This window comes from Candidatus Amarolinea dominans (assembly GCA_016719785.1).
Lineage (GTDB): Bacteria > Chloroflexota > Anaerolineae > SSC4 > Amarolineaceae > Amarolinea > Amarolinea dominans.
On record JADJYJ010000004.1, the window covers coordinates 230,687 to 346,029 of the forward strand.

A 115,343-nucleotide genomic window follows, 5' to 3' on the forward strand; every position below is an offset into this window, starting at 1 on the left:
CGCCGTTCCTGGAGGACTTGGGCCTTTCGGCCCTGGTCGTCGGTTTCATCCTCACCTGGGACAACCTGATCAACATGTTCCTCCAGCCCTGGGTAGGCGCGCGCAGCGACCGCACGCGCAGTCGCTGGGGCCGGCGCAAGCCGTGGTTGATGGCCGGCGCGCCGCTGGCCGCCGGTTTCTTCATCCTGGTGCCTTTCGTGCGCACCAACTTCGTGCTCCTCGCCCTCGCCATCCTGGGCACCAACATCGGCATGGCGCTCTTCCGCTCGCCCACTGTCGCTTACCTGGGCGATTTGTATCCATCCGAGCAGCGCAGTAAGGCCAATGGCGTCATCAATCTCATGGGCGGGGTTGGCGGCGCGATCGCCCTCTTCGGCGGCGGCGCCCTGTTCAAGATGGGCGTGCCGCTGCCGTTCATCGTCGGCGCGCTGCTGCTCCTGATTGCGGTCGCTGTGGTGCTGGCCTTCGTGCGTGAGCCGGAAGCGCCCGCAATTGACGCATCCCATGAAGCTGCGCCCGGCGTCTGGGACAGCCTGCGTGAAGTGACGAGCGGGGAGAATCCGAACGGCCTGTTCATGCTGCTCGCCATTTTCTGCTGGTTCATGGCCTGGAACGCGGTCGAGGCCTTCTTCACGCTCTACGTGCGCGAAGTGCTCGGCATTGCGGTGGGCACCGGCACGCAGATGCTCACCGCGTTTGCGGCCATGCTCATCCTGTTTGCCATCCCCAGCGGTCTGATTGCCAACCGCATCGGCCGCAAAACGACCATCATGATCGGCCTCTTCGGCATGATGGTCGGGCTGATCCTGGTCCTGATGCTGACCAACCCCACGATCCTGCTCGTGCTCCTGGCGCTGATGGGCGGTTTCTGGGCGCTGGTCAACATCAACTCCCTGCCGCTGGTCTACGACGTGGGCGGCAACCATGCCATCGGCGCGTTGACCGGGCTGTACTACTTCGCCTCATCGCTGGCTGCCATCGCCGGGCCGATCATTGCCGGCGGGTTGATTGACCTCACCTCGTACAGCGTCATCTGGCTCTTTGCCGCGGTCTTCATGCTGCTGGCCCTGGTGATGATGAGCCGCATCCGGGTGGCGGCGCCTGTGCGCGATTAGCGTTTTTTCTACCCTCAGCCATCTTGCCGCGGTGGGTGAAAGCGTGTACAATAGCTGCCATTCCAAGCAGTGAGGTTTCACCCACCGTATGCCAGCACCTGTACCGGCCGGCTTTACTCGAGGCGCCCTCGTCGCGACCGGCGGCCATGAGTCGTTCAGCGACACCAGTACCATCCTGCAGTATTTCTGGCAATTGGCCGGCAGCTTCGGCGCCCGCATCGCCATCATTCCCACGGCCAGCCGGGATTTTGGCGCGGCCGAGCAGGTGCGCGCCCTCTTTGCGCGCTGGGGGGTCAACTGGGTTGAACTGCTGCCCATCCGCACCCGGCTGGATGCCCGCAGCGCGGATGCCCAGGCGGTGATTCAACACGCCACCGCCTACTTCTTCACCGATGGCAACCCGCTGCGCCTCTCCACGGTGTTGGGCGGCACCCCGGTGGCGCAGGCCATCCGTCGCGGCCATGCGCGCGGCAAGGTGGTGGCCGGCAGCGGCCATGCCGGCGCCTTCCTGGCCGAGCACATGATCGCCCATGCCGAGAAGCGGTCGCTGCCGGAACGTGGCATCGTGCGCTTTGCGCCTGGCCTGGGGCTGACCAATCGCGTCATCTTCGTGGCCGACTACACGCGCGAGGCCTGGTACGGCCCGCTGTGCGTGGCGGTTGCCGCCAACCCCTTCCTGCTGGGCGTCGGCATTCACGCCAACGCGGCGGTTGTACTGCACCCCGGCAATCTCCTCGAAGGCGTAGGCGCAGTCGCCGCCGCCCTCGCCAACGGCAGCGGCATCACGCACACCAACCTGTACGAAGTCCCCTTCGGCCAGTCCGTCGCCATCGAAGGCATCGAATTCCAGCAGCTGCCGCACGATCACTACTACAACATTGACCAGCGCGGCCTGCACGAGGAAGAGAACATCCTGGCCGAACCGGCGCGTAGTTCGTTCTAAGAGAGAGATTGGAGATCATGTCACCTGCACCTATTCCGGCCGGTAGCCAGCGCGGGCCGTTGATGGCTATCGGCGGCGCCGAAGATAGAGCCGGCGCGCGCCGCATCTTGCGCCATTTCTACACCCTGGCCGGGGGCGATGACGCCCGCCTGGTGGTCATTCCCACCGCGTCCGAAGACCGGCAGGGCGCGGGCCAAATGCACCTGGATATTTTCCAGTCGTTTGGCGCGGCGACCGTTGAGATCTTGCCGGTGTTCAATCGCCAGGACGCGATCGAACCGGCGCACCTGGCGCCGCTGCAGGCCGCAACCGGCATCTTCCTGGTCGGCGGCAACCAGTTGCGCTTCTCGGCCCTGTTGGGCGGCACCCCGCTGGCGCAAGCCATCCGCCGCGCCAACGCCGCCGGCGTCTTGATTGGCGGCACCAGCGCCGGCGCGGCCGTGCTGTGCGAACACATGATCGCCTTCGGCCAGCAGGGCAGCACGCCGATCCAGCGCATGGTCAACTTTGCGCCCGGCCTGGGGCTGACCAACCGCCTGATCATTGACCAGCACTTCAGTCAACGCCTGCGCACCGGCCGCCTGATGGCCGCGGCCGCGTACAACCCTTTCCTGCTCGGCGTCGGCATTGACGAGGATACCGCCATCATCATCGAGCCGGACAACCGCCTGCGCGTCATCGGCCAGCACAGCGTGGTGATCGTGGACTGCAATTCACTGGAATACACCGACATTCATAAGATGGACGAGATCAAACCGGTCGCCATGCTGGGCGTCACCATGCATGTGCTGGTGGACGGCTACGGTTTCGACATTGACAAGCGCCGCCCGCTGATGCCGTAGATCATTCATCACCGTTCGATAACCAGGAACGACCCATGGGAACACTGAATCCGACCATCCTCGCGCCAGAGATGAGCAAGGCGCTGAACGCGACGCGGCCGCTGCGGCAGCGCTTCAACAAAACGGTGCTGACGCCGGAAATCCTGCTCTACCTGTTCGTCACCAGCCCGGACCTCGATGCCAACCGTGTGCTGCAAAGACTGGCCGCGGAGCGCGGCTTCAAGTTGGATGAGATGGCGCGCACCGCGCAGACGATGGCCGAGATGCGCGACGGGCGCAACGCCAGCCTCGACTTTCTGGGCGATGACGGGCGTCCGGTCGCCCTTTCCGATGAAATGGTCGTTGTGCTGGACGAGGGACACGCCATTGCCCAGGCGGCCGGGGAAATCTACGTCGGCACCGCGCACGCGCTGGCGGCCATGAGCCAGAGGGGCGTCTCCACCGCGGCCATGCTGCAACGCTATGGCATCACCCCTGCGGCCATGACCAACCTGCTGGCCGATGCGGCCGTGGCCCGCCGCGTGACCAGCCCGGACTGGGTGGCGCAGGCCAAAGCGGGCGAGCTGGCGCCTGTCTTTCACCGCGGGGACCTGCTGCGCGACCTGTTGAGCCTGCTGGCGCTGGCAGAAAATCGCCATGTGATCCTGGTGGGGCCGGCCGGAGTCGGCAAGCGCTCACTGGTGCGCAGCCTGGCCCTGCTCATCGCCGAGGGCAAAGGGCCGCCCGATCTGAAGTCGGTCATCACCATTGCGGAGACGGCGCTGCTCGACGATGCCGGCAAAGCGGTGCAGGCCGCGGCCAAACAGGCCAACGGCGGCATCCTTTTCTTGCCAGGCGCCCAGCGCTTCCTGGGCAATTCCCTCGATGCCGAGTTTCCCAAGGCGACGACCGCGGTGCGCCGCGCTTTCCTGGATGGCAGCGCGGTGGTCATCGCCACAGCGACCGACGCGGGCTACAGCGCGGCCATCGCCAATGACAGCCTGATTACCGAGCGCAGCCATGTCCTGCGCGTGTCTGAGACCAACCTGGCCGATACCACCACGATTCTGGGCCTGCATCAGGCCGCGATCGAGCGGGAGTACGGCATCATCATCAACCCGAAGGCCCTGGCGCGCGCCGCCTCCGTGGCCAAGCGCTATCTTGGGCAAAACCCGCTGCCCACCGCGGCCGTGCAGTTGCTGCACCGGGCCGCGGCCGTGGTGCGCATGGGCAATCAGCCGCACGTCGCCTTTCACCCCACGCAGGCCGCGGGGCAGACGCCCGGCGCTGCGCAGGACAACACCCTGGATGAAGAAGATATCCTGGTCGCGGCCAGCCTGATGAGCGGCGTGCCGGTGGCAAAACTGGGCGCTGATGACCGGGCGCGCTTTGCCAACATGGTGGAATTCCTGCACCAGCGCATCATCGGCCAGGAAGAGGCGGTGCTGGCGCTGAGCCGCGCGGTCAAGACCGCGCGCGTGGGTCTCAAAGATCCCAGCCGCCCCATCGGCTCCTTCCTCTTTCTTGGCCCCACCGGCGTCGGCAAGACCGAGCTGGCCAAGGCCCTGGCCGAGTTCCTGTTCGACGATGAGAACGCGATGGTGGTGCTGGACATGAGCGAATATCAGCAGGAACACACCGTCAACCGCTTGATCGGCGCGCCGCCCGGCTATGTCGGCTACGAAAGCGGCGGCCAGTTGACCGACCGCGTGCGCCAGCGCCCCTACACCGTGGTGCTGTTCGACGAAGTGGAGAAGGCGCATCCGCGTGTGCTCGACGTGCTGCTGCAGGTGATGGAGGAGGGACGCCTGACCGACGGCCAGGGGCGGATGACCACCTTCTCCGAGGCGGTCATCATCATGACCAGTAACCTGGGCGCCGAATTCCTGGAGCAGACTATTCTCAGCGAAGAAACGCGCGAGCTGGTCATGCTCAAGGTCAAGCAATTCTTCCGGCCGGAGTTCCTCAACCGCCTGGATGAGATCATCATGTTCCTGCCGCTGACGCAGGAGGAGCTGCGCAAGATCCTGCTGCTGATGATCAAGAAAGAGAACAAGCTGCTGGCCGAGCGCAGCCTGAGCCTGGAAATAACCGCAGACGCCATCACCTGGCTGCTGGCGCAGAACGATCATCCCGAATGGGGCGCCCGCCCCCTGCGCCGCATCATCCGCAAGTTCGTGCGCGAGCCACTGGCCGATTACCTGCTGACACAGGAGCCGCCGCCAGGCGCCGTGCTGCGGCTTGATCCAGGAGCGACGGGATTGGTGCTCACGCCGGGCGCCTGAGCAGAGGAAAACGATCATGCGCTACTTCAACACCTACGGCCCGGTCAACGAGAAGGAGCACTACGTCGTGCCGCGGCGTGAGCTGCTGGACATGCTGACCGACCAGGTCAGCGCCGGCAGCTACTTCACGGTCTTCGCCCCACGCCAGATGGGCAAAACCACCCTCCTGCGGCAGTTGGCCGAGCGCTTGCAGGCGCAGCCCAACTATCTTCCCATGGTGCTCAATTTCCAGGATTATGCCGACTGGGAAACGCCCGACTTCTTGCTGGACATCGGCGCTGAGATCGGGGAGAAGATCATCGAATACCTGGCAGCAGGAGCGCACCCCCGGCACGACGCCGTCCAGGAGATGGTTGCGCAGAGCCGGTTCGACCGTTATGGGGGGCTGCGCGCTTTTCTGAAGCGTTTCCACAAACTGGCGCCCGAAATCAGGCTGGTTCTGATCATTGACGAGTTCGACGGTACACCACCGCGCGCCATTTCGTCCTTGCTGCAAACTCTGCGCAAGCTGTACCTGGAAGCCGAACCGCCGCGCAGCCTGCACAGCGCGGTTCTGGTCGGCCTACGCAACATCGCGGCATTGAACCTGGGCCAGAGTTCGCCCTTCAATATCGCCCGCCAACTCAACTTGCCGGGGTTCTCGGAAGATGAAGTAGATGCTTTGCTGGCTCAGTACGCGGCAGACAGCGGGCAGGTGTTTGCGCCAGGCGTCAGCGCCGAAATCTACCGTCAGACCGCCGGGCATCCGTTCCTGGTGAACCGCCTGGCAGACATCCTGACCGAGCAGGTGGCGCTGAATCGGGCGCAGCCGATCTCTGGCGCTGATCTGGAGCAGGCGTTCCGGCGGATGACCACTGAAAGCAACTACAACTTCGAGACGATCGTTCGCCACGCCAACCCACACAAGGCCACGGTTTTGCGCATCATGGCCGGCGTGGATTACGAATTCAACCTGAACAACCCGGTAGTGCGGGAACTGCACGAGCAGGGCGTGATCGAGGCGCGGCCAGACGGCGCTTGTCGCATTGCCAACCCCATCTACCAGGTGGTTCTATTTGCCGCCTTCCGTCCCATCGAGGCTGGCCTTCAAGGCGCGGCGGTTGCCAATGGTTATGATTTCCGGCCGCACGTGGTGGACGGACGCCTGCAGATGGATGTGATTCTGTCACGCTTCCGCGCGTTCGTCGAGCGGCGCGGGCGCGCCGCGTTCAAGATCAGCGAGACACCGCAGGAGGCCACAGGGCAGTATTTGCTCACAGCCTACCTGGACCTGCTGGTGCGGCAGGTGGGCGGCGAAGTCTTCGCTGAAGTGCCGTCGGGCGCCGGACGGCTCGATGTGATCGTCGTGTTCAACGGACAGCGCTATGTCATCGAGACCAAGCTCTGGCGCGGGCCGGCCGCGTTCGACGCCAGCGTGACGCAGGTACAGAGCTATCTGCGCAGCGAGGGGCAAACTACCGGCTACCTGGTGGTCTTCCACGCCCGGCCGGCGATTTACGGACGCTTACCGGAAGGGGAGTTGGAGTTTGTCCGCGAGGATGAGGGTGTGACGATCCATGTTTATCTGGTGCGGCTTGGGTAGAGACCGAAGGGCGACGCCAGGATGACCTGGCTCCGGCGAAGCTTGTTTATCCTGGCGTCATGGTTGGCCTACGGGCTGCTGACGCCGCTGTACGAAGCGGCGGCGTGGCTCTTTTCCAACGGCGAATGGCACACCTGGCGCCGGCAGGCCGTGGTGATGCTGGCCGGTCAAGCTACCGCGACGGGCGTCAGGCCGCGTATCCTCGAAGTGGGCTGCGGCACCGGCGCGCTGCTGGCCGAGCTGGCCGCCGCAGGAAGCCTGGTTGTCGGCCTCGATCGTTCGGCCCCCATGCTGGATGCGGCCGTCAGGCGTTTGCGTCAGGGTGGGTTGGCGGCAGAGCGGGCAACCATCAATCTCGGCGCCGATGACCATGTCCACCGGTATGGTCTGAGCAGCAACAGCGAGATGCGCTCGGCCCAGGGCGCACCCGTCATTCCGGTGCAGGGGCTGGCGCAGGCCATCCCACTGCCCGCGAGCAGCGTTGACGGCATCATCCTCACCTTTCCCACAGCGTTCGTGTTCGATCTGCGCACCTGGCAGGAGTTTCGCCGCGTGCTGGCGCCAGGCGGATGCGTTATCTGGGTGGACGGCGGGGAGGTCTTCCGGCCCAACCTGCTGGCGCGTCTGCTGCAGGCCCTGCTCTCGCCCGATCCGGCCGCCCAGCGCATGATGTTGGCGATGCCCGGCCGGCTGACCGACCTCGGTTTCACGGCCGCCTGGCACACGCACGAACTGACAGCCAGCCGCGTCTCGATGCTGATCGCGCAAGCAGGAGTGGATTGAGCGGGGCGGGAACGGATTTCAACGCAGGGACGCCAGGGTGCCAGGACGCAAGGGCTTTCCAGTTGGCTGTGGATTGAGCGGGGCTGGAACGGATTTCAACGCAAGGACGCCAGGGCGCAGGGGCGCAAAGGCTTTCTAAAAGAAAGACCTCTTCCCCCCCTCTCCTCTCCGCCGTGCGGAGAGGAGAGGGGGCCGGGGGGTGAGGTGAGGCCCCCACCCTCTCTTTCAAGCTCTTCCCCCCCTCTCCTCTCCGCCGTGCGGAGAGGAGAGGGGGCCGGGGGGTGAGGTGAGGTGAGGCCCCCATCCTCTTTCAGAAAGGTGTCTCTGCATCCGCCGGCGCGGCCGGTTCAGGCTCAAGCAGCGGCGGCGCGGCCGGCGGCGACGGCGGCGCGGATGGCGTCACACTGGTCGCGGTGTTGTCCTGCGGATGGATGACGGCTGTGCTGGGCGCGGCGGGCAATTCCCCGGGCGCCGGCAGCGACGGCAAGGTGAGATCGGCCGCGGGCAGGGTGCGCCCGCCCAACATGGCAACGCCGCGCACAAGCAGGAAGACGCCGAGCAACACCAGCAGCGCGGGCCACCAGCTGACCACCTTCAGTTGCAGGTCGCCAGTCGCTTTGCTGAAGACGAAGGTGAACAGGCCAAAGGCCACCAGGGCCGTGGCCGGCACCAGCGCCCACCACACCTCGCGCTTGTGCGGGCCAAGCAGGTAGACCAGGAGAAACACGAACCCCATGCCGATGAACAGCGTCGCGCTCAGCACGTCGGAGCTGACCTGGAAAGTGCTCAGCGCGGTGGTGGCGCTGACCAACAGCAGCACCCCCATGGGAATGATCGCCCACCAGCGGTTGCGGTCGAGCAGGAAAATCACGGCAAACGCGAGCGCGATGCCAAAAAACAGGATCGAACCGAGCACCTCACCCACCACCGCGGCCGTCTGTGTGGTCAGAAAGATGATGACACCGACCGTCAGCAGGGTGAAGGCAGGGATGATCGGCCACCAATGCACGACATCACGCACGAACAGGATCAAAAAGGCGATTCCGCCCAGTCCACAGAGAGCGGCCACGACGTACTGCCAGGTCGGCGCGTAGGGATCGAGTGCGTGCTGATTGACCAGGAGCAGGAAGACGCCAACCAGCAGCAGGGCGCCGCCCCACAGAATCGTATTGCGCTTGCGTGCGCTCACATTCGTGTTGGTCATGGCTCAACGCTCGGCGCGCGGCTGGAAACCACCGCGCAAGAGGACGCCAACGCCGATCAGGATGAGCACCACCGGCCACAGGCGCCCCACCCATGCCAGTTGTTCCACCTCGCCGGCCAGGAGGAACAGGCCGATGACCCCCAGCACACCGGCCGGAATCAGCGCCCACCAGAACTGCGGATGCAGGCTGCGCAGCGCGCCCTGCAGGTAGACCAGGCCGAAGGTGGCGGCCAGGCCCAGCATCATGACCGCGCCGCCGAGTTCGCCTGATATTACGACCATCGCCAGGCTGCCCATGACACCGGCCGGGATGATGGCCCACCAGTTCGAGGCCGGTTGGGTGGCGTACACCACCAGGAACGCAGCACCGATGGACAGGAAGAGGATGGACGGCAGCCAGTTCTCGTCCAGGCCTGTTGTGCTGAGCAAAATAAGCAGGCCGACGCCGACCAGGGTCAGCCCTGGGATGATCGGCCACCACTGCTGCCGGTTGCCCAGGTAGAGCGCAACGAACGCCAGGCCGCCGGCCACGAACACCAGTCCCCACACCGTTCCACTCAGGTCGCCCAGGATGTCGAAATTGACGAGCAGCAGGAAAAGACCCGCCAGCAGCAGGATCGCTCCCAGGGCAAAATTAGTACGTTGATTACTCACAGTCAAACTCCTTCCTCACAAGGGCACGAATTGGAAAAAAAACCACGGGTCAATCACACAGGCTTCAGGCGTCCGGGGAATCTGCGGGGCGCTCAGGGGGCATGGCTGGCGGCGCCGCGGCCGGCGCACGGCTGCGCCAGGAAGCGATGGTCTGCCAGGCAAAAAGGAGACACAGCACGATCCAGGCGCCAATCTCCCACCAGGTGCGGCTGGTGCTGGCCAGGCCGGCGGCAAACAGGGTCAGGCCCAGGTTGAACGGGGTTTGGAAGATCGGAGCGCCCAGGACGGTGCGCAGGCGGGCATGGTTGGTTGCGGCCCACCAATCGGCGTAACTGAACGCGGCCAGCATGACAGCCAGGCCCAGGATCCAGAGCGCGTTCTTGGCCACGCCCACCCAATCAATCAAATCCATCTTTTCTCACCCGCTACCAATACGCAAGATGTACGCCAGAGTTGCGCGATTCGCGAAAAACCGATGCATTACTTCAGGTTCTCAGCCAGCAGCGTAGGGTCGAAATTGCGCTCATATCCCCACAGAAGCAGGTCAAGCCCTTCCAGGCCCTGCGCCAAACCCTCGGCAATCAACGCGCGATCAGGCTCGGGCAGGGTCGAATCAGAGTCAGGTGATCGGGCATTTTCCATTTCTCGCAAACGCACCATCATACCACGCACCCGTTCTGTGGGTGTAAGCATTGTGTCAGGGGTCTCTGGATTCTCTTGCTTTGATAGGCCCGGCATACCTGGTTCCCTTGTAAAGAAAGTCGCGCATCAACCGGCGCCGTTGCCCCGGATTCTCTGGCTGGCGCAGGTCTGCTCATAGGTCAGATTCAGATCAACGGGCACACTGACCTGGTCTTGCAACCAGAGCGGCAGGGTCGGCAGGGAGCGTCCCAGAGTCAGGGCTTCCGGCCAGATGTCAAGTTGAGGTGTGTCTTGCTTCCGCCATGCTCGATACGCCGCTGCGTATCGGTCCGCTGCCAGCGGCGACACGGGCGGTGTCAATTTGCGTAGGAGGTCATTGTGTAGATTGACATTGCGCCCGCCGACAATGTCAACGACGATCAGGCTGATGCCCTGGCGCAAGTAGGTTTCGCATTTCGCCACGAACGCGGCGCGATGCGCCGGGCGGTCCTTGTTGGCCGGGCTGACCAGTTCGATGGCCGCAGTCAGGGTAGGCCCGCCCGAGTCGCTGAAGATTTCCACCTCCACAATGTCGGAAGTCAGCACGAAAGGCGCCGAGAGGGGCGGCGCCGGCGCCGTCCATGCTGCAACGGGGCCAGGTGGATGGGCGTCAAGGAGCGGCTCCTGGAAGGCGGCGACATCAATTTCGATGCCGAACTGCACGTTGGGTTCAGCAAAGTAACCGGGGGGAAGGCGCTGATTGAGATCGGTCGCGATGAATGTTGCCCACGCGTTATGAAACCCATGCCAGTGGCGCTGAACGCTCAGCGGTGGATGAAAATGATCGCGAAGCGGCATGTCGGTTCTCCTGGCGAAAATTCCACAGGACAGATGCCCGAAAACTCCTGGCCTGGCCGGCGTCCAGGTCCCTCCTGAACGAAGCGCCAGCGGCCTGATGGGAGTTCAACGGTGTGAACTCCCACAATCAGATTGTAACATGCCTTCAGAAATGAGTCAATGAGTCAATGAAGCCGAACTGCCGTTCACTACATGAGCAGGCCGCCCAGGATGAGGAGCGCAAAGAAGACGGGTACGGTAAAGATGATCGCATAGAGGCGCGTGTCGAATTTCAGGTGCATGTAGTACATGACCACCAGGACCAGCTTGGAAAATGCAAAGGCCAGCAGGATCATCACCTGGCCCCCTTTGGGGATGGGCAGGAACGTGACCCCAAGTTCCATGAAGGTCAGGACAGCCAGGGCAATGTAAACAGCCACATAGTTGGGCTGGGCATGGGCCTCATGGGCCACGGTCGGTAGAAACGATGTATTCTCACTCATAGTCTTGATTGCCCCCTTACCTCAGATCAGGTAGACGATGACGAACAGGATGATCCACACAATGTCCACAAAATGCCAGTAGAGGCCGAAGATTTCCAGGCTCATACTGTAATCCGCGTTGAAACGGCCGCGCAATGCCTGCACGATAATCCCCACCAGCCACAACAGCCCAATGAACACATGCAGGCCGTGAAAACCGGTCAGCGTGAAGAAAATAGTGCCAAACATGCTGCTGCTGATGGTCAGCCCTTCTTCGAAGAGCTTGAAATACTCGATGACCTGCACCCCCAGGAACGTGCCGCCGCAGAGCAGCGAGGCGAACAACCAGAGGCGCAATTTCGCCTGATCGTTGCGTTGGGCCGCGGCCAGGGCTAACACCACCGTCATGCTGCTGGTCAACAGCACAAAGGTGTTGAAGGCCGTCAACGGGATGTTCAGGATATGATTGGCATCGGCCGGGCCGCGTAGCCGGAACATCATGAACGCGGCGATGAGCGCGCTGAAGAACATCACTTCGGATGCCAAAAAGATCCACATCCCCAGCTTAGGGGTATTTACCGGCATTAGGCGTTCCGCAGACGCCTGGGCGGGCGCGGTCGAGGCTTGGGCCATGCGCTTCACTCCTTGATCTACTCAGGTTCGGTCACGTTTTGGGCACAGAAACAGGATCAACGATCATCTCAACCATAAGATGGGGCCAATCATATCTATACTGACTCCATTTGTCAAACAATCGAGTACAGATTGTTACTATTCGCACTTATGATTCTTTTTTGACAAGGTGCGTCACGTATGTTAGCATGTGCCGCCCGTACCAATGACGTCAAGTGACGTGAAACGACGACCATCGAAACGTACCGTTCGCGTGACCCGTGGAATCATCTTGCGTGAATAACCTCACATTTTTGGGAGCAGCAGTTCAATGAGCACGAACTACCGATTGCGCGCAGCCTATCTCTATTTTGCCCGCCCAACCCCAATCCTGCCGGATCAGTGGTCCCGCCAAGTCCTGAGCAGCCTCTATCCGCAGTGGAATTTGGACGCGGTGCGCATCGTGGGTCGCATGGTGGGCGCCTTGCCTACGCCGGCCCAGGTTGACAGCAACATGGCAGCAGAAGGATACGACGAGGCGGTCTTCCGCTGGAATCGGCGCGACGTCACCGATTCGACCGGCCAGCCCATCACCCTGGTGGAGGTCTACGAAGCGCCGTTGCCGGTGGCAGTGCCCCTGGATGCCTCCGACATGCGCACCCCGCCCTTCACACGGCGCGACCTGATGGCAGGCGCGCTGGCAGGTGTCGGCGGCGGCCTGGCCATGGGCCTGTTGGCGATGCTTGTCGGCCTGTTCGACCGCAGCGGCGCCATGAGCGTGTGGGCGCCCCTCAACCAGATCGCCAGCGCGATTCTTGGCCCTGATGTGGTCGGCCCTCAGTTCAACTTCACCACCGCCCTGGTCGGTTCCCTGTTTCATTTTGGTCTTTCGGCCCTCCTCGGCATGGCGTTTGCGCTGATCTACCACGGCGTGCTGCGCTTGCCTCGTCGCTTGGGCGCGCCGGTGGCGGCAGGCGCCATTTATGGCCTGATCATCTTCTTCCTGGCCGACCTGCTCCTGCCCATGTTGGCCCCTGGGATGGCCTTCGCGGCCAAGCCCGGTTTCATTGCCGGGCACATGGTCTTTGGCCTCGTCATCGGCATCGTCTACTCCCGCCTGCGCCCCAACTTTTCGGGCCTGCTCGTCGTCCTGGCATCCCTGCTCTTCCTGGGCGCTGGCGTCGTCGTCACCTCGCTCAATCTTTTCATGCCTGTGCAGGCGTCCGAACAGGCCGTTGGCGTTGATTCCCTCTTCAATTTAATGATGGGCATCGCCACGGTCATCTTTCTTCTCGTGCAAGCCGCCCTGGTGTACGCCGCGCTCCAATTCCGCCGCAAGCCGGGCGATGACGAGGATGGCCCGCCGATCCACGGCAACAACACGCTGGAAATTATCTGGACCACGGTGCCGGCCATTATTGTCATCATCATCAGCTTCCTCAGCTACCAGACCTTCGTCGCGGAGCGTGCCTTTGCCAAGACCGACATGGTGGTCGAGGTGACAGGCCAGCAGTTCTTCTGGACTTTCTACTATCCTGAGGAGGACATCACGGTACAGAACGAGCTGGTAGTTCCGATTGGCCGTCCGGTGCAGTACCGGCTGCGAGCCACGGATGTGCTGCACGCGTTCTGGGTGCCCGATTTCCGTATCAAGCGCGACGCCATGCCCGATCGGGTCACCGATACGCGGGCGACAGCGTCCAAAATCGGTGAATATGCCATTGTTTGCGCTGAACTGTGCGGCGCCGGCCACGCGCAGATGCGCGGCACGATCAAAGTGGTTTCGGCCGCGGACTTCGAGGCGTGGGTGCAGGAGCAGCAGAGCAAGACCGTTGACGCCAACGACCCCATCGCCTACGGTCGCAGCGTCTTCCAGAAGGCCGGTTGCACCACCTGCCATACACTGACCGACGCCGGCGGCGCTGGGCAGATCGGGCCTGATCTAAACCAAATCGGCGTCGTCGCGGCCACCCGCGTCGCCGGCCAGACGGCTGCGGAATACATCAGGACATCCATCGTCAAACCGGGTGAGTACCTGGCGCCGCAGTGTCCAATGGGCGCATGTCCGGCCAACGTCATGCTGCCAACCTTCGGCACGTCTCTATCTGAGGCCGAACTCACAGCGCTGGTCACCTACCTGTCAAGCCAGAAGTAAGCGAGGAGAACATCAAGATGGCACACGCACCTGCTGTCGAGCAGAGTGGGCATGGCGCCGGTCATGCCGAACACCATGAAGGCTTTGTCATGCACGGCGCCTGGAAATGGTGGCACTATTTTACCTTCAACACCGATCACAAAGTCATCGGCATTCAGTACCTCACCGTGACGTTTCTGTTTTTCTTGCTGGGCGGCATCCTGGCGCTCCTGGTGCGCACCGAACTGGCGCAGCCAGGCAGCCAGTATTACTCGGGCACCGAATACAATCGCCTGTTCACGATGCATGCCACCATCATGATCTTCCTCTGGGTGATCCCGGTGCTGGCCGGCCTGGCCAACTACATCGTCCCGCTGCAGATCGGCGCGAATGACATGGCGTTTCCCAAACTCAACGCGGTCAGCTTCTGGCTGATCGTCATCGGCGGCCTGCTGCTCTGCTCATCCTTCCTGGTGGGCGCGCCCGAAGCAGGTTGGACCGCCTATCCGCCCCTCTCCCTCTTGGGCGGTGACGGCCAGACGATCTGGGCCATTTCCATCATCATCTTAGGCTTTTCATCCATCTTTGGCGGGGTCAACTTCTTGACCACGATCGCTCGCATGCGCACGCCAGGCATGGGCTGGTTCGAACTGCCGCTCTTCACCTGGAGCATTGTCGCCACCTCGATCATCCAGGTTCTGGGTACCCCCGTCATCGCCAGCGCCCTGTTCCTGCTGGCCGTCGAGCGCATCTTCCACGCCAACTTCTTCAACGTCACGCAGGGCGGCGATCCCTTGATGTGGCAGCACCTCTTCTGGTTCTATTCGCATCCGGCCGTCTACGTGATGGTGCTGCCCGCCATGGGCGTCGTCTCTGACGTGCTGCCGGTCTTCAGCCGCAAACCGATCTTCGGCTACAAGGCCATCGCCTTCTCCAGTCTGGCCATCTGCTTCCTGGGCTTCACCGTCTGGGCACACCACATGTTTACCAGTGGCATGAACCCCTGGATGACGGTGCCCTTCATGATTACCTCCATGGTCATCGCCGTCCCCACCGGCGTCAAGATCTTCGGCTGGTTGGGCACCATCTGGCAAGGCAAGCTGCGCTTCGACAGCGCCATGCTCTTCGCCCTGGGCTTCATCTCCCTCTTCGTCCTCGGTGGCATCAGCGGGGTGGTCCTCGCTTCCGTGCCGGTTGACATCCACGTGCATGACACCTACTTCGTGGTCGCGCATCTGCACTACGTGCTCTTCGGCGGCAGTGTCACGGCCATCTACGCCGGCATCTACTACTGGTTCCCCAAGATCACCGGTCGTAAGCTGAACGAGACCTGGGGCAAACTCCATTTCTGGCTGCACTTCATCGGCTTCCATACGACCTTCCTGGTCATGCACGTCTCCGGCCTGCTTGGGATGCCGCGCCGCGTGGCCGACTACGACCCCCAGTTCTATGCTATGAACCTCATTGCAACCATCGGCGCCTACCTCCTGGGCACCTCCACCCTCCCCTTCATGTGGAACGTCGCGGTCAGCCTGTTCAAGGGCGAGGTGGCCGGTGACAACCCCTGGGATGCCAAGACCCTGGAATGGCAGACGTCATCGCCGCCATCCATCTTCAACTGGGATGAAACGCATCAACCGCACGTGGGCGGCGGCCCGTATGACTATGGTCGCCACCCGCTCAGCAGCAGCATCCCGGCCACGGGCGCCGCGCACGGCTCAGACTAGGACACGGTCGCAGCTTATCCTGGTGACCAGCAATATCAACAGGGCAAGCGTTTTTGACCACAAGGAACGCAAAGAACACAAAGAAATGGCAGTTCAACCGCACATTGGCGGTGTCTTTGCGCTCTTTGTGTTCTTTGTGGCAAAGAATCGTCCAAGTTTGGAATTGCTGCCGGCCGTTTTTTCCGCGGCAGAATGTCAGAGCCTTTGTGTTTCTTGTCACAACCTCCCCCGTGTAGTATAATAGACCTTATCGGGAATAAGCCGAGTTGTAGTCCGAGCCACAACCAGCAGTTTCTCTTGACGATTTGACTACTGCATGTCGTGGCGCGCCGTTATTCCCGATAAGGTCTAATAATGGCAGATGAACGATGAATGGCGAACGGGAACCTGAATTCACGTTCATCATTCATCGTTTCTGTATTGGGGTTTTCACGTGCCACTTCGCATGCTCGTGGCCGAAACCGGCAACATGCGCTGGTTTCGTCAACTGTCGCTGTGGACCTCGATCGGCGCCTGGATTGTTCTTGTGCTGGGCGGCCTGGCGCGCACCACAGGTCTTGCGCTCGGCTGCCGCACCTGGCCGTTGTGTGACGGCCGCCTCACGCTGAGCGTTGCAGCAGGCGGCTGGCTCGACCTCTGGCATCGCCTGGGCGCCGGCCTGCTTGTCCTGGCCGTTTTACTGCTCCTGCGCATCGCGCTGACCAACCGCGGGCATCTGCACCGGCTCGCGCCACGCTTGCTGATGATCACCGCCGGCATCGTAGCCGTGCAGGCGTTGATCGGCAGCTTGCTCGGCGCTGCCCCCGTCTCCCTGCTGACCTGGACACACGCCAGCCTGGCGACGCTCAGCCTGGGTCTGCTCACGGCCAACACGCTCCTCGCCTGGTCGCGCACCCGCAACCGCGGCGCCATCCTGGCCCGCATCGTGCAGACGCAGGAGGAGTACGGCGGCTTCAGCGCCTGGTTGACCCTGGCGACCGTGGCTGCCTTCATCCTGGTGCTGACCGGCGCGGCCGTCACCCATAGTCTGGCGGCCAGCGCGTGTCCGGCCTTTCCCAACTGCGGCCTCAGCAGCGCGCCGGCCAGCCTGCAGATCATCCAGATGCTGCATCGGAGCAGCGTGCTTGCCACACTGCTCGTGTTCCTGTGGCTCTCCTGGCGCTACACCGGCATCCTGGGCCGTGAAAGCCGCAGCGCACGCCGCTGGAACCGAGCCATGCTCACCCTCTTCGCCGGCCAGATTGGACTGGGCGCGGCCAACGCGCTGCTCCCTCTGCCCGCCTGGATCAACGCCGCGCACCTGGGCCTGGCCGCGGCCGTGTGGGCCGGCTTCGTGGTTCTCTTCACGCTCTACCAAGAGGGACTAGGCGCCGAGATCATCCCCGGCAGTGACGCCAGGACCGCCGGCAGCCGCCGCAACAACCTGGGGTCCGTCATCTTCGCCTATTTCTGGCTGGCCAAGCCCTACATCACCGTCCTTCTGCTCGTCATCACCCTGGCCGCGATCCTGGTTGCCACGGCCGGCCGGCCGCCCTGGGGCCTGACCCTGTGGGCGCTGCTGGGCGGCGCGCTCTCCGCCTCGTCCGCCAACACCATCAACGCGTACCTGGAGCGTGAGAAAGACAAGATCATGCCGCGCACCCAACGCCGGCCGCTGGCCTCGGCGCGCATCGCCCCCATCAATGGTCTGATCTACGGCCTGACGCTCGGTATCCTTTCGGTCGTCGTGTTCGTTGTTTATGTCAACATTCTGAGCGCCGTGATCTCGACCTTTGCCCTGCTCTACTATGTCGTTATCTACACCCTGTGGCTGAAGCCCCGCACCCCGTACAACATCGTCATCGGCGGTGCAGCCGGCGCGTTCCCGCCCATGATCGGCTGGACGGCCGTCACCGGTCAGATTGATCTGCTGGCTGTCATCCTCTTTGCCGTCGTCTTCTGCTGGACGCCGCCCCACACCTGGGCGCTGACTCTCCTGGCGCAGCGTGACTACACGATGGTCAATACCCCCATGTGGCCGGTGGTGCATGGCGAGGCCAACACCCGCCAGCAGATCGTCGCCTACACCTGGCCTATGCTGATTGTCACCCTGCTGCCCGCGGTCACCCGCCTGCTAGGGCCAGTCTACTTGATCGCCGCGCTGGCGCTGGGCGGCATCTTCATCTACCTGGCGCTGCGCCTGCGCCAAACGGGCACCAAAGCCTCGGCCCTCAGTCTTTACAAATACTCCACCCTCTACCTGGCCCTCTTGTTTGCGGCCATGGTGGTGGATCGGGTGGTGTGACATGCCGACAGGTAGCGGCAGGGTTCCCAATCACATCAGGCGTGACGCATGAAACAACTTCAGGAGTTACTTGTGGAACACCGAACAGAGAAATCACCGGTTCTGCCCTGGATCACCGTGCTGGTTATCAGCCTGGGGCTGCTGACCGCTTGTGGCGGGGTCAACGCGACCCCCTTACCGGTCTACTGGAACGCGCCCGCCTTCACCCTGACCGACCAGGATGGGCAGCGCGTCAGTACGAGCGATTTTGCCGGCCGCGTCTGGCTGGTCAACTTCATCTACACCGCCTGCCCGGACGAGTGCCCCCTTGAATTGATGCCCAAGATGCGCAAGGTGCAGGAATTAGTCAAGGCCGATGCCCGCCTGGCAGGCAAGGTGCAGCTCGTCTCGATCAGCGTGGATCCGGACACCGACACCCCATCCGTGCTCAAAGCCTATGGGAAAGCCTTCGATGCCGATCCCACGCTTTGGCGGTTCCTGGTGGGCACAGAGCAGGAAACGGCTGACCTGTTGGAGAACGGCTTCAAGGTCGGCCTGACACAGGGTCATAGTGACGAGGCGAGCAGCGAGGAGCATAGCGAAATCAACCACCCCCTGCGCTTTGTGCTGGTGGATGCCGCAGGCCGCATCCGGGGTATCCCCCCGTCCAGCGACATGACCGCCGAGCAGTTCGTGGAAGATATGCGGAGGTTGGTGGGGGAGAAGAATTGAGAGCGGAGATCGGAGACGGGGACCGGAGATCGGAGATCGGAGACCAGAGAGCGGAGAGCGGGGAGCGGAGAGCGGGGGTCGGAGAGCGGAGAGCGGAGAGCGGAGAGCGGAGATCGGAGACCGGAGACCGGGGATCGGAGATCGGAGATGTGGATGATGAGGGATGATCTGTACCGAGGGGGAAGGGGCGGCAGGTGGACGACAGCCAGACACGTGCGTCACATGCGGCGCGTGGGGTTGATCGGCGCACTGTTGGCGTTGACTCTGTTGATGTTGACTCTGTTGATATTGAGCGCCTGCGGCGGAAGGGCGACGCCGGCGAGCGATCTGCGCATCGAGCTGCGCACGGGCGCGGGCAGCGTCCACACGGGCGCGACCACGTTGACGGTGCAGGTGACCGACGCGGCGGGCAGGCCCGTGGAAGATGCCGCGGTGTCGGTCGAGGGCAACATGATTCACGCCGGCATGGTGCCCGTATTCGCCGCCGCCACCGGCGGTCAGGATGGGCTTTACACCGCGCCCTTCAACTGGACGATGGGCGGCGATTGGGTGGTGACGGTCAAAGTGACGCTGCCGGACGGCCGCCAGGCGCAGGCCGATTTCCCGGTGGGGGTGACGGAGCCGTAACGCGATGGTTGGCCTGCAAGGCAACGCCAGCCCACAGTTCGATCGTTGGTAGAACAGGAGCGCCATGACACACTCGCGCACACCCGCCCAATCGTCCTATCTGCGGCAATCAGCGGCCGACCTGCTGCGCTGGCCGCTGTTGGGCCGCTTTCTGCGCTGGCGTCACAGCCGCACGACCGTGCAGACCGTTTTTCTGATCCTGAGCGCTGTGCTGATCTTCGACGGGCTGACCGGCCCCAGCCTGGCGCCCAAGAACCTGGCAACCGTGACCAGTTGGATCCAGTACCGCGGCTTCCTGGTGCTCAGCCTGCTCGTCATCGGCAACCTCTTCTGCTTTGCCTGCCCCTTCATGCTGCCGCGGCGCCTGGGCAAATGGCTGCAAAATCGCTTCCTGGCCGGCGGCCGGCCGCTGCCGCGTGCGCTGCGCAGCAAATGGCTGGCGCTGGCGCTGCTCGTCTTCTTCTTCTTTGCCTATGAGCGCTGGGACCTGTGGGCCAGCCCCTGGCTGACCGCCTGGCTGATTCTGGCCTACTTCGCGGTGGCCTTCGTGGTTGACACCCTGTTCCAGGGTGCGGCCTTCTGCAAATATGTTTGCCCGGTCGGCCAATTCAACTTCTTCGGCTCGCTTGTCAGCCCCAGCGAAGTCAAGGTGCGCGACGCGGCGGTCTGCGTCACGTGTACGACGAAGGACTGCATCCGGGGGAGGCCGTTGGCAGATAGTACAAAGGTCAGAGTGCAGAGTGCAGAGCGCAGAGTGCAGAGTGCAGAGCACAGAGTGCAAAGTGCAGAGTACAGAGTGCAAAGTGCAGAGTACAAAGTGCAAAGTGCAGAGTACAAAGTGCAAAGTGCAGAGTACAAAGTGCAAAGTGCAGAGTACAGAGTGCAAAGTACAGAGGGTGACGCGGGGCCGATGGTTGCGGCTGCAAGCGCGGGGCGGCGGGCGACTGAAGTCGCCACGACAAGCCGCACGCCGATTGCGCTGTTCGATCATGTACAGCCTGGCTGTGAGTTGAATCTGTTTCAGCCGGTCAAGGTGGGCAATCAGGATTGCACCTTCTGCCTGGATTGCGTGCATGCCTGCCCGCACGACAATGTCGGCTGGCTGCTGCGCGTGCCCACGGCCGAGCTGTGGTCTGAACCGTGGCGGTCGGGGGTGGGGCGTTTCAGTCAACGTTTCGACCTGGCGGCGCTGCTGGTGGTTTTGACGTTTGGCGGTTTCATGAACGCGTTCGGCATGGTGCGGCCGGTCTACGGGCTGATTGCCTGGCTGGCGCGCCTGCCCCTGCTGCACAGTGTGACGGCCGTCCTCATTTTGCTCTACGGTATGGGCCTGCTGCTGCTGCCGGCGCTGTTGGTTTCCCTGGCAGGACTTGCCAGCCGGGCCTGGAGTCGCGAAACCGCCAATCTACGCACGGTCATCGCACACTTCGCGCCGACCCTGGTGCCGACCGGGTTCGGCATGTGGCTGGCGCACTACCTGTTCCACTTCCTGACTGGCGGCCTGACCCTGATTCCGGCGGTGCAGAACATGCTCTGGCGTTGGGGCTGGCCTGTGCTCGGCGAGCCGCTGTGGCAGTTGGGGCCGGTGGTGCCGCCCGATTTCCTCTTCCCCCTGGAGGTTGTGCTGCTCTACCTGGGGCTAACCGGCTCGCTGGTGGTGGGCTTTCAGCGGGCACAGGCGCGCTACGCCGATCGGCGGCAGGCGCTGGCCGCGTTCCTGCCCTGGGCGTTGCTCTGCCTGCTGCTGGTCGCGGCCGGCGTCTGGATCCTGGCGCAGCCGATGGAGATGAGAGGGACGTTGAGGAAGTAGGAAGTAGGAAGTAGGAAGTAGGAAGTAGGAAGTAGGAAGTAGGAAGTAGGAAGTAGATGGTGGAGGGCAAAAGTGCAGAGTGCAAAGTGCAAAGAACGAAACGCTGAACGAGGAACGCTGAATGATGAAGCCGGGACAGGAGGCGGAGCACGACATTCACGGCGTTTTCGGCGAAAACGCCAAGCATTCAGAATTCAGAATTCAGCATTGGCCCGCTGTCTGCTGGTGGCGCTGACGCTGTTGCTGTGGGCGGGACCGGCGCGGGCGGAAGGGCCGGGGACGGGGGGCAGTCGCATTTTCATTTCGGACAAAACGGTTGGCAACTATGTCTTGCTGGTGTGGGCCGGACCGTCGCCGCCGCAGGTGGGGCGCTACACGGTCTACGTGCGCGTCAGCGACCTGGGCGGACAGCAGTTGCGCGATGGTCTGCAGGTCAGCGTGCGTGCAACCGAAGATGCGAATGGCGCAGTCGCAGAGAGCGAGGCGACGCATCAGAACGCGGGCAATTCGCTCGACTACGCCGCCCATTTTCAGTTGCCGCGCAAGGGCAATTACCAGTTCGACGTGACCGTGCAGGGCGCAGCCGGCGACGCAGAGGCCGTGTTCCGCGACCGGGTGGTTGCCACCATCAGCTTCGGCCTGATCTCCGCCATTGCCGGCCCGTTCATCGTCATCATCGGCGCCGTCTTCTGGTACATGTGGGCGCGGCAGAGCCAAAGCAAACCCGCGGCCGAGGCCTGAGTGATTCCCTGCCACGAAGGTCGCGGGCGACAGACAGATCAATTCGTCAAATTCGTGTAATTCGTGGCAAAGACTGGCTGCCGGCTTGTCCGGGTAAGAGTAGGAGCACCGTGGCGCGAGACGAAATTGGCGCGGCGCCGCCGTTCGCAGTAGAATCTACGCAGCGTTTCAGAAGCAGAAAAGTCGGGGCGACGTCTCATGCAGATTTCGATCCAAATTCAGGTGATACGGCAATGACCATTCTATTGGAAACCGTCAAACCACCGAGCAGTGGCATCCTGGATGTCATGCTCCATGTTCAGGCCAATATCCAGGTTAGCTCCTCGAAGGCCCGGCGCCTCGTCAGCGTCTATGTCGGCAACGAGATCGCTGATCTCCTGCATGGCGACATACCGGACCTGGTCATCCGTGCTGATGGTGCGTACTGGCGGGTTCCAGTCGTTCTGTCTTCGCCCACTCGCGGTCGCCTCGGCGTCGTCGGTGCGGTGGACGTAAACGTGGAAACAGGCACGCTGCAGATCAGCAACACCGAGCGCTCGGAAATCGAACGACATGCCGAACGTCTTGTTGCCAGTACCCTTCTTTAGGCAGTCACGCGATGGTTTCTGTCTGCCTGCTTGCGCGGCCATGATACTGGCGTATTGGGGACAGATGACTTCCGAAGCCGAGATGAGCAAGCTGCTGCAGACCAAATCATCTGGACTGAGTTCGATCGCACCGCTGCCAGTATTTTCCGCTGACTCCCATTGGCACAATGCTCAACAGCGATTTCCTGCCACGAATTTCACGCACGACACGCAGCACAATTTGTCAAGTTCGTGCTATTCGTGGCAAGAATCGGATGCCTGCTTGTCCGGGTGAGAACGCGAATTGGCGCAGCGTCGCCGTTCGCAGTAGAATCTACGCCGCGGCAGGCCCCAAACGCCAGACTTTTCCACACTCGTGACGTGGAGGGCGCAATGATTCAGATTCAAGACTTTGTCAAGGCCGGTCTTTTCCAGAACGAAGGGGGCACTATTCAAACCGCGCTGCGTTACCTGCTGAGAGCACGGGCTGACCTGCGCATCCGCATGGCGATCTACCAAGGTATGCACGGATCATGCCCCGCTGGCCCTGGATGTGCCGAATGAGATGGCAATTTCGCCGGGTACGGACTATGCACTCCAACGATAAGTGGATCATAGATTATTGGGAGGTCACAAGGGAGACGTATGCGCACATCGGGGGTATCCGTTCAAGCCTACCTGGTAGTCGATAATAATTTCCTAGCGATGCTCACAGACTACTGCTGTGATACCTATAGAAGCCAGTTTCCTGGACGCAGCTTGATCAAAAAAACTGGTCAATGGATCAGCAATTTACTCAACATTCTGCGCGAGTTGACTCCAGATAAGCGCATTCACTGCACAGATTGCGTGGCTGCCGAATACAAGCCGGCTGCTAGTCATCTTTATTCAGTGCTTGGACGCAATGAAAACGATTATCGAAATCTTGCAGCGGATGTTCGTAGCTGCCTGAACCAATCCCAAATTGATTCCAGAGATCTTTCTTTTCTGCGTGAGTTGCCAACTGCCCCGAGAAAACTGATCGGGCCTGGGGGTGTCAGCGATCCGGATCTGTCACTTGTCGCCCTCGGCCTTCACCTTGCGGATCAAGGGGAATCCGTCTATATTCTGAGTAACGACAAGGATCTTGTCGACTTCTCGACATGGGCGTGTAAGTGTGCGAAAGCTGAACTGCGCCAGCGGTGGGCGAATCCGTCGCTGCTACAGGGACTGCAGAGTCTTGCCTACCTGGAATGGGTTCACCAAAGTTGCAGCATTGCGACAGATGACATGTGGCAACTGCTCAAGTATTACATGAGAGAGCATGTCGCCAGGGAAGATCTAGGAAAACTAAAAGGAGAAGCGATTTTTCAGAGTTTGATGGATATCACCACAAGCCTCGTTGAGTCTGCTCAAATTAAGGCGCAAGCAAGGATCACCAACGTATGACCGAAGGACTTTTCTCAGTCGATTCGTTCTTGAGCGAACTTAAAGCCTCATTGGCTGCCGCAGGCCATGATGCCATATTACGCCGCATCAACACTGAGCGGCTCATTGGGCTGCTCGCCGATGAATTCGTCGAAAGTCACCAGGCAGAGCGAGTACGTATCCTTCCCGATAACCGGCTGGCCGGTGAATCGGGCGCCGACTTCCTCTTGCAGATTGACGATTATGATGTGCGTCTTGAGTTGATTGACACCCCGGAAGGTAAGCCAGTCCTGGAGATTGAACAATTGCCCAGGCTGCTTGCCCTGCTGGAAGCAAATCCAAGTACACTGGCCGTGATTTTAGTCTGGACGACCGACGACCTGTTGGCTGTTCCGTTGACCACATCCCACATTCGACGCCTTCTTGAGCATCCACTGGAGCTGAATTTGCTTGTGAACGAGTGCGAACCTCTGTCTACCGTCTTGCGGACACTCGTAACGAACCAGGTGAGAGACTGGGACGTGAGTATAGACAAATCATCGGCGCCTGCCCCACAGCCGGGCGGTGTTCGTCGTTTGTTCGAGGTGGCCCTGGACGAGGCCATTGACCGGGAATGCGGCCGGTCATACAAGTTCACCGAACGACGCCAAGCTGCCAAGCAGTACAGATTATCTGTGGAGCGCCGGCTCGTCCTTCAAGTACTGGAAGACGCCTTGAGTGGTGCGGAGCCGACCGACCTCGTCGCTCGACTGGCTCATCCCATACGCCGAGGTGATATATGATCACAACGTTGGAAATGATCAATTGGCGTGCCTACACATCGCGCAAGATTGTGTTTGATTCCGGCATTACGTTCCTCATGGGTCCAAACGGCGCCGGGAAGACCTCGATTCTGGAAGCAATCATCTATGCGCTGACTGGGGAACCGACTACCGTGAAAGAGCCCAGTAAATTTATGCGCGAGCCCGAGCAGCCAGCCCTTATCCGCTTATCTTTCACAGTAGGCGGTAAGGAGTTTCAGATCGAGAGAACTCAGTTGGCCAATAAAGCTGGAAGCGCCAAGCTGATTGACATCCAATCTGGGCACGTCCTGGCCAGCACACACGCCCTAGTTACCAAGTACGTCGAGCGACTGATGGGACTTTCGGCCGATTTCTTGCAGCGAATTGTCTATATGTCCGAAGGTGATGTATTCCGCTTCATGAACCAGGCGCCTGGCCGGGCCTTGAGTCAGCAAATTCGCAACGTCCTTGGTCTGACCCAGATGGATCAGTTTGTGGCCGCCATAACGCAAGCGGAGAAGGCAGTAGACGATAGAATCGCACCCATTCAGGAGTTGATAGCGATCGTAGACAAGCCGGGAAATGATGGCGCGGATTTCGCTTCTCGCCTAGAAGCTCTGGATGCCCGACGCGACCAATTGTTGCAGCAATTGGCGGATCTGCGCTTGATACAGCAGCACGCCGCTCGTGAGCAGGAGGAGCAACAACACCTGCAACGGATGCGCTCGTGGCTGACGTATATCTCACAGACGGCCCAAAAACGCCCTCCCGGCTTAGATTTCTTTATGGAGCTCACAATACCTCAGATATCTTCCTATTATGAGGAGGTGGAGGGCGTTGCAGAAAATGACATCGGTGAGCTTCTAGCACATATTGACTGGGTGAGCGGCGCAATTGGCGCATGGGAGAATATAAGCTCTGGACTTGCGCACGATCTTGGCGAAGATCTTGGCAAAGAGGCAACGGTGCCTTGTCCGGTCTGTGCTAAACCGATCACAATGAACGAGCGATCACAGATTGATCATAATGTCGATGTAGAAGTCGAACGCTTGCGAGGCCGCAAGGAGGAACTGGAACGACAATCCGATGTGCTGTGGCAGAGAGTTACCGAGTTAAGAGAGGATCTCAAGAGTGTATCCGACATTTACGATGCACTTGTCCACGGTAGAATTCGGTCAATCTCCCCGGATACTACGCTGGAGCAGTTGATACCCTTGTTCCAGGAAGCCAAAGACGCAGCAGAATCCGTTGTATCGGTTGTGGACGCACGACTGAATGCAGCAAAAGAAGCACTGGCCCGCCTTGATAACGAACGAGCCGAGTATGCCGAAATAAACGGCAGATTAAAGGCACTTGGATTTAACACAGTCGCTGAAGCCAGACGAGCACTGATTGATCTGGAAATGCGGTCTCTCACGCTGCGCGCATCCAAGGCAGCCAGCTCGAAAGTGCAAGCAACTTTGCGCGATGCTGATTTGCAGCCCATCTATGCTCAAGTTTCCAAAGTATGGGCGGCATTTTCCGGCAAAGAGAACTGGCAGGTGAAATTGGACGAAAAAGGTATGCCAACACTCACCAGCCGTGAGGGTCGCACTTTTGATTTGAGCCAGTTCAGCGGTGGCGAAAAGACAGCCCTCCTCCTCATGTTGCACACGATCATTGCCCAACATTTCTCGAAGAGCGATTTCTTACTCGTTGACGAGCCGCTAGAACACCTGGACCCCATCAACCGACGATCCTTAGTTCGTTTCTTGATTGACGCATCCAAACGCGGCAGTTTCAAACAGGCGCTCGTTGCCACGTTTGAAGAGTCACTGCTGCGGAAATACATGTCCGAGGAAGGTGTGCATATCGTACACGTGTGAACCAGCTGGCTCAACTCGATCTCCGATCTCTGATCTACCAACCACAAGGACGGCGCCTATGAAGATTATCGAACGCAAGGTCTACCGCGGACCGAACTACTACTCCTACCGGCCGGTCATCCGTCTGACACTCGACCTGGAAGAGCTGGAGGCTTACCCCACGAGCGAACTTCCCGGCTTCACGGCTGCGCTGCTGGCCCTGATCCCAACCCTGCACGAGCACGGCTGTTCCTACGGCACGCCCGGCGGCTTCGTGCGGCGCCTGGAGGAGGGGACCTGGCTGGGGCATGTGCTCGAACATGTCGCCATCGAGCTGCAGTGCCTGGCCGGCACGCCCGTCACCTTTGGCAAGACGCGCGGCGCGGGCGAAACCGGCGTCTACCACGTGGTCTACTCCTTCCAGCAGGAGGAGGTGGGCCTGGACGCGGGACGCCTGGCCGAGCGCGTGCTGCGCAGCCTGCTGCCGGCCGATCTGCCCAGCACCCTGCCGGAGGCGGAGCGCGCCGCGTTCAACTTCACCCTGGAGCTGGAAGAACTGGCGGCGCTGACCGATCGCGTCGCGCTGGGACCATCCACCGGCAGCCTGGTCAAAGCAGCCGAGGAGCGCAACATTCCCTGGATTCGCCTGAACGAGGGCAGCCTGGTGCAGTTCGGGCACGGCCGGTATCAGAAGCGCATCCAGGCCACAGTGACGAGTGAAACGCGGCACATTGCCGTGGACATTGCGCAGGACAAGGAGCTGACCGCACGCCTGCTCGACGATATGGGCATTCCGGTGCCGCGGCAGCGCGTGGTGAACGAGGAGGGCGCCGCCGCCGAAGCCAGCCACGCCATCGGCTTCCCGGTGGTGGTCAAGCCGCTGGACGCCAGCCACGGCCGCGGCGTCTCGCTCAATTTGCAGAACGAGGCTGAGGTGCGCCTGGCCTTCCAGAAAGCGCAGGAGCATCGCAGTTATGTCATCATCGAGAAGTTCATCCCCGGTCGCGACTATCGCGTGCTCGTCGTCAACGGCCAGATGGTGGCGGTGGCCGAACGCGTGCCCGGCCATGTGATCGGCGATGGCGAGCATACCGTACAGGAGCTGATTGACATCGTCAACCGCGACCCGCGCCGCGGTGTGGGCCATGAAAAGGTGCTGACCCGCCTCTTGGTTGACCATCAGGCCCTGCGCTTGCTGGAGCAGGCCGGCCTGACGCTGGCAAGTGTGCTGGCGACCGGCCGCGTGCTCTATCTGCGCTCCACCGGCAACCTGAGCACCGGCGGCACCGCGATTGATCGCACCGATGAGATCTGCTACGAGAACAAGGAAATTGCCATCCGCGCCGCGCAGGTGGTGGGGCTGGACGTGGCCGGCATTGACTTCATCACGCCGGACATTGCGCATCCGATCAGCGAAGTGGGCGGCGGCATCGTCGAGGTCAACGCGGCGCCGGGCTTTCGCATGCATGTGGCGCCCAGCGAAGGGACGCCGCGTGACGTGGCCGGGCCGGTGATGGACATGCTCTTCCCGCTTGGCGCGGCCAGCCGCATCCCCATGGCCGCCATCACCGGCACCAACGGCAAGACCACCACCTCCCGCATGGTCGCGCACATCCTGAAGATGTCGGGCTATCACGTGGGCTTGACCACCACCGACGGCATTTACATTGACGGCGAGCGTTATCTGTCCGGCGACATGACCGGGCCCTGGTCCGCGCGCGTGGTGCTCAAACACCCGCTGGTGGACGCCGCGGTGCTGGAAACCGCGCGCGGCGGCATCCTGCGCGAGGGCCTGGGCTATGACAAGGTGGATGTGGGCGCGGTCCTCAACGTCGCCGGCGATCATCTGGGCCTCACAGGCGTCGAAACCCTGGAAGACCTGGCGGCCGTCAAGGCGCTGGTGGTCGAGGTGGTCAAAGACGGCGGTTACGCGGTGCTCAACGCGGACGATCCGCTGACCGTGGCAATGGCCGCGCGCTGTGACGGCGATCCGTTCTACTTCACCTTCGATCCACACAACCCGGTGGTGCAGGAGCATGTGCGCAAGGGCGGGCGCGCCATTGTTTTGGAAGATGGCCTCAACGGCAAGATGCTGACCCTCTATGAGCGCAATCAGCACATCCCCCTGCTGTGGGCGCACCTGATCCCGGCCACGCTGGAGGGGCTGGCCCGTTTCAACGTGGCCAACGCGCTGGCGGCCGCGGCTATCGCGCGTGCGCTCGGCGTCAAGGTGGAGAACATCCGCCAGGGCCTGCGCACCTTCGACAGCAGTCACTTCCAGGTGCCGGGACGCCTGAATGTCTACGATCAGCATCCCTTCCGCGTGATCGTGGACTACGGGCACAACCCGCCGGCCGTGCAGGCCATGGCCGACCTGGTGCAGGCGCTGCCGCGTAAAGGCCGCGCGATTGGTGTGGTGGCCGCGCCGGGCGACCGCCGCGATGCGGATATTCAGGCCATTGGCGGGATTGCGGGGCGCACGTTCGATCTACTCTTCTGCCGGGAGGACTACAGTCACCGCGGCCGCGCGCCAGGCGAGGTGGCGGGCTTGGTTCACCGCGCCGCGGCCGCGGCCGGCCTGGCGGAGGAGCGGATCGTCGAGATTTGGGACGAGACGGAGGCCATCGCCGCGGCCCTGGCGACGGCGCAGACCGGGGATCTGCTCGTCATCTTTGCCGACGATGTGCAGGCCGCGTGGAAACAGGTGATCTACTGGGGCCAGGGCCGGCCCGAGTCGCCGGCGCCCACGGAGACGCCCGTTTTTGCTGAAACTGCGCAGGGCGCCGCCTTCGCCAGCGCCACCATCCTGGGTGAAGCGCCTGCGCCGGCCAGCCGCGTGCGGTCACTGCATGCGGCCGACAGCAGCGACCGCTTCCGCCTGCCGCCGGTGGAGCGCAGCAGCGCAGACGCAGCAGCCGGCATCCGCGGGGTGGGGCATGATGATTAGAGCCGGGATTGCGTGGGGGTTCAGCGGGACGGCGACACAGAAAAAGCGCTTGCGTCATAGGTCACTGATTGCTCGAACAGCCGCATCTGCGACGGCAGACCAAATTCCGCAATGACGTGATCCGGGATTGACAATTTCTCCAGGGAACGAGGTTCCACCTTGATGGAGCCATCACCGTACGATTTACCAACGATGGCTAGATTGGCGATAGTGTCAGGATGGCTCAAGATCCCCCACAGCCGCTTCAGGTAATCAGGATCGTTGCTTTTGGGGTAGACGCACAAGAAACCGGTCAGCGGAATGACGCCGGCCGTGTTGCGAATGAAGCGAGAATGGCGACGCCCCAGGTAGGCAAAGAGGAAGGGGGGCGCGACGCGTGTTTCCATCCGATACCACGGCTTGCGTTGAGAGATCAAAGGCCGCTGTGGCAAACCGAGCGCTTCGCCAGTTTTCAAGTAATCTCTGACCGATTCAGGAAAGGTCTCTGGGGGTTGGCCGTTGAGCGTCAGAAGCAGCGTGGGGCGACCATGCGCACACAGAGACTCGATCGTCTCCTGAGTGATTTCGTTGGTAGGAACATCCCTGGTTCGTCCCACGGCCCTGACAAAATACTCACGCGGGATGCCCATCTTCTGTGCTTGTTCATCGGTCAAGAAGAAGAACTCATTGGCGCCGGTGGCGACGCCGCGCACGATGTGTACGAAGTCTCCGAGTACATAACGCCCGGTCTGGCTCGCTATGGGCGGACGCGAGAAACCTGTAGACAGTCCCTCCGCCAAACCGCGCTCAACTGCAAGCAGGGGTTCCTGGGAGTCGATTGGAAAACGAGAGCGCACCCACGCCCTGAGCAGGTCCGTCCGCGGCTCATAGCACTTCGCCCAGACAAACGTGGTTCCTGGCTCCGAGTTGCGAATGAAGAAGATGAGCGGATTGGTGTCCACCCGAGGAAACGGCGAGGCCTCGGAAGCAAACGTCACCACGGCATCCAGAGCATAGTGCGCACAGATCCAGCGCCATAAATTCTGGGCGAACTTACCCTCACAGGTGTCCGCTGGCATAATGAATGCCAGACGCCCCTCTTGTTCAAGCAATGTCAGGGCACGCATCAGAAAGTAGATGTGGAGACCCGCGCGTCCATCCAGGGTTTTGCCAATGGTTTGCAGGCTCAGGCGTTTGAGTCGTTCCTTGGTTTCGAGAGGAATGCGGTGATGGCGAATGTAGGGCGGATTTGCCACGATGGCGGAGAACTTCGCCTGGGGCGGCTGGAGGACAAAATCGCCAATGGTAACGGATGCCAAGTCGCTCTCAGTCAGGCCGTAATCAAGGGCCTGCGCTAACGCCGCTTGGTCAATGTCCATACCGCTCAGTGCGATACTGCGAAACCCTCGTTCATCGGCCACAGTCTTGGCTGCGCGAAAGAATGCACCTGCGCCAACCGCCGGATCGAACAGCATCGAACCTTGTTCAGCAAGTACATATTCGGCCATTGCCTCCGCTATCCAGTCAGGCGTCCAGAATTGGCCCTTTGTGCGAAGCATCTCCCTGGCCTCGCCTCCAGCAGGCAGCGCGTAATGGTCAATCTTCGGCATGTCGTAGTTTTCCCAAAACCTGTAACGCTTCTGCACGTAAGGTCATCTTGCCACCTTCAAAATGCACATACGGCAGAATGTGCCCATTCTTGTCTTCGATAAACTTGGCCTTCAGTTGAGGTTCCTCGTTCGCATCACCCAGAGGATAGCCATAATGGTAGTAGAACTTATACAACTGCTTCCTGGTAGTCGCTCCACCTGGGGCCTGGAAGACTTGTTCAGTCGGTAAAATAAAACCTTCTTCGATCAGCCTTTCTGCCTCATCGAAAGCAAGGCCAAAGGCAAGATCAAAGAATACGTGCCAGATGTGGATGGGGATGCTATTCGAGTTCTGCCAGTTTTGCAAGGGTCTGCGATCTTCTTCCTTCATGATAATCGTGGGCAACACAGCGTTTTTCCTCAGCCCTGGTTTGCCGCCAAGCCGCTTCTGGGCCTTCAACCCAGCACCATAGTCCGGCATGCGGGCAGCTTTCCACAGGCTGTTCTCACATTCGACGGCCAGAATGGCATTTCCCAGAAGCGCCTGCATCATGGGGTTGTTTTCAACAGTAAACGGCAGTTCGCCGATGCCGCCCAGGCTTTCGACCAGCTCCATCACCAATCCTTTGTCTGGCGCTGCGAAAATCAAGAGATCGGGGCGTTTGATAGCGCCCAAGCCCGCAGCTTCCAGACGCTCGAAATAAAGCTCAAAGCGCGCACATCGTCATTCGGCGCGGCTCCGCTTGGCCCATATGGAATCGCGAAGAATTCCTGGCTATCGTGAACAGCTTGAATGACGCGCTCCTCGCTCCACGCGCCTTGCGACCAGCGCATCAGGAAATCGCTTCCCCGCAGGCGCCTCGGGTTGAGTACAAAATCAGACCATTCAACCGCAGTGTGCCCCCGGAGTTCAAACTCGATATTCTCAACGCTCACGCTCAGAAGATGCTCAAAGAGATGCATGCAGATTTTCTCCGACCCAAGGATGTCGGGGCAATTCTACCACAGATGAAAAGGAAACCTAAAGTGGCGCATCGAAGTGAACCTGAGCAGATTGTTGCACTTTCTGACCTGCGTCATATTGCCTGTTATTCGAATGACGCTATAATCCTCCCATCCCGCTCATGGCTGCCAGAAGACTCCCCTGGCGTTGATGTCAGGGTCATTTTTTCTCTTGGAGGTCCGAAACGATGAAGTTTGTTGATCTCTCGATTCCGCTCGGTGTGGGCACGCCGGCCTGGCCGACCTACGAACCACTGCAAATCAAGTATTTCAAGCGCCTGGCGCCCAACGGCGCCAACGGCCAGATCATCACCCATTCTAATCACCTCGGCACGCACCTCGATGGCGAAATTCACTTCTACACCCCAGGCAAGGACATCGCCAGCCTCACTCTCGATTTTCTGACCGGCCCCGCGGCCATCGTTGATCTGTCCGATGTCTGCGGCGACTATGACATCTACACCTCGAAGATGGTGGAGGATCGGGTGGATGTGCATGAGGGCGATATTCTGATCATTCACACCGGCTATCACCGCTACGGATGGGATCAGCCGCGCGCGGACGAAATCCGCTACATGGTCAAGCACCCCGGCCCCGATCGCGAGTTCGCCGAATGGTGCAAGGCCAAGAAGCTCAAATGGCTGGCGGTGGACTGCGGCAGCGCGGATCACCCCATGAACACCATCATCCGCCAGTGGATGCCGCGCCAGGCCGCTGAGGCCGAGACGCATTTCCAGCGCAAGTACGGCCAGGGCCTGGCCGGCGTCTTCACCGACGACAAGTACCAACTGATGCACATCGAATTGTTCCCCTTCGGCATCATCCATGCCGAATGCCTGGGCGGCGACATTGACCTGCTGCTCAACCAGCGCGTCGACGTGGGCTGCTTCCCCTGGCGCTTCGTGGACGGCGAATCGTGCATCGCGCGCATCGTGGCTTACGTGGACGATGAACGCTACGCCGAGCTGATGGCGAAAAAGGCGTCCCAGGCGCTGACCAAACACGGCGACTGCATCTGCCAGCGTCCCCAGCTCTAGGCGTGAATGGCCGGCAACCGCTGCCGCAAACGGGCTATCCCGGCCGGCGCGCCTGTCATGGTCGAGGTGACATTCATGGAACCATTCGAGTATATCAAACCATCCTCCCCGGCCGAGGCCAGCGCCATTCTGGCGGCCGAGGGCAGCGCCGCGCGCATCTTGCAGGGCGGCACCGATCTCATCATCCGCATGCGCGGCGATTTCATCCATCCCAAGATCGTGGTGGACCTCAAGGGCCTGCCCGGTATGCGGGACGTGGCGTTCAACCCCGATGATGGCCTGATCCTGGGCGCGGCCGTGACGATGAACGAGGTTGCGACCCATCCTGCGATCCTGGCCCATTACCGGATGTTGGCCGACGCCTGCGAAACGGTCGGCTCGTATCAGTTACGCAACCGCGCCACCATCGGCGGCAACGTGTGCAACGCCAGCCCGGCCGGCGACAGCATCCCGGCGCTGCTCTGTTATGACGCAACCGCCGTCATCTACAACCCGGCCGGCGAACGCCGCCTGCCGCTCTTCGACTTCTTCAGAGGGCCTGGCAAGACTGACCTGAAGCCGGGTGAATTCCTGCAGGCGCTGGAACTGCCCGCGTCGCCCGCTGGCGCGGTTGGCATTTACAACAAACTGGGGCGCACCAAAGTGGGCGACATCGCCGTCATCGGCGTCGGCGTCCTGGGCTGGCCGCAGCGCAGCAACCCATCGGGCAGCGCCTGGCGCATCGCGTTGGCCTCGGTTGGTCCCACACCGCTGCTGGCGCCGACCGCCGAAGCGCTGCTCGCCCAGGAGACGGATGATCTGGCCGTGGACGCTGCGGCCGCCGCGGTGATGAACGCCTGCCGTCCGATTGATGATGTGCGCGCCAGCGGGGCCTATCGCCAGGCCATGGTGCGCGTTCTGGCCCGCCGCGCCATCGAAGGCGTGCTGGCCCACCTCCCCTTTTAGAGCCACCAAACGAGGGATTTTATGGCATATCTTGTAAATTTCACGGTCAACGGCGAGCGTTATTCCCTGGACGTTCCACCCTATTACACCCTCTTGCGCCTGCTGCGCGATCGCCTGGTGTTGACCGGCACCAAGAACGGCTGCTCGGCCGGCGAATGCGGCGCCTGCACCGTGCTCATGGACGGCGTACCGGTCAACTCCTGCCTGGTGCTGGCGCCCGAAATTGACGGCCACGACATCGTGACGGTCGAAGGGCTGGCCCATGACGCGCAGCTCGATCCGGTGCAGGAGACGATGATCGAGTCGGGCGGGACGCAGTGTGGCTTTTGCACCCCGGGCATTCTGATTGCCGCGCGTGCGCTGCTCGATCGCAATCCGCACCCGACGGACTATGAAATCCGCATGGCGTTGGTGGGCAACCTGTGCCGCTGCACGGGCTACTCGCGCATCGTGGTTGCGGTGCAGGCGGCCGCGCAGCGCGGTCAGGCCGCCTGAGGCCAAGGAGCGTCACCCATGAGTATCAAAAAAACAACGATTGTTGGCACCAGTTTTCCACGCGTCGAGAGTCGCTCCAAAGTGACCGGCGCGGCGCAGTATGTAGACGACATGCAGTTTGGGCCAAACCTGCTCTACGGCCTGTTGAAGCGCAGCGAGCGCCCGCACGCGCTGATCACCCGGCTGGATGTGAGCAAGGCGCAGGCGCTGCCCGGCGTGCGCGTGATCGTGACCGGCAACGATTTTCCGGGGCTGACCGGCCTTTATCTCTCCGACCGGCCGATGTTCGCGGTGGATCGCGTGCGCTTCGTCGGCGAGCCGATTGCCGGCGTGGCTGCAGAAACCCAGGAAATCGCCGAGCAGGCAGCCAAGTTGATCGAAGTGGAATACGAGGACCTGCCTGGCGTTTTCGATCCTGAGTTTGGCGCCAGCCCGGACGCGCCGCTGCTCCATCCAGACTTGATCACCTACAAGTACGCGCCCTTCATCTTTCCGCAGGAGGGAACCAACGTCTCCAATTGGTTCAAGGTGCGCAAAGGCAATGTGGATGAAGCCTTTGCCGAGGTTGAAGCGGCGGGCGGCATCGTCTTCGAACACAAGTACCGCGTGCCTCATGTGCAGCATGTGCCGCTGGAAACGCACGCGACCGTGGCGCAGATGGACGGCAACGGCAAGATTACGCTGTGGGCCTCCAGCCAGTCGCCCTTTGCCCAGCGCAACCTGATCGCCAAGGCCCTGGACCTCGGCCATTCACGGCTGCGGGTGATTACGCCTTACGTGGGCGGCGGCTTCGGGGCCAAGGCCGGCGTTTCGATGGAAGGCGCGTGCGTGGGCATGGCGATGCGATCCAAGGGCCGGCCCGTGAAGCTGGTGATGACGCGCGAAGAGGAGTTCTACACCACCTTTGTGCGCCAGGGCCTGGTTGCCATCGTCAAGCTGGGGATGTTGCCGGACGGGCGCATCCTGGCGATGAAGAACACCTACTACTGGGATGGCGGCGCGTACACCGAGTACGGGGTCAACATTACCCGCGCGGCCGGCTACAGCTCGACCGGGCCGTACTATGTGCCCAACGTGTGGGCCGACTCGAAGTGCGTCTACACCAACCATCCCATTGGCGGCGCGATGCGTGGCTTCGGCATGCCCGAAATCCACTGGGCCATCGAACAGCACGTTGACCGCGCCGCGCGGCAGTTGGGTCTCGATCCGGTGCAGGTGCGCCTGCTGAACTGCATCAAAGAGGGCCAGGAAACGGTCACGGGCATGATCATGCACCCGACCGGCCTGAGCCAGTGCATTCAGAAGGCGGCCGACGCGATCGGTTGGGGCAAGCCGCGGCCGGCCAGCGGTCCGCACAAGGTGCGCGGGATGGGCATCGGCTGCATGTGGAAGGCGCCGGCCATGCCGCCCAACCCCGGTTCGGCCGCCACCATTCGCTTCAACGAAGATGGCACCGCGCTGGTCAACGTGGGCGGCGTGGACATGGGCCAGGGCACCTTGACGATCGCCGCGCAGTTGGCGGCCGAGGGCCTGGGCCTGCCCATCAGCGACGTGCGCGTCAACACGGTGGATACCGACTACAGCCCCTATGAATGGCAGACTGTCGCCAGTCGCCTGACCTGGAGCATGGGCAATGCCATTCTCAACGCCGCGCAGGAAGCGAAGGTGCAAATCCTGGACATGGTGGCCGAAGCCTGGAGTGAGAATCCGCAGGACCTCGACATCATCGAAGGGCAGGTGGTCAGCTACGCCACGGAGGAGTCCATCCCGCTGAAGAACATCGTCATCTACGGCATGCAGCGGCCGGATGGCACCTGGATCGGTGGCCCAGTGGTGGGCAAGGGACGCTTCATGCCCCAGTATGTGACGCCGCTCAACGCGGAGACGGGTCAGGGGCCGCGCGCGGTGGTGCATTTCACCACGGGCGCGCAGGCGGTGGAGGTAGAAGTGGACACCGAGACCGGCGAGGTGAGCGTGCTACGCATGGTGGCCGCGTTCGATGTGGGCAAAGCCATCAACCCGGACATGGTCAGGACGCAGATGGAAGGCGGCGCGGTGCAGGGCCTGAGCACCGCGCTGCTGGAAGAACTCAAGCTGGTCAAGGGCAAGCCGCTGAATCCAAACTTCACCGACTACCGCATTGCCACCACCATTGATGCACCGCCGCTGATCGAGTCCATCATCGTGGAAGTGCCGCAGGACGACGGGCCTTATGGCGCACGTGGTATCGGCGAACACGCCATGGTGCCCACCGCGCCCGCCATCGCCAACGCGGTGACCGATGCGGTTGGCGTCTGGATTGATCAGATGCCGATCAGCGCACAGAGGGTGTGGGAGGCGATGAACGAGGAACGCTGAACGATGCGTGAGGGGTGAATTGATTGCGCCTTACGGGTGAGAGGTGGAGACCTGCGAGAGCCATTGAATGGGCTTGAGCAGGTCTCTTGTTTTCATGGCACGATTTGACAGATTTCCACAGACATAGTATAGTAGGAGCAGCAATTGGGAGCGCTCCCAAGACCTTTACCCCGTCGAATGACCTGCTGCCGTTTTATGGTACGATATGGTCATTGAGTCGGGTTTTTCAGCTCCACGCAGCGCACCATTGCGGCATTTTGACCTGTTCTCGTTGAAATTTCTGGTAACGCTCCCAAGAAGAGGGCAATCAGATGGCGCTCACGTTGGAACAAGTAGCCACATTGGCAGGCGTATCACGTTCGACCGTGTCGCGCGTGGTGAACGATCATCCCAATGTGAACGCGGAAACGCGCGAGGCGGTCTGGGGCGTGATCCACGAGCATGGTTTTCATCCGAACAACGCCGCTCGCACCCTGGCCAGCCGTCGCAGTCAGATGATCGGCCTGGTCATTCCTCAAGCACTGTCCACCGTTTTTTCCGACCCCTATTTTCCGATCCTCATCCAGGGTATTGCAGCCGCTTGCGAAGAGCAGGAGTATTATCTGATGCTTTCCCTCGTCAGAGCACAATCGCCCACCACGTTTCGGCGTTTGGTCGGCGGGGGGCACCTGGATGGCGTGATTGTGGCCTCGGCGCTGGCGATAGACCCCTTCGTGGATCGCCTGCTGATAGAGAACTTCCCTTTCGTGTTGATCGGACGCAGCTTGAGTGAGGCGCCCATCACGACCATAGACGCAGACAACGTGCATGGGGCCACGATGGCGACCCAACATCTGTTGCGCCTGGGCTACAAACGCATTGCCACCATCAGCGGCCCGCAAGACATGGTTGCCGGCATGGATCGCCTGGAGGGCTTCCGCGTGGCGCTGCGCGCTGCGGGCACAACGCCTCCGCCTGAGTATGTGCAGGAAGGCGATTGGTCAGAATGGAGTGGACAGCGCGGTATGTCAACCCTCCTGAGTCTGGCCTCGCTCCCACAGGCGGTCTTCATCGCCAGCGACGCCATGGCGATCGGCGCACTCAAAGTGATTCGTTCGGCCGGGATGCAGGTACCGGGTGATATAGCGCTGGTCAGTTTCGACGACATTCCGCTGGCGTCGTCCCTGGAAACACCGCTCACCACCGTACGCCAGCCGATTCATCAATTGGGATACACAGCCGCGTCGGTCCTGATTGACAGGCTCAGGAATAGCGATCGCGGCGGCGAGGCGACGGCCACACGCATTGTACTTCCGACCGAGTTGGTCGTACGCGCGTCCTGTGGGCAGCAGTCGCGGTTTGCGGCGGCGCAGCGTCAACCAGACGCCAGAGACAGCAACACGCGTCACATCAAAGGAGGTACACCCCAACCGGAACCGGTTCACGGCTGAGATTCCCTTCATCCCTCGTTTTCCGGCCCCCGTGCGACGTTTGTCCCATTTACTTACTTTGCTTTGCTGTGGGAGAAGAAACATGAAGACTCGTTGGTTCGTTGTGGTGGCCCTGGTCATTGTGACCGGCCTCTTGTTGTCCGCCTGTGCGCAGCCGGCCCCCCAGGTGCAGATTGTCAAGGAAACCGTCATCGTGGAAGCGACCAAGATCGTGGAGAAAGTGGTCGAAGCCACCACGATCGTCGAGATTACGTCCACGCCGGCGCCGGATCGTGTGCAGATCACCTGGTACATTGGCCTGGGCGCGGGTGCGCAGCCTGCGCAAATCCCACTGGAGAAGGACTTCGTCGAGAAGTTCAACAAGTCCCAGAACGAAATTCAGCTCATCCCGATCATCGTGGACAACAAGTACGCGCGCGACAACCTGACCGCGCAGATTGCCGCCGGCAACGCGCCCGACGTCGTTGGCCCGGTGGGCACGGCCGGCCGCGCCGCTTTCCCCGGCGCCTTCCTCGATATCGAGCCGCTGATCAAAGAAGCGAATTACGATACGAGCGACATTGACCCGGCCTTCCTGCAGTTCTACAAGGATGAGGGCAAACTGGTCGGACTGCCGTTTGCCATCTTCCCTGAGTTCGTCTACTACAACCAGGCCCTGTTCGACGAGGCCAAGCTGGCGTACCCGCCCCAGAAGTACGGCGCCAAATACACATTGGACGGCAAAGAGGTGGATTGGAACTTCGACACTGTGGCCGAAGTAGCCAAGCGCCTGACCGTGGATGCGCAGGGCAATGACGCCACCCAGGCCGGCTTCGACGCCAAGAACATCGTGCAGTACGGCTATATCACGCAGTGGTCGGAGCACCCGCGCGCCACCGGTTCGCTGTTCGGCGCCTTCTATCCAGTGGACAGCAGCGGCAACGGCTCCATTCCTGACACGACCGTGGCGGCATGGAAGTGGTACTACGACAGCATGTGGGGCAAGCAGCCCTTCCAGCCGAACCAGGCCGCGATTGACAGCGATCTGCTCAAGGGCAACGCCTTCAGCTCCGGCAAGGTCGCCATGGCCACCACCCACCTGTGGTACACCTGCTGTATTGACAAGGCCACCGTGCCCAGTTGGAATGTCGCCGTGATGCCATCCTATAACGGCAAGGTCACCTCCAAGATGCACGGCGACACCTTCGCCATTCTGGGCGGCACCAAGCACCCGAAGGAAGCCTTCAAGGTCTACACCTACATGCTGACCACCGGCTCGGCCGACCTGTACAAGATCTACGGTGGTCTGCCGGCCCGCAAGAGTCAGCAAACCGACTTCTTCGCCAGCCTGGACGAGAAGTTTGCGCCAGTTAAGGCCAACTGGCAAGTGGCGCTGGACAGCATCCCCTTCATGGACGTACCCAACCATGAACTGGGCACTCCGAACTATGCCAAGACCTTCGATCTGTTCAGTTCGCTCGGTAGCGACTTCCGCAGCAATCCCGACCTGAAATTCGACGAGCGCATCGCGACGTTCAAGAGCGAACTTGACAAGGTGCTCAAGGAAAAACCCTGATCCCGCTTCGTGGTTGAGCTGAGGAGAGGCGGGCGAAACACAGGGACCCGCCCGCCTCTCTTTCTTGTCTGAGGAGGAGCCAGGCATGAACATTCTGACGAAACCGAAGCCTGCCGCGCCGGCAAAACGCCAACTGACCCCAGGGCAGCGACGTGAGATCAACTGGGGGTTGATCTTCCTCAGCCCCTGGATCGTGGGCTTCCTGATCTTCACCGCCATTCCGATGGTTGTCTCGCTGGTCATGTCGTTCACCAATTACAACCCGATTCAGGCAGACGCGACCCGCTTTGTCGCCTTCCAGAACTACGGTCGCATCTTCGACGATCCGCAGGTGTTCAATGCCGTCGGCGTCACGCTGCGGTTTGTACTGATCTCAGTCCCGCTCAGTATCATTCTCCCCCTCGGTCTCGCTCTGCTCGTCAACGCCAAACAGCTCTTGGGTAAGAACGTCTTCCGTACACTATTCTACATGCCCTACATGATCCCGGTTGTGGCCGGCGTCATGGTCTGGGGAGGCATTCTCAACAGTGATTCGGGCTGGCTCAATCGCTTTCTGCAATGGGCTCTCGGGGTGCAAGGCCCGCAATGGCTGCAAGACGAAAATTGGGTTCTGACCGCCCTGGCTATCATGGGGTTCTGGGGTGTCGGCAACACCATGCTGATCATGCTGGCCGGCCTGCAGAATGTACCGACCGAACTGTACGAAGCGGCCAAGGTAGATGGCGCCACCGCGCCGCGCATGTTCCTCTCCATCACGGTGCCCATGATCTCCCCGATCATCTTCTACAACCTGACGCTTTCACTGATCGGCACCTTTCAGTATTTCACCCAGGCCTACATCATCAGCAACGGGCGCGGCGACCCGAACGGCGCCACCATGTTCTACAACCTCTATTTGTACAAGACCGCCTTTGCCTTTCTGGACATGGGCTATGGCGCCACGCTGGCCTGGATGATGTTCATCGTCGTCCTCCTACTCACCGTGCTGCTGTTCAAGACCCAGAACCGCTGGGTTTATTACGCTGGAGGCAATGATTAGGCCATGTCCACCAAGATTCAACCCATCACCCGCTCGCGCTCCCTGGCCACACCGACCCATCAACTGCGCAAGCTCACAGGCGCAGGGTCCGTCACCCTGTTCGGCCTGCTCATTTTGCTGGCGTTTCTGCTGCCCCTCGGTTACATGTCGGTCACCTCGCTCAAGAGTCTCAAGCAGATTCAGGACCCTCATTCGCAGTTCCTGCCCTCCAGCCCGGTGACGGTGGACTACGCGGGCAAGCAGCTGCCGTTGCTCAATGTGCCTATGCCGGACGGCAGCGTCCGCCAGTTGGCACTGCTCACCGCAGGACGAGAGGATAGCCAATTCCTTGACCCCGCCAACCTGGAGGCCGAACCGATTCAATGGGTTGGGCGCTGGCGCGTCCTGGAGGCGGTTTACAAGACGGATCCGACCTACGATAATTTCCCGTTGGCCTGGAACCAGATCAAATTTGGCCTGTTGTTTCGCAACACCTTCATCATCGCCATCTCCGGCACCATCGGAACCCTGCTCTCATCCATCGTCGTGGCCTACGGCTTCGCTCGCTTTCGGATCCCAGGCATCAATGTGATCTTCCTGGTCCTGATGGCGACGATCATTCTGCCCAGCGAAGTGACGTTGATCCCCACCTACGTCTTCTTTCGGCTGATCGGTTGGGGCGGCACCTGGTGGCCCCTGATCATTCCGCACTTCTTCGCCAACGCCTACAATGTGTTCTTGTTACGCCAGTATTTCAGGGGCATTCCCAAGGACCTGGATGAGGCCGCGGCCATTGATGGCGCCAGCCCTCTGCGCATCCTGCTCAACGTCATCATCCCACAGTCGTGGCCGGCCCTGACCGCAGTGGCCATGTTCCACTTCTTCTTTGCCTGGAACGATTTCTTCAAGCCGCTGGTTTATCTGCAGGGACGCGAGGAGCTGTATCCCATCTCGGTGGCCCTGACCCAGTTCAACAACATCTACGCCACGCAGCCCGGTATGCTGATGGCCGCGGCCATCATGGCGATTGCCCTGCCGGTCGTCATTTTCTTTCTCGCCCAGCGACAGTTCATGCAGGGCATCGTCATCACCGGCGTAGACAAGTAGGGCCGGGTACGTCATGGCAAAATTACTGACCCTGCTGATCCTGGCGCTGCTGCTGGGGGCCTGCTCAGCTCCTCCCGCAGCGCCAACCGCCACGGTGCTGCCCGCCAATGCCATCCTTGTGGATGCCAGCCGCAGCCTGGGCGCGATCAGTCCCTGGGTTCTGGGCAGCAACCACGGCCCCTGGACTTTCCTGAACCCGCAGGCGCAGCCATTGGCTGCGGCCGCCGGCTTGGGCTACCTGCGCTTTCCGGGCGGCAATTGGGGCGACCTGAACGACATCGAGACCTGGCAGCTCGATCAGTTCGTGGCCCTGGCGCGCCAGCTCGGGGCCGAGCCGGCCGTCAGCGTGCGCCTGCGCAACGGTTCGCCAGAGCAGGCGGCCGCCCTGGTGCGCTATGCCAACGTGGATAAGGGCTATGCCATCCGCTACTGGAGCATCGGCAACGAACCGAGTCTGTACAAGGACTACGACGCGGCCCGCTTCAACCGCGAGTGGCGCGCCGTGGCCCTGGCCATGGCCGCGGTGGACGACCAGATCGTCTTCGTGGGGCCGGACACGCATCAGTTTACGGCCGATTTGGCCTCGAATCCCAAAGACGCCGCGGGCGCCGATTGGCTGACCTCATACTTGCAGGCCAACGGCGACCTGGTGGGGATCGTCGCGGTGCATCGCTATCCATTCCCCAAAGGCGGCGATCAGCGCGCCCTACCCAGCGCGGCCGAGCTGTTGGCCAGCAGTGAGGAGTACGATCGTCTCATTCCCGCGCTCAAACAACTGGTGCTCACCACGACCGGGCGTGAGCTGCCCGTAGCCGTGACCGAGATCAACTCGAACTGGGCCAATGTGAGTGGCGGTGAGGCGACTCCCGAAACCTTCTACAACGCGCTCTGGTGGGCCGACGCGCTGGGGCGCCTGATCCGCCAGCAAACGACCATCGTGGCGCAATTTTGCCTCACCACCCTGCCGGGCAGCGGCGAAATTGGCTTGCTGGCCCGTGATGCACCGCGCCCGATCTACTACGTCTATCCGCTCTACGCCCGCCTGGGCGAAGAACAAATCTACGCGGAAACCCGCGCCCCCCAGGTCCTGGCCGTGGCCGCGCGTCGGGCCGATGGCGCGCTGACGCTGATCCTGGTCAACCGCAGCCCGCACGATGTCAGCGCCCCGCTCGTTCTGGCCGGTCACCCGGCCACTGCAGCCGCGGCTACCTGGCGCCTGGATCGTCAACACAACAGCACGCAGATCGCAGACACCCCTCTCGATGCACCGCTCCTCTTGCCCGCTGAATCAGTGACGCTGCTCATCATTCCCTGACTCCGGCAAACTCAAAACAAAACAAAGCCCAGACCCGCGCGGTCGTGTGATTGCCTGATCGTTTTTACGATTTCTTTACGCTGATACGGTATACTGTGGTCGAAGATCAGGCCAGGGTGCCCTGGCTGGATGAGAAACCATAGGAGTAAATCGCATTATGTCAACTGAAATAGGTAATCCGCAGACCCCTGCACCGGCGTCCACCCTCAGCCCGATGGAGCAACTGGCCAAAGACATCAACGACTTGCAGGCGCGCTATGAGGACTTGCAGAACAAGGTCAAATTGAACCACCTGCGCGGCCAGGTCAGTCAGACTGCAGGCCAGGTCAAGGGCGTGGCTGACACGCTGGCCGCCGCGCGTGGACGCGGTTATACGCTGAACAAGGCTCTCGATGTCAGCGTGCGCAGTTTGAGCAGCGAGTGGGCGCAGACACAGAGCGCAGTCGGCAAACAACTGGACGAGCAGGCGCCTGCCCTGGCGTCGAGCTTGCAGCCGCTGGAAAACCGCATGTTGATGATGGTGGCCGCGTCCACCAACCCGACCGTGGCGCAGCCGATGGTGGCAGTGGTCAAGACCACGCTGCAGGCGGTGGAAGGCCGACTGAAGGCGCTGGAGGAGAGCATCGCCGCTCTGCTCAAGGCGCCGGCGGACAAGGTCAAGGCGCTCACAGATCAGCTCGATGACATCACTGACATGCTCAAGCTGTTTGGCGAGGCGACCTTCAAGTTGCATCCGGGCGAATCGCCGGTGGCGGTGGAGCGCGCCTCCTGGTTCCGCCATGGCGACAAGAAGGCCGACGATGACCCCGACGGTTTCATCTTCCTGACCACGCGGCGGCTGTTGTTCGAGCAGAACGAGAAGGTGGCGACCAAGAAGTTCCTCTTCATCACCACCGCCTCAGAGGAACTTCACAAGCTGCTGCTGGACGTGCCGCTGACGCAGGTAGGCACGATCACCCCGCGCGACATGGGCTTCCTCGGTTTAGGCGAACACCTGGACGTGACCTTCGACGGAGCCAGCGTGGCCGCAGCCCACTTCCAGTTGGGTGCGGACAATACGAAATGGCAAAAGTGGATCGAGGATGCGAAGGCGGGGAGAGGGGAGTAGAGACTTGTCCTCTCCTCACCCCCGGCCCCTCTCCTCTCCAGGTATGGAGAGGAGAGGGGAGTGAGGGGCCTCTCCGCTCCGCCGGTTCCTCCTCCTCTCCAGGTATGGAGAGGAGAGGGGAGTGAGGGGCCTCTCCGCTCCGCCGGTTCCTCCTCCTCTCCAGGTATGGAGGAGAGGGGGGTGGGGCCCCCCCCGGCCCCCGGGCCCCCCCCCCCCCGGGGGGGAGAGGGAGTGAGGGGCCTCTCCCGCTCCGCCGGTTCCTCCTCCTCTCCAGGTATGGAGAGGAGAGGGGGAGGAGAGGGCCTCTCCGCTCGCCGGTTCCTCCTCCTCTCCAGGTATGGAGAGGAGAGGGGAGTGAGGGGCCTCCCTGGTTCCTCCTCCCCCTCTCCAGGTATGGAGAGGAGAGGGGGGTGAGAGGCCTCTCCGCTCCGCCGGTTCCTCCTCCTCTCCAGGTATGGAGAGGAGAGGGGAGTGAGGGGCCTCTCCGCTCCGCCGGTTCCTCCTCCTCTCCAGGTATGGAGAGGAGAGGGGGGTGTGGACGCGATGGGTTTTGCCGAAACGGGCTTTCGGAGAAAAGAGGGAAGATTGAGCACAACGGATTTTGCCGATTCCGGAGTTCGAGGAGACGAGGAAGGAGCAGGCGAGGCGCCTACTCTCAGTAGCGCGGAGACAGAGTTGTGGGCCAAACTTCTCCACGCGAAGGTCCCCAGCCATGTTGTCGTACTGGCACGCAAGCTGCGCCAGCAGCAAACACGTGCCGAAGAACTCCTGTGGATGTGCCTGCGCAACCGCATGTTGAACGGCCTGAAATTCAGGCGACAGCATCCCCTGGGCCGCTACATCGCTGATTTTTACTGCGCCGAAAAACGCCTTGTAATCGAACTGGATGGCTCCGTTCATCATCACCCCGACCAGCAGGCCTACGATCAAATCCGACAGCAAGAAATCGAAGCACGCGGACTAATCGTCTTGCGCCTGCGTAACGAACAAGTCGAGAGCGATCTCGAACAAACACTCGACCTCATCGCCGATATAGCCACACGCGGCCCAATCGCCCTACCGCCCACCAAGTAATCACTCTCTCCTCCCCCTCTCCTCTCCATACTTGGAGAGGAGAGGGGGCCAGGGGGTGAGGTGAGGAGAGGGGGCCAGGGTCAGCGCCTCGCGATAGCTGGACTCGGCCTCGCCAATGCGCAGCGTCAGGCGCAGCAGGTCGCCCAGGGTTTCATCGAAGAGGTCAACGGGCTGGCGGAAGACGGCGATCAGCCCTGCCAGCCAGGCGGCGGCCGGGGAAAGATCGCGCAGCATCGTGTCGAGGATGTAGGCGGAGACCTGCGGCTGCGTCTGCAAGTGTTCGATGAAGTCGGCGGCGTTGGTTTCCTGTCCCAACAGCCCCCCGGCTGCCAGGCGCAGGAGCATGGGGCTGCGGCCGGTCTTGGCCAACAGGCGCTGGCGCAACGGCGGAGCCGCCTGCAGATCAAGGCGGCTGACCAACTCCTGTGCTTCCTCCGGTTCCAGCCCTGCCAGGTTGACCTGCGCGAGCGCGGGCAGCATCACATCTTCGCGGCTGGTGAGCAGGAGGGTGGTCGGTGTGGAGGCGCTGAGAAAACGCAGGACGCTCATGATGGTCGCGTCGGCGAGAGCCAGGTGAACATCGTCGAAGCAGAGCAGTGCAGGGCGTTGGTTGAGCGCTGCGCCGCAGGTATTTGAGCATAGCGCCAAAACTATTGATGGATTCTGCCACAAGCATAAGGTGTCTTCCCCAAAAAAAGACACCACCCCCATGCACGCGGCGCAAGGTTGGTGTCTCGCGGTCAGGGCGCTATTATAGACTGATCGGAGAGAGATGCAAATGGGCCGTGCAATCCCCTCTGACCCGAAAGTTGTCAATTCTAAAAACACCATCTTCATCTAATCTTAACATCGAGATGCTAAAATCAGGGTTGGCATTGCCCGCGTCAGCGGGCGCCAATTTTCAGAGGAGCAAGTAAACAATGAATCGTACGCTGCAGATCACCCTGGGTGTTGTTCTCCTGTTGGCGGTGGCCGGGGGCAGCTTTTATGGCGGCATGCTCTACGGTCAGGGGCAGGCGCAGGCGAATTTCCTCGCCCGCCGCACCGGCGCCGTACCCGGCGGCGTGGGCGGTTTCCCCGTGGACCCCAATCAGTCCGGAAGCCAGCGCCGCGGTAATGCCCAGGCCGGCTCCCTGTTCGGCCAGATTACTGAGATCGGCGAAGGCGTCCTGGTCATCACCGACAGCGACGGCAAGCAGACGCAAGTGAAGGTCACCGATACAACGTTGATCGAGAAGAATGCCTCGGTCACGGTGGCTGAGCTGACCACCGGTGAGACGGTCATCGTCTCAGGTACGCCGGGCAGTGACGGCAGCATCACCGCACGCTCGGTGCAGGTGGCGCCCGCCGGTCGCTTCGGCCCTGGCGGCGGGGACTTCGTTGTTCCCATCGGCCAATAGACGACCAGGCGCAGCAGAAAGCCGGGAGTTGACATGAAAACAGCGCGCTACGGGGCGTTGGCGCTCATTTTGCTGGCCGTGGCCGCGGGCGGATTCTTTTTCATCCGCAGCCGCACCCTCCCTCCCTCCCCAACTGGGGGGGAGGGAGGGGCCGCCAGCAGCGGGTACACGCAGATTGTGGACGTACAGGTGGGCAATCTCAGCGCCAGTCTGAGTGTGGTTGGCCAGGTGGAAGCGGAACAGCAGGAAGACCTGACCTTTACCCGCCTCAACGGCACCACCAAGCTGCTGACACTGGCTGTGGCCGCGGGCCACACCGTGACCGCCGGCCAGGTGTTAGCCACGATTGACCCCGCGGCCTATCAGCAGGCCCTGGATCAAGCCAAGAGCAGCCTGCAAGCGGCCGAGGAAACCCTGGCCGATCTGCAGACGCCGGTGACCGACCTCGCCCGCGCCCAGGCCGATCTGGCCGTGGCGCAGGCCAACCTCCAAAACCAGACCGCACAAGACACGCTGACGGACCTGCTGCACCCGGATATCGCCAGTCTGACGATCAGAGTCACCGACGCCCAACGTACGCTGAACGAAGCCCAGGCCAGCCTGGCGTCACTGCAATCCGATAGGACGGCTGCCACTCGCCTGGACAAGTTGCGCGAGACCGAGGCCACGACCGCGGCCGAGCACGCGCGCCTGGCGGCCGAAACCTATAACGATACCTTTCACCAGGACCGGCTGCGCGTGGCTTTCAATACCATGATGAATGCCCGCGATGCACGCATCACCGCCGAGCTGCAACAGCAGGCCGACCTGCTCAAGGCCCAGAGCCAACTGCGCAAGGCGCAAACCAGCCTGGCGGATGCACAGGAAGCGCTGGCCGAGGCGCAAGCCGGAGGCGACAAGCTGACCCTGGCCAAGGCCCGCCTGGCCGTGCAGCAGGCGCAGGTCGCCCAGGCCGAGGCGCAGGAGAACCGCAGTCAACTGGATGAAGGGCCAGACACGGTCAAACTGGCAACCGCGCAGGCCGACCTGGACAAAAAACGCCTGGCCGTGACGGATGCCGAGGCCGCGCTCGCCGCCACCCAGATCATGGCCCCCTTCGCCGGCACCATCCTGCAGACCCACGTTGAGCCAGGCGATCTCGTCACCGCCAACACCCGCATCCTGACCGTCGCCAACCTGCAGACGCTGCAGATCGTCGCGGCCGTGGACGAGACCACCATCCGCCAGATTGCCGCCGGCCAGGCCGCCCAAGTCACCTTCGACGCCTTCCTCGGTCGCACCTTGCGTGGCCAGGTTGCCTCCGTGCCCTTACAAGGCACGCTGCAGGGCGATGTCATGGTCTATTCGGTTCCCATCACCCTCACCGGCGCGGTTGACCTGCCCCTGCTGGTCGGCATGACCGCCAACGTCAAGGTGGAACTCGGTCAGGCGACCAACGCCCTGCTGGTTCCCACCATGGCCCTGCAACGCAGCGGCGGCCTGGTGCAGGTGCTGGTCCCCAACCCCAACGACCCGACCGCCGAGCCGCAGGCCGTCCCCGTGGAAATCGGCCTCAGCGATGGCATCAACACCCAGATCGTGCGCGGCCTCAACCCCGGTGACAAGGTCGTCGTCCAGATCGCCGCCACCCAATCCACCAACCCCTTCAACTTCCGCGGCGTCGGCGGCGACACTCCACGCATTCAGCCCATCGGCCGCTGACAGGAGAATCGCACATATGCAACAATCCAAACGATTCTGGCCGTGGGTGTTAGTCCTGCTGGCTATTGTAGCCGTGGGCAGCTTTCTATTCATCCGCAGCCGCACCCCCCAAACTGGGGGGGAGGGGGGGGCCACCACCGCCAGCAGCGGTTACACGCAAGTGGTAGATGTGCAGGTGGGCGACCTCAGCGCCAGCCTGAGCGTCGTCGGTCAGGTGGAGGCGGTGCAGCAGGCTAATTTGACCTTCACCCGGCTCAGCGGCACGACCAAGCTGCTGACCCTGGCCGTGGCCGCGGGCAACACCGTGACGAACGGACAAGTGCTGGCTGCGATTGACCCCGCGCCCTATCAACAAGCGCTCGATCAGGCGCGCAGCGATCTGCAGGCGACCGCGGAACGCCTGACCGATCTCCAGGCGCCGGTTACCGACCTTGCCCGCGCCAAGGCCGACCTGGCCGTGGCCAAAGCGGATCACGATCAACAACAGGCCGCGGAAGATTTGAAATCGGCGCAGACGCCCGACCTGGCGCGCTTGCGCGGCGTGGTCCAGGATGCGCAGGACACCCTCGCCCTGGCGCAAACGCAGCAAACCCTGACCGATCATGACGCCGCGGCCAAGAGCGAGCGCGACCTGCAGTACGCCGTCAACTGGCATGAGCGCCGTATCACAGACCTGATGGCGCTGGTGGCCAATGGCAAGGCCAACGCCGAGCAGATCGAGCAGTTGAGCGACGAACAGACCGCGCTGGGCGACGCGCAAGCCGACCTGGCGCACGTGCAGGCGCAGCGCCAGCTCAATCAACAGGCGGTCGCGGCGGCCGTGGTCAAGGCCCAGGCCAGCCTGGCGGATGCGCAGGAAGCGCTGGCCGAGGCGCAAGCCGGAGGCGACAAGCTGACCCTGGCCAAGGCCCGCCTGGCGGTGCAGCAGGCGCAGGTCGCCCAGGCCGAGGCGCAGGAGAACCGCAGTCAACTGGATGAAGGGCCGGACACGGTCAAACTGGCAACCGCGCAGGCCGACCTGGACAAAAAGCGCCTGGCCGTGACGGATGCCGAGGCCGCACTCGCCGCCACCCAGATCATGGCCCCCTTCGCCGGCACCATCCTGCAGACCCACGTTGAGCCAGGCGATCTCGTCGCCGCCAACACCCGCATCCTGACCGTCGCCAACCTGCAGACGCTGCAGATCGTCGCCGCCGTGGACGAGACCACCATCCGCCAGGTTGCCGCCAGCCAGACCGCCCAGGTCACCTTCGACGCCTTCCCCGGTCGCACCTTGCGCGGCCAGGTTGCCTCCGTGCCCTTACAAGGCACGCTGCAGGGCGATGTCATGGTCTATTCGGTTCCCATCACCCTCACCGGCGCGGTTGACCTGCCCCTGCTGGTCGGCATGACCGCCAACGTCAAGGTGGAACTCGGTCAGGCGACCAACGCCCTGCTGGTTCCCACCATGGCCCTGCAACGCAGCGGCGGCCTGGTGCAGGTACTGGTCCCCAACCCCAACGATCCGACCGCCGAACCGCAGGCCGTCCCCGTCGAAATCGGCCTCAGCGATGGCGTCAACACCCAGATCGTGCGCGGCCTCAACCCCGGTGACAAGGTCGTCATCCAGATCGCCGCCACCCAATCCACCAACCCCTTCGGCGTGCGCGGAGCCGGCGGCATCCTTGTTGGCCCTGGCCAGGGCAGCAACGTCGGCGGTTCCCGCAACCAGCCCATCGGCCGCTGAGAGGAGCAGATCGTCATGAGAAAACTATTGATGGGGTTGCGCGTGGCCGTGACCGCGCTGACCGTGCATAAGATGCGCTCCATCCTGACCATGCTCGGTGTCGTGATTGGCGTGGCCGCGGTGATTGCGTTGGTGGCCGTGGGGCAAGGCGCGCAGGCGCAGATCATCAACCAGTTTCAGGCGCTTGGCTCCAACCTGCTGACCGTCAGCGCCGGCACCAACTTCGGCTTTTCGCGCAGCGGCCTGCAGCAAAACACGCGGCCGCTGACCGACAAGGATGTGGAGGCCATCCGTGCCCTGGCTACCGCCGTCAAGCTGGTGGCGCCCGACTACAGCGCCAATGCCACCGTCGTCTACCAGGGCAAGACCACCAACACCAGCATCAGCGGCGTGACGGCCGACTATGCCACGGTACGCAACTGGAGCGTGGATCGCGGGCGCTTCGTCAGCGCGCAGGACACCAGCAACCTGGCGCTGGTGGTTGTTCTGGGGCAGACCGTGGTCGAAGACCTCTTCGGCAGCGCGTTAGTCAACCCGGTAGGCGAGGTGGTGCGCATCAACCGGCAGCCCTATGAGGTGATTGGCGTGCTCAAGAGCAAGGGGCAGAGCGGATTCAACAACCAGGACAACACCGTCTTCATGCCACTGCGCACCGCGCAGGTCAAATTGGGCGGCGCCGGCACCACGCAAGTGCGTTCCATCAGCCTGCAGGTGCGCACCGCCGAGGAGATGGACCTGGCGCAGGCGCAGGTTACCGCGATTCTGCGCGCCCTGCACGGGCTGCAGACCGGCGCGGAGAACGATTTCACGGTGCAGAACCAGGCCGACATCCTCGACAGCGTGGCGCAGACCAGCGGTACCTTCACCACCTTGCTGGGCAGTATCGCCGCGATCTCGCTGCTCGTGGGCGGCATCGGCATCATGAATATCATGCTCGTCAGCGTGACCGAGCGCACGCGTGAGGTGGGGCTGCGCAAGGCGGTCGGCGCCAAACGCAGCGACATCCTGCTGCAATTCCTGACCGAAGCCGTCGTCCTCAGCAGTACAGGAGGGATCATCGGCGTACTGCTCGGTGTGGGCGGCGCCCAGATCATCACACCCTTGCTGGGGGGTAGCCGCGCCCTCGTCACGCCGCAGAGCATCATCCTGGCCCTGACCGTCTCCCTGGGCATCGGCATCTTCTTCGGCCTCTACCCCGCCAACCGCGCCGCCCGCCTCAACCCGATTGACGCACTGCGCTATGAATAGGCGTTTCGCGCCATGTGAGCTGTCGAATTTCCTCATTTTTGGGTCTTGACAAACCGCGTTGCGTGTGCTAAACTGTTCGTAGTTAAGCGGTTTCCGAAAGGGCCGCTCTTTTCTCCACACGATAGTAAACCGCTTAACGAACCCACGACGCCTGTGCCCGTGTGCCCAGGCGTCGAACTGGAATGACCAGGGTGCGTCGCCACGTTGGACGCCCTGGCCGCAGTTTGCTACGCAGCAGGAGCGCAACCGTGTCGGTGACGATCTACGATGTAGCCAGGCAAGCCGATGTTTCGACCGCAACCGTCTCCAAGGTGCTGTCGAACACGCCCTACGTCAGTGAAAAGACGCGTGCCAAAGTGCTGGCCGTCGTCTCGGACCTCGATTTTGTGCCCAATCTTGCGGCTCGCAGCCTGAATCAGGTCCGCACCGGGATCATCGGGCTGGCCTTTCCCTATGCGTCCGACTATCTTTTCGAAGACCCCCACCTGATGCTGTTCTTACGCGGGGTGGAAAACATCGCCACCACGCATGACTACAGCATCCTTCTGATGACTGCGGGCGCGGCTGACGCTGCGGGTGGGTTACGTCGCCTGCTGCACACCCGTTATGTGGATGGCGCCATCGTGGTCGGCATGGAGAGCGTGCAGCCCATCACGGCCGAGCTGCGGCACCGCACCTACCCAACCGTGGCCCTGGGCTATCATTCACCCCTGGGTGTGTACAACACCATTCATGCGGATGACTACCTGGGCGGCCGTCTCGCGGCTGAACACTTGCTGGCCCTCGGTCATCGTCGTATCGGCCTCATCGGCGGCCCGCTGGAGATCACTGCGGTGGGCCGGCGCATCCAGGGGTTTACCGATGCCCTGACCGAGCATGGACTGAGCCTCGCGCCCGACCTGCGCGCCGCCGGCGACTTTACGCAGGAGAGCGGCTTTGCCGCGGCCGCGTCCATCCTGGCGCAGCCAGCACGACCAACCGCCATCTTTTCGGTCAACGACCGTATGGCGCTCGGTTTCATGGCCTACGCCCAGGCCTCTGGTTTGACGATTCCCACCGATCTGTCCATCGTTGGTTTCGACGACATTCCGGCCGCGGCCTTCTCGCATCCCAGCCTGACCACCGTGTGCCAGCAGTCGCTGGCCATGGGGCGCTTGGCTGGCGAGCGCCTGTTGGACCTGGTGCAACGGACCCAAGAGCGTTTCGAACCACTGGTATTGGCCACCACCTTTGTGCCGCGCAACTCGACGCGTGCGCTGGCATAAGGCAAGCGCGGCCCGCGGACGTGCCGCTGGCCAGGCTGCATTCACCGTTGATATAGACCGCTTGCCCGCTGGACAACGCCCCGTTCGCCCAGGCAAGTTACGATCTTTACCTGACTCTTGACAACGAAAGGAGGCTGACCGGGAGCAAAAATTACCCACACCAGGCACCATGCCAGGCGAGAAGAGAGAACGATTCGACTGACTCCCCAGATGTCTGCGCCGAAGCGGACACCATCTGTGGTCTCAGCAATCACCGCTACGTCATGTTTATGTTTGCGTCTGCAAGAAAGAGAGCGTCTACCATCATGAAGAAGTTGCTCGTACTATTAGTCATCGCTGCCACCTTATTGACTGCCTGTGGCGGCGCGGCACAGCCCACCACAACGCCCAATCAACCAGCCGCGGAAGTTACGATCCGCTGGCGTACCCGCCCCGACAACCAGGAAGAGCAGAACGTCTACCAGAAGATCAGCGACGAAATTGACGCCAAGTTGGCGAACGTCAAGCTGGTCTATGACCCGGCCCCGGTTCAGGGTTACATGGACAAGCTGACCACGGAACTATCCGCCGGCACCGCCCCGGACATCACCTGGATTCCCGGCGCCAGCACGGCGGACCTGGCCAGCAAGGGTGTTTTGCTCGACCTCATGCCCATGGCCAGCAAGGACAGCGCGTTCAAGCTGACCGATTACTACGATGCACCGATGGCCGAACTTCAGCACGATGGCAAACTGTGGGGCCTGCCGCGCGACATCTCCACGATGGTCATCTACTACAACATGGACCTCTTCAAGGCGAAGGGCTTGCCCGACCCGGCCGAGCAGGCCGCAAAGGGCGAATGGAATTGGGACAACTTCCTGAAGGCCGCCCAGACCATCCGCGATGAGAGCGCCGGCACCTACGGTTTCAGCTTCGGCAACTGGTGGGGTCTGTGGGGCTTCTTCGCCTACAGCGGCGGCGGCAGCCTGTTCAATGCCGATCGCACCGCCTGCGGCCTGGACCAGCCCGGCTCCATCACCGGCCTGCAGTTCATGTCCGACCTGTTCAACAAGTACAAAGTTGCACCGCCTCCGGGCGCCGAAGGTGGCGTCGGCGAGACCGACTTCCTGGCCGGCAAGGTGGGTATGTTCCCCAACGGCCGTTGGATGACCCCTGGCATGCGCCAGAACGCCAAGTTCAACTGGGGCGTGGTGGAAATGCCCGAAGGGCCGGGCGGCAAGAAAACCTGGCTCTTCTGGGGCCCATACGTTGTCAGCGGCAAGACAGCGAACGCCGATGCGGCCTGGCAGGTCATCAAAGAACTGACCAGCCCCGAAGTGCAGGCGAAGGTTGCGGCGCTCGGCAGCAACATCCCGTCCAACAAGGCCGCCAGCGCCAAGCAGGCGTTCCTCGATTCCAAGCCGCCGGCAGACAACTCCGCCTTCATCAAGGGCGCGGATTACGCCGTAGCCGAGATTCCACTGTGGACAGGCAACTGGGGCGACATCGTGGATGCCATCTACCAGCCCAACGTGGACAAGCTGCTGAATGGCAAGGCAACCGCAGAAGAAATTGCCAAAGAAGCCTGCGCAGCCGCCAACCCTCTGTTCAAGAAGTAACCCGACCGACCCGACTTCGGGAGTCCCACCCCCGCGGCGCCCCCCCCCGCCCTGCGCCGCCGGACTCCCGAAGTCCCCCTGATCCCTGATCCCTGATCTCTGATCTCTGATCTCCGATCCCTGATCTCTCTCATCCAGGAGGCAAGTCCATGACAGCTTCGGCCACGGTTCCAACGTCCACGGCGGCATCTCGGCAGCGGCGCGAGGCCCTGGAAGGGTTTCTCTTTCTGCTGCCCAACATCCTGGGATTCCTGATCTTCTTTGCCGGCCCCCTGGTGTTATCCTTGTATTACAGCCTGACAAACTGGGATCTGTTCACAACGCCCAAATTCATCTGGCTTGACAACTTCGTGCAGGCGCTTGGCTTCCAGCTCAAGCCAGAGGCCTATCAGGTCGCGCTGGAACAGGGAGCAGGCTTCCTCGGCGCCCTGGGTAAACTGATCGTCGCGAATGACCCCATCTTCTGGGTCGCGCTGCGCAACACGTTTGTCTACGCCGGCGGGGTGTTGATCCTATCCGTGCTACCCGCCTTCTTTCTGGCCTATCTGCTCAACTCCAAACTGCGCGGCATGACCTTCTTCCGGGGACTTTACTACCTGCCGGTGGTGGCATCCGTCGTTGGCATCTCACTGGTCTATCTGTGGGTGTTCGATCGCCAAAGCGGCGCCATCAACTTTGTCTTGGGCGCCATCACCACCCTGATCAATCGGCTCGTGGGCGCCAACCTGGCAAAGCCGCTGATCGGTTGGCTGAATGACCCTGACTGGGCGCTCTTCTCACTGATTCTGATGAGCGCCTGGCGCACGGTGGGCTACGACATGGTGATCTTCCTGGCTGCGCTGCAGGGGGTGCCCCACAGCCTGACCGAAGCCGCCCTGGTAGATGGCGCCACCCGCGGCGTCATCTTGCGCAAGATCATCATTCCGCTCATCACCCCCACCATCTTTTTCATTCTCGTCACCAATCTCATCGAAGTGCTGCAGATCTTTGCCGAGCCGTACATCATGACGCGCGGCGGTCCGGCCAACTCAACCCTGACCATCGTCATGTACCTGTACCAGAAAGGGTTCCAGCGCTTCCAGATGGGCTACGGCAGCGCCCTGGCCTGGCTGTCGTTCGCCATCATCTTTATCATCACCAGCATTCAGTTCCGCATGTCACAACGCTGGGTTGTCGAAGACTAGAAGGGAGACCCATCTATGCTTGGTCGCAATCAAAACATGTCGCTGGTGCAGCGTTTCCTGCTCTACGCCTTCCTGGCGATCGTCGGCGCGGTGATGGCCTACCCCTTCTTTTTCATGGTCACCACCTCGCTCAAGGACAACCAGTCCGCCTTCGCCAACATCCTGGCCCCGTTTGGCCCTTCCCTCGAATGGGCCAACTACCGGGCCGTCTTGAGCACCATCAACATGGGGCGCTACATGCTCAACACGGCCTTTATCACCATCTGCGTGGTCATCGGCCAGATTTTCACCTCGGTCATGGGCGGCTATGCCTTTGCCCGCATCAAATTTCCCGGCCGCGAGGCGCTCTTCCGCGCCTACCTCGGCACGATCATGATCCCGTTCATGGTCATCCTGATCCCCACCTACAAGCTCATGCTGCTTTTCAATTGGGTTGACCGCTATGAGTCACTCATCATTCCGTGGCTCTTTACGGCCTACGGCACTTTCCTGATGCGTCAGTTCTTCCGCAACATTCCCAATGAGTTGGAAGAGGCCGCGGTGATTGATGGCGCCAACCGATTTACGATCCTGTGGCGTATCTTCGTGCCGCTCTCACTGCCCGCCATCGCCACCCTGGCCACCATCAGCTTCCTGTACGCGTGGAACAGCTTCATCTGGCCGCTGGTGGTCATCCACAACAAGGAGATGTACGTCGTCACCCAGGGTCTGGCCGACCTGCAGGGTGGCTACCACGCCAACGTGCCCTACATCATGGCCGGCGCCACGCTCGCCATCTTGCCCACGGTGCTTGTCTACATTTTAGCCCAGCGCTACTTTGTCGAAGGCATCGCCACCACCGGTCTCAAATAGCAGCCGACCAGGCTGCCGGCTTGCCTTGCGCAGCCGCTGGCCTGGCCGCCTTTTCTGTGCATGGCAATGGCGCCCGCTCTGCGCGCCGCCCGGAAGTTGACACGATGACAAACTACCCTACCCCAACGCAGTTGTATGACGCGTACATCTTCGACCTGGATGGCACCGTCTATCTGGGCGATGCGCTCTTGCCCAGCGCCGGCGAAACCATCACCCGTCTGCGCGGCCTGGGCAAGCGCACCATCTTCCTGTCCAATAACCCCACCCACTCCCAGCAGGACTACGCCGCCCGCCTGGCGCGCCTGGGCCTGCCCACCCCCCTGTCAGACATCATCAACTCCTCGATGGTCATGGTGGATTTCCTGCAACAGCATTTGCCCGGCGCCCGCCTCTTTGTGCTGGGCGAAGCGCCGCTCTGCCATGACCTGGAAGCGGCCGGTTTCGAGCTGGTAGATGACCCATCCCGCACCGATGCCGTCATCGCCAGCTTCGACCGCACCCTCGTCTACCGCAAGCTACAGGTCGCCTTCGACGCCATCCGCGCCGGCGCGCGCTTCTTCGCCACCAACGCCGACCGCTACTGCCCGGTGCCCGGCGGCGGTCAGCCCGACGCGGCCGCGATCATCGCCGCCATCGAAGCCTGCACCAACACCCGTGTCGAGGTAGTCGTGGGCAAACCGTCTCAGCACATGGCCGCTGCGGCTCTGCGCGTCTTGACGCTGCCGCCCGATCGGTGTATCATGACCGGCGACCGCCTGGAAACCGACGTAAAAATGGGGCTTGATGCCGGTATGGCAGCCGCGTTGACCTTGACCGGCGCCACCTCCGCTGCCATGCTGGACGCCTCGCCCCTGCGCCCCACCTTCGTCCTGCACCAGTTGGCCGATCTTCTGCCGGGCGCGATCTGAAACCTATGCCAACCAAACCTTTTTTGCTCGGACTCGACCAGGGCACCAGTGGCAGTCGTGCCCTGATCCTGGATGACCAGGGGCAGGTGCATGGCTACGGCTACCAGCCCCTGCCGCGCATCTATCCGCAGGCCGGCTGGGTCGAACAAGACCCGCTGGCCGTCGCCGCAACGTTGGCTGCCGCCATCACCGAGGCCATTGGGCGCGCCGGCTGTCATCCGGCCGAGATCGCCGCCTGCGGCATCGCCTGCCAACGCAACACCGATTTTGCCTGGCACGCGGCCAGCGGCCAGGCTCTGGCCCCCGCCATCACCTGGCAAGATTTGCGCACCTTGCCCCTGCTCGATGAACTGCGGTCGTGGGAACTGTTTCCGCAGAGCCGCCGCCGCTTGGGCTATTCCCCCGGCCCTTACAGCTCGGCGCTGCACCTCGCCTGGCGTCTGCGCTCCGACCAAACCCTGATTGACGCGGCCGCAGCCGGAAACCTCCGCCTGGGTCTGTCTGCCGCCTGGTTGCTGGTGGCCCTGGGGCAGCCGGCGCAGCACGCCATGGACTTTTCCCTGGTACAGGCCATGGGGCTTTACGATTTCCGCGCGCGCCAGTATTGGCAAGCCTGGCTGGAGCGCCTGGGGGTGCCCGAGGACCCGCTGCCGGCGGCCATGCCCACCGTGCATGAGTTCGGCAACCTGCGCGTCCATGCGCCCGACGGCGCGAGCGCGGCCGTACCGGTTCTGGCGATGATCGGCGATCAGCAGGCAGCTCTGTTTGGCTATGACTGCCGCCGCCCCGGTGATGCCGAATGTACGCACGGCACCGCCTCCTTCGTGGACGTCTGCCTGGGCAACCATGCCCCTGACCAGGAGAAAATCAACGTCTACGTGGCGTGGGCGTTGGCTAACGGCGTTGACCCTGACCCGGCCTTCACCTACTGCCTGGAAGCCGACACGGCCGTCACCGGCGCGGCCATCCGTTGGATGCGCGAGAACGCGCGGCTGTTCGATCGTGACGATGAAGTCGGCCCGCTGGCCGCCTCTGTGCCCGACGCCGGCGGCGTCGTCTTCGTCCCCGCCTTCACCGGCCTCAACGTGCCGTACAACGATCACCGCGCGCGTGGCACCATCCTGGGTCTGACGTTGGGCAGCACGCGCGCCCACATCGTGCGCGCCTTCCTCGAAGCCCTGGGTTACCAGGTGCGCGCGATCCTGGAGACGATCCAGACCGAAACCGGCCTGCATGTGGACCGGTTGCACCTGGGGGGCGGCGTTTCGGCCAGCGATGAAGCCTGCCAGATTCAGGCCGACCTCATCGGCATCCCCACCATCCGCCCACACTTCACCGAGACCACCGCGCGCGCGGCCGCCATGCTGGCGGGGATGGGCAGCGGCGCCTGGAAATCGCCCGATCATCTGCCGCCCCTGCCGGAGGGGGCTACGCGCTTCGAGCCGCGACTGACCGACGATCAACGCGAGACCGGCTTCGCGCGCTGGCAGCGCGCCATCAGCCGCGCCCGCGCGTGGGACGTGGAGGACTAGGCAACATTCATGAGCGAGTGGCCGTGGCTTCTGGAGCTTGACCCGCCGCCCGATCCAGTGGCGGTATTTCAACACCTGGCGCATGACCCCTTTGCCTTGTTTCTTGACAGCGCCCTTCTAACGCCGGCCTTTGCGCAGCAAAGCGCGCGCCCACCGGCCGCCCATGACCAGGCTCCCATCGCTCCCCTGGGACGTTACTCATTCATCACCGCGTACCCGTTCGCCACCCTGGTCAGCCACGGCGAGCGCACCGGGTTCACACAGACCGACAGCGGCCTGACCACCGTCAGTACCGAGGACCCGTTCACCCTGCTGCAAGAGACTTGGCGCCGGTTTGCGCAGCCAACCCACAGCGGCCTGCCGCCATTCCAGGGCGGCGTGGCCGGCTACTGGGGCTACGAGCTGGCGCATCGCCTGGAAAAGAGTCCGTTTGCCGGGGTTCGCGCGGAGACTCGCCCCGCCGCTGAACGATCGCGAGGAATCGCCCCTGCACCTTCTTCCCTTCCTGACATGGCGCTGGGCTTTTACGACTGGGTGCTGGCCTGGGATCATCTGCCCGCCGGCGTTTTCGCAAAAAACCATCGCGCGGGCGGCCGCTGCTGGCTGATCTGCCGCGGCTGGCCGGCTGGCGAGGCGTCTGCCCGCCGGTCGCACGCGCAGCGCCGCGCCGAACAGATCTTGGCCCTCATCGCCCAGCCAGCCCCGCCCCTGCCGCCCTGGGTGGTTTCGCGGGAATTGCCGGCCGCAGATTCGCATCAGCAGACGCCCCGCTTCCCTGTGCCCGGCCATCCCGGTGTCACCTCCACGTTTCGCCGACCCAGCTACCTGCAGGCCGTGCAACGCGTGCTGGCTCACATCAGCGCCGGCGATGTCTACCAGGTCAACCTGACGCAGCGCCTGCACCTGCCCCTGACCGCGCATCCGTGGGTGTACTACCAACGCCTGCGCCAGATCAACCCGGCGCCCTTCGCCGCGTACTTCGCCCTGCCGCACGCGGGCGGCGCCATCCTCAGCGCCTCGCCGGAGCGCTTCCTGCGCGTGCAGGAGGGTCAGGTTGAAACGCGGCCCATCAAAGGGACGCGGCCGCGCGGGCGCACGGCCGCCTCGGATGCCGCGCTGCGGGCTGAGTTGATCGCCAGCGCCAAGGACCAGGCCGAAAACGTCATGATCGTTGACCTCCTGCGTCACGATCTTTCCAAAGTGTGCCGGCCCTTCAGTGTGCAGGTGTCCAAACTGTTCGCGATCGAGTCGTACGCCACCGTGCATCACCTGGTTTCCACCGTGATCGGTCGCCTGCGCCCTGGTCTGGATGCGGTAGACCTGCTGCGCGCCTGTTTTCCCGGCGGCTCGATCACCGGCGCGCCCAAGGTACGGGCCATGCAGATCATCGCCGCACTGGAGCCAACCGACCGCGGCGTCTACTGCGGCGCGCTGGGCTACCTCGGCTTCGACGGCGCGTTCGATAGCAGCATCGCCATCCGCACCGCGGTGGCCAGCGCGCATGAACTCAGCTTTGGCGTCGGCGGCGGCATCGTGGCCGACAGCGACCCGCGAGCCGAGTATGCCGAAACCTTGCACAAGGCAGCCGGGCTGCTGGCCGGCCTGACTTTGCCCTAGGAGGCTCAAGGATGTCTCTTGTTTATGTCAACGGGCAAATGCAACCCGCGCAGAGCGCCCAGGTATCGGCGCGTGATCGGGGTTTCCTGCTCGGCGACGGCCTCTTCGAAACGCTGGCCGCGTATCGCGGCCGCATCCTGGGCCTGGATCAACACCTGACCCGGCTGCAGCATGGGGCCAACGTCCTGGGCTTCGACCCACCGCCCGCCGCGGAACTGGCCGCCGCCGCGCGGCACACCCTGGCGGCCAACGGCCTGCAGGCCCAGGACGCGATGCTGCGCCTGACTGTCTCGCGTGGCGCTGGCCCGCGCGGCTTGTTACCTCCAGCGCAGCCCACACCCACGGTGGTCATCACCGCCGCACCCTGGGCCGCGGCAGCCCCCGCCGCGCAGACCGCGATCAGCGTCCCCTTTCGTTGGGACGCGGCTTCCCCGCTGGCCGGGCTGAAAACCCTCAACTACCTGCCGCAGATTTTGGGACGCCAGGCCGCTCACGCCGCCGGGGCTACGGAAGGCATCTTCCTCAACCATGCCGGTCACCTGGTGGAAGGCTGCGCCAGCAACCTCTTCTGGGTCAGCGACGGCGCTCTCTTCACCCCGGCGTTGGCCTGTGGGCCGCTGCCCGGCGTGACGCGTGCGTTCGTCCTGGCCCTGGCCGCCGGCCTGCAACTACCGGTGGTCGAAGGCGCGTTTCCCCGCGCACAGCTTCTGCAGGCCGCAGAAGCCTTCCTGACCAACTCCCTGATCGAACTGGCGCCGCTCACCTGGTACGATGGTCAGCCCATCGGCCGCGGGGAGCCTGGCCCGCTCACCCGCCGTTTGCAGGCCGCCTTTCGGACGATGATCACATCTGGTCTCCCATAAATGGTGAGTCGCAGCAACCGGCCCGGCAATCCGCGCCCAGATACGATCGAATGTTGTCTAGCCGGACGCTTTCGATTACAATGGGCCGCACGTATTCCATTCTATTTCATCTCTACTTCATCAGGACATCATCATGGCTGATCCAACCCTCCTCATTACGCTCATCATTGTCATCTTGAGCGCGCTGGTGGGCGCGTATCTCAACGGCAAGCGCCGCGACCGCTGCCTGGCGCACTTCGAGCGCGACCCGGTCAACGTTGAACTGCTCGGCGGCCGCCAGATTTGGGGCCGCCTGCACGTGGAGCCTACCGGTATCGAGTTGATCTATGCCAGCGATCATCGCGATGTGCAAGAGCATATCGAAACGACCTATCTCCTCTACAAGGATGAATTCCCGCAGATTCAGGCGATCTATCGCTACTGTGACGACATGGATGAAGATGAGCTGCAGCGGCGTCAGGCGATGATTGACAAAGTCTTTCATCCGCGGCCTGGCGCGCGCCTGCGCCGGCGTCTGCGCAACTTCATCAGCCTCGCGTCCGATTCTCTCGCTCAGGCCGTCGGCGTCATTGTGGGCAGCAGCAAGGCCCGAGGGTCGAAGTTCGTGACCGAGGAGAGCCAGGAATACTTCACCAGCCTGGGCAGCAACCTGATCGGTTACGCCGGTACGGAGTACGACTCACTGCTGGAGCACTACGTGGGCGTCAAGGTCGTCGTCGAGCTGACCGAAGGCGATACCGTCTACGAACATGTCGGTATTCTGCGCGACTACACGGCCGATTTCCTGGAGATGCTGGATATTCATTTCCCCATCACGCAAAAGCACCCGATGGCTGCACCTGGCGCCGGGCTGGAAACGCCCTTCCTGCGCGCCAATCGCAGCGGCAAATCGCTCTACCTGGCTAACGCCGGCAAGAACTCCCTGCTGCTGCAAACTGTCACCGCCGCCGAGCAGGAGATGTCCATCAACGCAGTGCTCGATGCCGATGAAGACCTGGCCCTGGAACTGCCGCCCGCCCTGGCCGGCGCCGACATCGAGCTGAACATCAAGATCGTGCGCCAACTCGACTTTATCATCCCGCGTGCCCGCGCCCTCATCCGTCACAAGGCGGAACGCTACGACCCTGACCAGGTGTTCGATATTGGCTTCGGCCTCAAACCGGATTACACCACGGAGGAAAAAAAGCTGCACGCGGCGCTGGACGATAGCCCAGACGATGCCAACAGCGCGGTGGCCCTGGGGCAACTCTTGTTCAAGCGCGGCCGCCTGCAGGAGGCCGAACGCTGGTTCAACTACGCGCTGGCGCGGCGCCAGCAATTAACCGACCAGGGCAAACTGGCCGAACGCCAATTGCGCTACATCAAGCTCAAGCGCAGCGAGTTTTATCGCTAGCGCCAACCCGCAAATCAACCACGGAAACTCGATCTCATGAACCACACAACGTTCGCCACAACCACACGCGGCCTGCACCGCGACCTTCCGCCCATGCGCCTTTTCGAAAAAGCCAAGCGTTTCGGCGTCTGGAACCCAAGTGACATTGACTTCAACCAGGACCGCCGCGACTGGCTCACCCTGGCGCCCGATCAGCAGGACATTCTCCTGCGTCTCACCTGCATGTTCCAGGCCGGCGAAGAGGCCGTCACGCTCGACCTGCTGCCGCTGCTGATGGTCATCGCTCGCGAAGGGCGCCTGGAAGAGGAGATGTACCTGACCACCTTCCTGTGGGAGGAGGCCAAGCATACCGACTTCTTCCGCCGCTTCCTGGACGAAGTGGTGCAGCGCAACGACAACCTGGAGCGTTTTCACACCCCCGCTTATCACACCCTCATCTACCAGGCGCTGCCCGCGGCCATGAACGCCCTGCTCAGTGATCCGTCGCCCGCGGCCCAGATGCGCGCCTCCGTCACCTACAACATGATCGTGGAAGGGGTGCTGGCAGAAACCGGCTACCACGCTTACTTCACCGTGCTCAAGCAGCAGGGCCTGATGCCGGGTCAGGTCAAAGGCATTGGCCTGCTCAAGCAAGACGAATCACGCCACATCGCCTACGGCGTCTATCTCATCTCGCGCCTCTTGGCGCAGCACCCTGGCCTGTGGCCGATTGTGGAAGACACCATGAACGACCTGCTCCCCCTGGCGTTGGGCGTCATCGGCGACACCTTCGCCAGCTACGACCCCGTGCCGTTTGGCTTAACGCTCGACATGTTCACTGACTACGCGCTCGGCCAGTTCCAAAAGCGCATGGATCGCATCGAACGCGCTCGCGGGGCCACCCTCGATGAAGTCATGGCCGCGACGCACAGCGCCATCGAACAGGACAACGCATGAACTTGTAATGACAGTATCAGCCAGGCGTCAGGCAGCATTCTCCTGGATGTGCTACAATTAGGATGGTTGCCTGCGCTGTTGGGGCGCCAGGCATATCCCCCGGTCACAGCAACGGAGAGTGAGCTATGCGTACCCGTTTTGCGATTTTCATCATCGGTTTGTTGATTCTGGCCGCGGCCGCGCCCGGCGTCGGAGCCGCCAAATCGTACCGCGCGGAGCGCTTCGATGTGGACATTGTCGTCCAGGAGGATGGCGCGCTGCTTGTCACCGAGACGGTGGTCTTCCGCTTCAGCGGCGACCCCTTCACCTACGTCTACCGCGATCTGCCGACCAGCTACACCGACAGCATCACGATCGTGAGCGCAGGCATGGACGGCCAGACCCTGCCGCCCGGTGAGGACGCCGGTCAGGTTGAAATTGACGGTGGTGACACCATCAACGTGCGCTGGCATTTTGCGCCCACGTCAGACACCGCGCACACCTTCGTGTTGGTCTACCGCGCGCTGGGCGTGATTCGCATGAATCCAGAGGCCGACGTGCTGGCCTGGCAGGCGCTGCCCGACGATTATGAGTACACCATCGCCTCGAGCACCGTCACCGTGAGCTATCCGAAGGCCATCCAACGCGTGGCGGTCCCCCGCGTTACCGTTGGCGAGGCCAGCGTGGAAACAAGCGACGGCCAGGTGCGCTTTGTGGCGCAAAACCTGGAGCCAAATTCGCACCTGATCGTAGAACTAGGCTTTGCGCCAGGCAGCCTGGTCACACAGCCACCGCAGTGGCAGGCCGTTGAAATCGAGTCCAACCGCCTGGCGCAGCCCCTCGCCCTCGCATCGGGAGCTTTGACCCTGCTCGGCGTCGGCGCGATCATCGCCTACGTGCGACGCTTCCGCCGTCCCTCTGCCTCGCCCGTGGAGGCAGACATGCGCCCCACAGCGCCGCCGGGGTCTCTACCACCCGCGCTGGGCGGCGCCATCGGCCATGCCGGCGGTTTCGCGCCCGGTTGGGATCAGGCCCTGGCCACGCTGTTCGATCTGAGCAGCCGCGGCGTTGTGCAGATCGAGGAGTCGCCCGAAAAGAAGTGGCATCGCCGGCATGATTTCGTTTTCCGCCTGCAATCCATGCCGTCCGACCTGCGGCCATTCGAGCAGGCCGCGCTCGACCTGGTGTTTTCAACTGGCGCAGACAGGCAGACCAGTGTCAAACTGTCGGCGCTGCAGAGCTGGATTTCCTCGCGGCTGAAGGCTTTCAAGGAAACGCTCAAACAGGATGCTGCGAACCGGGGCTGGTTCGACCCGGGCCGTGAGCAAATCAGGCGCGGCCTCTTCATCGCTTCCGGCCTTCTCTTTGGCGTGCTGCTGGCCTTTGCCTGCCTGGTGGTGACCGCCGCCAACCCGATCTGGGCCTTCATGCTACCGCTCATAGCGCTTGGCCTGGTTGACCTGGCGCTACTCATTGCGGGCAGCGTCGTTTCGCCGCTGTCGGAGACCGGCGCGGCCGAGCGCCGCCAATGGGAGGCGTTTGGCAAGTATCTGCGCCGCATCACTGAGGATAAGGAACCGGTCAACCTGGCCGGCGCGTTTCAGACGCTGCTGCCCTGGGCCACCGCGTTTGGCTTGCTCAAGGACTGGGTAGATTTCTTCCAGAAAAAGGGCGACTTGACCGTGCCGGCCTGGTTTGCGCCCCTGGCCAACACGGCGGACGGCAGTGAAATCGCCATTTTTGCCGCCATGACCCATTCGGCCAGCTCGGCAGGCGCCAGCGCCGGGGGCGCCGGGGGCGGCGCGGCCGGCGGCGGCGGCAGCGGCGCGGGATAAGATGCAGGACAAAAGGAGATAGGGTTCAATGCGTAAATTTATCGTGTTTTGTCTTTTCATACTCACCGGCAGTGCTCTGCTGATTCTAACCGCGTGTGCGCCGGTGATGACGCAAGCCACGCGCGAGGTGCCGCCGCTGCCCCCCACGTTGGACCCAAACCCCTTGCCGGCCTATGTCGTGCCTGCGCAGGCTGATCTCATGCGCAAGCTCGACCTGCCGTCTACCGAGGTGGTTGCCAGCACGGTCGAGACGGTGGACTGGCCCAATTCCTGCCTGGGTCTCATGAAACCCGAAGACGTGTGCCTGGAAGTGATCACGCCCGGCTACCGCATCATTTTCCACACACCCAAGGGCGATTACGCGTACCACACCGATCGCAGCGGGCAGAAGTTCCGCACGGCCGGGTTGCTGCCAGCAGGAACGCCCAGCCCGATCGCCACGCCTGCGATCATCAAGCCAGGCGACAGCGGAATCGAGGGCCTGGTGACCATCAGCCCCACCTGCGGCGGGCCGGTGCGCCCAGGGCAGGACTGCACCGCGCCCTACCAGGCCAGCATCACCGTGCTCGATCAGGCTGATCGGGTCGTTTCCCAGGTCAGCTCTGATGCGGAGGGACGTTTTCGCCTGGCGCTGCCTCCGGGAAACTACACCCTGCGACCAGAAAAGCCCGCCAAAGGCATCGCCCGGGCCGCGGATGTAAGCGTCACCGTCGTCGCGGGACAGGTGACCACAGTCGAGATTACCTACGACAGCGGGCTGCGCTAGGATTTTTTGCCACGAATGACACGAATTTTCACGAATTGTTTTTTCGTGTCAATTCGTGCAATTCGTGGCAGAGAGCGTCAGGATTCTCTTGCCACGAATTTTGCCGATTTTCACGAATCGAGTTTCTGCCTTCGTGTCAATTCGTGCAATTCGTGGCAGAAGTTACGGATTCCTGCGCGCCCGTTTTCACCTTTGTGTAAAAAGTGAGTATAATGAGGTTGTGTCTGCGCCACAGCGGGCGATGATGTTCGCGGGCACAACAAAGCGTGCGTCAGCGGGGCGCCTGAATGCTTAGGCGCCCATTTCAGTGCAAAGGACAGCAGCAAAGCCGATTCTTTCTATGCCGATTATCGAAGAAAACACAAAAACAACGGTTCTACACCGACCGGCGACCTTCCAACCGCCGCGGACATGGCGCACCTGGCTCTTTGGCAATCCACTGTCCACTGCGGATGCTCCCCATCAGACCATCAACAAAAAAGTGGGCCTTGCTGTCTTTGCGTCCGATGCCCTATCATCTACAGCGTATGCCACGCAAGAAATTTTGGTCATTCTGGCTGCAGCAGGAACAGCCGCATTTGGCTATGCTTTCCCCATCGCGCTGGCCATTGTGGGACTCCTGGTCATCGTCACTCTGTCCTACGAACAGACCATTCACGCCTACCCTGGCGGCGGCGGCGCCTACATCGTCTCGCGCGACAACCTGGGCGAACTGCCCGCGCAGATCGCCGGCGCCGCACTCCTGACCGATTACATCCTCACTGTCGCCGTCTCTGTCTCGTCTGGCGTTGCGCAGATCGTCTCAGCTTTTCCTGGCCTGCTCAGCTATCGGGCCTACCTGGCAGTTGCACTGGTTGCGTTCGTGATGTTGATCAACCTGCGCGGCATCAAGGAGTCCGGTTCGGCCTTCGCCATTCCATCTTACTTCTTCCTGACGATGATGGTTTTGACCGTCGGGACCGCCATGGTACGCTACCTCGGCGGCACCCTGGGGATGGTCGTCAACCCGCCGCCCCTTGAGATGCTGCATGAAACTCAAGCCATCGGCCTGTTCCTGATCTTACACGCCTTTTCCAGCGGCACAACGGCGCTCACCGGCGTCGAAGCCATTTCCAATGGCACGACCTCCTTCAGGGAACCGCGCAGCCGCAACGCCGGCATCACCTTGCTCTGGATGTCGGCGATTCTTGGCACGCTGTTTCTGGCTATCACCTTCTTCAGCGGCAAAATCGGCGCCATTCCGTCAGAAACGGAAACGGTCATCTCCCAGTTTGCCCGAACCGTGCATGGAGGCCAGGGAGTTCTGTACCTGCTCACGATTGCCGCCACCACCATCATCCTGATTATGGCAACCAATACGTCGTTTGCTGGCGCGCCCAGTCTCAGCGCACTGCTGGCCGTAGATGGCTTTGTACCACGCCAACTGGCGTTTCGCGGCAGCCGCCTGGTCTATTCCAACGGCATCGTCGCCCTGGCCTTCATCGCATCGGCACTCATCCTGATCTTCAACGCCAGCGTCACCGGGCTGATTCCACTCTACGCCATCGGCGTCTTCTTGTCATTCACCCTCTCGCAGGCCGGCATGGCCCGCCGCTGGTACAAGATCGGCCGCTTGCAGCCGGACCAGGAAGTGCGCGAGCGCGGTTCGTTGTTGCACTTCGACCGCCGCTGGGCCATGAAGATGGTCATCAACAGCTTTGGCGCCCTCTGCACCGCCATCGTGATGCTCGTTTTCTGCATCACCAAGTTCCAGGATGGCGCCTGGCTGGTGCTGATCCTCATCCCCATCCTGGTCGTCCTGTTTGCCCGCATCCATCATCACTATCAGGACCTGGCCCAACGCCTGTCGCTGGAGCGCTACGGCGCCGCACCCCGCACCGACCGTCGTCATCGCGTGATCTTGCCGGTGAGCAGCGTCCATCGCGGCACCCTGAACGCGCTCAGCTACGCGCGCACGCTGTCCAACGACATCACGGCCGTGCATGTCTCCATTGACCCGGACGCCGTGGAAAAGGTCAAACGCAAATGGGAGATCTGGGGCGGAGGCGTGCGCCTGCAGATCATTGATTCCCCCTATCGTCTGCTGATCGAACCGATGATGGACTACATCGCCACCATCGCGGCGCAGCGCCAGCCAAACGAAATCATCACCGTGGTGGTGCCGCAGTTCGTCCCGCGACACGGGTGGCAAAACTTACTGCACACGCAAACCGCCTGGTTTTTGCGCCAGGCCTTCCTTTCTCAGCCAGGCATCGTGATTACCGATGTGCCCTATCAACTCGATCGGGACGAAACCACACTTTAAGCAGGCAATAAGAGGCAACATCATGAACGTCGTTGTCGTCGGTTGTGGCCGTATGGGTGCAGAACTCGCCTACCGACTCTACCAAAATAAATCTCAGGTCACGGTTGTGGATCAAAGCGGTGAGGCCTTTCTCAACCTGCCGCACGATTTTCGGGGCCGCATGTTAGAAGGCGACATGCTGTCCAGCGACATGCTCAGCCGGGCCGGCCTTGACGGCGCCCAGGCCCTGGCTGCCGTCACCAGTGCTGACACCATCAACGCCGTCATCGGGCACGTGGCGCGCACCGTCTACCACATTCCAAATGTCGTCGTGCGCAACTTCGACCCGCGCTACCGCCCCATGCACGAGGCCTTTGGCCTGCAGATCGTCAGCTCCAGCAGTTGGGGCGCGCAACGCATGGAAGAGATGCTGGCCCCCGGAGCACTGCGCACTGTTTTTTCAGCCGGCAACGGCGAGATCGAAGTCTATGAAATGCTGGTCCAGCAGGCTTGGGATGGTCGAGCCCTGCGAGACCTCGTGCCAGGCGGGCAGTGCATGATCGTCTCCCTGACCCGCGCCGGCCGCGCGACGCAGCCCGCGGTAGATACTCCTCTGCGCATGGGCGACATCCTGCACCTGAGCGCCACCCAAACCGGTATCGAAGCGGTGCGTCAGCGCCTGGCGGCACAGGGAGAAAAATAACATGTTTGTTTTAATTGCCGGGGGCGGTCGCACCGGCACTCAGTTAGCCACACTGCTGTTGGCCCAAAACCATGACATTCGTCTCGTCGAAAGCCGTCCCGACATCCTGGCTCGTATCCATCGTGAGCTGCCAACCGAAGCCATCTACGAAGGCAAAGCAACCGACCCGCAGATCTTGGAGCAGGCCGGCATCGAGCGCGCCGATGTGGTCGCGGCCGTCACCAACAACGACGCCGACAATTTGACGCTCTGTTTCATGGCGCGCTCACGCTACAAAGTTGGCCGCACCATCGCGCGCGTCAACAACCCGCGCTCAGCCTGGCTCTTCGATCAAAAGTTCCATGTGGACGTGGCTCTCAACGCTGCCGAAATCCTCTCCGGCCTCATCGAGGAAGAAATGTCGCTCGGCGACATGATGACGCTGCTCAAGCTGCGCCGCGGCAACTTTGCCATCGTCGAACAGAAAGTGCCGGTCGGCGCCAGGGCGCTGGGCATCGCCCTCAAGGACCTGGCCCTGCCGGAGCACTGCGTCATCGCGGCCATTGTGCGCCACGGTGAAATCGTCCTGCCGCGCGGCGTCACTGCGTTCGAAGTGGGCGACGAGGTGCTGGCTGTCACCGACTCCCAGGGCGCCCAACAACTGGCCGAACTACTGTCATCGCCCGGCAACGGCAACGGCAAGCGCCAGGCGTGAAAGAGCGCATAGTGCAAAGTGCATAGTACATAGTGCTGAATGAGAGAGAGGCGCTTACGGCAGGTCGTCGCAGCCCCTTTGCACTTTGTACTTTGTGCTTTGTACTTTGTCCAAGAGGTCAACCGCATGACACACGTCGCCTGTTCCCGCGATGGCATCACGCTGGACGGCCGGCCGTTTTACCTGCTGGCCGGCCAGGTTCACTACTTTCGCTATCCCCGAGCCGAATGGCGATCGTTGCTCTTGTCGGCGCGTGCAGCCGGACTCAACACGATTGATTTCGTCATTCCCTGGAATCTGCATGAGCCGCAGGAAGGGCACACCGATTTCAGCGACATGGCCGACCTGCCGGCATTCATGGATCTGTGTCACGATCTCGGCCTGAAGATCATCGCCCGCCCCGGCCCCTACATCTGCGCCGAATGGGAAAACGGCGGCATCCCCAACTGGCTGGCGGCCAAGCCCGGCATCGCCTACCGCCTGGACAACCCGGCCTTCCTGGACGCGACGCTACGCTGGTTCGACACCCTGATCCCGCTGTTGGCCGACCGCCAGGCCGACCGCGGCGGCCCCATCATCCTCGTCCAAATCGAAAACGAACACTGGGCCTCCGGCGTCTACGGGCACGACGGCCATCAGGCCACCCTGGCGCAGGCGCTGAACGAGCGGGGCATCACCGTTCCCCTCTACACCTGCATGGGCGCCATGCCCGGCGTGGCCGAGTTCCGCAATGGCTGGACCGGCCTGGACCGCAAGCTGCAGGAGACCCGCCGCGCCTGGCCTGACAACCCCATGATCGTCAGCGAGTTATGGAGCGGCTGGTTCGACAACTGGGGCGCCAGCCGTCACAATGGCAAATCAGCGGCCGGGCTGGATGCTCGACTACACGAATTGACAGCCGTCGGCGCCAGCGGCCTCAGCCATTGGATGTGGGCGGGCGGCACCAACTTCGGATTCTGGGGCGGACGTACCGTGGGCGGCGACACCATCCACATGACCACCTCCTACGACTACGACGCGCCCGTGTCGGAATACGGCGAGCTGACCGCCAAGTATTTCGTGGCCCGGCGCCATCACCTGTTTCTGGGCACCCTGGGATCAACGCTGGCCCCCCTGCTGGTCGCGGCCGCTGCGGGCGGGCCGCGCGTCGTGGGCGCCAAAGCGGTGGCGGGCCGCGCCGGCGGCGGCGGCGAACCGCTGCGCAGCGTGCGCAACGGCGAATTCGCCGCAGCCTATTTGCGCAATGACACCGCGGACCGCCAGGTCTACCAGGTTTTTCACAAACTCACCGCTACGGACGCCAACCCCGTTCACCTGGCGGTCGAGGTCGAAGCGTTTGCGGTCAAACCGCTGTTCATGAACCTGCCCCTGGCCGACAGCGGATTGCAGTTGCGCTACCACACCGGCCGCATCCTGGGCTTCTGGCGCTGGCCTGACCAAGATGTGCTGGTGATCTACGGTTGCGCGGGCGAAGTCGGCCGCCTGGCGCTTGCAGAAATCCCCAATGCCGCGACCCCAAACCACGGCGTGACCGGAAACGGGCCGCGAGACTGGGAACTACACGAAGAAACGCACGGCGTCACCTGCCAGATCGTTGCCCGCGAGTTACGGGTTGAATACTGGCTACACGAAGCGCCGACTGTCCTACGCGCCACACGCCCATCGTCGCCCAACGCCACGAAAACGCTGACCGTGATCCTGCTGACGCAAGCCTACGCCGAACGCTGCTGGCCTGTGGGCGAATCGGGTTTCCTGCTCGGCCCCCAAGTCGTCACCGAGGGTGTGCTGGACGCCGACGGAACCCTGCGCGCCCGGCTCGATCCGCGCGGCAGCCAGCCGTGGTATTGGGTCGCCGCAGATGGCCGCATCAGTGAAATGTCGCCCGCTCAAGGTCCGCAGGCGTTGCCGCCGACCGCGGCGCCGGCGCTGGGCGCCTGGGAAAGCGCAACCTGCCTGGAGTTGGAAATAAACGAGGGCTGGCAGCCGCTGGGCAATCCGGGCGTAAATGCGCCCAACGCGCATGGCTACGCCTGGTATCGCGGCCGTTTCCAGGCAGCGCAGGCCCAGGTCACCACCCTGGCCGCGCCTGGCCTGGCCGATCGCGGGCATCTGTTCGTGGATGGCGCGTTTGTCGGCGCCTTCGGCGTCGGGCCAGACGGTCCGACGCTCGCCCTGCCTCTGACCCTGACGCCCGGCGCGCATGACCTGCGTTTACTGGTGGATGACCTGGGGCGCTTCAACTACGGCAGCGGCCTGAGCGAGATCAAGGGACTGACCGACACCCTCTACCTGGGCGGACAGCAGGAAGAGATCACCAGCGGCTGGACGGCCCTCTGGCAGGAGGCAGCCTTCGCCGGCGAGGCGCTGGCCAACGCGCGTCCGGCCCACGTGCGGCCGGATGCCCGCGACGTTGACCTGGCACACTTTGCACCGCCCGAGGGCGCGGGCAGCGACATCTGGCTGCTGCGCGAGCTGCCCGCGCCGGCCGGGCGACGGGCGCTGCTCTATCTGACCGGGGACCGTAATCCCGGCGCGCTTTTCATCAACGGCCAGCCGCTGATCCGTTTCAGCCGGCATTTTGGCGGTGGTTTCTTCAAGTTCGATATCAGCGAGCGGCTGCAGCCAGACCGCGCCAACGTCATCGCCCTGCACATTCGTGACTACGCCGGGCAGCCCTGGCGCGCCTGGCTGCTCACCTACGACGCCGACCAGGCGCTGGACGCCGTGTGGGAATACCGGTCCGGCGTTCACCCGGCTGTGTTCGCCGGTACGGGCGTTCCAGGTCAGCCGCGCGCAGACGAGCCGCACGGCGCCTGGCGGGTCACAGCGACCGCCGCGCCCCGTCTTCTTCCGCACCCGCTTCGCCTACGACCCGACCCTGCACGGCTTGGGGCCGTTCAAACTGAGCCTGGGCAGTCTGCGCAAGGGGCATCTGTGGCTCAACGGCCGCAGCCTGGGGCGCTACTGGCAGATCGGCCCGCAGGAGTTCTACAAAGCGCCAGCCTCCTGGCTGGCGGCCGCCAACGAACTGCTCATCTTCGAAGAAGAACAGGGCACGCCCGCCGGCGCCCGTCTATGGCCCGAGACCGCGGTCGCGGCGCGGGAGTGGCGCGCGAGGGTGGAATAACCGCAACGAGCGATTGAAATCGCGCCTGATGGGCGTACCGCGGGGCCGTAGGATTAGTACACGGATCAACACGGATTCACACTGGCAGTCGGCGCCAGGTGACTGAGCAGTTACAAAAAAACGATCAACTGACACAGGTTCAGTTGATCGTTTTCGCGTGTCTTATGAGTCCAGCTGGAATCGAACCAGCGACCCGCTGATTAAAAGTCAGCTGCTCTACCTATTGAGCTATGGACCCTGGGAGTGCGCCTCGCAAATTATAGCACCGCGTTCGCGCAGTGTCAAAACCCTGCGCAAACGCGGCGCCAAGAACCTTTCGGAGGTTTGCGGACGAGATGCAGCCTTACGCAGGCATCATCTCCGAGTTGTGCAGACGGGCGTCAATGCTCTGCAGCACGCCAACGCGGTTGCCGTGTGCGCGCTCGTACTGCGCAATCACCGTCAACTGGGCCGTGTTCAGGCTATCCATCTTGGCGGTTATCTGCTCGACGGCCAGGTCATCGTAGTCGGCAATCGGCATCGCCTCGATGCGCCGCGTCAGCTCACGAAGCACCGTGGCCCGCTTGCCCACGGACGCCTCGAAGTCACGAATGGCCTGCATCTCAGTGACCGTCAGGTCGGCCAGCTTGTTGACAATTTCCTTGACATTCAGCTTGGCGTAGTTGGCAAGCGGCAGGTGCTGCATGGTCGTTTCATGCAGGTTGGTCACCTGCTCCTCAACCTTGCTCTCTAGCTGATCAATTTCCTCGACCAGATTCTGCACCTTGGCGCGCGTCGGCACTTCGATGCGCGCGACCAGGTGCTTGACCCGCCCCTCCAGGTCGTCTTCCGCTGCTTCGACGCGCTGGCGACCTTCCTTCCAGTAATGACGCGCTTCCTTCAGCGCCCAATCCTCCATCTCCTGGCCACGCTTGACCGATCTCTCATAAAAATCGGTCGTCCATTTGATGAGGTCCGCGACAGCATCCTGGGATGTACCCACGGTGCCGAAGCTCACCAGCAACGCCTTGTGGCTGCTATCGCGCACATCGTGCGTCGCGGTGCCACTCCACTTCTTGATGGTTTCCTGCGCATCGTGCATGCGCGTTTCCGCCTGCTTGCGCACATTCTCGAGTCTCGTCATCTCAGCCATGATTGGCCTCCCTTTGTCATTTCTCTATCACAACACATCCCGTCAGCCTAACACACTGCCCGACAAGAGCGGGTCTGGTTATCTTTCTTTCGATTCAATCCTCTATGACGCATTGCGTCATAAGGCATTATAGCACACCGCTTCACAACTGTCAATCGCGTGGCACGCCTTTTTTTGGACGCTTCGCAAACACGCCACGCGCCGTCGCGGCTACATCAGGACGTAGATATCCTCTTCATGCACCAGGGCACGATAGATGGTTGCCGGCTTGGCTGTCCTGGGATAGTTTTTCTCCTTATTCTTGTGACGCACTGCGTCATAAACATTGTAGCACGGGACGCGATGGCTGTCAAGTGCAAAACTGAAGGCCCTCGTCCAGCAGTTCCAAATGTAGCACACATTCAACCACAAAGAAACGGCAGATCAGACGCAAATCGGCAACTTCTCTGCGTTCTTTGTGATCTCTGTGGTAAAAACCAGGCTACATTTGGAACTACTGACCCTCGTCGAAGGGCGTTGACACCCATGGTCGTTTATGGTATACTCGCACCCCTGACCGCGGCGGGACGGGGACGGGTCTTGATCGGTTTGCGAGGAGACAGCTCGACGTTCTGGTAAGTGCAGCAGCCTTTGCCCGCCGCTGACAGAGACCGGGTTTTAATGACCCTGAACCCAGTGCAGGCCTATGCGCATTTTGGTTGTCAGCGATGAAGTTGAGCCGCATCTGTACGGCCCGGGAGCATTCAAGCTACAGAGCACCACAGATGTTCTGATCAGTTGTGGTGACCTTCCATTCTATTACCTGGAATACCTGGCTAGCACCCTGAATGTCCCCAGCTATTTCGTCTTTGGCAACCACGGCTTCGAGTTGGAGCAGCGCGCCGACGAGGTCGGCATTGCGCAGCCCCGTGTGGGCACCAACCTGCACGGCATCACCGTCAACGAACATGGCCTGTTGCTGGCCGGCCTGGAAGGATGCATGCGCTACAACCCCAGTGCGTGGTTCCAGTACAGCGAAAACGACATGTGGCTGCAGGCGTTGAACCTGGCGCCCCGGCTGATGATGAATCGCCTGCGTTACGGGCGCTATCTTGATGTGCTGGTGACCCATGCGCCGGCCTTTGGCATACACGATCAGCCCGACCGGGCGCACACCGGTTTCAAGAGTTTTCTGTGGCTGCTGCGCACCTTTCGCCCGCGCTACCTGCTGCACGGCCACATTCATGTGTACAATCGTAATCAAGTGGTGGCGACACGCTACCATCAGACCGATGTCATCAATGTCTACCCGCACCGGGTCATTGAGGTTTGACAAAGGCTGCAGCAGAAATCTGGCAAGCAAAGCAACAAGGACCGACAAGTTCGCATGGATACACCGACAACCGTTACCATTTTTGGCAGTTCACGCTGCGTGGCCGGCGCGGCTTGTTACGAAGAAGCACGCCTGTTGGGCAAACTTCTGGCGCGGGCCGGTTACGCCGTGGCCACCGGCGGCTACAATGGCACCATGGAAGCGGCCAGTCGCGGCGCGGCTGAGGCCGGCGGTCATGTCATCGGCGTCACCTGCGATGTGTTCGAACGCCATACCACCAACGCCTGGGTGCATGAAGAACGTCGCACGGCTGATTTGATGCAGCGCATGACCGCCCTGGCCGACGCAGGCGATGCCATCGTCGCGGTGATGGGCGGCGTCGGCACCCTGGCCGAGGTCACCTACGTCTGGAACCTCCTCCAAATTGGGGCGATGACCCCGCGCCCCTTCCTGCTCCTGGGCGACGCCTGGCAGCCGATCATCGGCGCCATCCTCGCCCACAGCCATATCGGCTCGTCGGTCGCGGCCCTGGCCGAAGTCGTCGCCTCGCCCCAGGAAATCCTCACCCGCCTGCAAGCCACCCTCCCATCCCCGCCTCGCCCCCTGGCGTAGCGCCTGGCGCACGCACGGGGGGCTGCACAACTTCATCTCGCAAACACTCACGCCGTGTATGGCATTGCCCTGCACTTCACACGTTGCGCTTTATGCTCTCTGCGTTTTCTCCGAAAACGCATTGCACTTTGTACTTTGCACTTTGTACTTTGCACTTTGCACTTTGCACTCTGCGCTTTGCGCTTTGCACTCTGCGCTTTGCACTTAATCCAAGGAGTTTCGTCATGGCAGAAGAACTACGCATTACCCCGCGCGGGGAAGACTACTCGCGCTGGTACACCGATGTGGTGCTACGCGCCGACCTGGCCGATTACTCGCCGGTCAAAGGCTGCATGGTCATCAAACCCTACGGCTACACCCTGTGGGAAGCCATCCGCGATGGACTGGATCGCCGTTTCAAGGAAACCGGTCATCAGAACGCCTACTTCCCGCTCTTGATTCCCATGAGCTTTCTGCAAAAAGAAGCCGAGCACGTGGAAGGTTTCGCGCCCGAGCTGGCCGTGGTGACGCACGGCGGCGGCAAGGAGTTGGAGGAGCCGCTGGTGGTGCGCCCCACATCCGAAACGATCATCGGCCACATGTACGCACAGTGGATTCGCTCCTACCGCGACCTGCCGGTGCTCATCAACCAGTGGTGCAACGTGGTGCGCTGGGAGATGCGCACACGCCTCTTCTTGCGCACCACCGAGTTTCTGTGGCAGGAAGGACACACCGCGCACGCCACCTACGAAGAGGCGGAGGCGGAGACCCTGCAGATGCTCAATGTCTACGCGGACTTTGCCATCAACGACGCCGCGATTCCGGTCATCCGCGGCATCAAGTCGGCGCGAGAGAAGTTCGCCGGCGCGGACAAGTCCTACACGATCGAAGCGATGATGGGCGACAAGAAGGCGCTGCAATCGGGCACGTCGCACAACCTGGGACAGAACTTCGCCAGAGCGTTCAACATTCAATACCTGGACAAGGCCAACCAGTTGCAGCTCTGCTGGACCACCTCCTGGGGCCTGAGCACGCGCATGGTGGGCGCCATCGTCATGACGCACGGCGATGACCAGGGCCTGGTACTGCCGCCGAAGTTAGCGCCGTATCAGGCGGTCATCGTGCCGATCTGGCGCAAGGAGCAGGAGCAGGTGCTGGTGACTGAGTCAGCCATCGCGCTGGAGCGAGAGCTGAAGGCCGCGGGTCTGCGCGCCAAGCTCGATCTGCGCGACAACTACTCGCCCGGCTTCAAGTTCAACGACTGGGAGATGCGCGGCGTGCCGCTGCGCATCGAGATTGGGCCGCGCGATGTGCAGAACGGACAGCTCGTGCTGGCGCGGCGCGACATCCCCGGTCGTGAAGGCAAACGCAGCATCGAACGGGCCGGCGCCGCGGCCACCGTTCAGCAAGCCCTCACAGAGATTCAAGCCAACCTGCTGGCGCGCGCGACCGCCTTCCGCGACGCCAACATCGTGGATGTCAGCTCGTACGGAGAGTTGAAAGAAGTGCTGGATGGGCCGGGCGGTTTCTGTCGCGCCTGGTGGGACGGCAGCAGCGAGGATGAGGACCGCATCAAGGAAGAGACAAAGGCCACCATCCGCTGCTTCCCGCTGGAACAGCCAGAGGGGAGCGGAACCTGCTTCTACACCGGCCGGCCGGCGGCGAAGGTGGCGCTGTTTGGGCGGGCGTATTGAGGGGGGAGAGACCGGAGATTGGAGATTGGCAATCGAAAATCGGCCAGAAAATCGAACATCCCAGGCTGCCCGACCTGGGATGTTCATCGAAAAGGAGGAGAAGAAAGAAGAGATTCACATCTTTGTTTGCTCGCTTGTTTCTGGTGTCAGAATAACACCGGGGAAGGCGGCAAACTGGACGCCAACCCTACGCTTTCCCTACGCTAAAATCAGTTCTTGTCCCTCCTTCTGTATAGATGCCTGCAGGCGCGGCGGAACCACCTCGAATTCGACCAGGTCGAACTCGAAGTTCGGATCGAGATCGAGCAGACGGCCCAGGGCGCGCAGGTAGAGGCGCTCGTTCAGGCCCCACACCGCCAGATCAATATCAGAGCGTTCGTGAAAGAACGCCGGCGTCAGGATGGAGCCAAACAACACCACACGCTGCGCGCCAAACTGTTGCTTGAGCAACTGACTGGCCGTTTGCGCCAGGGCCAGGGCGCAAACGCGGCGGGCTTCCACCGCAGCTCGTCGCGCCTGCTCGCGCTGTCGAGCCGTGGCCCGATAGACGGCCATTTTTTCGGGTGGAATTGGCAATCGTTGCGTCATGGTACCTCCGTGGTATTTTACCGCCATGATGGGCAACCAGCAAGGCGCGCAGTCGTTGTCCAGAAATTCCGAGTTTAGCAAACACTTGACCACAAAGAACACATAGAACACAAAGAAACGGCAGGATGAGTCGTAAATGGGCGGTCTCTTTGCGCCCTTTGTGTCTTTGCGGTAAAAATTTGGAACTGCCGGCCGTTGTCGAAAGTGGACATCCTTGCGGCGACAGCGAGCTCCCCCCAGACCCCCATCCGCGGTCGTGGCCTGTTTCCCCCACCGCTACGCACGCCCACAGAGCGCAGATCAGAGGTCAGAGCAAACAGAGGCAGAGGTTCAGAGGCCGGGGGCGACCACCCGGAAACCCACATTGCTGTTACGGGCGCCAGGCGGGTCCCCGATACGATAGGCGCAGCGCACGGGGTCAACGTTGGAGACGAAAGAGCCGCCACGCATCACACGATGAACATTTGTTCTACTCTGATCCTCACGCCCGTCGTCGGCCCGATACGGATAGCCAAACTCTGGCTTCTGCCAATCCTCGCCCCACGCGCTGCGCGTCCACTGCCAAACATTACCGGCCATATCGAAGACCTCATAAGGGCTGCGGCCGGCCGCAAAGATGCCTACGGGGCTGGTGTCGCCGATGCCGGTCTCACCCATGTTGCACTTCATAGCGTCGAAGGTATTACCCCACGGCCAGGTGCGGCCATCCGTGCCGCGGGCAGCCTTCTCCCACTCCGCCTCGGTGGGCAGACGCAGCTCACGCCCCTCCTGCCGGCTGCGCCAGGCGCAGTAGGCGTTGGCGTCATCCCAACCGACATACACCACAGGATGATTGCGCAGTTCGATCGGCGCGCGCGGCCCCCGCCAGTGAACCGGCGGCTCGTGGTGGGTCGCCAGGACAAACTCCTCGTACTGCGCATTGGTGACCGGATAGGCGCCGATACGAAAATCACCCACCCAGACCGGATGCGCCGGTTTCTCGTTGTCATTGACGATCGTTGCTCCCCATCGTAAACTCGCCGGCCGGCACGGGCAGCAGCACATCGAAGTCGCGGATCGCCCAACGCGCTGAGCACGGAGCCGGCTTCGGCCCGTTCACGCGGGGTGAGGCGGTCGTGCGTGATGAGATCGGTCAGGCGCTGGCGCACGCGTTCGATCAGCTCAGGGCCGAGCGCGCGCCGCTGCGCGCGGCCCAGGCCAAAGTCCAGCAGCGCCTGTCCGGCCAGCCAGGCCTGCCGCCAGGCCGCATCATCCGCCGGCGGGGTCTTGGGGCACAGTTCGTCCACCAGGAGCAGCGGCTCGTCGCGACCATCCTGTACCTGGATGCCGACCGCCAGGAGGATCACTTCGCGCCAGAAGCTGGCGGTCGCGGCCAGTTTCACGGTCTCGCTCACGAAGTCGCGTTGGCGGCTGAGATGGCAGGCGGCCAGGTATTCCTGGAAGGTGCGATGCGGAAAACGATAGAGCTGGCCCGGCACCACCTCCACTAGCAGGCCCGCACGCTCGTTCATCACCGCCACCACCTGCTCGGCCCAATCCTTGCTCTTCTGCGGGTGCAGATCGGCCAGGGCCGCGACCAGGTCGCTCATGGTCACGTCGGCCGTGGCCTCACGATCGGCCTCTTGCGGCAAATGGGCATGTACGTCGTAGGCCAGGCGCCAGAGCGTTTGCTGCACATCAATGTCCTGCAGACCGGCCTCAGCCAGCAGGCGGCGCCAGGTCGTTTGTCCACCGGCGTCGCCCTTCAGCTTGACCGCCTCCCAGCGCGAGAGCAGCAGGTCAACCACGTCTCGGTAGAGCAGCACACGCGCGTCGGGCAGCTCGTCCCTGCGCGTATGCACCACGGCCATCGTGGTCAGCAGCAGCGGATTGCGCGCCAGCCGGCGTAAGTCCTCACGGCGCACCGCGCGGCTCAGCTTGGCGGCTGAGGTCTGGGCCTCGTCGGGTGTGCGCTCGCGCATCACCGCCAACTGGCGATACCAGGCCGAGATGAAGGCGTCAATCTTCTCCTCGTCCAACGGCGCCAGCTCCACCACTGTGGGCCAGAGGGTGTCGGACAAATGCCAGCGCCTGTCCTGGTAGCTCAAGACGCGGCAGGTCACAACCACGCGCAGGCTTGGGTAGGCGATGGGCAGGTCGTTGATCATCTCTTTGATGCGCCCCAGCACGGCCGCCTGGACAGGCACCTCGTCCAGGCCATCCAGGAGCAAGATGGCGGCGCCGTCCTGCAGATGATCGGTCAAAAACTCAAGGCAGTCGCCCAGGCCATTCTCGCCCAGCCAGGATGCGAGATAGGCGAGCAGCAGGCCGGTTTTCGGTGGGGGATCGGTCGCCTTGCTCAGCCAGGCCGCCAGGTAGCGCAGCGTCACCGGCACAGGCAGCACCTGGCTGGCGTCGGCCGGCCAGGTGGGCAAGCGCTCCAGCCAGCCGCCGCGGGCGTCCAGCGCGGCATTGGCCAGGCAGTAAGCCAGGTGATTGACAAAGGTGGATTTGCCGCCGCCCGGCTCGCCCACCAACACCAGGCGCGGGGTCTGCGCCACGGCCTCCAGCGCGGACCAGGGGCGCTCATCCGGCCGGCCCAGCATCTCCTCCTGGCCGCGCTTACGGCCGGAAGGGTCTTCGGTCGGCACGCGGGTCTTGGTATCGAGCGCCACGTAGACATCGGCCAGCGGCAGGCGTTCTTCCGCCGGCGTCTCCGCGCTGGCCGCCTTGATGTCCACCGCGGTCAGCGGCAAGAAGCGCAGATCGGCCGCGATGCGCTGAAGGTAGCGCCGGCGCTGCTCCTCATACAGCTTGGCGGCCTGGCGACCGCCGGGCGCAGCGTTGGATGGGCGCCGCGCCTCCCGGCACGGCAATCCAGACTGCGGCAACCAATGAGATGGCAAACGCGGCCCAAACCAGCCAGCGCACCGGTTCGAGCGTTTCCTGCAGATCGGCAGCCACCCAGTTGGCGGCCAGGTTGCCGATCGCCAGGATCAGCGCAATCAGGGCGGGTAGCAGCCAGGGACGTGATGGGCGAGTGGTCATGGTGGGATTCCTCCTTCATGGGCAGGTGCAGAGTGCACGCGGGAAATTGTACGCCACAAGCGCCGAAACATCAAACCGGCGCGCAACTCGTCTCCAGTCAACGCAGGTTGGATTGGTCACGCGTTGCCGCGACTGGCAGTCGCCTGCTCTGCACCGCGCAAAGTTGACAGGACACGCCGCCTGCATAGAATGACCCAACCGCTGACTGACCTGAAAATATCCTGACGCAAAGAAGCAAAGACGCAAAGGCATTTTCATGCACGATTGTGCCCCCTGGCATGGAAACTGACCTGAAAATAGCCCTGTGGCGCAATCCGCCGGATTGCAGCGCCCGCGCCACGGAGGCAAGCCGGCGGCTTGCGTCACATTTTCATGCACGGTTGTGCGCCCGGCGCATGGGCAACTGACCTGGCCTGAACATACGCCGAACGAGTTCGGCACTCCGGACGCTCCGGAGTCCTCGACTTGTCGAAAAGTGACGCGTTGCGCCATAGGAGGTCATGAAATCGGCCAACGCATTATGATATGGCGCATATGACCGCCGTGACTCGACGCCTATAATCCTGCTTGTTCAATTTGTCACAGGCATGGCACAGATTGCGCCCGTGCCCTGAGGATAGTGAGTTAAATTTAGGAGGAACCATTCGATGGCCGGACTGGATACCCAAACCCTCAACATGGTGTTGTCCACGCTGCAAAAGTATGCGGAGCGTGAGCTGACCAATGCCTACTTGCTTGAGCTTGACTACAAGGACGAATTCCCTCATGCCGTTCTGGAAGCGCTCTATGGCGACGTGGGCCTGCATCTCCTCTTCATCCCCGAAGAGTTCGATGGCATGGGCGGCGGCGCCTATGACATCTACCGTGTCTCCGAGGTCATGGCCAGCATTGACCTGGGCATCGCGACCGGGGTGCTGGCCACTTTCCTGGGCAGCGACCCCATCACGGTGGGCGGCACGCCAGAGCAGAAAACCTACTGGATGGGCCGCATCGCGAACGAGGGTCTGCTGGTGGCCTATGGCGCGACCGAACCGCAGGCTGGCAGCGATCTCGGCTCGCTCAAAACCAAGGCCGAGCCGGTGATCGAAGACGGCAAGGTGACCGGTTATCGCATCACCGGCCGCAAGCAGTGGATCAGCAACGGCGGCGTCGCCAAAGTCTACACGATCCTGGCCAATGCGCCAGGCGGCGCAACCTGGTTTGTGGTGGAGCATGACGCCGAAGGCTTCACCAAGGGCAAACCGGAGGACAAGCACGGCATTCGCGCCAGCAACACGGCGGCGCTCTTCCTGGATAATGTGTATGTGCCAGCCGACCGCCTGGTGGGCGGGGTGGAAGGTCAGGGGTTGATCCAGGCGCAGGCGGTCTTTGGCTACACCCGCCTGATGGTGGCCGCGTTCGGTTTGGGCGGCGGCTGGGCCGCGCTCAAACGCACCATTCCCTACTCGCAGGTGCGCATTCAGGGCGGCGCGCCGCTCAGCCAGAAGCAGGGCTATACCCACAAGCTGATCGTGCCCAATGCGGTGCGCCTGGAAGCGGCTCGTGCCTACATCGAATGGACAGCCGAACGCCTCGATGGCGGCGAACCCGACCTGCAGACCGAAGGCGCGGTGGCGAAGTACCTGGCGACCGAGGCCGGCAATAAGGCGGCCGAAGATGCGATCCAGGCGCACGGCGGCTACGGCTACACCAAGGAATACATGGTGGAAAAGATCAAGCGCGATGTCAAGATCACCACCATCTACGAAGGCACCTCGGAAATCATGGAATGGACGATTGCCCGCGACCGCTGGCAGTTGCACCTGAAGACCCGCGGCGCCTACTACAACGACTGGGCTGCGCGCCTGGACAAAATTCAGCGCACTGAGCCGAACAACGGCGCAGGGACGGCCGCCCTGGCCCTGCGCGCGCTGGCCGTGGTGTTGGAACGCTGCCGCGTTGACCGCCTGACACGCAATCAGCACATCCTCTTTCGCCTGGGTGAATTGATCGCCTACGCGGAGACGGCCGCCATCTTCGCCGAGCGGGTGCAGTCGCATCCCACCACGGCTATCCCGCTGGATGTGACGACCCGCCAGGCCATGGCCCGTATCCATGCGCGTGACGCGGCGCTCAAGGTGGCGGATGACGGCTTGCGCTGGACCATCGGCGCGGGGCAGACCGACCCCAACCTGGCCGGATCGCTCAATTTGCCAGGCATCTACCAGGCGCAGGCGGGGCTGATCGAGGACATGGATTTCGTCAGCAAGAAGCTCAACGAGGCGTTTCCGGCCGCGTAAAGCAAGTAGGGCGGCGAGTGATGAAGCTCGCCGCTGGCATGAGGAGTACGACTTATGGAACAAACCGCAGACCGTGCCATTGCGGTGGTGGGCGTAGGCGCCGTCTTGCCAGATGCGCTGAACGCCCCCGCGTTTTGGAAAAATATCCGCACCAAGCGCTACAGCATCACCGACGTGCCGCCGGAGCGCTGGAGCGTAGCCGATTATTATGACCCTGACCCCGGCGCACCCGACAAGACCTACAGCAAAATTGGCGCCTGGGTGCGTGGGTTTCAGTTCGATTGGAAGCAATTTCGTATCCCGCCCAAAGTGGCCGCAGCCATAGACGGGAGTCAGCAATGGGCGCTGGCCACGGCCGCGGAGGCCCTGGCCGACTATGGCTATCCCAAGCGACCGCTGAATACGGAGCGCACAGGCGTTATCCTGGGCACCGCCATGGGCGGCGAGCTGCATTACTTCACCGCGCTGCGCATTTTCTTCCCCGAATATGCGCACGCCCTGGAAAATACCGTCGCGTTCAGGCAATTGCCAGCCGACGTGCGCGCGGCGTTGATGGCCGAAGCACGCGAGATGGTGCAGGAGCGCTTCCCCAATATAACCGAAGACACGATGCCCGGCGAGTTGGCCAACATCGTGGCCGGTCGCATCGCCAACGTCTTCAACCTGCGCGGGCCGAGCTTTATCGCCGACGCGGCTTGCGCGTCCACCTTTGCCGCGGTCGAAGCGGCTGTGGAAAACCTCATCAATTTCCGCTGCGATGCGGTGCTGACGGGCGGTGTGGACCGCAACATGGGGCCAACCACGTTCGTGAAATTCAGCAAAATCGGTGCGCTCAGCGCGACCGGCAGCCGGCCGTTCGGCGATGGCGCCGATGGCTTTGTGATGGGCGAAGGCGCGGCCGCGTTTCTCCTCAAACGTTTGAGCGATGCCGAACGCGATGGCGACAAGATCTATGCCGTCATTCGCGGCGTCGGCGGTTCCAGCGATGGCAGGGGCAAAGGCATCACGGCCCCCAACCCGATCGGCCAGCAGTTAGCCACGCAGCGGGCCTGGGAAAACGCCGGGCTGGATCCGGCCAGCGCCACCCTGGTCGAGGCGCACGGCACCAGCACCAAGGTGGGTGACGTGGTGGAAGTGGAAAGCCTGGCCACCATCTTCGGCAACGCGCCGCGCGGCAGCATCGCCCTGGGGTCGGCCAAGAGCAACATCGGCCACCTGAAGGCAGGCGCCGGCGCGGCCGGTCTGCTGAAGGCGGTGATGGCGGTGTATGACAAGGTACTGCCGCCCACGCTCAACGCGCAAAAACCGAACCCCAACCTCAACTTTGATCAGATGCCGTTCTTCGTCAATCATGATCTGCAGGAGTGGAAACAGCCAGCCCAGGGCCCACGGCGGGCGGGGGTCAGCGCGTATGGCTTTGGCGGCACCAATTTCCATGTGGTGGTGGAAGAGCACGTGCCGGGCGCGCTGGCTCGTGAGATAGCAACCTATGCGGGAGTGACTATCCCCGGCGCCAAAACAGCGCCGGCCTCGCCACCTGCCACCCTGCCTGTCACCCTCAGCGCGTCAACCAAGGCGCCGCTGCGCGGCATTCTGGCTGTGGGCGCGGCGTCGCCCGTCGAGCTGAAAGACAAACTGGACGCAATCTGGGGCCGCGTGGAAGACGGCTGGATGCCGCCCGTGGCGCCGCCGACCGCGGCTGATCTGGCCGCCAACGAGCGCCTGGTGATTGACTTTGGCACGCCTGATGAACTGCTCGACCGGCTAGGCAATGCGCGCAAAGCGGCCGGTTTTGGCAACGCCGCGGCCTGGAAGGCCCTGCAAGGTCGGGGCATCTTCCGCGGCAGCGGCCCCAAGCCAGGCAAGGTGGCCTTCCTCTTCCCCGGTCAGGGCAGCCAGTACGCGAACATGGGGCGCGAACTGGCCGCGGCTGATCCGGTGGTGGCCGAAGTGTTTGCCGAAGGTGACCGCGTGATGACGCCGATCCTGGGCAAGCCGCTGACCGATTTCATCTTCGTCAACGGCGACGACCCGCAGGCCATGAAGCGTGTGGAGCGCGATCTGATGCAGACCGCCATCACGCAGCCGGCCATGCTGACGATTGACACCGCGATCTACAAACTGCTGGCAACCTACGGCCAATACCCCGACATGGTCATGGGGCACTCCCTGGGCGAATATGGCGCGCTGATTGCCGCGGGCATCATGCCCTTTGCCGATGCGCTGGAGGCAGCCGCGGCGCGTGGCAGCGAAATGACCAAGGTCAGCATGGGCGACAACGGCTGGATGGCCGCGGTCATGGCGCCTTACAAGATGATCGAAGAGACGCTGCCGAAAATCAAGGGCTATGTGGTCGCGGCCAACATCAACAGCTACAACCAATCGGTGATTGGCGGCGAGAGCAAGGCGGTTGAGGAGGCGATCGGCCTCTTCAACGGCATGGGCTACCAGGCTGTGCGCCTGCCGGTGAGCCACGCCTTCCACACGCGCATCGTGGCCCCGGCCAGCAAGCCGCTGCGTCAGGTGCTCAATCGCCTGCGCATCTCCCTGCCGCTCCTACCACTGGTGGGCAACGTCTATGGTGAGTTCTATCCCAACGATGTCGAAGGCATCAAGGATCTGCTCGAACTGCAGATCGCTTCGCCGGTGCAGTGGATCAAGGGCCTGGAAACGCTGTACGCGGCCGGCGTGCGTACCTTCGTCGAAGTCGGCGCCAAGAAGGCGCTCAAGGGCCTGGTAGACGATGTCCTGGGCAGCAAGCCCGATGTCGTCTCGCTTTTCACCAATCACCCCAAGACCGGCGAGCTGCCGAGCTTCAACCAGGCGCTGTGCGGCCTTTACGCCGCCGGCTACGGCTTGACCGCCAGCCAACCGGCCTGGGAAATCAAGCCGCCGCCGTCGCAAGCCGCGGCAGCCCCTTCAACACCAACTCCGGCGTCGTCGGTCAGTGCGATAGCAGCCCCCTCTGCGCCTGTCGCTGCCGCGACCATGCCAGCCGAACAGGATTTTGCCATGCCAAACCTGCCGTCCCTACCTCCGGCACAAGCCTTTCAGATGATGGGTCAGATGTTTGCCCAGATGATGCAAACGATGGCCCAGCCGGCGCCCAAGACATTCGACCGCAACGACGTGCCGCAAGGCTCCATCGTGATCAGCGGCACCGGCCTGGGTCTGCCCGGCGTCAACAAAGCCGTCATGGACCCTGACAATGCGCTGCGCATCCTGCGTGGCGAGCAGTTTGTGGACCTGATCCCAGAGCGCTACCGCCGCCTGATCGCCGAGAAGCACGTCACCCGTGTGGTCAAGGCCGCAGATGGCAGCGGCAGCTTCGAGACGATTACCGATTCGGGCGATGTGATCAAACTGGCCGGCCGCGCCGGCGCCTTCGATCTCAGTGAAGAGTACGGCATCTCCGACAAACTGGTCGAGGCGCTGGACATCACCACGCAGTTGGCGATGGCCGCCGGCCTGGACGCGCTGCGCGAGGCCGGCCTTCCCCTGGTTCAGACCTGGAAGCGCACGAGCACCGGCCGCTTCCTGCCTGATCGCTGGATGCTGCCGGACAGTCTGCGCGACGAAACCGGTGTCGTCTTTGCCAGCGCGTTCCCCGGCGGCGACCGTTTCGCTGACGAGATGAAGCGCTACTACGTCTGGCAGGAACGCCTGCACCATCTGGAGATGCTGCAAAGCGTGCGTGGCGCCATCACCGAAAGCCAGGCCCTGCTGGAAGTGGACCGACGCATCAACGCGGTGCGTGACGACCTGGCGCGTGAGCCGTACGCCTTCGACCGTCGCTTCCTCTTCCGCATTCTGTCCATGGGCCACAGCCAGTTCGCCGAGTACATCGGTGCGCGCGGCCCCAATACCCAGGTCAACGCCGCGTGCGCAAGCACCGCGCAAGGCGTGTCCATCGCCGAGGACTGGATTCGCAGCGGCCGCTGCCGCCGCGTGATCGTGATCGGCGCGGACAATGTGACCGGCGACAACCTGATGGAATGGGTGGGCGCTGGCTTCCTGGCGACCGGCGCGGCTGCCACCGATGCCAAGGTGGAAGAAGCCGCCTTGCCCTTCGACCGCCGTCGCCATGGCACCCTGATGGGTATGGGCGCGTGCGCGTTGGTGATCGAAAGCGAAGACACCGTGCGCGAGCGCGGCATGCGCGGCATCGTCGAACTACTGAGCAGCGAGACCAGCAACAGCGCCTTCCACGGCACCCGCCTTGATGTGGATCACATTGCGATGGTGATGAACAACCTGGTGACGGCGGCCGAGCGCCGCTTCGGCGTGGATCGCCGCACGATGGCGCCGCAGATGGTCTTCATGTCGCATGAGACCTTTACGCCGGCCCGTGGCGGCAGCGCCGCGGCCGAGGTCATCGCCCTGCGCAGCACCTTTGGCGATGTCACCAACCAGATCATCATGGCCAACACCAAGGGCTTCACCGGTCATCCGATGGGCGTTGGCGTCGAGGACGTGATTGCGGTCAAAATCCTGGAATACGGCATTGTGCCGCCGGTGCCCAACTTCAAAGAAGTGGACCCCGACCTGGGCATGCTCAATCTCAGCCGCGGCGGCCGCTACCCGGTGCAGTACGCGCTGCACCTCGCGGCCGGCTTCGGCTCGCAGGTTGCGATGACCCTGACACGACGCATCCCCGGCGCGCTGGATCGCACCGACAACAAGGCGCTTTACCAGCGTTGGCTGGAAGATATCAGCGGTTACGATCGCGCGGAAACAGACGTGATCAAACGTGTGCTGCGCATCCGCAGTGAAGCGGCCCCCACTCGCCAGCCGGCGCCGAGTACCTGGCGCACAGGCACCGGGCCAACCGTGCGCGCCCTGGCCGCTGGCGATGGCGCCGGCGTGACCCACCTGCTGCCTACACCGATGGTGCTCCCGACCCTTGCTTCACCGGCGCCCCAAGTCATTGCGGCCCCAGCCGCGATGACGGCCCCGCCGGCCCCGCCAACATCGCTGGCTCCCGCTCCTGCACCCGTGGAGACTCCTGCACCGGCGCCGACTCCGGTAACCGGCCAGCGCTCGACCCTCGAGCCGCCGTGGCCCGCGGCACGCGCGGGGGAAGACCGGAGACCGGAGATTGGAGATCAGGTCACGGGGCGGGGGACGATGGCAGCGTCTGCGAGTGTCGCGGCGCCGAAACCGGTCTCTGATCTCGGATCTCAGGTTGTCAACAAGGTACTGGCGATCGTGGCCGAGAAGACCGGCTATCCGAGCGACATGCTCGACCTGGAGCTTGACCTGGAAGCCGACCTGGGCATTGATACCGTCAAGCAGGCCGAGACTTTCGCGGCTGTGCGCGAGGCCTTCGACATCCCCCGGCGCGACGACGTGAAGCTGCGTGATTATCCGACACTGAAGCGGGTGGTGGATTTCGTGCTCGAGAGCCGGCCGGAGTTGAGAGGAGAACAGAGAACAGAGACCAGAGATCAGGTCACGGGGCGGGGGACGATGGCAGCGTCTGCGAGTGTCGCGGCGCCGAAACCGGTCTCCGGTCTCGGATCTCAGGTGACTGAGAAGGTGCTGGCGATCGTGGCCGACAAGACCGGCTATCCGCAGGACATGCTCGACCTGGAGCTGGACCTGGAAGCCGACCTGGGCATTGATACCGTCAAGCAGGCCGAGACTTTCGCGGCTGTGCGCGAGGCCTTCGACATCCCCCGGCGCGATGACGTGAAGCTGCGCGATTACCCGACGCTCAAACGGGTAGTGGATTTCGTGGCGCCAGAGGGCGGGCCGGAGCCAGAGAGGAGAAGCACGGGGGGGGAGGGGAACAGAGACCGAGAGATCAGGTCACGGGGCGGGGGACGATGGCAGCGTCTGCGAGTGTCGCGGCGCCGAAACCGGTCTCCGGTCTCGGATCTCAGGTGACTGAGAAGGTGCTGGCGATCGTGGCCGAGAAGACAGGCTATCCGCAGGACATGCTCGACCTGGAGCTTGACATGGAGGCCGATCTGGGCATTGACACCGTCAAGCAGGCCGAGACTTTCGCGGCTGTGCGCGAGGCCTTCGACATCCCCCGGCGCGATGACGTGAAGCTGCGCGATTACCCGACGCTGAAGCGGGTGGTGGATTTCGTGCTTGAGAGCCGGCCGGAGCTGAGAGGAGAACAGAGAACAGAGACCAGAGATCGGGTCACGGGGCAGGGAATGGCGGCAGCGTCTGCGAGTGTCGCGGCGCTGAAACCGGTCTCCGGTCTCGGATCTCAGGTGACTGAAAAGGTGCTGGCGGTGGTCGCGGAAAAGACCGGCTATCCGCAGGACATGCTCGACCTGGAGCTTGACATGGAGGCGGACCTGGGCATTGACACCGTCAAGCAGGCCGAAACCTTTGCGGCGATCCGGCAGGCGTTCGACATCCCGCGGCGCGATGACGTGAAGCTGCGCGATTACCCCACGCTGGCGAGTGTGATTCAGTTCGTGCTATCGAATCGGCCGGAGTTGGCAGGAGAACAGAGAGCGGAGGACCGGAGACCGGAGATTGGAGATCGGGTCACGGGGCAGGGAATGGCGGCAGCGTCTGCGAGTGTCGCGGCGCTGAAACCGGTCTCTGGTCTCGGATCTCTGGTAACTGAGAAGCCGATCTCCGGTCTCGGATCTCCGGTAACGGCCAAAGTGGTGGTGAAGACCTACGGCACGCTGGAAGAATCGGAAAAGGCGCCGCGGCGGGTGGTGGCGCCGGCGGTGCGTCCGGGGCTGGAGTTTTGCAAGCCGACCGGTGTGCTGCTCAATGCGAGTAGTCGCGTCGTGGTGATGATGGACAAGGGCGGCGTGGGCAAGGCGCTGGTTGGCCGCTTGCAGAAGCGGGGCGTGACGACCCTCATAGTGGAGGAAGCGCTGGAGATGGAAGCGCTCGTCGGGCAGTTGCAGAACTGGCTGGCGGCCGGCCCCATCCAGGGCGTCTACTGGCTGCCCGCTCTCGATGTGGAGCCGGGGCTGGAGGAGATGGACCTGGCAACCTGGCGCGAAGCCAACCGGATGCGCGTCAAGAACCTCTACGCCACGATGCGCACGTTGTTCGACGCGGTGAGCGGCCCGACCAACTTTCTGGTCGCGGGCGTGCGCCTGGGCGGATTGCACGGCTACGGTTCTGAGGGTGCGCTGGCGCCACTCGGCGGCGGCGTCGTCGGTTTCAGCAAGGCCTTCAAGCGCGAGCGTGAGCAAGTCCTGGTCAAGGCCGTGGACTTCGACGCCGGTCGCAAGACGGTGGAGCCGGCTGAGGCGCTGATCGCGGAAACGCTGAGCGATCCGGGCGTGATCGAGGTGGGCTACAAGGATGGCCTGCGCTACTCGCCGACTCTGCGGGTGCTCCCGGCCAGGGATGGCAGCGCTGGTCTGACTCTGGGCAAGGAGACCGTCTTCGTGGTGACGGGCGCGGCCGGTGGCATCACCAGCGCCATCACGACCGACCTGGCGGTGGCAAGCGAGGGCATCTTCTATCTGCTGGACGTGGTGCCGCCGCCGCAGCGGGATGATGAAGACATTCGCCTGTTCCGCAGCGACAAGGAAGCGCTGAAGAAGGCGCTGATCGAACGCGCACGCGCGGCCGGCAAGAAGCCGACACCGGTGGAGATTGACAAACAGATCATCGCCATCGAACGCAACGAAGCGGCCCTGCGTGCCATCGAGACCGTGGAAGCGGCCGGCGGCACAGTGTACTACCACAGCATCAACCTGCTGAATGGGGAGTCAGTGGCCGCGGTGATCGAGGACATTCGTCGGCGCTACGGTCGCATTGATGTCATCCTGCATGCGGGCGGTCTGCTGATTGATCGTCCGCTGCCGGACAAGGAGCCGAGCCAGTTTGCCCTGGTCTACGATGTCAAGGCGGACGGGTTCTTCAACCTGCTCAAGGCCGCGACCGGGATGCCGATTGGCGCGACGGTAGTCTTTAGTTCGGTGGCAGGTCGTTTCGGCAACGCCGCGCAGAGCGACTACAGTGCGGCCAACGACCTGTTGTGTAAGATCAGCAGCAGCATGAAGGCCTGGCGGCCGCAGACGCGTGGCATCGCCCTGGACTGGACCGCCTGGGGCAGCATTGGCATGGCCACACGTGGCTCGGTGCCGAAGATCATGGAGATGCTGGGCATTGACATGCTGCCGCCAGAGGTGGGCGTGCCCACGATCCGTCGTGAACTGACCTACAGCGGGTTCAAGGGCGAGATCGTGGTCGGCCGACGGCTGGGCGCGTTGATGAGCGAGCAAGATGTCACCGGCGGGCTGGACACGGACAAGGTCAAGGCCCTGCTGGCGAGTCGCGAACGCCCACTGCCCATGATTGGCGCGGTCAAGGCGGCGCGACTGTACGGCGGGCTGGAGGTGGAGACCACACTCGACCCGCAGATACAGCCCTTCCTGTTCGATCATCAGATTGACGGTACCCCGGTGCTGCCCGGCGTGATGGGCACAGAGAGCTTCGCCGAGCTGGCGACGCTGCTCTTCCCCGGCTACCGGGTGGCAGCCATCGAGAATGAGCAGTTCCTGGCGCCGTTCAAGTTCTTCCGCCATCTGCCGCGCACGTTGTACCTGGAGGCAACCACCAGCGCCGGCGCCAACGGCGAGATCGTGGCGCACACCACGCTGACCGGCATCGTCCCCGCGCCCAAGCCGGAGCTGCCGCCGCAGGTCAAGGTACACTTCACAGCCGATGTGCGGCTGACGACGACGGATCTCGATCAACCGACGGCCAGCCTGCCTGGGCCAATGGGCAAGACCGTGAGCGCAGGCGACATCTACAAGATCTACTTCCACGGCCCGGCCTACCAGGTGTTGGATCAAGTCGGTATGGTGGGCAGCACGGTGGTGGGCCTGATGGCAGGCAACCTGCCGGCGAATACGTCGCCATCCGCGGCGGAAACGCTGATGGCGCCACGGCTGATCGAGTTCTGCTTCCAGACCGCGGGCATCTGGGAATTGGCGACGACCGGCGCCATGGCGCTGCCCATGGCGATCGGACGGGTAACCACCTATCGGCAGCCAGAGCAGGCCAGCGGCCAACGACTGTTCGCCCTGGTGACGCCGGTGGCTGGCGGCACGTCCTTCGACGCCGTCGTCGTGGACGAGACCGGTAACGTCTACGTTCAGATGACCGGCTACCAAACCGTGCGCATGCCGGGCAGCGTCAGCGCTGATCTGCTGGCGCCGCTGCAGGCCATTCTGGCATAAGCATCGAAGCGGGTGCAGGGGTGAAAAGACTTCCGAAGTCTGTGAGACTTCGGAAGTCTGACTTCGACACCCCTGCACCCGCAAAAGGGATTGACGATTGGCGATAGCGGGGCTATACTGTAGCCGCACGGCAAACGCACGATCGTCAAGAGGTGGCGTCATGCACCGCCGAGCACAATCTGCACCAGGCAGCACGCTGCCAAGCGGAGAGGGATCATGCAACAGACGGCTGAAGTGATGACCAGGACAGAAACGCCGACGCCCACGAATGGGGATGGCGGCGGGGATGGCTACGGGGATGGCTATGGAAATGGCTATGGAAATGGCTATGGAAATGGCACTAAGCTCATTTGGGTTCCCTCCCGTTCGCGGCCAGGCCTTCGCAATCGTACACTCCTCGATCTCCTGAGAACCCATGGAGATCTGCTGGAATTGCCGACAGAGGATGGTGAACCCTTGGAAACTCCCTGGCACCTGGCCCAAATCGCCTTTTTCCTTGAACTCATTCATTACGCCTGGCGTGAGCGCAACGACTTCTACGCCGGCGGCAACATGTTCATCTACTACAGCCTGGCGCAAGTGCGCAACCGGGACTACAAAGGGCCAGATTTCTACGTCGTGCTCGACGTGGATGGCTCGGTCGGGCGCGAGGCCTGGGTGGTCTGGGAGGAAAACGGTCGCTATCCCAATTTCATCTTCGAGCTGATGTCGGTTTCGACACGCCAGAACGACCTGACGACCAAGAAGGACCTGTACGCGCACACCTTCCACACGCAGGATTACTTCTGCTACGATCCAGAAACGAAGGCGCTCATGGGCTGGCATTTGCAGGGCGATGACTATGTGGCGCTGCTCCCCAACGCCCAGGGCTGGCTCTGGAGTGAGGCCCTCAAGATGTGGATTGGTAAATGGCACGGCCGCAACCACGCGCTCGACACCGCCTGGTTGCGCTTCTACACCGCGGATGGCGAGCTTGTCCTCCGTCACGATGAAGTCGAGCAGCAGCGGGCTGAGGCGGAGCGGCAGCGGGCTGAGGCGGAGCGGCAGCGGGCTGAGGCGGAGCGGCAGCGGGCTGAGGCGGCCGAAGCGCGCCTGGCACGCTTACAAATGCGTTTGCAGGCGCTGGGCATCAGCGCCGGAGACAACGGCACTGACGTATGATTGACCCACGCGGCCGATCTCGCCGAGGTTGCTGCTGGCGAACCTGCCGCGTGATGAACGTGACAAAACTGGCCACACCATGATCCACTGGCTCGTTCAATCCACCGAGGCGCATCCTGATCTGGCGCGCGGCCAGCCGCCCCTGGGCTTGCTCAGCGCAGCGGAGCTGGCGCGCTTCGACGCCATGCGTTCGCCCAAACGTCGTCATGACTGGTTGCTCGGACGCTGGACCGCCAAACACCTGGTGCAACGCTTCCTGCTGGCGACCACGCACCAGACTGCGCCGCTGGCAACCATCGAAATCAAGAATGAAGACGATGGATCGCCGTTCGTGGAGCTGCACGCTGCAATTGGAATTCCTGGCGATGGGAGTAATGGAAGTAATGGAAGTAATGGAAGTAATGGAAGTAATGGAAGTAATGGAAGTAATGGAAGTAGCGGCAGATTGCCGGTTTGCCTGACGATCAGTCACTGTGAAGAATGGGCGCTGTGCGCCGTGATTGCGCTCGATAGCCGGCAAGCGACATCCGGCCCGGCTGCGAGCGCAGGCCAGGCGCCCCCAGCCATCGGCGTTGACATCGAACGCGTGCGGCCGCGTGACTGGAACTTCGTGGAGACATTCTTCACCGAAGCGGAAATCCGGCAGGTGCAGACCGCGCCGCCGGCCTGGCGCGATACTCTGATTACGGCCATTTGGAGCGCCAAAGAAGCGGCGCTCAAGGTGGTCAAACTAGGGCTGACCGTTGATACACGTCGGGTTGACTGTGTGTGTAACCTTGACCGTGCGCCCGACGATGACTGGCTCCCACTCCAGGTCACCTATCATCCCGCGACGGCCGCCGCCGCTGAAATCATGCCCGGCTGGTGGACCACGCGTGACGGATTTGTATTGACGCTGGCGTTTTCGCAGAACATGGCCTGACTCTGGCCTGACGACATGACAACATTGGCACAAAATTCAAGAGGAGTGTTTTTCCGTGGAATCGTATGTGAAGAAATTGCGCGACCGCAAGGCCATTGCCGCGGGCACAGTCAAGGAGGCCGACGCCCAGCACAAGAAGGGGCGCCTGACTGCCCGCGAACGAGTCGAGCTGCTGTTCGACCCTGACACCTTTACCGAAATTGACACCCTGGTCCTGCCCCGTTCCGAAACCTACCTCGATGGGCGTGCCTCACGCTACGGCGACGGCGTCATCACCGGCTTCGGCCAGGTCAACGGTCGCCATGTCTACGTGGCGTCACAAAACGCCGGCGTCATGGGCGGCTCCCTGGGCGAAATGCATGCCAACAAGATCGTCAAGGCGATGCGCATGGCGCTGCGCGACGGCTACCCCTTCATCGCCATCAACGACTCCGGCGGCGCCCGCATCCAGGAAGGCGTGGACAGCCTGGGCGGTTATGCCCGCATCTTCGACGCCAACTGCGAGGCGTCTGGGGTGATTCCGCAGATCTCAGTCATCATGGGGCCATGCGCGGGCGGCGCCGTCTATTCGCCGGCCCTGACCGACTTCATCTTCATGACCGACAACAGCTACATGTTCATCACCGGCCCGGACGTGGTCAAAGCCGTGATGAACGAAGAGGTTAGCCTGGATGAGCTGGGCGGGGGCCTGGTTCACAGCCAGGAGAGCGGCGTCAGCCATTTCCTGGCCAAAGACGATCAACAATGCCTGGCCCAGGTGCGTAACCTGCTCTCATACCTGCCCTCGAACAGCCAGAACGACCCGCCCTACGTACCGCCGGTGGATGATCCCAACCGCCGCTGCCCTGAGCTGGAGGAATTGGTGCCAACCGATCGGCACAAGCCCTACGATGTCCGCCAGGTCATCGCCAGCGTGGTGGACGATGGCCGTTTCACTGAAGTTCACGAACTGTGGGCGCAAAACATGGTCATCGGCTTTGCCCGCCTCAACGGCTACGTCGTCGGCATTGTGGCCAATCAACCGATGGTGCTGGCGGGGTGCATTGACATCAAGGCCTCGCTCAAAGCCTCGCGCTTCATCCGTCTGTGCGATGCGTACAACGTCCCCATCATCACCCTGCAGGACGTGCCCGGCTTTCTGCCCGGCACCAACCAGGAATATGGCGGCATCATCCGCAACGGCGCGCGCATGATCTACGCCTACAGCGAGGCCACGGTGCCCAAGCTGATGGTCATCCTGCGCAAGAGCTACGGCGGTGCCTATTGCGTTATGTCAAGCAAGGGCCTGCGCGGCGACTACCTCTTCGCCTGGCCCAATGCTGAAATCGCGGTCATGGGCGCGGACGGCGCGGTCAACATCCTCTTCCGCAAACAGATGCAGGAATCGGCTGACCCGGAGGCCAGGCGCAAGGAACTGGTGGACATGTACGAGGAAAGGTTCAACAACCCATATGTGGCGGCCGCGCGGGGTCTGATTGATGACGTGATCGAGCCACGCGATACGCGGCGTGCGCTGATTCGCACCCTGGAAGTCACCCTGTCCAAGCAGGAACGTCACGTGCCCAAGAAGCACGGCGTCTCGCCGATGTAAGGCGCCGACGCGCCAGAGGGAGTGCCATGTTCAAGAAAGTTCTGATCGCCAACCGTGGCGAGATTGCCGTGCGCATCATTCGGGCCTGTCGTGACCTGGGAATTCAGAGTGTGGCCCTGTTCGAACCATCGGACCAGGGATCGCTGCACGTGCGCTTTGCCGATGAGGTGGTGCGCCTGGATTCCAGCCGCGGCTACATGGATCATCAAGTGGTATTGCAGGCGGCCAAAGACACAGGAGCCGATGCCATCCATCCCGGCTATGGCTTCCTGGCCGAAGACCCGGCCTTTGTCCGGGCCTGTGAAGCGGCCGGCATCGTCTTCATCGGGCCACCGAGCGCCGTGGTCAGTGCGCTGCGTGACAACCTGGGGGCGCGTGAGCGGGTCGCGGCCGCCGGCTACCCTGTGCCATACTACCTGTCAGAAAGCTTCTGCCAGGGTGAGATAGAAGGGGTGCAGGCGTTGGCGGAAGATGTCGGCTACCCGCTGGTGGTCAAAGCGTGTCGGGGCGGGCGCGGACGCGGCACGCGCCTGGTGAGTGATCCATCCAAGCTGGAGCGCGCCGTGCGCCAGGCGCAGGCGGAGGCGCTGGCGGTCTTTGGCGATGACCATGTCTACCTGGAGAGGGCCATCATGCCGGCTCGCCATGTGGAGGTGCAGGTGATGGGGGACCAGTTCGGCAGCCTGATCCACCTGGGCGAGCGTGACGGCTCGATCATGCGTCACAGTCAGAAGATCATCGCCGAGGCGCCTTCGCCCAACCTGACTGCGCCCCAGCGCACGCGCCTGTGCGAGATGGGGCTGGAGATTGCGCGCCTGTTCAAGTATCGCAACCTCGGCACCGTCGAGTTCATCATGGACTTGGATGGCAACTTCTATTTTGCCGAGATGAAGGCGCGCATCCAGGTTGAGCATCCGGTGACCGAAAAGGTCACGCAGGTTGACCTGGTGCGCGAGCAGATTCGGATTGCTGCCGGGGAACCGCTGGCATTTTGCCAGGGTGACATCAAGTTCCGCGGCTGGGCGATGGAGTGCCGCATCAATGCAGAAGACCCCTGGAGCAACTTTATGCCCAGCCCAGGCAGATTGGACCGGTTCCGCCTGCCGGGCGGCCCCAATGTGCGCGTGGATACCTACGCCTACAGTGGTTGTGACGTGCCGGTGCGCTATGACCCCATCCTGGCCAAGCTGATTGTGTGGGGCGAAACGCGGCCGGAGTGCATCAATCGCATGCGGCGTGCGCTGGAGGAATTCGCCATCCGGGGTGTGCATACGACGCTGCCGTTTCATCAGCGCATCCTGAATGATGCTGATTTCCTGGCCGGAAACTACACGACCGATTTTCTGGATCGCCCTCTATTGGAGGGCACGCCCGACATCGAACTGCGCGATATGGCAGTGGCCGCCGCGGTGGCCTTTATCAGTCGCAACCAGGCCGCGCGTCCGGTCACACAGGATCGTTTCCAGACCGGTTGGCACCGCAGCAGCCGGCGGCTGCCGAGTTAGGAGGTTGACCATGCATAAGATTGGCGTTACGATCGGCGGGCGCACCTACGAAATCCAAGTGGAGGCGGCTGTGCAGTCCAACACCGACTTGCGCGTGATCGTGGATGGCAAAACCATCCCCGTCAGCGTGCAGAGTCTGCGGGACCCGGAGAGCCTGGACTGGATTCTGGTGGGCAATCGGCCGTACGAAATTGTGTTAGACAGGGACTTGCAGTGGCTTGAGGTGTATGGTCGGCGTTACGGCGACCTGACCGTGAGCGACCTGGAGGCGGCCGTTGCGCGCCCCACCAGTCGCGACGGTCGCATCAAAGCACCCATCCCCGGCATCATCACACGCCTGCTGGTAGCGGTGGGCGACGAGGTGGAGGCCGGACAGTCGGTGGTGGTGTTAGAGGCGATGAAGATGGAAAACGAAATCAAGGCGCCGCGCAGCGGCATCGTGCGCAGGATCAACGTGAGCAGCGGCCAGGGTGTTACCTTGAACGAAGTGCTGGCTGAAATCGAGTAAGACAGACACCGGGTCTCTTGCAGAGACCCGGTGTCTTGGCGTGTTCACGCCCCGCGGTAACGATTTTCAATGGCCGTCACGCGCGCGATCTGGGTCAAATTCCATTCACTCACCGCCTCGCCCTCGACGATCGGGGTTGAAAACCAGGCATCGAGGATCTCTTTCGCCACGCCCACCGGCGTCGAGCGCAGGCTCAAAGTCAGGACATTCGCGTGGTTCCAAATCCGTGCCCCGCGCGCGGTCTCGGCGTCATGCACCAGGGCGGCGCGCACCCCCGGCACTTTGTTCGCCGCAATGCTGGCCCCAGTTCCTGTCCAGCAGAAAAGCACACCCTGGTCGGCCTGTCCACTGGCGACCGCGGCGGCCACATGGCTGCTGACAAGGGGCCAGTCGCCATCGGGATCATCTTCGGCCAACGGCCCAAACAGCAGCACCTCGTGCTCTTGCGCCTGCAGGTAATGAACCACAAAATCGGTCAAATGCGTGCGTTCATCGCTGCCAATCGCGATCTTCATGAATCACTCTCCTCAGTAGGCATGGCCTTGCGCCTGCCCGCGTGGGCGACCGCAAGGGTGCGCTATTTCTTCTCTTCATTAGTAAGGGCATGGCCTTGCGCCTGCCCGCGTGGGCAACCGCAAGGGTGCGCTACTTCTTCTCTTCATTAAGTAGGGGCATGGCCTTGCGCCTGCCCGCTATGCTTGCGCATCAGCGGAAAGATGAGCTGGTGCAGGTCGCGGATGCGCTGCGCGAACAGGTCTGGATTATCAGGGTCGTTGCGGTAATCTTGCCAGGCCACGATCAGTCCCTGTGCGCCATCGCTGATCACGCGCGCGTTGTCCTGTACTCCCGAAAGTGCGACCGCAGCCACGCCGTGCCCGGCCCACTGCGGCACACCCTGCTCACTGAGATGTTGAGCCATGATGTCATAGCCCGGTGGGTCACTGAACTTGTCCACCCAGGCCAGATAGGCGCCGCCGCGGCCATCAGGTACGGCCACGGCAAAATCCTGCTGCTCCGCCCACGGTGTCACGTTGACCGGCTGCGCGCCCCACAGGAATACGCCGGCGGCGTCCACGCGCTGCGCCAGCACATCAGTGCCCGGCACGCCGCTGGCATCCGACGCAGCGGCCACCAGGATCACACCACCGCTGCCATCCTGAATGAGATCGGTTGGCCCTTCCGCCAGATCCAGCGCGGCCACCACAGGCAAGTCGTTGGGCCAGGCGCGGTCGCCGCTGGTCGTCAGCCGCATCAGGTAGGCGTCCGCCAGGTACCCTGTGCTGCGGTAGTCATACCAGGCCACAAACACGCCGCCGTGGCCATCGGCGACAATCGGCCCGATGCCCTGCACGGCGGGATTGCTGCTCACCGGCACGCCGTCGGTCGCCCACAGGGCAACGCCGCTGGCCGAGAGGCGCTGGGCATACAAATTCTGATCCCCCGCATCGCGCAGATCGGCCCAGGCCACAATGAAACCGCCGCTGCCATCGGGCGTCGCCTCAGCATCGAATTGTTCGCCGAGGGCCAGCGTAATGGTGACCGGCGTTGTCCATATTGGGGAGCCGGCAGCGCTGATGCGTTGCGCAAAGAGATTTGTGTCGAAGCGATCGGGGTTGGCATGCTGTTCCCAGATCACAAACGCACCGCCGCTGCCATCGGGCACCAGTTGGGCCAGGAGATTGTCGGCCGCTCCCGTCGTCACGCTGATACCGTCAGCGGCCCACAGGGTTTTGCCCGTATCATCCAGCCGTTGTGCGAAGATCGCCAGGCCGCCAGGGCGCTCATCATCCCAGGCCACCAGCACGCCGCCGGCGCCATCGCTGATGGCTTGTGGCTCAAGCTGATTGTTGGGCGCGTCGCTGACGACGACGCCGTTGGCGGCCCAGAGCGGCGTCCCGACGGCGTTCAGGCGCTGTGCGTAGATGTCCACGCCATTGGCTGTTGAGCGGGCGTCGGTCCATACCGCGATCATGCCACCAGCGCCGTCGGGCGCCAGGTGCGGGAATCCCTGGTCACCGTCCGCGGTACAAAAACCGACCCCGTTAGCCAGCCATAGAATCTGCCCATCGGCGGTCGGCGGGCGTCCCTGACCATCACCATCCAGGGGCCACGCGAGCGTTGTTGGAACATGCGCGCCCAACAGCACCGCAAACAGCACCGCTCGCCAGACACGACCTCGAACGTTCATCTCCGGCCTCCGTTGATCCCCCTCGCCCCCTGCACCAGGTGCATGGCGGGCGCCTTCTTCAGTCCTCACTGTCCGCGGTCACGGCATCAACCGTGGGCGTCGCGGGCGGTGGCAGGCTCGACGCGCTGGCTTTTTCCGCGTACCAGGTCTCCGGCGGTTGCCAGTCGCGGTGACGCATGAACAGGAAAACCAGCGCAGCGGCCATCAAGAGCAGGGCGAAGATCTGTGCAGCAGGAATGGCGGCAATGGCCCAGGCGTCTGGTCGGAAAATCTCAACCCACAAGCGGCCAATCGAATAATAGAGGAGATAGATCGCGACAATGTCACCGTCACGCAGGCGCGACGCAAAACGCCGCGCCAGCCAGAACAGCAGCAGAAAGCCGAGCAGGTTCCACAGCGACTCGTATAAGAACGTCGGGTGAAACTTGATGTCCAGCGGATACTGGTTGAGGTCAATGTAGGGGCCAAAACGGTGCAAGCCGTCAATGGTGATGCCCCAGGGCAGGGTGGTAGGCGGGCCGTACAATTCCTGGTTGATATAGTTGCCCCAGCGACCGATGGCCTGTGCAAGCAAGACGCCCGGCGCCACGATGTCAGCCCATCGCCAAAAATTCAGCTTGGACACCCGTGCATAGAGCAGGATGGCCAGCAGGCCGCCGGCAATAGCGCCATAGATGCCCAGGCCCCGAAAGCCGCCCTTCCAGAAGGCGATGATCTCGATCGGATGGCTGCGGTAATAGTCCCAGCCAGTGAAGCCGCCGGCCGGCGAAGAGAAAACATGATAGAGACGCGCCCCAATGATGCCAAGCAACAAACACCAGGTCAGCAGATTCCAGACATGCTCCGGGTCTTGGCCACGGCGGCGGGCCTCAGCGGTCGCGAAAACGGCCGCCAGGACCGCGCCGATCACGATCAGCAACCCATACCAGTAGATGGTCAACGGCCCGATGCGGAACGCAGTGGGATCCATGCTCACATTCCTCCACACGTTAAGAGTAGACTATGCGTGGGAGAGTATAGCACAAACAGACGTATTCGAGAAGCACAATCGCAACTCTGCGCGGCCTGTTTCACACAAGAGCTGCCAGGCGCGGCCTGGCAGCTCTGTGGACGAGGGTTTCGATTGACAGGACAAGGGGCCGCTGGCGCTAGGCCTCCGGCTCCTCTGGAATAATGAGCCAGCAGACCATATAGGCGAGGAAGCCGCCGCCGACGGTCAGGCCGAGCAGCAAGAATCCCAGCCGCACGATAGATGAGTCAACGCCGAGATACTGCGCCAAACCGCCACATACACCCGCAATCATGCGCTCCTTGCGTGAGCGAAACAAACGTTTGCCTTCCATAAAATTAATCTTGCTCCTTTCAAGCACACTCAGATTGTTTGGCTTCGGGAGAGTTCTTACTTGTTTCCAGTCCTGAACACAATACGCACCGTTGGGGCCGAAGTTGCCGCGTGAAGGAGCGAGTTGGCATCTTCGTCTGCGCGATGTTATAATCAAGGCCTGAAGGAGAATCAGCAGCGGCATGATTGATTACGACCGTATTGCTCATTTGTACGATACCGAATTCGCCACCTTCGCCGATGACATGCCGCTCTTGCGGTACTATGCCGACCAGGCAGGCGGTCCGCTGCTCGAATTAGGCTGCGGTAATGGTCGCGTCACCGTGCCGCTCGCCCAGGCCGGCTTTCGTCTGACCGGGGTGGACAGCTCTGCGGGCATGCTCAACCTCGCGCGCAAGCGCCTGGCCGCGGCCAGACTGAGCGAGCGGGTCAACCTGGTACAGGCCGACATGCGCCGCGTCCATCTCGATGAGCGCTTTGGCATGGGCTTCATCCAGGTCAACAGCTTCATGCACCTGGAGACGAGCGAGGATCAGCGCCAGGCACTGCTCTGCTGGCATCCATTTCTGCGCCCCGGCAGTCCGCTCATCCTTGACCTCTTCAACCCGGACATCGCTACCTTGCTGGAAGCCGACGGCCGCTTGATGGTGGACAACCAGTGGCGTGATCCTCAATCGGGCGCGATGGTCATCAAGCAACTCGTGCGCAAAATTGACCTGGCGAATCAAATTCAGGAAACAATTATTGTCTACGATGAAGTGTTTCCAGACGGACAAACGCGACGCATGCTCGTGCCATTCAACCTGCGTTTCCTCTGGCGCTCCGAGGCCGAGCTTCTGCTGGAGATCTGTGGCTACGAACTGGAAATGGTCTATGGTTCCTATGATCTGGATCCGTACACATCAGTCAGCCCGCGTATGATTCTCATTGCGCGGCGCACCTAGCGAATGAAAGGAACGAGAATATGACAATAAAAGCCTGGCGTCTGGCGCTCTCCGGTTTGCTGACGCTGCTCATGATCGTCCTCACGGCGTGCGGCGGCGAAAAAACGCCAACCCCTACCGGCAATCCAGCGGCGGTGGCCTCGGCCACCACGTCGGTATCCATCCCCAGCGTCAACAGTGGCGCGCCCGCAGGCGGAACGAACCAACCGGCGCCGCAGCCTGGCACCTCGCCCACCGGCAATGAGTCAACGGTGGGAGGCATCCAAGCTTTCCCGGCCGGCGAGGTCAAGCCGGTGGAGATTATCACGGCTGACAATGTCACCCTGACCGGCACCTTCTACGTGGCGCCCAAAGCGGGCAGCCCCGCGGTGGCTATGCTGCACATGGCCGGCGGTCAACGCGGCGATTGGGACACCCTGGCACGCCAATTACAGGCGGCCGGCTTCAGCGTGTTGACGCTTGACCTGCGCGGCCACGGCGGCAGTCAAGGTCAGCGCGAGTGGGACAAGATGGGAGAGGATGCCGCGGCCGCCCATGCCTGGCTGGCCGGCCGCCCCGAGGTCAACGCGACGCGCATCGGCTTGATCGGCGCCAGCATCGGCGCCAATCTCAGCCTGAACTTCGCCGCCACGCAGCCTGCGGTCAAGACCCTGGTCCTGCTCTCACCCGGCCTGGATTTCGAAGGAATCAAGACAGAAGGCGCCATGCAGGCCTACGGGCCGCGCCCTGTGCTCCTCGTCGCCAGCACCGAAGACAAAGAAAGCGCCGACGCCGTCACTGCACTGGACAAACTGGCCCTGGGCAAACACACGCTCAAGATGGTCGAAGGTCAGGGTCATGGAGCGCGGATGTTGGGACGCCAGAACGGAATCGAGGAGACGATTGTGAACTGGCTGCAGGAAACGCTGAAATAAGGGCTGAATGCTCAGAGCAAAATCAGATAGAGACAAGCGTGACCTGCGGGACGGCGCCCCGCAGGTCACGTGTGCATCGGCGGCGTGTCGCCATCCGCGCCCAACACGCTGCCGACGAAACCACGCTGACCGCGCACGAAGGTGAGGGCATCGAGGCTGCGCTTGCCCTCCAATTGCAGTTCGAGCAGGCGCAGGCGCCCCTCTCCACAAACGACACTCACTCCCTGGGCGTCAGCCAGCACCAAGCCTGGTTCGGCTGCGTCACCAGGAATGGCCTGCGCCAGGTTGATCTTGAGCGAGCGCCCGTGCCAGGTTGTAAATGTGCCCGGCCACGGCTGAAAAGCCTGCAACTGGCGGGCAATCTGCACGGCCGGTACCCGCCAGTCAATGCGTCCTTGTGACTTGGCGATGGGCCTGGTCATGGTGGCCCGGCTGTGATCCTGCGGCTGAGGCGTGATGTCTCCGGCCAGCCAGCGCGGCAGCGTGCTGACGAGAAGCTCAGCGCCCTGCTGCGCCAGGCGCCCCATCAACTCCCCGCGCGTCTCCCCCGGCGTGATGGACAATAATGCCTGGGCAAGCAGCGGTCCCGTGTCCATGCCGGCATCCATCAACATGATCGTGCTGCCGGTCACCGAGTCACCGGCCAGGAGCGCTCCCGCCACCGGTGCGGCCCCGCGGTGGCGCGGCAAGAGCGAGGCATGCACATTCAAGCAACCATGCTGCGGCAGATCAAGCACCGTCTGGGGTAAGATGAGACCATACGCCGCCACCACGATCACGTCAGGCTGCAGCGCGGCCAGGTCGGCCAATGGCTCAGGCTGGCGCAGCGTGCGCGGCTGCTGCACAGGCAGGTCATGCGTCAGCGCAAACGCCTTCACCGGCGAGACCGCAACCTCTTGTCCCCTTCCCACCGGTTTATCGGCGCGTGTCAGCACGCCAACCACCTCCCACGCACGGTTCGGCGCCCGCAGCGCCTGCAGCATCGTCGAAGCGAACTCCGGCGTCCCCATGAAGACCAGTCGTTTCATCTACACCCTCCGCCCCCAACGAACCAGAACCTGGTAGAAAGATCTCTGCCACGAATTTCACGAATTGACACGAATTGGCGTCTGCTGCTTCGCGCCAGATTGTAGCACATCAGGGGTCGGAGGAAGAATCGAGACCGGAGATCGGAGATCGGAGACCGGAGACCGGAGATTGCAGACCGGAGATTGCAGACCAAATACCAACCATTGCCCGCCTTCCACACACCTGATCTCTAATCTCTAATCTCTGATCTCTAATCTCTGTTGTCAGCGATGCGTCGGTCGCCGGTCATGCTCTATCTCGTCGGGCACGCGATAATCAGGCTCGTCAAACACGGGCGTGGCGCCGTAGGGACCCCTCTGGCGGTCCGTCACGCCCGTGTTCTTTTTTAACCTGAGCGTGACAGACGTGGGTCGCAGCGGTTGGAGTTGCAGGGTGAGACCGTGAAACCAACCGCCACCCTCTGCGTATAATAGGCTGAACACCGGCCGCATCGAAGCCGGTCAGGCAGTACCGAACATCACGACATTCCGGGCAGGAGTTCCCGGACCGAACCGAGGAGGTTTTATCATGAGTGATATGAACGAGAACACAAACCCAATGAGCGTCGCCGAACCGCTGCAGCCAGCGGAGTCGGCCGCCACGTGGTTGGACGCTGTCAACCAGGCGGCAGAAACCGCGGCCGCCGATGTGACAGCCGCCAGCTCCGACCTGTATGCCGCCGCCCAACAGGCGCAAGCGCCAGCCGCCGCGCCGAACAACGTCTTTACGCTACCCACGATCGAAGAGCCGGCTCGACCACAATCCGCGCGCGCCGCAGCCGCCCCCACGGCCAGCTACGATGTGACGTCGGATGACAAGTTGATGGCCGCGTTGTCCTGGCTGGGCATGGTGCTCCTGCAGATTCCGTTGGTGAGCATTGTGCTCCTGCTGGCCGAAGGTAACAAGGATCGGCCATTTCAGCGTCACCATGCCTTACAGTCCATCGGTCTCTTCGTGGCGGCCATTGCGTATGAGTTCGTGGCGGCCATCCTGTTCACCGTCGGGTCGGTGGTCACCCTGGGCTGTGGGGCCTTGTTCCTGTGGGTACTCTTCTTCGTACCGCACATCATGGCCGTCTACTATGCCTGGCAGGCGTACCAGGGTAAGGAAATCAACATCCCTGTCGTCAGCCAGGTGATGCGCCAACAGGGGTGGCTCCGCTAAGGTCACAGGCTGTCACCTACGTGAGCGGGCGACAGCAGCGCACAGAGCACTCAAGGCCGGGTTCCATGCACAATAGCACTGGAGCCCGGCCTCTTTTTTGTCTCTCCGGTTTTGACGCCCCTTGCGCCTGCGTGTTAAGATAGGAACCGCAATCTGCGTTTGACTCAGGAGGATGGATGGCTCAACCACGCTACGAACGGCCGCTGCCCAATGCCGGGCGGCCGCTGCCCATGACCGAATTAGCCTGGCGCAAGGAGGTGGTCTTCATTTGCCGCCTGCTGTGGGACAAAGGCTACGCCATTGCCAGCGATGGCAACGTCTCGGTCAAACTGGCCGCCGGGCGCTACCTGGTCACGCCCAGCGGCTTCAGCAAGGGCTTCATCGAACCAGATCAGTTGCTCATCGTCAACGATCAACTGGAGGTGGTTGGGCCGCAACATGGCGCGGCGCGGGGACTGCGGCCTAGCTCAGAGATGCTCTTGCACCTGGAGGCCTACCGCCAACGGCCGGACATTGGCGCGGTGGTTCATGCCCACCCGCCCGTGGCCATTGCCCTGAGTATTGCCGGCATCTCGCTGGCGCGCTGCCTGTTGCCAGAGGTCGTCATGACCCTGGGTCTGATTCCCACCACCGACTACGCCACGCCCGCCTCGACCGAAGGCGCCGTCATCATTCGCGACCTGATCCAACGCTATGATGCCCTGATCTTGCAGCGTCATGGGTCGGTGACGGTCGCCAGGACGCCGTTCGAAGCCTATCTCAAACTGGAGAAACTGGAGTCTGCGGCCAACATCACACGCATGTTGGTGCAGCTCGGCCAAGCAAGCCCCTTCCCGCCTGAGGAAGTGGGCAAATTGGTGCAATGGCGCCACGACAAAGGCGTCATGAAACCCGGCCAGGCGGAAGACTTCTGCGAGACCTGCGGCGTTTGTTTGCGCGACGGCCAATGCCGGCTCGCCGCGCGCTGAAGCAGAGCGATTGAAATCGCGCCCTTGCGCCCCGAATTCATTCGGCGGCAAGGCGCCAGAACGGCCCCAACAATTTGACGGGCACCTGCTTCTCTGGTAGAATCGTTCACGTCCTGGAAATAAACATGGTATGCCCCCATCGTCTAGAGGCCCAGGACATCACCCTTTCAAGGTGGAGACAGGGGTTCGAATCCCCTTGGGGGTACCAAGTAGCAGGCGAATCCTCACCACACGGTGAGGATTCTGCTTTTCCAGCGATCTCGGTGAGAACTATGTCCGCAATTCCAAAATTCATCCTACGCAAACTCTACGTCCCCCACAGCCTGCACAATCGCCATGATGGCTTTGAATTCAGCCTGAAAAATAACATTGGCTCGGCAACCGTGGTGGCGATCGCACAGCTCACGGCTGACGGTGAGACCTATGACGCTGGCGTCATCTTTGTCAGCGCGCGTGGCGGCAATGAGCGATCAGCCGCCTCGATCGAGGCACAGGCGCCCGTTGTCCTGGGCGGTGGTACCGAAGTGCGCGTGCGCGTGGAAGGCAAGCCGCTCACACTGGCAGCCAAACACCGCCTGCAGCTCAGCATATCGACGCGCGAAGTGGGCGATGTGGACCTTCCGATCGAAGACACGGCCGTTGCTGCAAACGATACAACGGCGCCGGCGGCAGCCCTTGCGCTCGAGACACCAAACTGGCGCCCGACGCGGGTCGAGGTCAGTGAGGCGACGGAGGCTGCGGCCGATCAGCGTCCGCTGAAGGTTGCCATCATTGGCGCCGGCAGCACCGTCTTTGCCCGCCAACTGATGACCGACATCCTGGCAGTGCCTCGGCTGCACGAAGGTATATTTGCCCTGGTGGACATTGATGCCGAACGCCTGGCATTGGCGCACCAGGTCGGCGAATACCTGGTCGGCCTCAGCGGTAAGCCCTGGCGGGTCATCGCCAGCACCGAGCGCGCCCAGGTCTTGCGCGACTGCGACTATGCGATCAACACCATCGAAGTGGCCGGACTCGCCAATGTGCGCCATGATTTTGACATTCCGCTCAAATATGGGGTCAATCAGTGCATCGGCGACACCATCGGCCCCGGCGGCATCTTCAAGGCCTTGCGTACCGGGCCGGCGTGGCTGGACATTGTGCGCGACGTCGAACGCCTCAGCCCACATGCGACCATTCTCAACTACACGAACCCCATGTCAATCCTCACCCTGGCCGCGTTGCAGACCACGGTTCTGCCGGTGGTGGGGCTGTGTCACTCCGTGCAGGGCACATCTCACCAATTAGCCCAATATCTTGACCTGCCGTATGCCGAGCTGCGCTGGCGTTGCGCGGGCATCAACCACAACGCCTGGTTTACACTGCTGGAGCACAACGGCGAAGACCAATATCCCCGCCTGTTAGCGCGCGCGCGCGATCCTGAGATCTACGAGAGCGATCCTGTGCGCTTCGAGATGGCGCGCTACTTTGGCGCCTTTGTCACGGAGTCAAGCGGCCATTTTTCGGAGTACATTCCATACTTCCGCAAACGGCCTGATTTGGTCGAGCGCTACACGCGGCCCGGCTACCGGGGCGAGACCGGATTCTATGCCAACAATTGGCCGCGCTGGCGTCAGGCCAACGATGAAACCGTCCGCGCGCTGCTGGCCGGGCAGGGCGAGATCAGCCTGGCGCGCAGCGAAGAGTACGCGGCCGACATCATCGAAGCACAGGAGTCGGGCAAGGCCGCGGTCATCTACGGCAACGTGCGCAATCACGGCCTGATTGACAACCTGCCCGACGGCTGCGTCGAAGTGCCGGTGTTGGTGGACCGTAACGGCCTGACCCCCACCCATTTTGGCCCCTTGCCGCCCCAATTGGCCGCGCTGAATCGGGCGCACATGGCAGTGCATGAGCTGGTGGTGCAAGCGCTGTTAGGCCGCGATGCGCAGGCTGCCCGCTATGCCCTGCTGCTTGACCCCCTGACCGCCGCAGTTTGCTCACCGGCCGAAATTGACGCCTTGTTCACGGAGATGTGGGCTGCGCAGCGCCCCTATTTGACCTATTGGGACTGAGCGAAAAAGAACCAGCCGTCTGGCTGGTTCTTGACGAGATGGGGACTGAACGAAGCAAGAACCAGCCGTCTGGCTGGTTCTTGACGAGGTGGGGACTGAGCGAAAAAGAACCAGCCGTCTGGCTGGTTCTTTGCAAGATGGGTACTGCGCAGCGGCAGCATGGCGGCGCGCAGTCAGGTGGGGATGCCGGCCTGTATCACCTGCGGGCGTTGGCGCAGACGCAGTGCCTTGATCCGGCGCGCGGGCACGGGCGTCGGCCACAAAGATGGATGCATCGGCACGGTCGGCGCCGGCTGACGCATCGGCGACTGATAGCCGATCAGTCGCATCAGTTCGGCTTGCGTTTGTGCCGCCTCCACCCGCTGCACCAACTGACCATCTTTCTCCTCGAAGATGATCCGCCGCGGCTCTGGGCTGAGGCAGTGATGCGCGCCGCCGCGGCCGGAGATCATCTGCTGGTAGGCGCCCACGCCGCAGATGGCAATCACCGTGCCGACGCCCGAGTCGGGCAGCATGAGCGGCGCCTTGCCTGGCCTGGGGTAGACATCATCTGAGTCACAGGTGCGACGGCTGCCCAGGCGCACGGCGCGCAGCGGACGATCCCAGCCATCGAGCGGCAGGGTGACAAATTTCTGGTCAGGCACCAGTACGCTGTCCGGTATGGACACCATCAGGCTGCCGTTGATCAGGTACCAATCGGGCTGCCCCTCGGCGCCGCGCTTGACCTGACCCACATCGAACAGGTAGACACTGTGATTGGCCACGGTGTAGCGACCGAATTCACCCACCAGGTCAGGCATAGGCACGCTGTATTCCAGGCACAGCGCGCGCATCTCTTCCATGAGCAGCGTGAGGAAGCCCGTGTAATCGAACTCAAAATCGAGCCGATAGCCAGAGGTGGGCGTGCCGCCGCCATAGTTGAAGAAACGCAGCGTCGGCACGCGCTGGCGCAGCTCGCAGTAGTTGCGAATGGAGGCGCGCAGCGTGGTCAGGAAATGGTCGGCGTCCTCAACCTGGCTGCCGATCATGGCGTGATACATCACCAGCGTGTGCGGCGTGCCGGCCAGTCCGGCGACAACGTCTGCCATCTCGCCGGCGGTCAGCCCAAAACGATCGTTGCCCAGGTGTGCGCCGTCTCGATTACCAGCCTCCCGCTCGCGCACGCCAAACTGCATGGGCAGCGGGCAGGTGCGCAGGGCGGCAAATTCGTCCAGGTCATCCAAGACTGAAATGACCGCTGCATGACCCGCGCGGCGCAGACGCAGGATGGCGTCCGTGTAATGCGGCTCCTTCGAGCCATTGCAGATCAGGTAGCGGTCCGCTTTCAGAATGCCCTGCTTCCAGAGGTGATGGGCAATCTTCACGTCCGCAGCCGCCGACGTTTCGTAGTGAGCGCCGGCCTCCAGGGCTGTGCGCACGACATCGGCCGCAAAATTGGCCTTGGTGGCGTACGCGTACAAAAATGTCCCTGCATAGGCAGTGGCGCGCGCGGCCTGGGCCGCCCATCCCATCATGCCATGCACCTGACGCGTGATCTGCGGCAGATACGCGAGTTCCAGGGGCGTGCCGTGGCGTGCCGCCAGTACATTCAGGTCAACACGACCACCCAGCATCAGGTGGCCCTGCTGACGGGACATGAAATCGGTCAAATGGCCTTCCGCTGACCGATGGAACCGGGACTGCATGAATGAAGCGAACGTCTGCAACTTGACCAGTGCCCTCCTAATGATCTATGCTCTGTCTGCGCAGCCAACCGCTGCGTTGCCTGGCGCCCATGATTTATGTGCGCGCAGATGAAAACGCCAGGCACAGGTTCATGTACCCAGCGTTGCGCCGCCGCACCGTATGGCGCGTTCGGCAAACAACTATTCGACTACCTTGACTAAGCGGGTTTGGTTGGCGCAGACAGGATCGCCCGCTGAGGGCCGATCATCATGTGGAGAGTGGTACTGTGGGCATAAAGAAGCCCGCTACCGGTTGGCTGCGGGCTGGCGAGAGGGGAACGCGTGCTTTCAGAGAAAGACGCGTCTCAGCCACCCAGCCTGCCGGACCGGTCGTACACTATCCCATTGGTTTCTGCGTCACGTACCCGCTTTGTAGAGCAAGCGTCCATAAAACCTCGAGAAAGCTCGCACGATGGTCAAGGGTGGCATCAAGCCACCAAGGCGTCCAGCAAACTGAGCGCCTTTGTAAGACCGTGTCATTGCACCCGATGTCGCAACGTCGCACGAGCGGCCAACAACCGTCATGATTCATGTTTGAATCAAGTGTAATTATTACACAAACCGGGGTGGATGTCAAAACGCGGAAAGGCGTTGATGCATTTCAAACGGATGGCAAACCATCTACGGGCGCCTGAAAGAGATCGTCGCGGATGTAGAGTTGCTCCACCAGGCGGCGGCTGAACCAGGCCCAGGGGCCAGGCCGAGCGCCAGGCAGGCGGTGGAGCGTGGTGTGCGGCAGCCAGGACAGCAGCGAAGACCACCAAAATTGGGTGGCGCGCCACGCGAGCTGCGCGGTCCAGGCAAAGACGAGGGGGCCGGCCGGGCAACCAGGCTCATCTTTGTGCAGCGCGGCGTGATCGCGGGCCGGGTCGTAGCCGGCAGAGTCAGGCAGAGCAAAGCTATAAAGATTTTGCAACAATGCAGGCGGCCGCTCTTCCCAGGTGGGCAAGTCAGGCCCAGAGATGCCCTGGGCCAGCGCCAGTTCGACCCAATTGGTGTGCGCGTAGAAATCTTGTACGGCATGCAGAATTCTGCCAACCTGATAGAGTGCGTGACCGGGGGATCTCTCGCCTGTCAACGTGCGACGACCATAAGTGGTCAGCCAGTCCCAGTGGGCGGCAACTTCAGTCCCATCGGCCAGGTTGGCGAAGTGAAAACGGAGGTTCTGTGTCCTGACCGCCGGTGAGGGCCAATGGGCCGCCAAAATGTTGTAGTAATCAACCGACCAATTACCCCACAAGACAACCCGCTGCGCGGCGACCGGCAAGGCGCTCGTGCGCAGGACTGCGGTTGTGATCCGCTCATGAAATTCGAAGCGCATGACTCCTCCATGAGGTAGCATCGGGATAGCATCGGGGCAGCATCAGGGTAGCATCGGGGTGGCATCAGGCGCAACCATACCACCAAGCCGCGCATCTGTCCAACACAACGCAGGCCCCAAACGGAAGATAGTGTACTTGCACGGCTGCAAGGTGTGCGCTATACTTACGCCCATCCTCAGGAAGTTTTGTTGCGCAGATTAACGTACGACCGCAGTGATTGAGTGCTCAGAGAGACGCGTTGAGCGGCGCACGAGTTTGAGCCAACAAAATGATGGTGATCCGTCAGATGTATTGCACAGCCACGGACCATCATCCACAGGATTCGATCAGTTCGCTGCCTGCCGCCTTGTGCGCCAGGCCCTGCCGGGGCGCGACTTGTGTCACGGCCAGCACTTAGCCATGCCAGGAGGATCATTCTATGACGTACACCAAGCCCACCCTCATCAAGCACGACGAACTGAAGTCCGTTACCTTCAGCAGCCATTAATCGTGCTCGAGATGCCGGCGCTGTGATGGCACTCGGTGGTCGTCGCTTCATCGTTGTCAAAACCGATGCCAGAAGTGACCAAAGTTGCCGGCAAACCCAGTCCGTATGCTTTCCCCCGCTCGCGCGTCTCTCTGAGCACTTGATCCAGGATCAGCAACCAACAAAAGACGAAAGCTGTATGACAACTTTCGTCTTTTGTTGTCTCAGCGTTCACACCGACCTGAAAAGATGAGCCGTCCAATTTTCCACCTGCTGGCGGCGCTGCGCACCGATGCCACGCCCCAAGCCTTCGACGACCCCAACCTGGCCTGGAATGACATCGTGGTGCAGGCCATCATCGTGGGCCTGGCGCCCATGCTGCACGAGCGCCTGTCTACCTGGCAGATCAACCTCCCGCCGTTGGCGCTCGCCAAGCTGCAACTGACACGCCAGGCCACCGCCCAGCGCAACCTCGACATTCAGCGCCAGGTGGCCGAAATCCTGGCGGCCACGGCTGCACGCGCCATCCCCACCATCGTGCTCAAAGGCGCCTACCTGAGCGCGGCCGTTTATCCGGCCCCCGACCTGCGCGGGATGAGCGACATTGATCTGCTCTTCCAACCCGCTGACCTCCCACAGGCCGCCGCGGCCCTCGCCAGCCTGGGCTATCTGGGCAAGCACAAGGCGGCCGACGAAGGCCCTGGCATCACCAAACACACCAGTACCTACAAACGGCCGACGGCCGCCGCCGACACGCCAAACCCATACCTGAGCACGAGCGGCGACCGCCACGTAGACCCTCACGGTTCGCTTGAGGAATGTTGGTTTGGCCTCTGTACCGACATCACGCCGGGCATCTGGCCGCGCGCGATGGCGCACACGGTGAACGGCCAGCCGGCGCAGGCGTTGAGTGCAAACGACCTTTACCTGCACCTGGCCGTACACCTCATCTATCACCTGCTCATGGGCAAACCGTCACTGGTGCAATTGGTTGATCTGCTGGTGGTCAGTCAGCGTTTGGCCGCGCAATTGGACTGGGATTGGCTGCTGCAACGCGCGCAGCAGACCCATGCCGCGCCTTTTCTGGCCGCGGCCAATCACCTGGCGCAGACGGTTCTGGCCGCGCCGGTGCCGGCCGACATCCAAACGCGTCTACTGGCCGGTCTGCCCGCCCATCTTCGCCGGACCATCGGCAGCCTCGATGCGGACAGCGTCATGCAACTCTCGCAACGCCCACCCCTGACCACCATGCGCCAGCGTGTGGCGCGCGGGATAAGCGAACGCCGCGCCACCGCCCGCTGGGCCACATCATCGGCCGGCCGCTGGGCCGTCTGGCGCAGCGCGCTGGCGGTCACGCGCACGGACACGGCGCGCCTGCTCGCCAGGCGCCTGGGCCTGATTCGTTAACCTGGAGATGCCTTGAAACCACATCAATTCTTGGGGACAGCCTTGATGGTTGGCAGCCTTGCCGGTTCGCTGCCGCGGCTGCAACAGCGACGGCATTGGGATGCCCAAAACCGCACGATCTCTCTGTGTGTGGACTACGACGACTGCGTGGAGATTAGCATGCGCAGCGGCGTGCCGTTGAGCGACCTGCTGCACCATCTCTGGCACGATGGCGCAAGTCACATCGCCATCACCGAACTGACCCTGGGCGACTTGCTGGCGAGTGGGCAACTGAGCGTGGCGCTGCCCGCAGTCGCCGAAACCGCTCCAACCCACCGCTGGTTGACCAGCCTTGACACCCGCTGGTTGACGCAGGTCAGCCAGGAACTCAGCGCGCGCATACCGGCGCTGCCGGTGCGTCTGCTGGAGATAGACGGGCGATCCTATGTGCAGATAGATGCCGATTTGCGCGCCCTGGCCGGCCTCACGGTTGGTTTTGATCCGCAGGCGTTTGCGCAGGCGCAGGCCGCGGGGCTGGAGCCGGTGGCACGCCCGCGTCATCTGGTCTGGCCGCCAGCGGACGCCATCGAGCGTTCACTGGCGCAGGCGGCCGAGCTTGGCGCCCGCCTGGTGGCGTTTGCCGGCAATTATGTGTTAGGCCACGAGATGTTCATGCAGGCCACCATCGCCAGCCTGCAGCAGCACGATCTAACCCCCGTTTTCTTCGCCGAAAGTCGCCATCAGAAGGGCGATTGGTTCATCGCTAAGGCGCGACTGCCCAACGTCGTCATCGGGCATGAGTTCACACCGCCCGAACTGGATATGGAAGACGAGCACGGCATGGCCCACCGCTGGGGACGCATGGCCGACCGCGGTGTGCGCTTCTTTAGCCTGCGCGCCATGCGCGGCGTGCATGCCACGGAACCGCTCAGCCTGCGCGGCTACATCGGCATGGTGCTGACCGAGCTGATCCACGAACGGGGTTTGCGCCTGGCCGGCAGACCCGACTTCCGGCCGATGGCCCACACCCACCTGCATGGTCATGACCATGCAGCCGACACGCAAACCCAGCCAGACGAGCACGGCCATGCGCACCAGCATGAGCACGAGTCTGCTGAGCACGGACATGAGCACCCAGCCGGTACGCACACCCCACAGGGCGAGCGCGA

At 62.5% G+C, this 115,343-nt stretch carries 90 protein-coding genes, 2 tRNA genes and 2 pseudogenes (2 of these 94 running past the window's edge); 70 read left to right on the plus strand and 24 right to left on the minus strand.

From position 1 onward, the window contains the following. The 6 genes from IPM84_07555 to IPM84_07580 all read left to right on the plus strand — a co-directional run. Nucleotides 1–1,115, plus strand: the 3' portion of a protein-coding gene (locus tag IPM84_07555; GenBank protein ID MBK9092623.1) for an SLC45 family MFS transporter. It extends 88 nt beyond the left edge of the window; 1,115 of the gene's 1,203 nt are visible here — the last part of the coding sequence; its start codon lies beyond the left edge, outside the window; its stop codon occupies nt 1,113–1,115. A gap of 88 nt (nt 1,116–1,203) precedes the next feature. Then, entirely contained in the window at nt 1,204–2,058 is an 855-nt protein-coding gene (locus IPM84_07560; GenBank protein ID MBK9092624.1) for a cyanophycinase, read from the plus strand. A 17-nt stretch (nt 2,059–2,075) separates the two neighbouring features. Further along, on the plus strand, nt 2,076–2,900 hold the full coding sequence (locus tag IPM84_07565) for a cyanophycinase (GenBank protein MBK9092625.1): 825 nt from the start codon (nt 2,076–2,078) through the stop codon (nt 2,898–2,900). A gap of 35 nt (nt 2,901–2,935) precedes the next feature. Continuing rightward, nucleotides 2,936–5,164: an ATP-dependent Clp protease ATP-binding subunit gene (locus IPM84_07570; protein ID MBK9092626.1), complete on the plus strand. Its 2,229-nt coding sequence runs from the start codon at nt 2,936–2,938 to the stop codon at nt 5,162–5,164. A gap of 16 nt (nt 5,165–5,180) precedes the next feature. Continuing rightward, nucleotides 5,181–6,746 (plus strand): ATP-binding protein, encoded by a 1,566-nt coding sequence (locus IPM84_07575; GenBank protein MBK9092627.1) that lies wholly within the window; start codon nt 5,181–5,183, stop codon nt 6,744–6,746. A gap of 21 nt (nt 6,747–6,767) precedes the next feature. Next, nucleotides 6,768–7,529 carry a class I SAM-dependent methyltransferase gene (locus IPM84_07580; protein ID MBK9092628.1) on the plus strand — a complete coding sequence of 254 codons (762 nt, stop codon included), beginning with the start codon at nt 6,768–6,770 and terminating at the stop codon, nt 7,527–7,529. Nucleotides 7,530–7,839: 310 nt separating this feature from the next. Here IPM84_07580 and IPM84_07585 read toward each other — a convergent pair whose 3' ends face one another. The 7 genes from IPM84_07585 to IPM84_07615 form a co-directional block, all read right to left on the minus strand. Next, nucleotides 7,840–8,733 carry a hypothetical protein gene (locus IPM84_07585; protein ID MBK9092629.1) on the minus strand — a complete coding sequence of 298 codons (894 nt, stop codon included), beginning with the start codon at nt 8,731–8,733 and terminating at the stop codon, nt 7,840–7,842. A gap of 3 nt (nt 8,734–8,736) precedes the next feature. Next, on the minus strand, nt 8,737–9,387 hold the full coding sequence (locus IPM84_07590; GenBank protein MBK9092630.1) for a hypothetical protein: 651 nt from the start codon (nt 9,385–9,387) through the stop codon (nt 8,737–8,739). A gap of 64 nt (nt 9,388–9,451) precedes the next feature. Further along, a complete protein-coding gene (locus IPM84_07595) occupies nt 9,452–9,799 on the minus strand; it encodes a hypothetical protein (GenBank protein MBK9092631.1) in 348 nt (115 codons plus the stop codon). Nucleotides 9,800–9,867: 68 nt separating this feature from the next. Next, nucleotides 9,868–10,080, minus strand: coding sequence for a hypothetical protein (locus IPM84_07600; protein MBK9092632.1), 213 nt, complete (start codon nt 10,078–10,080; stop codon nt 9,868–9,870). A 75-nt stretch (nt 10,081–10,155) separates the two neighbouring features. Beyond that, nucleotides 10,156–10,866 carry a DUF4058 family protein gene (locus IPM84_07605; protein MBK9092633.1) on the minus strand — a complete coding sequence of 237 codons (711 nt, stop codon included), beginning with the start codon at nt 10,864–10,866 and terminating at the stop codon, nt 10,156–10,158. Nucleotides 10,867–11,054: 188 nt separating this feature from the next. Then, the gene (locus IPM84_07610) at nt 11,055–11,348 is read right to left on the minus strand and encodes a cytochrome C oxidase subunit IV family protein (GenBank protein ID MBK9092634.1); all 294 of its coding nucleotides are present in this window, start codon (nt 11,346–11,348) and stop codon (nt 11,055–11,057) included. Nucleotides 11,349–11,369: 21 nt separating this feature from the next. Next, a complete protein-coding gene (locus IPM84_07615) occupies nt 11,370–11,885 on the minus strand; it encodes a cytochrome c oxidase subunit 3 (protein MBK9092635.1) in 516 nt (171 codons plus the stop codon). A 385-nt stretch (nt 11,886–12,270) separates the two neighbouring features. Between IPM84_07615 and coxB the strand changes: the two genes are divergently transcribed. The 14 genes from coxB (at nt 12,271) to cphA (ending at nt 29,519) form a co-directional block, all read left to right on the plus strand. Further along, nucleotides 12,271–14,094 (plus strand): cytochrome c oxidase subunit II, encoded by a 1,824-nt coding sequence (gene coxB, locus IPM84_07620; protein MBK9092636.1) that lies wholly within the window; start codon nt 12,271–12,273, stop codon nt 14,092–14,094. Nucleotides 14,095–14,183: 89 nt separating this feature from the next. Further along, nucleotides 14,184–15,800, plus strand: coding sequence for a cytochrome c oxidase subunit I (gene ctaD, locus IPM84_07625; GenBank protein ID MBK9092637.1), 1,617 nt, complete (start codon nt 14,184–14,186; stop codon nt 15,798–15,800). A gap of 433 nt (nt 15,801–16,233) precedes the next feature. Next, on the plus strand, nt 16,234–18,084 hold the full coding sequence (locus IPM84_07630; GenBank protein ID MBK9092638.1) for a protoheme IX farnesyltransferase: 1,851 nt from the start codon (nt 16,234–16,236) through the stop codon (nt 18,082–18,084). Nucleotides 18,085–18,156: 72 nt separating this feature from the next. Next, a complete protein-coding gene (locus tag IPM84_07635; GenBank protein MBK9092639.1) occupies nt 18,157–18,795 on the plus strand; it encodes an SCO family protein in 639 nt (212 codons plus the stop codon). A 213-nt stretch (nt 18,796–19,008) separates the two neighbouring features. Continuing rightward, entirely contained in the window at nt 19,009–19,422 is a 414-nt protein-coding gene (locus tag IPM84_07640) for a FixH family protein (protein MBK9092640.1), read from the plus strand. Between the two features lie 64 nt (nt 19,423–19,486). Further along, nucleotides 19,487–21,232, plus strand: a complete 1,746-nt coding sequence (locus IPM84_07645) for a FesM (GenBank protein MBK9092641.1) — start codon at nt 19,487–19,489, stop codon at nt 21,230–21,232. Between the two features lie 207 nt (nt 21,233–21,439). Then, complete coding sequence (locus IPM84_07650; GenBank protein MBK9092642.1) at nt 21,440–21,973, plus strand: hypothetical protein; 534 nt, start codon at nt 21,440–21,442, stop codon at nt 21,971–21,973. Nucleotides 21,974–22,083: 110 nt separating this feature from the next. Next, nucleotides 22,084–22,560 (plus strand): hypothetical protein, encoded by a 477-nt coding sequence (locus IPM84_07655; GenBank protein MBK9092643.1) that lies wholly within the window; start codon nt 22,084–22,086, stop codon nt 22,558–22,560. Next, nucleotides 22,526–22,834 carry a C39 family peptidase gene (locus IPM84_07660; protein MBK9092644.1) on the plus strand — a complete coding sequence of 103 codons (309 nt, stop codon included), beginning with the start codon at nt 22,526–22,528 and terminating at the stop codon, nt 22,832–22,834. Before IPM84_07655 ends, IPM84_07660 begins: the two co-directional genes overlap by 35 nt. 98 nt (nt 22,835–22,932) lie before the next feature. After that, entirely contained in the window at nt 22,933–23,103 is a 171-nt protein-coding gene (locus IPM84_07665) for a hypothetical protein (protein ID MBK9092645.1), read from the plus strand. 195 nt (nt 23,104–23,298) lie between these two features. After that, the gene (locus IPM84_07670; GenBank protein MBK9092646.1) at nt 23,299–23,967 is read left to right on the plus strand and encodes a hypothetical protein; all 669 of its coding nucleotides are present in this window, start codon (nt 23,299–23,301) and stop codon (nt 23,965–23,967) included. Continuing rightward, the gene (locus IPM84_07675; GenBank protein ID MBK9092647.1) at nt 23,964–24,728 is read left to right on the plus strand and encodes a hypothetical protein; all 765 of its coding nucleotides are present in this window, start codon (nt 23,964–23,966) and stop codon (nt 24,726–24,728) included. The genes IPM84_07670 and IPM84_07675 overlap by 4 nt, the downstream gene beginning before the upstream one ends. Further along, nucleotides 24,725–26,593 (plus strand): AAA family ATPase, encoded by a 1,869-nt coding sequence (locus IPM84_07680; GenBank protein MBK9092648.1) that lies wholly within the window; start codon nt 24,725–24,727, stop codon nt 26,591–26,593. Before IPM84_07675 ends, IPM84_07680 begins: the two co-directional genes overlap by 4 nt. 58 nt (nt 26,594–26,651) lie before the next feature. After that, complete coding sequence (cphA, locus tag IPM84_07685; protein ID MBK9092649.1) at nt 26,652–29,519, plus strand: cyanophycin synthetase; 2,868 nt, start codon at nt 26,652–26,654, stop codon at nt 29,517–29,519. 20 nt (nt 29,520–29,539) lie between these two features. On the opposite strand, the gene IPM84_07690 is transcribed toward cphA, so the two are convergent. Together IPM84_07690 and IPM84_07695 are read right to left on the minus strand one after the other, a co-directional pair. Beyond that, nucleotides 29,540–31,108, minus strand: a complete 1,569-nt coding sequence (locus tag IPM84_07690) for an N-6 DNA methylase (GenBank protein ID MBK9092650.1) — start codon at nt 31,106–31,108, stop codon at nt 29,540–29,542. Next, nucleotides 31,095–32,050 (minus strand): annotated as a pseudogene (locus IPM84_07695) (AccI family restriction endonuclease). The gene IPM84_07690 and the pseudogene IPM84_07695 overlap by 14 nt, the downstream one beginning before the upstream one ends. 227 nt (nt 32,051–32,277) lie before the next feature. On the opposite strand from IPM84_07695, the gene IPM84_07700 reads away from it, so the two are divergent. From IPM84_07700 to IPM84_07750, 11 genes are all read left to right on the plus strand, one after another. Next, a complete protein-coding gene (locus IPM84_07700; protein MBK9092651.1) occupies nt 32,278–33,126 on the plus strand; it encodes a cyclase family protein in 849 nt (282 codons plus the stop codon). 75 nt (nt 33,127–33,201) lie between these two features. Then, nucleotides 33,202–34,071, plus strand: a complete 870-nt coding sequence (locus tag IPM84_07705) for a xanthine dehydrogenase family protein subunit M (GenBank protein MBK9092652.1) — start codon at nt 33,202–33,204, stop codon at nt 34,069–34,071. A 21-nt stretch (nt 34,072–34,092) separates the two neighbouring features. Then, complete coding sequence (locus IPM84_07710) at nt 34,093–34,566, plus strand: (2Fe-2S)-binding protein (GenBank protein MBK9092653.1); 474 nt, start codon at nt 34,093–34,095, stop codon at nt 34,564–34,566. An 18-nt stretch (nt 34,567–34,584) separates the two neighbouring features. Further along, a complete protein-coding gene (locus tag IPM84_07715) occupies nt 34,585–36,924 on the plus strand; it encodes a xanthine dehydrogenase family protein molybdopterin-binding subunit (protein ID MBK9092654.1) in 2,340 nt (779 codons plus the stop codon). A gap of 311 nt (nt 36,925–37,235) precedes the next feature. Beyond that, entirely contained in the window at nt 37,236–38,354 is a 1,119-nt protein-coding gene (locus tag IPM84_07720) for a LacI family DNA-binding transcriptional regulator (GenBank protein MBK9092655.1), read from the plus strand. An 82-nt stretch (nt 38,355–38,436) separates the two neighbouring features. Next, on the plus strand, nt 38,437–39,909 hold the full coding sequence (locus IPM84_07725) for an extracellular solute-binding protein (GenBank protein ID MBK9092656.1): 1,473 nt from the start codon (nt 38,437–38,439) through the stop codon (nt 39,907–39,909). 85 nt (nt 39,910–39,994) lie between these two features. Continuing rightward, nucleotides 39,995–40,948, plus strand: a complete 954-nt coding sequence (locus tag IPM84_07730) for a sugar ABC transporter permease (protein MBK9092657.1) — start codon at nt 39,995–39,997, stop codon at nt 40,946–40,948. A gap of 3 nt (nt 40,949–40,951) precedes the next feature. Beyond that, a complete protein-coding gene (locus IPM84_07735; protein ID MBK9092658.1) occupies nt 40,952–42,034 on the plus strand; it encodes a carbohydrate ABC transporter permease in 1,083 nt (360 codons plus the stop codon). Between the two features lie 13 nt (nt 42,035–42,047). Next, nucleotides 42,048–43,349: a hypothetical protein gene (locus tag IPM84_07740; GenBank protein MBK9092659.1), complete on the plus strand. Its 1,302-nt coding sequence runs from the start codon at nt 42,048–42,050 to the stop codon at nt 43,347–43,349. Between the two features lie 157 nt (nt 43,350–43,506). Continuing rightward, nucleotides 43,507–44,457: a hypothetical protein gene (locus tag IPM84_07745; protein MBK9092660.1), complete on the plus strand. Its 951-nt coding sequence runs from the start codon at nt 43,507–43,509 to the stop codon at nt 44,455–44,457. 543 nt (nt 44,458–45,000) lie between these two features. Beyond that, nucleotides 45,001–45,531, plus strand: a complete 531-nt coding sequence (locus IPM84_07750) for an endonuclease domain-containing protein (GenBank protein MBK9092661.1) — start codon at nt 45,001–45,003, stop codon at nt 45,529–45,531. On the opposite strand, the gene IPM84_07755 is transcribed toward IPM84_07750, so the two are convergent. Next, on the minus strand, nt 45,532–46,179 hold the full coding sequence (locus IPM84_07755; protein ID MBK9092662.1) for a hypothetical protein: 648 nt from the start codon (nt 46,177–46,179) through the stop codon (nt 45,532–45,534). 272 nt (nt 46,180–46,451) lie between these two features. Between IPM84_07755 and IPM84_07760 the strand changes: the two genes are divergently transcribed. The 20 genes and pseudogenes from IPM84_07760 to IPM84_07855 all read left to right on the plus strand — a co-directional run bounded on the left by IPM84_07760 (nt 46,452) and on the right by IPM84_07855 (nt 71,641). Continuing rightward, a complete protein-coding gene (locus IPM84_07760; protein MBK9092663.1) occupies nt 46,452–46,931 on the plus strand; it encodes a hypothetical protein in 480 nt (159 codons plus the stop codon). 33 nt (nt 46,932–46,964) lie between these two features. Continuing rightward, nucleotides 46,965–48,632, plus strand: coding sequence for an efflux RND transporter periplasmic adaptor subunit (locus IPM84_07765; GenBank protein MBK9092664.1), 1,668 nt, complete (start codon nt 46,965–46,967; stop codon nt 48,630–48,632). A gap of 16 nt (nt 48,633–48,648) precedes the next feature. Continuing rightward, entirely contained in the window at nt 48,649–50,358 is a 1,710-nt protein-coding gene (locus tag IPM84_07770; protein MBK9092665.1) for an efflux RND transporter periplasmic adaptor subunit, read from the plus strand. A gap of 30 nt (nt 50,359–50,388) precedes the next feature. Beyond that, entirely contained in the window at nt 50,389–51,606 is a 1,218-nt protein-coding gene (locus IPM84_07775) for an ABC transporter permease (protein MBK9092666.1), read from the plus strand. Nucleotides 51,607–51,854: 248 nt separating this feature from the next. Further along, the gene (locus tag IPM84_07780) at nt 51,855–52,871 is read left to right on the plus strand and encodes a LacI family DNA-binding transcriptional regulator (GenBank protein ID MBK9092667.1); all 1,017 of its coding nucleotides are present in this window, start codon (nt 51,855–51,857) and stop codon (nt 52,869–52,871) included. Between the two features lie 305 nt (nt 52,872–53,176). Further along, on the plus strand, nt 53,177–54,469 hold the full coding sequence (locus tag IPM84_07785) for a sugar ABC transporter substrate-binding protein (protein ID MBK9092668.1): 1,293 nt from the start codon (nt 53,177–53,179) through the stop codon (nt 54,467–54,469). A gap of 149 nt (nt 54,470–54,618) precedes the next feature. Next, on the plus strand, nt 54,619–55,653 hold the full coding sequence (locus tag IPM84_07790) for a sugar ABC transporter permease (GenBank protein MBK9092669.1): 1,035 nt from the start codon (nt 54,619–54,621) through the stop codon (nt 55,651–55,653). Between the two features lie 36 nt (nt 55,654–55,689). After that, nucleotides 55,690–56,505 (plus strand): carbohydrate ABC transporter permease, encoded by an 816-nt coding sequence (locus IPM84_07795; GenBank protein MBK9092670.1) that lies wholly within the window; start codon nt 55,690–55,692, stop codon nt 56,503–56,505. Between the two features lie 104 nt (nt 56,506–56,609). After that, nucleotides 56,610–57,413: an HAD-IIA family hydrolase gene (locus IPM84_07800; protein ID MBK9092671.1), complete on the plus strand. Its 804-nt coding sequence runs from the start codon at nt 56,610–56,612 to the stop codon at nt 57,411–57,413. Nucleotides 57,414–57,418: 5 nt separating this feature from the next. Next, nucleotides 57,419–58,945, plus strand: a complete 1,527-nt coding sequence (locus tag IPM84_07805; GenBank protein ID MBK9092672.1) for a carbohydrate kinase — start codon at nt 57,419–57,421, stop codon at nt 58,943–58,945. Nucleotides 58,946–58,954: 9 nt separating this feature from the next. Then, nucleotides 58,955–60,562: an aminodeoxychorismate synthase component I gene (gene pabB, locus IPM84_07810; protein MBK9092673.1), complete on the plus strand. Its 1,608-nt coding sequence runs from the start codon at nt 58,955–58,957 to the stop codon at nt 60,560–60,562. Between the two features lie 11 nt (nt 60,563–60,573). Next, on the plus strand, nt 60,574–61,425 hold the full coding sequence (locus IPM84_07815) for an aminotransferase class IV (protein MBK9092674.1): 852 nt from the start codon (nt 60,574–60,576) through the stop codon (nt 61,423–61,425). A gap of 133 nt (nt 61,426–61,558) precedes the next feature. Continuing rightward, the gene (locus IPM84_07820) at nt 61,559–62,818 is read left to right on the plus strand and encodes a hypothetical protein (GenBank protein ID MBK9092675.1); all 1,260 of its coding nucleotides are present in this window, start codon (nt 61,559–61,561) and stop codon (nt 62,816–62,818) included. A 36-nt stretch (nt 62,819–62,854) separates the two neighbouring features. After that, nucleotides 62,855–63,754: a R2-like ligand-binding oxidase gene (locus IPM84_07825; protein ID MBK9092676.1), complete on the plus strand. Its 900-nt coding sequence runs from the start codon at nt 62,855–62,857 to the stop codon at nt 63,752–63,754. 125 nt (nt 63,755–63,879) lie between these two features. Beyond that, nucleotides 63,880–65,568 (plus strand): DUF2207 domain-containing protein, encoded by a 1,689-nt coding sequence (locus tag IPM84_07830; GenBank protein MBK9092677.1) that lies wholly within the window; start codon nt 63,880–63,882, stop codon nt 65,566–65,568. A 28-nt stretch (nt 65,569–65,596) separates the two neighbouring features. Continuing rightward, complete coding sequence (locus IPM84_07835) at nt 65,597–66,334, plus strand: carboxypeptidase regulatory-like domain-containing protein (protein ID MBK9092678.1); 738 nt, start codon at nt 65,597–65,599, stop codon at nt 66,332–66,334. A 340-nt stretch (nt 66,335–66,674) separates the two neighbouring features. After that, the gene (locus IPM84_07840; protein MBK9092679.1) at nt 66,675–68,639 is read left to right on the plus strand and encodes an APC family permease; all 1,965 of its coding nucleotides are present in this window, start codon (nt 66,675–66,677) and stop codon (nt 68,637–68,639) included. Between the two features lie 22 nt (nt 68,640–68,661). After that, nucleotides 68,662–69,321: an NAD-binding protein gene (locus IPM84_07845; GenBank protein ID MBK9092680.1), complete on the plus strand. Its 660-nt coding sequence runs from the start codon at nt 68,662–68,664 to the stop codon at nt 69,319–69,321. Between the two features lies 1 nt (nt 69,322). Further along, a complete protein-coding gene (locus tag IPM84_07850) occupies nt 69,323–70,015 on the plus strand; it encodes an NAD-binding protein (GenBank protein ID MBK9092681.1) in 693 nt (230 codons plus the stop codon). A 126-nt stretch (nt 70,016–70,141) separates the two neighbouring features. After that, a pseudogene (locus IPM84_07855) lies at nt 70,142–71,641 on the plus strand (beta-galactosidase). A 1,666-nt stretch (nt 71,642–73,307) separates the two neighbouring features. Here the strand turns inward: IPM84_07855 and IPM84_07860 are convergent. Next, nucleotides 73,308–73,380 (minus strand) — tRNA-Lys (locus tag IPM84_07860). A gap of 105 nt (nt 73,381–73,485) precedes the next feature. Beyond that, complete coding sequence (locus tag IPM84_07865) at nt 73,486–74,274, minus strand: hypothetical protein (GenBank protein MBK9092682.1); 789 nt, start codon at nt 74,272–74,274, stop codon at nt 73,486–73,488. A 685-nt stretch (nt 74,275–74,959) separates the two neighbouring features. On the opposite strand from IPM84_07865, the gene IPM84_07870 reads away from it, so the two are divergent. The 3 genes from IPM84_07870 to IPM84_07880 all read left to right on the plus strand — a co-directional run bounded on the left by IPM84_07870 (nt 74,960) and on the right by IPM84_07880 (nt 77,871). After that, entirely contained in the window at nt 74,960–75,586 is a 627-nt protein-coding gene (locus tag IPM84_07870; GenBank protein ID MBK9092683.1) for a metallophosphoesterase, read from the plus strand. Between the two features lie 54 nt (nt 75,587–75,640). Further along, nucleotides 75,641–76,198, plus strand: coding sequence for an LOG family protein (locus tag IPM84_07875; GenBank protein ID MBK9092684.1), 558 nt, complete (start codon nt 75,641–75,643; stop codon nt 76,196–76,198). 224 nt (nt 76,199–76,422) lie between these two features. After that, nucleotides 76,423–77,871, plus strand: coding sequence for a proline--tRNA ligase (locus tag IPM84_07880; protein MBK9092685.1), 1,449 nt, complete (start codon nt 76,423–76,425; stop codon nt 77,869–77,871). Nucleotides 77,872–78,069: 198 nt separating this feature from the next. Here the strand turns inward: IPM84_07880 and IPM84_07885 are convergent, their stop codons facing one another. From IPM84_07885 to IPM84_07900, 4 genes are all read right to left on the minus strand, one after another. Then, nucleotides 78,070–78,459 carry a nucleotidyltransferase domain-containing protein gene (locus IPM84_07885; GenBank protein ID MBK9092686.1) on the minus strand — a complete coding sequence of 130 codons (390 nt, stop codon included), beginning with the start codon at nt 78,457–78,459 and terminating at the stop codon, nt 78,070–78,072. Between the two features lie 330 nt (nt 78,460–78,789). Then, complete coding sequence (locus tag IPM84_07890) at nt 78,790–79,116, minus strand: SUMF1/EgtB/PvdO family nonheme iron enzyme (GenBank protein MBK9092687.1); 327 nt, start codon at nt 79,114–79,116, stop codon at nt 78,790–78,792. Nucleotides 79,117–79,124: 8 nt separating this feature from the next. After that, on the minus strand, nt 79,125–81,314 hold the full coding sequence (locus IPM84_07895) for an NACHT domain-containing protein (GenBank protein MBK9092688.1): 2,190 nt from the start codon (nt 81,312–81,314) through the stop codon (nt 79,125–79,127). Beyond that, entirely contained in the window at nt 81,244–81,486 is a 243-nt protein-coding gene (locus tag IPM84_07900) for a hypothetical protein (GenBank protein ID MBK9092689.1), read from the minus strand. Before IPM84_07900 ends, IPM84_07895 begins: the two co-directional genes overlap by 71 nt. Nucleotides 81,487–82,133: 647 nt before the next feature. Here IPM84_07900 and IPM84_07905 point away from each other — a divergent pair. From IPM84_07905 to IPM84_07940, 8 genes are all read left to right on the plus strand, one after another. Continuing rightward, nucleotides 82,134–83,765, plus strand: a complete 1,632-nt coding sequence (locus IPM84_07905) for an acyl-CoA dehydrogenase family protein (GenBank protein MBK9092690.1) — start codon at nt 82,134–82,136, stop codon at nt 83,763–83,765. Nucleotides 83,766–83,819: 54 nt separating this feature from the next. Beyond that, nucleotides 83,820–89,654, plus strand: coding sequence for an acyltransferase domain-containing protein (locus IPM84_07910; GenBank protein MBK9092691.1), 5,835 nt, complete (start codon nt 83,820–83,822; stop codon nt 89,652–89,654). Beyond that, nucleotides 89,594–92,947, plus strand: a complete 3,354-nt coding sequence (locus tag IPM84_07915; GenBank protein MBK9092692.1) for an SDR family NAD(P)-dependent oxidoreductase — start codon at nt 89,594–89,596, stop codon at nt 92,945–92,947. The genes IPM84_07910 and IPM84_07915 overlap by 61 nt, the downstream gene beginning before the upstream one ends. Before the next feature lie 237 nt (nt 92,948–93,184). Further along, a complete protein-coding gene (locus tag IPM84_07920) occupies nt 93,185–94,108 on the plus strand; it encodes a Uma2 family endonuclease (protein MBK9092693.1) in 924 nt (307 codons plus the stop codon). A 79-nt stretch (nt 94,109–94,187) separates the two neighbouring features. After that, nucleotides 94,188–95,030 (plus strand): 4'-phosphopantetheinyl transferase superfamily protein, encoded by an 843-nt coding sequence (locus IPM84_07925; GenBank protein ID MBK9092694.1) that lies wholly within the window; start codon nt 94,188–94,190, stop codon nt 95,028–95,030. A 55-nt stretch (nt 95,031–95,085) separates the two neighbouring features. Then, nucleotides 95,086–96,621, plus strand: coding sequence for an acyl-CoA carboxylase subunit beta (locus IPM84_07930; GenBank protein ID MBK9092695.1), 1,536 nt, complete (start codon nt 95,086–95,088; stop codon nt 96,619–96,621). A gap of 26 nt (nt 96,622–96,647) precedes the next feature. Then, nucleotides 96,648–98,126, plus strand: coding sequence for an ATP-grasp domain-containing protein (locus IPM84_07935; GenBank protein MBK9092696.1), 1,479 nt, complete (start codon nt 96,648–96,650; stop codon nt 98,124–98,126). Nucleotides 98,127–98,136: 10 nt separating this feature from the next. Beyond that, on the plus strand, nt 98,137–98,634 hold the full coding sequence (locus tag IPM84_07940; protein ID MBK9092697.1) for a biotin/lipoyl-binding protein: 498 nt from the start codon (nt 98,137–98,139) through the stop codon (nt 98,632–98,634). Nucleotides 98,635–98,678: 44 nt separating this feature from the next. Here the strand turns inward: IPM84_07940 and IPM84_07945 are convergent, their stop codons facing one another. The 4 genes from IPM84_07945 to IPM84_07960 form a co-directional block, all read right to left on the minus strand. Next, nucleotides 98,679–99,149, minus strand: a complete 471-nt coding sequence (locus IPM84_07945; protein ID MBK9092698.1) for an RpiB/LacA/LacB family sugar-phosphate isomerase — start codon at nt 99,147–99,149, stop codon at nt 98,679–98,681. A 146-nt stretch (nt 99,150–99,295) separates the two neighbouring features. Continuing rightward, nucleotides 99,296–100,822, minus strand: a complete 1,527-nt coding sequence (locus tag IPM84_07950) for a hypothetical protein (protein MBK9092699.1) — start codon at nt 100,820–100,822, stop codon at nt 99,296–99,298. A gap of 58 nt (nt 100,823–100,880) precedes the next feature. Further along, nucleotides 100,881–101,792, minus strand: coding sequence for a prolipoprotein diacylglyceryl transferase (locus tag IPM84_07955; GenBank protein MBK9092700.1), 912 nt, complete (start codon nt 101,790–101,792; stop codon nt 100,881–100,883). 178 nt (nt 101,793–101,970) lie between these two features. Then, nucleotides 101,971–102,165: a PspC domain-containing protein gene (locus tag IPM84_07960; protein MBK9092701.1), complete on the minus strand. Its 195-nt coding sequence runs from the start codon at nt 102,163–102,165 to the stop codon at nt 101,971–101,973. A gap of 181 nt (nt 102,166–102,346) precedes the next feature. On the opposite strand from IPM84_07960, the gene IPM84_07965 reads away from it, so the two are divergent. Together IPM84_07965 and IPM84_07970 are read left to right on the plus strand one after the other, a co-directional pair. Beyond that, complete coding sequence (locus tag IPM84_07965) at nt 102,347–103,108, plus strand: class I SAM-dependent methyltransferase (protein ID MBK9092702.1); 762 nt, start codon at nt 102,347–102,349, stop codon at nt 103,106–103,108. Nucleotides 103,109–103,128: 20 nt separating this feature from the next. Then, complete coding sequence (locus IPM84_07970) at nt 103,129–104,022, plus strand: alpha/beta fold hydrolase (protein ID MBK9092703.1); 894 nt, start codon at nt 103,129–103,131, stop codon at nt 104,020–104,022. A 65-nt stretch (nt 104,023–104,087) separates the two neighbouring features. Here IPM84_07970 and IPM84_07975 read toward each other — a convergent pair whose 3' ends face one another. Further along, nucleotides 104,088–105,050, minus strand: coding sequence for a methionyl-tRNA formyltransferase (locus IPM84_07975; protein MBK9092704.1), 963 nt, complete (start codon nt 105,048–105,050; stop codon nt 104,088–104,090). 568 nt (nt 105,051–105,618) lie between these two features. Between IPM84_07975 and IPM84_07980 the strand changes: the two genes are divergently transcribed. From IPM84_07980 to melA, 4 genes are all read left to right on the plus strand, one after another. Further along, nucleotides 105,619–106,254 carry a hypothetical protein gene (locus IPM84_07980; GenBank protein MBK9092705.1) on the plus strand — a complete coding sequence of 212 codons (636 nt, stop codon included), beginning with the start codon at nt 105,619–105,621 and terminating at the stop codon, nt 106,252–106,254. Nucleotides 106,255–106,430: 176 nt separating this feature from the next. Then, on the plus strand, nt 106,431–107,222 hold the full coding sequence (locus IPM84_07985) for a class II aldolase/adducin family protein (protein ID MBK9092706.1): 792 nt from the start codon (nt 106,431–106,433) through the stop codon (nt 107,220–107,222). Nucleotides 107,223–107,354: 132 nt separating this feature from the next. Continuing rightward, nucleotides 107,355–107,430 (plus strand) — tRNA-Glu (locus IPM84_07990). Nucleotides 107,431–107,494: 64 nt separating this feature from the next. After that, entirely contained in the window at nt 107,495–109,276 is a 1,782-nt protein-coding gene (gene melA / locus IPM84_07995; protein MBK9092707.1) for an alpha-galactosidase, read from the plus strand. Nucleotides 109,277–109,449: 173 nt separating this feature from the next. Here the strand turns inward: melA and IPM84_08000 are convergent, their stop codons facing one another. The 3 genes from IPM84_08000 to IPM84_08010 form a co-directional block, all read right to left on the minus strand. Further along, nucleotides 109,450–110,961 carry an arginine decarboxylase gene (locus IPM84_08000; protein MBK9092708.1) on the minus strand — a complete coding sequence of 504 codons (1,512 nt, stop codon included), beginning with the start codon at nt 110,959–110,961 and terminating at the stop codon, nt 109,450–109,452. A 640-nt stretch (nt 110,962–111,601) separates the two neighbouring features. Beyond that, entirely contained in the window at nt 111,602–112,321 is a 720-nt protein-coding gene (locus tag IPM84_08005; GenBank protein ID MBK9092709.1) for a hypothetical protein, read from the minus strand. 474 nt (nt 112,322–112,795) lie between these two features. After that, complete coding sequence (locus IPM84_08010) at nt 112,796–113,050, minus strand: hypothetical protein (GenBank protein MBK9092710.1); 255 nt, start codon at nt 113,048–113,050, stop codon at nt 112,796–112,798. On the opposite strand from IPM84_08010, the gene IPM84_08015 reads away from it, so the two are divergent. Beyond that, nucleotides 113,038–114,195, plus strand: coding sequence for a nucleotidyltransferase family protein (locus IPM84_08015; protein ID MBK9092711.1), 1,158 nt, complete (start codon nt 113,038–113,040; stop codon nt 114,193–114,195). The genes IPM84_08010 and IPM84_08015 overlap by 13 nt on opposite strands. Nucleotides 114,196–114,207: 12 nt before the next feature. Then, nucleotides 114,208–115,343, plus strand: the 5' portion of a protein-coding gene (locus IPM84_08020; GenBank protein MBK9092712.1) for a hypothetical protein. It continues 994 nt past the right edge of the window; the window shows 1,136 of its 2,130 coding nt (coding positions 1–1,136); it begins with the start codon at nt 114,208–114,210; the stop codon falls past the right edge of the window.

Bases quoted from the DNA above. Each gene is read 5' to 3' on its own strand.
- IPM84_07925 (MBK9092694.1), top strand. From the start codon at position 94,188: ATGATCCACTGGCTCGTTCAATCCACCGAGGCGCATCCTGATCTGGCG.
- IPM84_07825 (MBK9092676.1), top strand. From the start codon at position 62,855: ATGAACCACACAACGTTCGCCACAACCACACGCGGCCTGCACCGCGAC.
- IPM84_08015 (MBK9092711.1), top strand. From the start codon at position 113,038: ATGAGCCGTCCAATTTTCCACCTGCTGGCGGCGCTGCGCACCGATGCC.
- IPM84_07850 (MBK9092681.1), top strand. From the start codon at position 69,323: ATGTTTGTTTTAATTGCCGGGGGCGGTCGCACCGGCACTCAGTTAGCC.
- IPM84_07785 (MBK9092668.1), top strand. From the start codon at position 53,177: ATGAAGAAGTTGCTCGTACTATTAGTCATCGCTGCCACCTTATTGACT.
- IPM84_07580 (MBK9092628.1), top strand. From the start codon at position 6,768: ATGACCTGGCTCCGGCGAAGCTTGTTTATCCTGGCGTCATGGTTGGCC.
- IPM84_07600 (MBK9092632.1), bottom strand. From the start codon at position 10,080: ATGCTTACACCCACAGAACGGGTGCGTGGTATGATGGTGCGTTTGCGA.
- IPM84_07910 (MBK9092691.1), top strand. From the start codon at position 83,820: ATGGAACAAACCGCAGACCGTGCCATTGCGGTGGTGGGCGTAGGCGCC.
- IPM84_08005 (MBK9092709.1), bottom strand. From the start codon at position 112,321: ATGCGCTTCGAATTTCATGAGCGGATCACAACCGCAGTCCTGCGCACG.
- IPM84_07790 (MBK9092669.1), top strand. From the start codon at position 54,619: ATGACAGCTTCGGCCACGGTTCCAACGTCCACGGCGGCATCTCGGCAG.
- IPM84_07715 (MBK9092654.1), top strand. From the start codon at position 34,585: ATGAGTATCAAAAAAACAACGATTGTTGGCACCAGTTTTCCACGCGTC.
- pabB (MBK9092673.1), top strand. From the start codon at position 58,955: ATGAGCGAGTGGCCGTGGCTTCTGGAGCTTGACCCGCCGCCCGATCCA.
- cphA (MBK9092649.1), top strand. From the start codon at position 26,652: ATGAAGATTATCGAACGCAAGGTCTACCGCGGACCGAACTACTACTCC.
- IPM84_07830 (MBK9092677.1), top strand. From the start codon at position 63,880: ATGCGTACCCGTTTTGCGATTTTCATCATCGGTTTGTTGATTCTGGCC.
- IPM84_07870 (MBK9092683.1), top strand. From the start codon at position 74,960: ATGCGCATTTTGGTTGTCAGCGATGAAGTTGAGCCGCATCTGTACGGC.
- IPM84_07805 (MBK9092672.1), top strand. From the start codon at position 57,419: ATGCCAACCAAACCTTTTTTGCTCGGACTCGACCAGGGCACCAGTGGC.
- IPM84_07700 (MBK9092651.1), top strand. From the start codon at position 32,278: ATGAAGTTTGTTGATCTCTCGATTCCGCTCGGTGTGGGCACGCCGGCC.
- IPM84_07775 (MBK9092666.1), top strand. From the start codon at position 50,389: ATGGGGTTGCGCGTGGCCGTGACCGCGCTGACCGTGCATAAGATGCGC.
- IPM84_07565 (MBK9092625.1), top strand. From the start codon at position 2,076: ATGTCACCTGCACCTATTCCGGCCGGTAGCCAGCGCGGGCCGTTGATG.
- IPM84_07935 (MBK9092696.1), top strand. From the start codon at position 96,648: ATGTTCAAGAAAGTTCTGATCGCCAACCGTGGCGAGATTGCCGTGCGC.
- IPM84_07965 (MBK9092702.1), top strand. From the start codon at position 102,347: ATGATTGATTACGACCGTATTGCTCATTTGTACGATACCGAATTCGCC.
- IPM84_07945 (MBK9092698.1), bottom strand. From the start codon at position 99,149: ATGAAGATCGCGATTGGCAGCGATGAACGCACGCATTTGACCGATTTT.
- IPM84_07575 (MBK9092627.1), top strand. From the start codon at position 5,181: ATGCGCTACTTCAACACCTACGGCCCGGTCAACGAGAAGGAGCACTAC.
- melA (MBK9092707.1), top strand. From the start codon at position 107,495: ATGTCCGCAATTCCAAAATTCATCCTACGCAAACTCTACGTCCCCCAC.
- IPM84_07730 (MBK9092657.1), top strand. From the start codon at position 39,995: ATGAACATTCTGACGAAACCGAAGCCTGCCGCGCCGGCAAAACGCCAA.
- IPM84_08000 (MBK9092708.1), bottom strand. From the start codon at position 110,961: ATGCAGTCCCGGTTCCATCGGTCAGCGGAAGGCCATTTGACCGATTTC.
- IPM84_07815 (MBK9092674.1), top strand. From the start codon at position 60,574: ATGTCTCTTGTTTATGTCAACGGGCAAATGCAACCCGCGCAGAGCGCC.
- IPM84_07760 (MBK9092663.1), top strand. From the start codon at position 46,452: ATGAATCGTACGCTGCAGATCACCCTGGGTGTTGTTCTCCTGTTGGCG.
- IPM84_07880 (MBK9092685.1), top strand. From the start codon at position 76,423: ATGGCAGAAGAACTACGCATTACCCCGCGCGGGGAAGACTACTCGCGC.
- IPM84_07740 (MBK9092659.1), top strand. From the start codon at position 42,048: ATGGCAAAATTACTGACCCTGCTGATCCTGGCGCTGCTGCTGGGGGCC.
- IPM84_07970 (MBK9092703.1), top strand. From the start codon at position 103,129: ATGACAATAAAAGCCTGGCGTCTGGCGCTCTCCGGTTTGCTGACGCTG.
- IPM84_07960 (MBK9092701.1), bottom strand. From the start codon at position 102,165: ATGGAAGGCAAACGTTTGTTTCGCTCACGCAAGGAGCGCATGATTGCG.
- IPM84_07975 (MBK9092704.1), bottom strand. From the start codon at position 105,050: ATGAAACGACTGGTCTTCATGGGGACGCCGGAGTTCGCTTCGACGATG.
- IPM84_07605 (MBK9092633.1), bottom strand. From the start codon at position 10,866: ATGCCGCTTCGCGATCATTTTCATCCACCGCTGAGCGTTCAGCGCCAC.
- IPM84_07765 (MBK9092664.1), top strand. From the start codon at position 46,965: ATGAAAACAGCGCGCTACGGGGCGTTGGCGCTCATTTTGCTGGCCGTG.
- IPM84_07595 (MBK9092631.1), bottom strand. From the start codon at position 9,799: ATGGATTTGATTGATTGGGTGGGCGTGGCCAAGAACGCGCTCTGGATC.
- IPM84_07725 (MBK9092656.1), top strand. From the start codon at position 38,437: ATGAAGACTCGTTGGTTCGTTGTGGTGGCCCTGGTCATTGTGACCGGC.
- IPM84_07905 (MBK9092690.1), top strand. From the start codon at position 82,134: ATGGCCGGACTGGATACCCAAACCCTCAACATGGTGTTGTCCACGCTG.
- IPM84_07710 (MBK9092653.1), top strand. From the start codon at position 34,093: ATGGCATATCTTGTAAATTTCACGGTCAACGGCGAGCGTTATTCCCTG.
- IPM84_07705 (MBK9092652.1), top strand. From the start codon at position 33,202: ATGGAACCATTCGAGTATATCAAACCATCCTCCCCGGCCGAGGCCAGC.
- IPM84_07570 (MBK9092626.1), top strand. From the start codon at position 2,936: ATGGGAACACTGAATCCGACCATCCTCGCGCCAGAGATGAGCAAGGCG.
- IPM84_07665 (MBK9092645.1), top strand. From the start codon at position 22,933: ATGATTCAGATTCAAGACTTTGTCAAGGCCGGTCTTTTCCAGAACGAA.
- IPM84_07845 (MBK9092680.1), top strand. From the start codon at position 68,662: ATGAACGTCGTTGTCGTCGGTTGTGGCCGTATGGGTGCAGAACTCGCC.
- ctaD (MBK9092637.1), top strand. From the start codon at position 14,184: ATGCACGGCGCCTGGAAATGGTGGCACTATTTTACCTTCAACACCGAT.
- IPM84_07745 (MBK9092660.1), top strand. From the start codon at position 43,507: ATGTCAACTGAAATAGGTAATCCGCAGACCCCTGCACCGGCGTCCACC.
- IPM84_07875 (MBK9092684.1), top strand. From the start codon at position 75,641: ATGGATACACCGACAACCGTTACCATTTTTGGCAGTTCACGCTGCGTG.
- IPM84_07680 (MBK9092648.1), top strand. From the start codon at position 24,725: ATGATCACAACGTTGGAAATGATCAATTGGCGTGCCTACACATCGCGC.
- IPM84_07865 (MBK9092682.1), bottom strand. From the start codon at position 74,274: ATGGCTGAGATGACGAGACTCGAGAATGTGCGCAAGCAGGCGGAAACG.
- IPM84_07915 (MBK9092692.1), top strand. From the start codon at position 89,594: ATGGCAGCGTCTGCGAGTGTCGCGGCGCCGAAACCGGTCTCCGGTCTC.
- IPM84_07840 (MBK9092679.1), top strand. From the start codon at position 66,675: ATGCCGATTATCGAAGAAAACACAAAAACAACGGTTCTACACCGACCG.
- coxB (MBK9092636.1), top strand. From the start codon at position 12,271: ATGAGCACGAACTACCGATTGCGCGCAGCCTATCTCTATTTTGCCCGC.
- IPM84_07835 (MBK9092678.1), top strand. From the start codon at position 65,597: ATGCGTAAATTTATCGTGTTTTGTCTTTTCATACTCACCGGCAGTGCT.
- IPM84_07900 (MBK9092689.1), bottom strand. From the start codon at position 81,486: ATGACCACTCGCCCATCACGTCCCTGGCTGCTACCCGCCCTGATTGCG.
- IPM84_07610 (MBK9092634.1), bottom strand. From the start codon at position 11,348: ATGAGTGAGAATACATCGTTTCTACCGACCGTGGCCCATGAGGCCCAT.
- IPM84_07645 (MBK9092641.1), top strand. From the start codon at position 19,487: ATGACACACTCGCGCACACCCGCCCAATCGTCCTATCTGCGGCAATCA.
- IPM84_07795 (MBK9092670.1), top strand. From the start codon at position 55,690: ATGTCGCTGGTGCAGCGTTTCCTGCTCTACGCCTTCCTGGCGATCGTC.
- IPM84_07615 (MBK9092635.1), bottom strand. From the start codon at position 11,885: ATGTGGATCTTTTTGGCATCCGAAGTGATGTTCTTCAGCGCGCTCATC.
- IPM84_07985 (MBK9092706.1), top strand. From the start codon at position 106,431: ATGGCTCAACCACGCTACGAACGGCCGCTGCCCAATGCCGGGCGGCCG.
- IPM84_07720 (MBK9092655.1), top strand. From the start codon at position 37,236: ATGGCGCTCACGTTGGAACAAGTAGCCACATTGGCAGGCGTATCACGT.
- IPM84_07660 (MBK9092644.1), top strand. From the start codon at position 22,526: ATGCCGAACGTCTTGTTGCCAGTACCCTTCTTTAGGCAGTCACGCGAT.
- IPM84_07955 (MBK9092700.1), bottom strand. From the start codon at position 101,792: ATGGATCCCACTGCGTTCCGCATCGGGCCGTTGACCATCTACTGGTAT.
- IPM84_07940 (MBK9092697.1), top strand. From the start codon at position 98,137: ATGCATAAGATTGGCGTTACGATCGGCGGGCGCACCTACGAAATCCAA.
- IPM84_07800 (MBK9092671.1), top strand. From the start codon at position 56,610: ATGACAAACTACCCTACCCCAACGCAGTTGTATGACGCGTACATCTTC.
- IPM84_07560 (MBK9092624.1), top strand. From the start codon at position 1,204: ATGCCAGCACCTGTACCGGCCGGCTTTACTCGAGGCGCCCTCGTCGCG.
- IPM84_07890 (MBK9092687.1), bottom strand. From the start codon at position 79,116: ATGGGTGAGACCGGCATCGGCGACACCAGCCCCGTAGGCATCTTTGCG.
- IPM84_07675 (MBK9092647.1), top strand. From the start codon at position 23,964: ATGACCGAAGGACTTTTCTCAGTCGATTCGTTCTTGAGCGAACTTAAA.
- IPM84_07585 (MBK9092629.1), bottom strand. From the start codon at position 8,733: ATGACCAACACGAATGTGAGCGCACGCAAGCGCAATACGATTCTGTGG.
- IPM84_07690 (MBK9092650.1), bottom strand. From the start codon at position 31,108: ATGCCGAAGATTGACCATTACGCGCTGCCTGCTGGAGGCGAGGCCAGG.
- IPM84_07770 (MBK9092665.1), top strand. From the start codon at position 48,649: ATGCAACAATCCAAACGATTCTGGCCGTGGGTGTTAGTCCTGCTGGCT.
- IPM84_07950 (MBK9092699.1), bottom strand. From the start codon at position 100,822: ATGAACGTTCGAGGTCGTGTCTGGCGAGCGGTGCTGTTTGCGGTGCTG.
- IPM84_07750 (MBK9092661.1), top strand. From the start codon at position 45,001: ATGGGTTTTGCCGAAACGGGCTTTCGGAGAAAAGAGGGAAGATTGAGC.
- IPM84_07885 (MBK9092686.1), bottom strand. From the start codon at position 78,459: ATGACGCAACGATTGCCAATTCCACCCGAAAAAATGGCCGTCTATCGG.
- IPM84_07920 (MBK9092693.1), top strand. From the start codon at position 93,185: ATGACCAGGACAGAAACGCCGACGCCCACGAATGGGGATGGCGGCGGG.
- IPM84_07735 (MBK9092658.1), top strand. From the start codon at position 40,952: ATGTCCACCAAGATTCAACCCATCACCCGCTCGCGCTCCCTGGCCACA.
- IPM84_07980 (MBK9092705.1), top strand. From the start codon at position 105,619: ATGAGTGATATGAACGAGAACACAAACCCAATGAGCGTCGCCGAACCG.
- IPM84_07820 (MBK9092675.1), top strand. From the start codon at position 61,559: ATGGCTGATCCAACCCTCCTCATTACGCTCATCATTGTCATCTTGAGC.